Here is a 115,343-nt window from a genome sequence, read left to right as displayed (position 1 = left end):
CGTAGGACCAATATCCAGCCAACGCTGAGCGCCTCCCCCCATTGTTCCCATAAACTCTACAAGAACCAATAGAAACAACGCACCAAGATAAGCGGGATAAGCAATCATCGCCCATATACGTATCGGTGCAACTGCAAGCCCTATGGTGGCTATCAATACGAAGATAAAGCGCGACATATGTTGCCACGGAATACCTGCCATTTGAGGGTCTTTCAGCGTCACGGAAACGAGAACCACAGTTCCAAAGCTAGCTATTGCAATAAACGTAAGCAGCAATGACCAATGAAGGTTTCGGATTTTATCAACTAAGGTCAATCTTTCAGCGATCATTCGCATGACTAAATCGCCTCACTATCAACACGAGTGGTTTCGTCTTGCGCCATTGGGCTGGCAACCTTGTGTGTCGTTTTAGAAGCCGGATCTCGATTGAGAGTAAATTCCATTATATCGCGTGCAATAGGATATGCTGCACTCGACCCCCCACCATGATCCACCACCACAACACATACATATTTAGGATTGTCTGCCGGCGCATAACTTACGAAAAGACCGTGATCCCTCAATCTCCATGGGAGATCTTTATTGTCGATTACGCCGGTCGCTCTCTCAGCAGTTGTAATTCGGCGCACTTGCGCTGTTCCAGTTTTACCCGCTAGACGTCGCCCATTACCCACGTCACCTGCTCGCATGGCGGTTCCACCAGCTTCCGAAGTTACAGCATACATGCCTGCACGAAGTTGTTTTGCGATTTCTGGATCCAAAGGTTCGTACTCTGGGGCTCCAGTGTCTGGCGATGGTGCTCCGCCAATGAACAATTTAGGAGATGGGGCAACTTTTTCAGCTGCAATTCGTGCAGTCATAACAGCAAGTTGAAGAGGAGATGTTGTTAGATATCCCTGTCCAATACCATAATTCAGCGTTTCACCCTCAAACCAAGGTTCCTGCTTCACCGCTTGCTTCCACGCTGGATCAGGGACAACCCCTTTATTTCCACCAGTCATGCCAAGCTCATAGACATGCCCCAATCCCATTTTCCGGGCCATGTCTGCAATTTTTTGTACGCCTACTCTTCGCGCAATATCATAAAAATAAACATCGCAGGATTTCTGAATAGCGGACTTCATATTGACGACGCCATGACCACCATGCTTCCAACAGTGGAAATCTCGGCCACCAAAACGCGTTTTCCCGCGACACATAACTCGATCTTGTGGTCCAGCGACGCCAGCCTCTAAAGCAGCAGCAGCAACCAACATTTTAAACGTTGACCCTGGCGGATAAACACCGTCATACGCCTTGTGATAAAGAGGTTTCTTCTCGTTATTGAGAAGATCGTTGTATTTAGTATGCGATATGCCCGACACAAAGTCATTGGGGTTGAAAGCGGGTGTCGATGCCATGGTCAAAAGTTCACCACTTTCGATATCCATCACAACAGCGCTGCCGCTCTCTTCTCCCAAACGAGCAATTGCAAATTTCTGAATTTCTGCATCAAAACTCAAAACAACATCGCCACCGTCTTTAGGTGCCACGTCGTCACTAGGCAAGCGATCCACTATTCTCCCAGATGCATTCACCGCAATACGTTCAAATCCCGGTTGCCCGCGAAGATATGGCTCTGCAAACTGCTCAATTCCCTGACGCCCCAAACGCATATCGGGATGACGGTAGATACGCTGCATGCGGCTCTGCACTTGTCTACGAGCGACAATATTGTCGGGTCCAATTTGCAATCGCGCGATTTCTTGAGCAATCAGATTATCTAGTTCTTCACGGTTTGGACGCGCAACATAGCCAATTGTGTGTGCAAATGCTGCTCCCATTGGGTAGGAACGCAATTCACCAACTTCGGCGTAAACACCACGAAACTCAGGTGCATGGACATTGATTCTTGAGAAATCCTGCCAGCTCAAGTCATCTGCCACGGGAATAGGTACAAACTTCGCTTGTTGGCGAGCTTGCATTAAAATTCGACGATGTTTTGTTCTCGATATCGGAATATAGCGCGCTAAATTCTTTAGCGTACCTTCCAGATTATCCGTTTCTTCTGGCACGACGAGAACATAGAAATTTCGTTTATTTGACGCCAGTCTCTGACCAAATCGATCGTAAATTACGCCACGCCTTGCCGGTGCAGGGTCAAGACGAATGCGGTTTTCAGTGGCCAGCTCAGCGTATTCTTCACCTTCAAAGAGCTGCAATTGCACCAATCGCCCCGCCAGCCCCGTCCACAGGACAGCTCCAGCGCCTGCCATGACAATTGACCGTCTGGTAAACTCGCCATCTCTATTTCGCTGCGAATTGCTCATACAATCACCTTGTCATCATAAGGTGCAAACAATGGACTAACGAAATAATAAAGGCCCAATGTCCAGACCAAGTTCGCAAATAACGAAGTATCAATCACGTTAGCACCACCAGCAATATCGCCAGCTATGGAAAGCCCAAGCACACCAACAACACATCCGATCAGAAGCGAAACAAATTCTACTGGAATTGATGATGCCATCGCTTGGAAACCATTACGAGCCATCAACCCCGCCCCATAAACACAAAGCCCAGAGAAAGCCCAAGCACCTATCGGTGCTTCACCTACAAAATCTTGAACAAATCCAACAAAAACAATTAGAACCGCCGCCCAGATAGACAAGCCCAAACGGATGGAAGATAAAGCAAGCAAGAATACTGCAATGGGCCAAACCCCCGTTAAAGGAAACGGCAAAAGCTGCAGCGCAGGCGTTGCCCCCAACGAGCAGATTATTACTGCCAATACAGCCCCGAAAAATAATCTGACTCTTACAGTTGGGGTCAAGGAGTTCCCCCTGCTCCGCTAGATTGCAATGCAATGTCTTCAGAATTTTGAGAAACCAGATTGTCAACAGAATTGGGAGTCAGAGCTTTTCCATCGCTCGCCATCAATTCTTCTGGTGTCACAAAATTTGGAGGAGGCAATAAACGGACAAAGTCTAAACCTTCAGTTTGCATCGCGAGATCTAATCGCCAACCATCTTTATCTCGATGTGCGAACCCTACTCGCAGCCCACGTTCGAACAAACCATCATCCCCAGATGTGACCCACTCTTCACCTTCCACAATGAGATCGGGAGTTTCAGCGTGCAGAATACGCGCACCCACTTTTTTATCCCCAACCAAAAGAGCGCGATCCAACGATGTACGCCCCATGACGGGTATACGACTGTTATAATCAGTCAAAAGAAGAATACGCGATGTGCGATGTCCGGTGCGAACAACACGTCCCACTAAACCATGCTCATTCACAACAGCGAAACCATCAAACACACCATGTACTGCACCAGCATTAGCGATGCGCGCATGTGTAAACGGTCCATTTGTCTCTGCAATAATTCGAGCAGTTACACCACCGATCTGAGGTTCGCCCATCAAATCCAGCATGTCTTCATACTCAATCATGCGCTGAGACATTGTACGTGAGGCTTCGCGCCAACGTTCTAACACTTGAACTTGATTTTCGAGTTCGCGAATTCGTTCTTTGGACGCCTTATTGGCAAACAGCCATGTATACCCAGCAAAGTGCTTATTCGCGGAAGCTGACAGCTTAGATGTAATCCCATCCATACGTGCTCTTGCGGGTTCCAACCCGCGCCGAACATCAGATGATGACTGGATCATCAACAATCCAAGAAGTGCGATCCCAATTCCTACGAGACCAGCGCGCGCTGCAAAGCGTGGTGCACCGACTTGATGTCGCGCATGCCTAGCCATGACACTGCCTCCATTCTGGGTTTGAGATATTCCCAAACTGAGAATAAACTCTTGCTACTTCACTTATACCCCGATTTGCGCCTTTCGTTTAGACGTCAGGTGCAAGAATATCTTTCATGTTCTCAAAGTCCTCAAGTACGATACCTGATCCCTTAACAACACATTTTAGTGGATCATCAGCCACCGTTACAGGCAATTGTGTACGTTCTTTCAACACAACATCAAGATTACGAAGCAGCGCTCCACCACCAGTAAGAACAATACCTTTGTCCACGATATCCGCAGCAAGCTCCGGTGGCATAGCTTCTAACGCCTGTTTCACAGCATCAACGATCTCGCTCACAGGGTCTTGAAGCGCTTTTGCAACCATGGCTTCAGAAACAGATGCTTCTTTTGGAACACCATTCATCAAGTCACGACCACGCACATCAATAGACATGCCGGTACCATTGTCTGGAATTTTAGCGGTTCCGATTTCTTTTTTAATCCGCTCGGCCGAAGCTTCACCAATCAAAAGGTTTTCTTCGCGACGCAAGAAGTTCACGATCGCTTCGTCCATTTTGTCACCCCCCATACGGACAGAGCGAGAATACACAATCCCGCGCAGTGACATAACGGCAACCTCAGTTGTTCCACCACCGATATCAACAACCATCGATCCAGATGGCTCATCAATCGGCAAACTTGCACCTATCGCGGCTGCCATTGGCTCATCAATAAGATGCACTTGGCGCGCACCAGCCATTAGTGCAGATTGATGAATTGCGCGACGTTCAACAGGTGTTGCACCAGTCGGCACACAAATAACGATTAGCGGAGAAATCAGAGACCGCTTCTTCATCACTTTTTGGATGAAGCTTTTGATCATCTCCTCAGCAACTTCAAAATCTGCAATCACACCATCACGCATTGGACGGATTGCTTCCATCCCAAATGGTGTTTTACCAAGCATCTGTTTCGCTTCGGATCCGACAGCGTGCACAATTTTACGTCCATTCTGCGTGACATAAGCCACAACAGATGGTTCATCGAGCTGAACGCCTTGTCCTTTAACATAGACCAAGGTGTTCGCTGTTCCCAAATCAATGGCCATGTCAGTCGACATCATGCCAAGAAGCTTACCAAACATATATCTGCCACTTTCGATACAAACAGAACTAATCGTTCCGTCACTACAGTTAATTTAGCCCCTTATACCTGTTTGCCGTTTCAGAACAATTAAAGCAAGTGATTGAATCATCCTTATCTCAATTATATAGGTACAGATAGTTCCACCATTGTTAGCGCTTTGTTTTATATAGACATTCTACAAATAGCGGTATTTTACTGCTTCCCACAAGCAGAACAAGCAAACAAAGAAATATCTTACCTTGAAAAATAATTGGCCTGATTCTTAAGGCATTTCCTGTGAACCGCATCCCAATTTGATCGAAAATAAAGCTTATAAGTCCACAGGAGATGGACCCATTACCATTAGACCGATATGGCTAAACCAACAAAGGTGATATCCATGTCCAATCGTTTTGCAGCATTCCAACACAGCTCTTATGTTCGATACTTCTCCGCTCGCTTTCTGGCTGTTCTCGCCGCACAAATTGTATCAGTCGCCGTGGGTTGGCAAATATATGACATCACCAAAGAACCGATCTGGTTGGGTTGGATTGGCTTAGTCCAATTTCTACCTGCATTGGTGTTAGTTTTTGTCACAGGATTGGCTTCCGATAAATTCGGGCGCAGACTTCTAATGGGATTGTCTTATCTACTGGAAGCTCTTTGCGCCGCTGCAATTCTTGTGATGGCAGTCACCAACACAATATCCCCCATACCGGTACTCATCGTACTAACAATTTTTGGTGTCGGACGCGCATTTGCTTCACCTGCAGTATCCGCTCTTGCTGTGAATGTTGTTCCTAAAGTTGACTTTCCCAATGCAGTTGCATGGAATTCCGCCTCTTGGCAGTCGGCGACCATTGTAGGCCCTGTTTTGGGAGGATTGTTATATGGTGTCTCTGCCATAACAGCATATTCAGTTGCCGCCTTAAGTCTTGCTGCAGCGACACTACTTGTTTGCTCAATACCGAAACCAAATCAACGCAAAATGACAGAACCGACCACAATAGGTGTTGTACTGGGTGGTTTCAAATTCATCTGGAAAGAGAAAGTCATCCTCGGCGCAATCTCGTTGGATTTATTTGCTGTCTTACTGGGCGGGGCTGTCGCCCTTCTACCAGTTTACGCATCTGATATTCTGCACCTTGGACCACTCGGATTGGGCTTTCTTCGTGCAGCTCCTGGGATTGGAGCGATTTTGATGGTAGCAATAATCACTTCTTTCCACATCAAAAACCACGTGGGGTTGATCCTGTTTGCATGTGTTGCATTATTTGGGGCGTCGACTGTCGTGTTTGGCTTTTCCACAAGCGCTTGGGTAGCCATCCCTGCCCTCATCTTTGTCGGCGCGTTTGATATGGTGTCCGTTTATATTCGAGAAACACTCCTGCAACTTTGGACACCTGATCACATGCGGAGCCGTGTAAACGCTGTGAACTCCATCTTCCTTGGTGCCTCCAACGAATTGGGAGAATTTCGCGCAGGCACCATGGCTCACGCTTATGGTGCTGTTTCCGCTGTTGTCATTGGGGGCTTTGCTACAATTGGTGTGGCAGCGTCTTGGGCGGTGCTATTCCCAGGGATCCGCAAAACACAATCTTTGGAAGTTGAAGAAAAAACGACATAAAAAAAGAGCACCAACTCGGCGCTCTTTTCTCTAATGTTTCACATTTTCCAAACTAGGTCTCTTTCACCTTTTTCCGGCGAATCTCTAGTTTATTAAACGCGTGCATATATGCCTTAGCAGCAGCTACCAGTGTATCAGGATCAGAAGACTTTCCAGTTGCAACCAAGCCATCTTCGCTCAATCTCACCGAAACAGTCGCTTGAGCATCAGTCCCTTCGGTAACGGCATGAATTTGGAAAAGCTCCAAAACTGCATCATGCGGCACAATTGCGCGAATAGCGTTGAACACAGCATCAAAAGGACCATTCCCTTCGGCGCTGGCTGACTTCATCTCACCTTCATTAGAAAGCTCAATCTCAGCAATTTGCGGTCCGTTTGTACCTGCAACTACTTTTAGCGCATTTAAAGAAACAGCTTCATCGGCTCCAGACAACTGATCATCAACCAGAGCAATGATGTCTTCATCGAAAACATCTTTTTTCTTATCGGCAAGGTCTTTGAAACGAGCAAAAGCATCATTCAACGCTTCTTGGTCTAAATCATACCCAAGACTTTCAAGCTTGTCGCGAAATGCATTGCGGCCAGACAATTTACCCAAAACCAATGATGTTGCGGATACGCCAACATCTTCTGGATTCATAATCTCATATGTCTGGTTGTTCTTCAGCATGCCATCTTGGTGAATACCGCTCTCATGCGCAAATGCATTCTTACCAACAATTGCTTTGTTATACTGAACTGGAAAACCAGTAATTTGAGACACGCGTTTGGATGCACGCGATAATTTAGTCGAATCAATTTCAGTTTGATATTGAAACGCATCTTTACGCACACGCATCGCCATAACGATCTCTTCTAACGCTGCATTACCTGCACGCTCTCCAAGGCCGTTAATTGTACACTCCACCTGACGCGCACCACCAGCGACACCCGCCAAAGAGTTAGCAACCGCCAAACCTAAATCATTGTGACAATGAGTAGACCAAATTGCTTTATCGGAATTGCTGACATTATTGATCAGACGTTCGAACAAATCTCGGTATTCTTCTGGGTGAGAATACCCAACTGTATCTGGTATGTTGATTGTTGTGGCACCTGAAGCAATTGCAAGGTCGCAACACCGGCAAAGGAAATCAAATTCAGTCCGTGTCGCGTCCTCTGCAGACCATTCTACATCATCAACGAGGCCTCGAGCTTGCGTAACTGAACGGCCTACCGCCTCCAACACAGCATTCTCTCCCATCTTAAGTTTGTGCTTCATATGCACTGGACTTGTGGAGATAAAAGTGTGGATACGTGGACGTTCTGCTTTGTTAACGGCTTCTCCAGCACGTTCAATATCGCGAGAGACAGCACGAGATAGCCCAGCAACTATTATAGAAGACGATCTTCGTGCAACCTCGCTCACGCACTCAAAGTCGCCGGGAGATGCAGCTGGAAATCCAGCTTCAATCACATCAACTCCCATGCTTTCCAGCAATTCGGCTAATTCAAGCTTCTCATTCAAAGTCATAGACGCACCCGGAGACTGCTCCCCGTCGCGTAAAGTTGTATCAAAAATTCGAACTTGATTATTGTTCTCTGTCATATCATTCATCGCTCAGATTATGTATTGGCGCGGATTAACGTAATTTCTATCTGCACCCCTGAACGCGCGCCGGCTATTACCGACTAAAGGTCAAACGCGCCCAGGGGCTTGTCAGTGACAGCCCTTCGAGACGCAGTATGGATAGAAGAGAATAATTCATGAGCGTGATATATCTTTGTGCACAATGTGAAGTCAATAAATTCTAAGCTATTTGACGCAATAAATTTTACACTTTGAATTATACCGCGCTCATACAATGACACAATTCGTGCAACAAAACGACACCATCAAAGAAAACCATCCTTTAATTAGCTTCCTCGGAGATATCATCTTGCTCGGTCACTCGTTTGCGCGCAAAAAGCATCAAAGGGGCCCAAATAAGCAAAGACGCCAGGACAGCTCCAACTGCCATCCATGGATTACCTTTAAGAGTTGCCATAACAGCACCTCCACCAAACGCAACAAGTGCTGTTTTGGGAATAACACCAATTCCGGCTCCCGCGAGAAAACGCCAGAAGACGGCATGACTAACCCCAAATGCCATGTTCACGATAATGAATGGAGCGGTCGGCACATTGCGAACAATCATAGATGCAAGAAAATCATTCTTGCCCACAAATCGAGACAATCGATTGACTGTTTCACCACCATATTTTCGAACGGTTTCTACACCCATAAATCTTCCAACCCAGAAAGTTAGAGACATTGAGAACATGGCTGCGATCCAAGCGTAAATGAAACCACGCACCGGTCCAAAAGCCACAACGGCAATAGCAATCAACCCAAATTGCGGCGCACCGATAAACGCCATAGAGCAAAATAATAAAATGAGAGCTGGTAAACCAAGCGGATGATCTCTCAGAGATACAAGAAGCACCTCAACCTTCGATAAGATACCCTCTCCGCTTTCACCATTCATCAACACCATTTTACCAAAAACGAGTATTGCAGCCACACAAACAAATAGTGCAGCCGACACACAAACAGCGCGCCAAGCAGATTTATCCATACGGTTCAGAAAAGATAATATGGGTCCCATTCGCGCCCTTTGCCGCTAGCACGCGTTCACGTCAAGCCTGTTTCTATACCATTAAGCCGTATTGTCGGCAGAATAGTAATTTAGATACAATTTTATTGAGGTTTCAGCCTTTAAACAAGCTCTAAAGTGTTCAGTTAAGACTTACACTCACCTATGTGCTTTGCTTCTGCACTAATGGCAAATGGGGCTGTCATCCCAAACATTGAAGCAGCTCCGTTTGCCGACAATGAAATAGTTTTTTCACTCGCTTTTATCTTACCGTTGGCAATACCTTTGATATCTCCAGCGCAATTCAATTTGAATGAATAACCTTGATCAATTTTTGCAATCTCAGCCATTGAACACTGAGCAGACAGGTCTTCTGCAATATCGCTCAATGAAAGTGTCGCCTCGTCAGGGGCCACACATTGTACCTCAGTGCTTTTAACGGGAGCAGGACCAATCATAGTCTCGTGAGTCCACTCCCAAGCTCCTGGCTCAATGGACAAAGAATGCTCTTCTTCTTTATTGGGAGTTGCCAATGCAGCAGACATAGCAAGTGTAAGAAATCCTGCAATAATCCCAAATATTGTGATTGATTTTACCATTTTCCTACAACTCCTTTGACTCAGCATCCCTTATCGTCAGAGAATGAGGCAAGATAGCGGCTGATTTAGAGCGTTTGTGCTGTATTTGTATTACGTTTCAGCAATGGTTTTCAGCATGATTGAAGCCAGAATACATCCAACAACATACCCACCAATATGCGCTTCCCAAGCTATTAAACTTCCAAACAAAGCGGGACCAACAATTGCCAGCACAATATTTCCGAAAACGAAAACACTACTAAGAAGAGCAAATTGTTTGGTCGCGATTGTTCCGCCGGCCATCAATAGAAACACCACGCCAGTCAATCCCGAAACAGCTCCGGATGCTCCAATTGCAAATCCTGCTTCAGAGGAAAGAATTTGTGTCATAGCAAGAAATAATACCGCCCCTCCAAATTGCGATAAAACATAAATTGTTAATGTCCGCCACACCCCAAACACCTTCAAAACACCTGTTCCAAAAGCCAAGGCAAAAACAGCGTTCAGTCCAACGTGCGCCCAATCAGCGTGCATCAATCCGTGCGTAATGAAAGGTATTCCAGCATCAACCACTGATGCATATCCTAATTCCGAACCAATTTCAGAGAAAAACCTTTTAGGAAACAAAGCATAATCGATTATAGTTTCTATTTTTTCTTCGTCACTTTGTAACGTGAATAGAAAATGCAGCCCTAATAGCAACAGACTCAACATCACCATGCTAAGTGGAGCATTGAAGATCGGTTCCCTCTCTGAAGGTTCAGGAGTTTCTTCATTGCCATCAATTGGAGCATTTGAATTAACCATGTTTTCAACTCGATCCTGCAAAATAATTCTCAATTAAATATGTAGCGATTATTGAACGCAGGCACACCCAAATAATTTTATTTGTGCCTTTAAAACAAATAATTTTGTTCAAAATCCGAAGTGGTGATGGTTAGTTATTATGAAAAATGTCTTCTTTATTGCAGGCGCAATATCTTTATCTTTATTTGGAAATTCTGCTTCTGCCGCTCCTAAATTTGTCGATACTATCGGCAAAGAATTGGAAGAAGGATTGGAAAAGCTAGCAGTTGTTAAAAAAGAAAAATTGCTAAGCCATGTCCTGAATAGCGATACAGTTTTCCACATAAAACGTACAGTCAACACAAAGCATCGCTCCCCCCAAAACACAAACTCCAGTTTCTCTGAAAAAATCCAACCGTTTGACAATGGCATAGTTATCTCAACATCAATTTACATGGGAGATAATGCAATTGGTGGCGCGAGAAACATTACCGCACCAGTCAGCATAAACGGATCACCGGTTCACCAATCGCAATTTGATACGCAAGATCTTCAGGGAAAATTAGGAGATTCAGCGATGTACACTGGGTTTGGTCTAGATACCTCAAACAACACGCGTCACACATGGGGCTTCAAGTTGATGGCAGGAGCCATGATCTCACAAAACCCCAACCTGACTCTAGTCACTAGTGATGAGCTACATTCAGATTCACTTGTCCATTTGGAGCACTTCAGCAACCAATCCAAAGGGTTAGATGAAGAATTAGCAGAATTTAGAATTACCCCTGTTGTTAATGCAGGACTATCTTTCAAGTTCTAAAATTAATTACATCCATAACTTGCCCAAATATTACAAAAATGTAAGCCTACTGATGAAGACTATCGATTGGGGCCCGCGTTCATTCGCAAATCGATAGTTGTTTTAAAGGGGTATAGTATGGGCAAATTGAACACCAAAGCTGCATGTATTGTGGCTATCGCATCTGTTTCTAGTCTCACCGCGTGCACAACAACCACACCCAGTTTCATTCCGCACTCAGTACCTTCATTGTACGGACCAACAGCATCTGACATGCCAACTCATGCCGGTGCCAATGAAGAACGATGTGCAGCAATTCAAAATGAAATCACTCATCTAAATGAAAAACTGCAACTCCCAAACATCGATGAAGACAAAGGCATTTTAAAGCCAGCAAAGTTTAATCGAGGTGAAATAAGACGAGCCTACCTCATGGGGTTAGCACGAGGCATCCCTTGCCCACGCTCCTCGCTTGAAGCAACCATGTCTATTGATGGCGACAATCAACCAAACGGCTAATCAGACTTTTATTATCTGGTTCATTTCCCATTGAAGCCATGAGCGATGCGCCTCCAAACGCTCTACAAACCGCACATCGGCTTCTGGCTGATTTAATACTTCGTCGCGCCAACGTTGAAGTATTAAATCTTGCGTTTGCATCCAATTTATCAAGTTTTCCTGCGTTTCAAACGGAAGACATTTAATTGAATTGTTCTGCGCAGCTCTCATTTTTCTATCTCCACATTATTGATAATGACTTTCAATATCAACTTCAATCAAACATCAGCATTCGTCAAGGCTATTTGCGATTCATTCTCAAATATATTTTCGGCCAAAAGAAAGCCCCCACTCTGTACGAATGAGGGCTTTGTCCAATTCAATCTAGCAGAAAACTAGTTTTTAGACTTATCAACCAATTGGTTAGACTTGTTCCACTGCATCATGCCGCGAAGTTTCTCACCAACTTCTTCGATCAAGTGATCATTTGAACGTGCACGCATTGATTTAAAGCTTGGTGCACCTGCTTGGTTTTCAAGAACCCAATCACGAGCAAATTTACCGTTTTGAATGTCTTCAAGAACAGCTTTCATTGCTTTCTTAGATTCAGAATCAACAACACGTGGACCAGATACATACTCACCATACTCAGCCGTGTTTGAGATTGAGTAATTCATGTTGGCAATACCGCCTTCATAGATTAGGTCAACGATAAGCTTTGTTTCGTGCAAACACTCAAAGTAAGCCATCTCAGGTGCGTAACCAGCTTCAACAAGTGTTTCAAAACCTGCACGGATAAGCTCAACGATACCGCCACACAGAACTGCCTGTTCACCGAATAGATCTGTTTCTGTTTCTTCTTTAAATGTTGTCTCAATCACACCCGCACGTGTGTTACCAATAGCTTTAGAGTAAGACAGCGCCACTTCTTGAGCTGTTCCAGTTGCATCTTGGTGGATAGCAATAAGACCTGGAAGACCAAAACCTTGTGAGTATTGACCACGCAATGTGTGACCAGGACCTTTTGGCGCTGACAAAGAAACATCAACATCTTTTGGTGGAACGATCAAGTTGTAGTGAATGTTGAAACCGTGGCCAAACATGATGTGCTGGCCTTTACGAACGTGCGGCTCGATTTCATTTGCCCAAAGAACAGCTTGCTTCTCATCCGGAACAAGGATCATAACAACATCAGCCCATTGAGTGGCTTCTGATGGTGTCATCACTTTCAAACCTTCAGCTTCTGCTTTCGGCTTTGATTGAGAGTTTTCCTGAAGACCAACAACGAGGTCTTTTACACCGCTTTCACGCATGTTCAAAACGTGTGCGTGTCCTTGTGAACCATAACCGATTACAGCCACTTTCTTGGACTGGATCAATGCTAGGTCAGCGTCATTTTCATAATATACTTTCATCGGAAAGGCTCCTTAGGGGTCAAATTTGAATTCAGTTTGTTTTGTTTGTATTTGCCATGCGCAAGACAAGGCCACGAGTTAGAAAAACGACATTTCCAATCACATAGCGATTGAACAGTCGTTTGGGTTCTTGAATCAGTCGGTACAACCATTCCATCCCTAATTTTCGCCACACTAATGGCGCGCGATTAACGCGTTCAGCTAGGAAATCAATGATGGCTCCACCATTCACGATTGTGCAGGAATGCTCAGCTCCGTCACGCAGTGCCATTGAAACTAATTCTTGTTTGGGCATGCCCATAGCCAAAATAATCAGATCAGGTTGAACGGCGCTTATGTCATCCGCATAGGCTTTGGTTTCCTGAAAGCCATCAAGCTTTGAAACAATATCGCCACCTCGCGCGACAATCTCATCGCACCCTTTAGACAACCATGGTTCTTGCGTTCCATACACAGAAATTTTCTTGCCTTTAAAGCGCTCAATTATGCGAGGAATTAAATCCGTTCCGTTGAGATTGGCACCCGGCTCTCGTCCAAGCCAATTCATTAGAATTTTCATTCCCGATCCATCACGCAACAAGGTATTGGAATTGGTAAGCGCCCTAAAGAGCCCCTCATCCTTCACCATCAAATTAACTGCATGCGCATTCACAAAAGAAACGATTTGAGCACTCTTCGCGTTCGGCAACTCATTCAACCATGCTTCCACATCCGCTTCCGTTTCCGGAACCGTTAAGTGGTCAAGCATGGCAGGTATCTGAATTGCCGATGACATTCTTAATTACGCTCCAGCTTGCGGACCGCGCTGCAATGACAGCACACCAGTACGAGACACTTCAACGAGACCAAGGGGTTCCATCAAATCAACGAACTGGTCAATCTTGCTAGATGTTCCTGTGACTTCAAACACGAAGCTTTCATTTGTTGTATCGATAACATTGCAACGGAAGATCTCACTTATGCGCAATGCTTCAACGCGTTTTTCACCTGTGCCTGCAACTTTTACCAAAGCAAGCTCACGCTCAATACCTGATTTTGAATTTGTAATATCGATCACACGCGCAACCGGAACAAGACGCAATAATTGCGCTTCAATCTGCTCCAATGTGTGATTTGTTCCCCGGCTTACGATCGTAATACGAGAAGTGTGTGATCCGCGGTCCACCTCCGCTACAGTGAGACTTTCGATGTTATAACCACGCGCCGAAAACAGGCCAACAACACGCCCGAGTACACCCGGCTCGTTATCTACCATTACCGCAAGCGTGCGCTTTTCAATTACATCTTCATCATGGTGCAAATCATAAGCAGACGCGGGCTCCATAGCATCTTGCATAGCTTCAATTTCTGCATCAGTCATTTTTATATTCCCTTCAGCCATAAGCTACACCAACTGCTTACCGTCTTCGTCGATTTCATCACCGGTAATCTCTGACAATATCATCTCATTGTGCGCAGCACCCGATGGAATCATCGGAAGACAATTTTCAGCCTTCTCAACCAAACAATCAAAAATAACCGGCCCATCATGGTTGATCATCTCCAACAGGGCGTCGTCAAGTTTTGCTGGGTCACTACATTGAATTCCATGCCCGCCCATTGCTTCAGCGAGTTTCACAAAATCAGGAAGTGTATCTGAATATGAACTTGAATAACGCTCACCGTGTAGCAATTGCTGCCATTGGCGAACCATACCCATCCATTCATTGTTCAAAATGAATATTTTCACAGGCAAATTATGCTGAAGTGCAGTTGAAAATTCCTGCATACACATCTGGATCGATGCCTCACCTGCTATATCAACTACAAGTGCGCCGGGATGAGCTTTTTGAACACCAACCGCCGCCGGCAATCCATATCCCATTGTTCCCAATCCACCTGAAGTCATCCAGTGATTAGGTTCTGCAAATTTAAAGTGCTGAGCCGCCCACATCTGATGTTGACCAACTTCCGTGGTCACATACACATCGTCACGATCTTTCGTTAGCTCATACAAACGCTCAATCGCATATTGAGGTTTAACCACTTTATCTGACTTCGGATAGGCAAAAGACTTACGCGCACGCCATTCTTCGATCTGCGCCCACCACTCAGTAAGTGAAGGTGTTTTCTTCTTGTTGGCCTTCCACCCTTTCAAAAGAGCTTTCAATGCTTTTTCACAATCTCCAACAACAGGCACATCAACGCGCACAACTTTATTGATAGAGGATGGATCGATATCAATGTGAATCTTCTTGGAATTTGGTGCAAAAGCGTCCAATCGCCCTGTGACGCGGTCATCAAAACGCGCGCCCACACAGATCATCACATCACAATCATGCATCGCATTATTTGCTTCATATGAACCGTGCATTCCAAGCATGCCTAGGAATTTTTCATCTTCCCCGGGATAAGCACCTAGTCCCATCAAAGTTGATGTAACCGGAAAGCCAGTTGCCGCAACTAATTCACGCAAAACCTTTGAAGCTTCTGGACCAGAATTGATCACACCGCCACCAGTATAGAAAATCGGTTTGGAGGCAGATTTCATCAATTCAAGAGCTTGTTCAATGCGTCTTTCTTTTGGTTCCGTGCGCGGCTGGTATGTACGGTGCTCAACAGATTCCGGCCCACAATAATCACCAGAGGCAAATTGAACATCTTTTGGAATATCAATAACAACCGGACCAGGTCGTCCACTTGTTGCAACATAAAATGCTTCATGCATAACGCGCGCTAAATCGTTCACATCTTTCACAAGGTAATTGTGCTTAGCACACGCACGCGTCACACCAACTGTGTCACACTCTTGAAATGCATCCGTTCCGATTAGGTGCGTGGGAACTTGTCCCGTCAAAACCACCATCGGGATTGAGTCAAGCATCGCATCTGCAATGGGCGTCACCATGTTTGTTGCACCTGGACCAGAAGTCACCAAAGCAACACCACACTTACCAGTGGAGCGAGCATACCCTTCAGCAGCATGCCCTGCGCCTTGTTCGTGCCGCACCAAAACGTGCTCTACCGAATTTTGGTTATAAATAGCGTCGTAAATAGGAAGTACGGCACCACCGGGATATCCAAATACCGTATCAACACCTTGATCGGTTAAAGCGCGCAATACGATTTCAGCACCCGTCAAAGTTTGCTGTTCGTCTTGCTTTTGTTTTTTATTCTTTGGAGCCATGGGGTCTTCTCCGGGAATGATGATTTGTAGTAAATATTTTGATCAGTTAGGGCAACGCGAAACCACGAAAAAGGGCTCCGTGTTGGAGCCCTGTTTTCATAAACCCGACATCCCCTTTCGCGCTATGCGAGGGATGCCGGGCTGATAACCAGAATTACGATTGATGCGTTGCGCATGATCTTTCCCAAAAAACTGTTGGAAAGGCTTTAACCGTTGAAATCTCTTTCGTCAATCTCATGATGAATAGAACATATCACCTTTTTTCGAACATCCAGACATTTTGATGGAATTCTTGCCCATAATGGAAACTGATGCGCAATCCACGTAAATTGGCGTTTAGCATAGCGCCGCGTATCCCTTTTGCCTCGCTCGATGGACTCCTCGAGTGAAACTTTTCCGTTAAAGTATTCACAAAAGCCCGGCATGCCGTGCGCGCGCATAATAGGCAGATCACTGGGTAAGCCACGTTCATACAATACGCGCGCTTCATCTGGCGCACCTGTTTCAAGCATTTTATCGTATCTGGAATTGATACGCGCATAAAGCTCAGCGCGGTCCGGCGTCAACGCAAACCCAACCCATTCTCCTTTTTTGAAATAAGGCGGCTCCGGTGTTTGAAACGAGGTGATCGGCTTACCCGTGTGATAAAACACCTCCAGAGCACGCGTCAGTCTTTGAATGTCTAAAGGCTTAATTCTCGCTGCCGCTTCTGGATCGACCAAAGATAGAGTTTCATGAGCTGCCTCTCGATCCGCTTCAATTTGAGCCAATGTATCACGTTTAATGTCTTCAGGAACATCTGGCACTTTTGAAAGACCATGCACTAAAGCAGAGAGATATAGGCCCGTCCCTCCAGCCAATATTGGAACTTTCCCTCTAGATTGAATTTCTTCAATCCTCTCGATCGCATCTTTAAGCCATAATCCAGTTGAATACCGCTCTGCTCCATCTACATGTCCAAACATGTGATGCGGTGCCTGTGCGACTTCAGCCTCAGATGGTCGAGCAGATAAAATTGATAGATCAGTATACACCTGCATTGCATCTGAATTGATGATCTCACCACCCAATTCTTTGGCCAATGCTATAGATAAATCTGTTTTTCCGCTTGCAGTTGGCCCGTGGATCAGTATTGCTGGCGGCATTCGCACGATGAGCTACCCCTCTTTAAAAGCTTGTCGCACCAAATCCAGTCTGAAGGGTACGGGTTCAATGAAACTTGTTATCGCCGCAAAAAAAACTGACAGCCAGTCTTCTCTAATCGATCAAATTCTTATCGAAGCCAATAGCAATTCGAATGATATTGCCGATCTTGGTGGTGAAACATGGGATTGTAAAGAAACCAGCGTATCAGCAGACGCAGCAACAGTCCTACAAGAAAAGCTCGCAAACCAAATCGGTGATCACCCTGTCGAATTCGCATTTGTTCCAGATGCGAACCGCAAAAAGAAGCTGTTAATCTCAGATATGGATTCAACAATCATTGGTCAGGAATGTATCGATGAATTAGCCGACTTTGCAGGCAAAAAGGACGAAGTTTCTGAAATCACTGAACGCGCGATGCGCGGCGAACTTGATTTTGACGGTGCATTAAAGACACGTGTCGAAATGCTCAAAGGCCTCTCAACATCCGTGCTGGAAGACTGCTTTAACGCCCGTATCACATTGAATGAAGGTGCACGCACAGTTGTTAAAACAATGGAAGCAAATGGTGCACGCTGTGTACTTGTATCTGGTGGCTTCACATTCTTTACATCCCGCGTACAAGAATTAGCGGGCTTCCATCACAACCGCGCCAACACACTAATCATTGAAAATGAAGAGATGACTGGTGAAGTTGGACTACCGATTCTCGGAAGAGAAGCAAAACTTGTAGCTTTGAATGAAGAAGCCGAGATCGCAGGAGCAACAGCGGCTGATGCTCTCGCCATGGGCGATGGAGCTAATGACCTAGCAATGATCGAAGCTGCGGGCATGGGCCTAGCATATTGTGCGAAGCCAGTTGTGTCAGCGCAAGCGGATGTCTCCATCAAAGGTCCAAGCCTAATCCCTGCGCTATTCTTTCAAGGCTATTCTGAAGCTGAATTTGTTACTGATTAGCTTTTATCTCGCTGTCATCAGTATTTGATTCTTCCAAATATTTCTTGCGGTTTGGCCAATACTCCTTGAGGTCTTTTTTGACCTCACCCGCAAGGAAATAAAGACCGATGAGATTTGGAATCGCCAACACAAAATTCAAACTGTCTGCCAATTCTATCATCTTATCCAGAGGAATAACGGCAGCAGCGGCAAGCTGGATACAATAGAAAACCTTGTATCCCATGATTATTTTTTTGCGTTCCCCCACCAGATAGGTGAAGCCTTTCAAACCATAATAAAACCAACTAATTATCGATGTGTAGGCGAACAGGATCACCGACACTGTTAGAATAATTGGAAACCATGGCAGTACTGTCGAAAATGCGTTTGAGGTAATGACCACCCCTTCACCATCCCCCAGATATGCACCTGTTACGACAACAATAATTGCCGTCATAAAACACACGATACAACTATCTATCAGTGGCTCTAAAAGGGAGACAAAGCCTTCTGTTAGCGGTTGATCTGTCTTCACAGCAGAGTGCGCAATCGCTGACGTACCAAGCCCTGCCTCATTGGAATAAACAGCGCGCTTCACACCCGCAACCAACGCACCGATAATGCCACCACCAACACTTGTTGGGTTGAAAGCTTCACTGAAAATCAACCCAATTGCACGAGGAACCTCTGCTGCATTCACGCCTAAAACAATAAGACCACCAATCAGATACAAACCACACATGGTCGGTACGATTTTTTCCGCAACAGCCCCAATTGACTTAATGCCTCCAATGATCGCTGCACCAACCAATGCAGACAGCACAATCCCATACAAAAGAGGCTGATCTAATCCAGTCGCATGCGCGAATTGGGCATGGCTTTGGTTGACCTGATACATGTTGAGTGATGCAAAAGGAAATGCCACGGCCACCATCACGGCCAATACACGCCCTGTACGCGGCATGCCTTTATTCTTCAAACCTTTAGACAGGTAATACATGGGACCACCTGATACAGTCCCATCTTCGTGCACATCACGATATTTAACCGCCAAAGTACATTCAACAAACTTTGTCGACATCCCAAAAAAGCCAGCTAACACCATCCAAAGCGCTGCCCCCGGACCACCAATTGAAATGGCGATCGCAGCACCAGCAATATTTCCAAGTCCTACTGTACCCGACAATGCCGTTGTTAGAGCTTGAACAGCAGAAATTTCGCCGCCAACCCCTGCTTTAGGTTTTCGCTTGAGCAGCTCAATCGCGTGCTTAACACCGCGAAAGTTGATACTGCCTAGATACAGCGTGAAAAACAAAGCCGCACAAATGAGCCAGACCACAATCAAGGGCAGCTTGGTTCCATTGACCATAATTGAATAAAAAATAATGGAATCGAGAAAGCCCGACACAGGGGCAACCACAGCATTAACGCCGTTTCCAATAGCTTCTGAAATAGACATCATGCCCCCTCGGCCTAGCAAGAGCGCATTTTTACGCTATCACTTCTATATTCTGAGGCGACATATTGCGTACAATGTTGAAGATTCACAAGAGGCGAATACGCTAATAATATTTAGCCATTCTGACGTGCATTGATAGATCTAAACGACATATCTCCATCGCGATAGAATTGCACCAATACTGGCTCTCCTCGTGTCGCAACTATCTCTGCTTCGGCAAGTGCTTCATCAGGTGTTTTTACCGTCAGGAAATTCACTTCCACTATAACATCACCCTTTTGAAGCTTGCCTATAGCATCAGAACCAGGTTCAACACGCTCAACCATCACACCTTCCACAGATGCTGGTATTCGAAAACGACGACGATGTTCATCGGTGATCATTGAAAATTCAACACCTAGAAGATTTGAAAACTCAGGCCCGCCGGAGAAGTCTAATTCTTCTTCCTCTCCAACATCCGCTTCCATTAGATCAAGCGACACCATGATCTCTGTATCTTTCTTCTTTCGAAGAACATTCATAGCAACATCTTCGCCAATTGGTGCACTTGCAACGACACTAGAAAGGTCACGTGTTTCTTTGATATCTTGGCCGTTGAAAGAATAAATCAGGTCACCAATTTTCAAGCCAGATCGAGAAGCAGGACTATCATCTGTCACGTGTGTAACTATCGCACCTTCAGCTTTATTCCGGCCATAACTCTTGGCTATTTCCTGCGTTACACCCTGCACCCGCACACCCAGCCATCCACGCTCAACAAGGCCTTTGTCTTTTAGTTGTTGAATGATTTGTTTTGTAAGGTTTGAAGGTACTGAAAAGCCGACCCCGACAGAACCGCCGCCGCTTGGTGAATAAATGGCCGTATTCACGCCTATCACCTCGCCTTTTAGGTTGAATAGCGGTCCACCTGAATTTCCTTTATTGATTGCTGCATCTGTTTGGATGAAGTCATCATATTGACCAGCATTAATGTTGCGATCTCGAGCCGAAACGATACCCGCTGTTACTGTTCCGCCAAGGCCAAACGGGTTACCAATCGCAACGACCCAATCACCTACCAACGCGGTATCAGAATTTCCCAAATCAACAGATGTAAGCTCAACCTCCGGCTTCACCTTAAGCAAGGCCAAATCAGTAGCTGCATCACGGCCCACAAGTTCAGCTTCTAAAATTGTGCCATCTGATAGCACAACATCAATTTCATCTGCAGCTTCAATCACGTGATTATTAGTGACTACGAAACCTTCAACGTCGATTATAAATCCGGACCCCAATGAAGAAACGCGCTTTAGGCCATCATCATCTCGATTGAAGAACTCATTAAACTCTTCAAGCGGTGATCCTTCACCAAACCCTCCAACGCCTCCACCAGTGCTCATAGTCTGGCGCGTTGAAATGTTTACTACGGATGGCATCAATCTCGCTGCCAGTTTGGAAAAACTATCCGGCGCGTTATTGGGAGCTTCAGAAGCAGTTTCAGAGGCGGTTTGAGCCAATGCTACATTCATGTTTCCAAGACAAAATCCTGCACTAGAAATCAGTGCCACACCCAAATTCTTCAGCGTGTGTTTTTGTCTCATATCTTCATATCCTCAAAACAAACTTGAATCGGCTTACGACCAAGCGTCGATAAACTCAATTGTTTTAGGGCAATTTAATCTTGATAAGTGAACGAATACACTACACTCAACAATAAAAAGCCGCCCCAATCATCAAAAATTGGGACGGCAAAATAAAGGCAAAGCTGTATTTAAGTGCTAGTTTGCACCTTCTTTGTTTCCAAAGTAGCCAAAGAAGTCGCTATCTGGAGAAAGCACCATCGGTGTTCCGGCTTTTACACCCACTTTATATGCGTCCATTGAACGATAGAATGAGAAGAATTCAGGATCTAGATTGTACGCACCCGCATAAATCGCGTTACGCTGTGCATCTCCATCACCTTTAATTTTCTCTGCTTCCTGTTGAGCTTCAGCTTCAATAACCGTCACATCGCGGTCAGCTTCCGCACGAATGCGAAGACCTTGCTCTTCACCTTCAGCGCGGATCTCTGCAGCCTCTTGCTGACGCTCTGTTTGCATACGCGCAAAAACACGCTCAGAGTTGGCGCGAGGCAGGTCAGCACGTGTAATACGCACATCCACAATCTCGATACCATACTGCTCAGCACCTCGGTTTAGAATGTCACGAATTGACGTCATCAACTCAGCACGCTGCCCAGAAATAATGTCTGGCGTTTCCACTTCACCGAGAACCTCACGCAACGCAGCGGTCATGATACCGCGCAATTGAGTTTCAGCACCTCGTTCATTGTTGGCTGAACGAAAGAACTGTAGTGGATCAACAATTTTCCAGCGCGCAAAAGCGTCAACAATCAAACGCTCTTGGTCAGCTGCAAGAATTTCCTGAGAAGGAAGATCAAAGCCTAAGTTCTTCTTGTCAAACAAAGCGACATTTTGAATGAACGGCAATTTAAAATGCAAACCAGCATCTGAATTTTCAGCGTTTAGATTGTCATATTGAATCACTTCACCTTCAACGACTTCGCTAGCGCGAGTAGGTGCGTTGATCACATTCTGATATTGGCCAAGTTGCAATAGAATTGCCTGTTGATCTACGCGCACAATATAAAAAGAATTGAAACCAATAATTGCGGCAAGACCGACAAGAATTAGTGCAAATGGTCCTAATGTTTTAGCCATTTTTATTTCTCCCCACGACGAAGTTGATCAAGTGGCAAATAAGGCAAGGCCCCAGCGTCATTGTCCAAAATAATTGTTTCTGAACGGCCTAAAACTTCTTCCATAGTTTCAAGATACATACGTTCGCGCGTTACACGAGGAGCCTTACGGTACTCTTCGTACACAAGACGGAAACGCTCCGCCTCACCCGTCGCGACTGCAATAACTTGTGAGCGATACGCCTCTGCTTCTTGCAAGATACGTTGCGCTTGACCACGTGCACGTGGAACAACATCATTTGCGTATGCAATTGCGCGGTTAATTGTTGTTTCTTTATCTTGCGCTGCGTTCACAACATCACGGAAAGCGTCGATCACTTCAGCTGGTGGATCAGACTTAGCAAGCTGAACTTCGGTAACCTGAATCCCAGCACCATAACTATCCAACGTATCTTGGATTAATTGACGGGCTGTCGCCTGCACATCGTCACGGCCTGTTGTAATAATCGGTTGCAATTCACGCTTACCAACAACCTCACGCATTGAACTTTCAGATACACGCTCAAGCATAAGCGCAGGCGCTTTTACGTTGAACAAATAATCTTGCGGGTTCGATACTTTCCAGAAAACAACAAAGTCGATGTCCACGATGTTTTCATCACCAGTCAACATTTGCCCTTTAGCACCTTGACCAATCTCAGTGCTCTGGATCTTGTTTACTGGAACAATTTCATGTGTTTCGATTGGATCAGGGAAACGGATTTGGAAACCCGGTCCACGAGTTGAGTGATACTCACCAAAACGAAGCACAACAGCTTGTTCTTGTTCGTTGACCTGAAACACACCAGTTGCCAACCAGCCAATAAGACCAATAACAGCAAATAGCGCTAATCCGATACCACTAAAGGCACCGCCGCCATTTTTTCCACCTCGACCATTACGGCCTCCGCCGCCCTTGCGACGATTTGCAAATTTCTCTTGCATTTTTTTCAAGCTATCTTCCAGATCTGGTCCTTGTTGGCCATTATCACCCGGACGCCCCCAAGGGCTCTTATCGTCACCGCCAGATCCTTTAGGTGCATCACCCCATGGACCTTTGCCGCCCTTATTATCGTTCCAAGGCATTTACGCCGCTCCTTTCGGAATTATAAGTCTTCACTATATCATCTATCTCATATCGTTTAACTTTGGAAAGCTTCAACCGTGACTAACACGAATTCTGACCTCAAACAGGCAGTTCTTGACGTTCTAGACGAAATTATTCACCCAAATACGTCAAAAGGGCTGATAAAGTCCCAAAGAATTCAAGGTCTTTCTATTCAAGAAGGGGGCCAAGTGGGCTTTATTCTTGAAGTAGACAATGGTCCTTCACCCGAAGCTGATTCTCTCCAAAAGCATGTTGAGGAAGCATTATCGAAAATAGATGGCGTTTCTAAAGTCACTATCGTTTTGACTTCTCACTCCGAAACACCACAACCTCCAAAAGCCTCAGGTGCAACTCATCGCATGCACAAGGGCGACAACACTGCCTCTAAAGATGCGCGTGGCCCAAGCAAGCCCTCTTCGTCAACTGCGCAGCGCACCGCCATACCAGGTGTAAACGCCATGATCGCTGTTGCGAGCGCCAAAGGTGGTGTTGGAAAATCTTCAGTAACCGTCAATTTAGCCATCGCCTGCGCTCAACTGGGACTCAAAGTTGGAATTCTCGATACCGATGTCTATGGGCCTTCTATCCCTACAATGCTGGGAACTTCAGAAGTCCAACCCGAACAAAACAAAGAAGGCAAACTCTTCCCTATTGAAGCGCACGGCCTGAAAACAATGTCTATTGGATATCTCGTCGATTCTGATGCACCAATGATATGGCGAGGCCCTGTAGTTGTTTCAGCAATCAACCAAATGATGAGCGATGTAGAATGGGGACATATAGACGTTCTATTTGTGGACACACCTCCAGGCACCGGCGACATTCAGCTTTCGCTCACCCAACGCGCCCCACTATCTGGTGCAGTTATAGTGTCTACGCCTCAAGAAATTGCGCTTGCCGATGTACGCAGAGGCGTGGCTATGTTCAAGAAAACGCACACACCGGTCTTTGGCATAATTGAAAACATGGCTTGGTTTGAAGATCCAGTCAGCAAAAACCGGACACACATTTTTGGTGAAGGTGGAGCTCGAAAAACAGCTGAGGCACTAGAAATTCCTTTCTTAGGAGAACTGCCTATCGTACCTCAAATTAGAGAAGACGCCGACTCAGGCACACCTGCAGCAATTACTGCTGGACCAGTTCAAGACAGTTTTCGCGCCATTGCAGAAAAGATAATCGCCTCGTTAGAGGCACCTCAAGGCAAGGCTCCACCCAAGATTGTTTTCGAATAAAGCGAGAAATCTGTTAAAATATGGGAATACTTCGCTGAAACCTCAGGTTTCTAACAGTTTCTTCTCGGCCACCTATTTATTTTAACCTTTTTTTAGGGTTTGGTTTAGGTTCGGCCCCACAATTGCAGCGGGCTTTGACTAGCAGAAAGCTAATATCACGTTTTCTTTTCGTCTGGACGGAGCCCAGCCCATGTCTTTTACATTTCCAATACGCGGCGTGTTTTGGCCGCAGGATGAGTTTGGGCGAATTCTAAACATTGCAGTGAAGCGCGAACACCTTTCACCTCTTTGGTCAAACCTGAGTGAAAGCGCTGTCGACTATGCATTGGAACGTTTTGAAAATGATCTGCACAGCGTCTACTTAACTGGGCCGGCCGCAAGAAACCGTCCAGGTGGTGGTTCTATCATCATAGTGCTCCAAAAAAATGCAAGTGCATCAAAATACTCAAGCTGGTGCGTTTCAGCCGCCGAGGCATTGCGTCGTGATCACAAATGCAAATTCGGTATGAATGTACACGTGCTGAAATGGGATGAAATCTTCTGCCCGCTTGGTAGATATTCTCCCGCTAAATTCCGCCTTAGCGTGAACTCTATCTGCGTAGGCGGCCGCGCTGTCACACGCCTGATAACGCAGCAGCGCATTGATGAGGCCGTTGCTAATCCCATGCTGGTGAATTTCGAAAAACAATTGCGTTCGGCAAAGCAAAAAACACTAGCATCTGATAGCCGCAGAGCTATTCGAACAATTTCTGCCAATGTTGGACATGCAGTCGTCTCCGCAGGCTATGCAACTGTTATGGCAGCAGAACAAACTTATACTGAAGACTTGGATATTCGCAGAGATATTTTCGCACTATATCATCCTGAACGTGCGGAAGATATTCAACGCGCCTACGACATGTCCGCTCTACCTTCTTATGATCCAGTGCAGGTGAGAAGTTTTATCAATGACACTTGCGAATGGGTCCTACCTTTGGTCGATAACTGGCTAAATGCCCATAATCCTGAACGGTTGGAATTACTATCAGTCTAATCTGATATTACTCATCAAATGCACAAAATTGCGTATGGACACGGCAAACATTTGTTTGTCCGCGTTTTTCATTACATTCCGCTACTGCATTCACACGAGCCGCAACCGGATCTTGAGAAGACGCCATCCCCCAATATCTGCGATCAAACCCAGAATTGGCATTTCGAACATCTTCTTTTGCCATTGCATATGCAAAACAGCCATTAAAAGGCTTATACAATTGGCATGATATAGAAGTTGCCTCACAATCACTCATCGCAATCGAAACCGCATCTCTTGCGGTATCGGCACCTCTTGAAATCCCAATGCTTCCGTCATCGCTGCGTGCAAAACTCCCCCACAATTGCTCAAATCTTGGCAATGGTGTGATATCACAATGAGGATATAACGCATCCCTACCAGCGACATCATCATGAGATAGGCCTCGCTTCCACAGGCCCGGCGAATGCACATTTCGGCGCACCATCACAGCGCTACCTGCTACATTGCGTGATACCTTCAGGCTATCTACAGCCGCCAGACAATTCACATTAACGGCGTTGTAAGGGACATCATCATTATCGATATTTTTAGAAGGATATTCTTCTGGATGCCCCAACCCTAAAGCATGACCGATCTCGTGAAAAATCAAGGTTGGAAAATGTACACATCCGGGTTTTGTTTTCGCAAAGTTTTCATCCACATAAAAACAACGCTCTCTATTTACCCGAATATCCGCGCTTTCTATCCGATCTTTTGCCCAATCCGACCGCATACCATTGGACAGCGTCACATACCCCACTGGGCGGTCATAAAATATTGTATAGCCATTCATTTGAGCATTGCGGAAGTTGGGAAACTGCAATGCCGTCGCAGCGTAAAAATCTATTTCAGCACCTTGGTCTGTTTCTCCAATCACAGCCAAAGGAAAGCTGGGTGTAATTTGGTCAGATACGTCAGTAAATTTTAGAATGGGATGACCAGACGACCATCTTTCTAACGCTGCCGCAATAACTGATCTTGCATCAGCACATGTCGCACCATCAACAAAATGAATCTCGCAAATGCTTTTGTCTACTGAATATTCTAGTCCGCCCCCAAGCCCTCTTTGACCTGTCGCCAATAGAGACCCATCTGTCATAGACCAACGGGAAGCACGCTTTAAATCTTCAATAGCATTCCCTGTCGATGTTCGCGGCCCCTCAACAACGAAAGCTGATGCCGCAGATACAATGCTGCAAACAAAGACCAAGAACACTATAAAGATACGGATCATTTTTATCCTGCAAAACACCAATTGACCACTACGCTAATGCAGCCACAATGAAAGACAGGTGAACGCCTTTTTGTTAGCTGCGTTTCCTTACCAGCTTCTTCATCACAAATGCATGGTCATTATCACTATCAGCAGAATGAGGTGTTTCTTCGACACACTCCCATTCTTCATCGGAAACTACGGGAAAGAAAGTGTCTCCTTCCGGTGCGGCGTCGACGTCTGTAACGTACAATACATCTACCTGCTCAAAGGCCGCCTGATAGATTGCACCGCCACCAATAATCATGACTTCATCCACATTGGTTTGTTCAGCGACAACAAGCCCCGCTGAAATAGCGACACCTAGGCTAGGATATACACGCGCTTTAGGCGCATCAAATTCATGTTGGCGCGTTACCACTAAATTGGCCCGCCCTTTCAGGGGCTTAAACGGCAAACTTTCCCAAGTCTTCCGCCCCATAATAACAGGTTTGCCATAAGTGACAGACTTGAAGAATTGTAAATCCCCCTTCAATCGCCACGGCAAATCACCATCTACGCCAATGACGCCATTGCTTGCCCTTGCAACTATCATTGCTAGTTTTGGACGTGATGCTGCTTCGCTATTATGTGTAGATGACAAAATAATCTCTTTCTTCAATTGTCAGAATTTCCCGACTTAACAGCATTCTAAAAATGCTCGATAAGGGAGATGTAGCTATATTTGAGAATGAGTGCAAAGGGCAAAAAAATGAAATCAACAGCAACTGAAGATTTCAGCTTTCTCCAAGCCCTGATGGAAGCAATAGCGTACCGGTCGATAGATCATTTACCCATGATTTTAGCAGGATATTTGGTGACGGGATCTCTGTTATGGTTTTTAGGCGGAAGATTTTGGGCAATGATCTATGTTGCTCTTATTCCTTTTGTAAACTGGAGCTTTGGCTGGGCCCCTAATATTACACTCCCCTTTGCACCGGAATTTGGATTCAATCCGGTTACCATCGTCACCGGATTGGTGCTAGTTGTAAGAGACTTCACACAACAAGAAATGAAGCACAGAGTCCTCATAGCTATGTTGATCGGTGTTGGCTGGTCTTTTTATTATGCTAGTCCAGAAATCGCGCTGGCATCTGCAGCAGCCTTTGCTATCGCCGAGCTAGTAGACTGGGCGCTATTTACCTTCACCAAATACCGACTTTCGACACGTATCATGCTTTCAAGTGCGATCGCTGCACCGATAGATACAACAGTATTTCTGATTGGAGCCAAATTCCTGACATTCCCCAACTGGCTAATGTCTATCGTAGGAAAACTGTTCGGTGCCGCTGTTGTTTCGGCCATTGTCAGATCAAGAGAGCCAACTCAAAATCCAACGCAATAAAAAAAGGCGGTTCTTTTGCAAGAACCGCCTTTCATTTTAAGGATCAACCTCAGATGGAGTTATTCTCCGTCTGTAGCTTCTTCAACTTTTTCTTTAGCAGCGTCTACAAGGTCGCCAGCTTTGTCAGCTGCAGCGTCTTTAACATCGCCTGCCATTTCAGCGGCTTTATCAGCAGCTTCACCTGTTGCCGCAGCAACATCACCAGCTACATCTTTAGCACCGTCAACTACGTTACCAGCAGCTTCTTTAGTCGCTTCTACAGCGTCACCAGTTGCAGCAGCGGCTTTATCAGCCATGTCGCCAGCAGCTTCAGTAGCACCTTCAACAGCATCACCAGCAGCAGCAGCTACATCGCCAGCAACTTCTTTAGTTGCGTCTACAGCGTCACCAGCTACGTCTGCAGCAGCAGATGCTGCCTCACCAGCTTTATCAGCTGCAGCAGAAGCAGCTTCTTCAGCTTTTTGACATGCTGACAATCCAAGCACAGAAGCCGCAGCAACAAGTAATAGTTTTGATTTCATGTTCATTGGTATAGACCCCCTTCGGTCAAACAAACGTTCTAGGACCCCCCAATACTCATTGAGTCCTTCGCACGAAAAATACTTTCCGCCCTGTTTTTGCAAAAAAATCAACCCTTAAACACATATTAACTTTTCTAGTTAAGGGGCATTTTTTCTAATCTATATGGTTTCTAATTTATAGAAACCGCATACAAAACCATCGCCATAAGTTCAGCAACCTACTGTTTTCAAAGAAATATTACAAAAAACTAGTGGTGATTGCGATCTCAACAAATCCAACACTTTTCACACAAACTACCGCAAAGTAAGGCTAACTGACATTTAGAGTGAAATCTTCGTAATCTCAATTTTCAAAACCTGTTTCTCAAAAAGTTACGCTGAAAAAGGAAAAGAAATAGAGGGATGATGCTCATACCCAACAACCTCGAAATCATTTGGAGTTACCCATGTTTCTATGTCTTCGAGAGATTTTATATCTGGGTTGATTTTTAATGTCGGCATAGGAAATGGATCACGCTCTAACTGCGTTTTTATGCCTTCGATTTGATCTTCATAAATATGGATATTCACCATTTTATGAAATGCCTTTGCAGGCTGCTTCCCTGAAATTATAGCCCCCAAATAAGCAAGCACAGCCACTTGAGGCATGTTAAAAACAAGCCCCAAAGGCAAATCAACTGATCGCTGATAACTCGTCAGATAGATTTTATCTCCCAACAAAGAAAAGTTGTGCGTGTGCATACAGGGCCGCAAACAACCTAAGTGAAATTCTCCCGGATTATAAAAAGTGACTATTTCGCCGCGATCATCAATTCCATTAGACAGGTTTGTGAAAACCTTCTTAAGCTGATCTACATGCCCACCATCCGGCTTTGCCCAGGAGCGCCCCTGCACACCATATACACGCCCCATATCGTCTGTGCCTTTACGCACCGGGTTAGCAAGCCATGCCTGCGTTTCATTGGCATTGCTGTCCCATGTTTTGGTTCCAAGTTCTCGAAAGTCAGCCGCATTGTCATATCCACGCAAATAGCCGAGCAATTCTGCAATCGCGGATTTATAAAAAGCTTTTCGTGTTGTGACTAAAGGAAATTCACCTTTGGAAAGATCATATTCAAAATCTGCATTGATGAGCGTCAGGCATTTTTTTCCTGTACGTTTATTATAGACCCACTCGCCTTCGTTTAAGACTTTTCGACACAAATCTAGATATTGGTGCATGTCAGCTTCTTTCGGGTCCGGTCATCGCATGAACTATAATTAGAATCATTTTTGAGGATTTGCAGCTTATTCTTCGTCAAACAAACTACAACATTTCCTCTGAATTATTGTGCCTCAGTTTCCTTTTCAACACATTGTTCAAAATTGACTAAAACCACTATCAAACTTGACGCTGGGTTATTTTGATTACACTCGTGTAAGAAAACCAAATACGATATTGGATACAAATTGAATGGCACCACGTATTAATTCAGTCATGAGCCCGAACACGCCAAGCATGGGAAATGGTGCAACCCGTTGGCTTGGCAGTGTTGTCCTAAAATCACTAGGGTGGAAAATCACTGGGAAATTACCGGACAAAAAGAAAATTCTGGTGATCGGCGTTCCTCACACTTCCAATCTTGATTTCATTGTCGCAATGGCTGCAATGCAATCGGTTGGGTTACGCATGTCCTACATGATGAAAAAAGAAGCCTTTGTTTTTCCACTCGCCGGGTTCTTCAAATGGCTTGGGGGCGTCCCTATTGATCGCAGCAAATCACAAAACGTGACGGATCAAATGGTCGAATGGTACAATTCAAACGACAATGTTTGGCTTGGTATTGCCCCTGAAGGCACACGTTCTCAAGTTGATAGTTACAAACCTGGATACTTACGAATTGCCTATGCCGCCAAGGTTCCCGTTTTCATTGCCGGTATAAATGGTGGCACAAAAGAAATTCTTCTAACAAAATGCTGGGAACTCACAGGTGACCTAGAAAAGGACAATGAAGAAATCCGAGCATTCTGCCAGAAGACATTTACGGGTATTCGTCCCGAACGCCAATAAAACTTAGCCCAGCGCTTGTTCCAACAATTGAGTGGCTGAAATCCAAGCGCGTTTTTCAGTAACAGCATTATATTGGGTCCCCCCCTCCGGTGCATTCGCATCCGGATTCATGAATGAATGCATCGTTGAGCCATAAGCATATAGCTGCCAATCACATTCGGCGCGCGTCAACTCATCTCCAAGCTCAATAATCGTCTCAGGTTTCGCCATGGGGTCATCGTATCCGTGCAAAGCAAGCACTTTTGCTTCGATCTTATTGTCGGGAAGCCTATTTGGCATAAACAACCCATGGAAACTAATTGCCGCTTTTACATCTAGCCCCGTACGCGCTAGATCCAAGGCGCATAATCCACCAAAGCAAAATCCGATTATCGCTATCTTCGCTGCATCAACTTCATCAAAACTCTTTGCAGCTTCAACGGTCGCTATTAAACGCTGTTTGAGCTTAGCGCGGTCTTCAACAAATGGGTTCATCAATGCAGCATTTTCATCTGCATCTGCCCCCACTTTACCGTCGCCATACACATCAATAGCAAAGCCAACATAACCAAGCTTTGCCAGCTCAACAGCTTTGTCCTCACTAAATGAGGTACGCCCTCTCCAATCCGGAGCTACAAGAACACATGGCTTGGGACCAGCTGCATCATCCCAAGCGAGGAAACCAACACAAGTTTGATCCCCATCTGTATATTCGACTGTCTTAGTTTGAATGCTCATGTTCTGTCCCGTTCTTGATTAATTAATTCAGTCAGTTTGACCTTTTGACGACCATTCTTATCAAAATTTTCAGGATCAAACCAAGCTGCAAATGCTCTTTTAGTCGCCGGCCATTCTCTATCAATCAAAGAAAACCAAGCTGTATCGCGATTGGCACCATATCTCACCATATGATTACGAAACACACCTTCAAACTGCATCCCAAATCGCTCTGCAGCCCTACACGAAGGCAAATTCAGGGAATCACACTTCCACTCAAACCGACGATATCCCAATTGATCAAACACATAACTCGCCATAAGGAAAAATGCTTCTGTTGATTTGGGACTTCTCGCCATATGAGCTGACCAGTGAACCCAACCTATTTCGACACTGCCATTAGCTTCATCAATGCGAAGGAATGCTTGCATACCAACAGCTTTTTCAGTCGACTTATCAACAACAGCATAAAACTCATCTTGCTGATTGCTTTCACAGGTTTGTATCCAATTTGAAAACCCATCAAAGGTGTGCCCGTTTTCAACTCGTAAAAACTTAGCTCTTTCTATTTCTGAAGATGTTGCGCACGTTTCGAACAAATCACGTGCATGTTTTGTCAGACTAAGTCTCTCTAGTCTAACATATTGCCCATCCAATTCAGCGATTTCTGGTCGTTCTCGAGGAGACCAATCTACAAGCTGCATTTCTTGATTCTCGACTAATGAAGATAACTTCCATCAGGAATTCGCAGTTTGAACTTTTTTGCAATAAAAAAAGCGTGACAACGCCAAATATACTGGAAGGCAAGAAACCAGCATTTAGCGACTGTCACGCCGATGTTACGATACTTAACTCTACATCATGCGCTAATGCGCATGAGTTAAATCTACTTTCCCGCTGGAAGTCGTCAATTCAGCATCCGACAAACTTCCCCCTTCAGCGTGGAGATAATCGTCAACGGCTTGATTAGCTTCATTTTCATCCAGTCCAGAGCGCTCAACCAGTCGACGTGCTAAAGCATGTGTTTCTGTTTCTTCACATTGAACCTTGGAATATCTATTCATGCGTGATCCTCCATAAAGGCAATACGATTAACACTTGTTCCTTCCATACTTACGATCAATTAAGTGCCAAAGAATAACAGCAATACCTTCAACTATAATTGACCTAAAACAAGCTTGAAAACGCCTTACCGAAAGTGACCATACTATAGAATCACAAATTTTAAAAACCAACATGGTTAATAACGCATATCAAACTAGAAGTTTCTGATTCATTATTAAGAATACAATTTTATAATTCTCAATCGTATGCATTCTATTCTTTTAAATATCATGCGCTTCGTCTTTTTTGTAGAAAACAACTCGCATGACAAAAAATTCAGAAAATATTCTGCGATTATTCTCATCTTTCCCCATTTTTCTAAGACTTAGTGCTTTTCCTATTAATCATTCCCACCTATATTAGACATGTCCCTTGCGGACTATAACGATAAACCCTTGTGTAATAAGCGGCTCGGACCCGGGGGCGGTACCCGGCGGCTCCACCAGTAACTCCCGCATCGTTTGGCGGATGGATTTGGGGCCGAAATAGGATCGACGGACGTGTAAAGACTATGACTTCGTTCGACTGGGCACCGTTAGAAGCCCAACTAGCAAATAGTTGCAAACGACAATTTTGCTGAAGGTGAGCTACTCGCAGCGTAAGCTGTGCGGGCAAACCGCTTAAACTCCTTGGGACCTATAGCACCTAAGGCGGGGTTCGGAAGCACCTGGCAACAGAAGCTTCCACTACTCTATTTGCACTTCTCCTTCTTAAGTAAAACATCCTCACACTTTTTAGATTGCTGAGGGCAAATTTCCTTTGGAAGTTCTTAAATACGCAAGCAATAATTAATGTGACCACACGCCGCGCTAGCCTCAGCTCAAAAACCATATATTAATTATGGATAAATTGCGGAATTCACGCAAACCCTTTGTGAATAATCGGAGCTGAAAATGGGCAACCTTCATGTCGACCACTTGGCAATATATGCTTTAATTGGATTTGGAACATTACTACTGGTTTGTATTGGACTAACTGCTTGGGTTGTTTCCAAAGTCATGGGAGCTAAACCAGATCCAAATTCTTCAACTGAATAATTCTAACTCTGTCTCAGCTTTGTTCACAAGCAGGAACTGGTTTACATGTTGGTATGATAGAGCTCCACTATGTGGAGATGTAGGCGGCCACTGCTTGGATTCAGCGGCCCACCATCACTTCGTACAATATCGGCAGACTATATTTCTAAAAAGCACGATTTAGGAAGCAACTGATTTAGTCTTTCCATTAGCACGAAAGCCCTTTTTATACCGCAATGCAGTTTTCTCAATGAATGTCCACGACACCCACGCAGCAGGTAATGTCAAAATCGTCGAAAACAACAATAATCTTGGCCAAGATAGATCAGGAAAATTCGCAATCAAAATCTGCATAATGGGATAGTGATAAATATAAACCCCATAAGAAATATCCGATTTCAAAGGCAGCTTACTCAAGGTTGGCCATTTAGCGAGCCCAAGCCACATAACAAATGTGGCCATAAATACAGTATCCGCGACATCTTGGCCGACATCAAATACGCCAGCTATCATGAATACACCAAGACCTAATACTAGCCAGCCAAACTGACCTCGAACCAAATTTCGAATGTGCCAGAGCCCTATCCCAATTCCAAAAGCAAACCCCAACCGGACACAACTGGCTAAGACATGGCTCCCAAAAATGGATTTTTCATGGGCGTCAAATATGACAGATACCCCTCCCAGAAACACAAGACAGATCAAAAAGCGAAACCGATGAGAGATAATGCCGAGCCAGAATGCAAACGGTGCCAATACATAGCACAACATCTCGTATCTCAGCGTCCATAAAGGAGAATTGAATTCATTTGGAAAAGGGTTATCGGGATAGAAACCAATTGGCCCACCTGAGGTATCTCCAAATTTGATTATTTCGATCCCATAAGAAATCGTGGCCCAGCCTCTCCAATATGCTTCCTGCGCAACAATAGGTCCAATCAAGAATACAGCAATTACAGCCAAGAAAATAAGAGCAGGATAAACGCGCAATAATCGCGCCAAGAAGTACTGCGCTCCAACACCCTTGGTCGCTAGACTACGCGCAATCAAAAGTCCCGATAATATAAAAAAGCCATCAACAGCCATATATCCCAAGCTGACACCAAATGGACGAAATGGTTCTGAACTAGCCATACCTGAAACAACTAGACCAGCATGATCAATCATCACCATGGAAGCCAATAGCAATCGAACGAAATTGAAATGATTGTCTCGGTTAGCCAGCCTATCCGCTAGGCATTCTTGACCTGACCCCAAAAATAACTTTCCCAATGTCACTTGTTCACACCTCAGCCACTCTACTTGAGGGTTGAACGTGCGAATTGAGTCAAATCCGTCGGAAAAATTAGATTTTATTTGAAGTTAGCGTCACGCCAGCATTTTCCATCGACTTATTGTTGATATCTAACTAAACATATGATGTATTAACGATAAGCAATAAAAACAGCCCTAGACGTGGCGAATGGGAGAAATGCAATGACACCTTTAGGAATGCCTGCTCAAATTAGCGGTGTGCTATTAGCAATCTTAGTTGCGTCCTGTCAGACATCGACAGAGCCACCCAAGCCTGAAGAAAAATTGGCCTCCCCTTCAATTAGCAACTCTCAAACACAATCAATTCCACCTCACTTCCCACTATCCGACCCTCAAAATAGTGGTGATTGGTCATACAACACTGAGGTGAGTGATGAATTTAACGCTGCCGAAATAGATGAAGACAGATGGTTCATAGTCGGGAAATTCAAAAATGGTGAACCTCAATACGTTCACCCGGATAATCCCGATGCATGGGTATGGAAAGGCCGAGCACCTTCACAATTCTCTGGACGCAATTATCGCCTTGAAGATGGGAAACTGAAGTTGGAAACACGCTGGGAACCTAATTTTCCATTTAGCAAAGAAATTAGAAAACCTCATTTTGGACCAGCAATTCCGTACGAAAATATCACGACTGCCTGCTTCCGTTCACGCAAATCATTCCAGTATGGCTATATCGAAGTGCGCAGCAAAGCCGCTGATGCGCAAGTAACGAGTGCAGCATGGTCTATGGGACCAAAGTTCGAGTTTGATTTCTTTGAAATGTATGGCGATGGCCGCGGTGAAGGCAAAGAACATCTTGATAGTGAGCTTTGGTGGTCTATTCGGGATTGGGACAAGCTAGGTGGAAAACCAGCTTATACTGAGCGTAAACAAATGGGATTTCGCGGTGCCGATGACTTCCATGTTTATGGCGTGGAATGGGATGAAACAGGTATAAAATACTATATCGATGGCAAGCTATTTTCATCGGTAACTGCTGAAGATGCAACCAAATGGGCCAGAGAAAACAGAGATGTAGCGGAAGATTACGACGGGTATGTCGCAACTGTTCCAATCAATATTTGGCTAGATAATGAAATTTTCCCTTGGCATGGCATCCCACAAAGCAAAGAGGACTTGGAATTGAATAGTCCCGAGAGTGAGAAGGATGACGGAGTCGTCGATTTTGAAATCGACTATGTCCGTGTTTGGCAGAAAACACCGTAACTCATTGCATCAAAAACAATTTTTTACTCTCACAACCAACAAAGGTATCAAAATGACAGATACAACTCGCCGCAATTTGATGCTCGCCGGGGCAGCAACCACAATCGCTCTATCTCTCAGTGGACAAGCATCCGCACTTCCCAAAGCTAAAAATTTAGAAAACCAATCCATCCTTATTACTGGGGCATCAAGTGGTTTTGGATATTTAGGCACGCTGCACTATGCGCGCCTTGGTGCCAAAGTAATTGCTTCTATGAGAAATCTTCCGCGCGCAGAAGCCGATGATTTGCTGCAAATAGCAAATTCAGAAAACTTAGACATTCATGTTGTCGAAATCGACGTCACGAAAGACGAAAGTGCAGCAAAAGGTTTTCAAGAAGCCGTGCAACTCTGTGGTGGTGTGCCGGATGTTTTGATTAACAATGCCGGTATCGCAATCGTCGGCCCACTTGAAGCACAAGACATGGATGCCACAAAACTGGCCTATGATACCAATGTTTTTGGATATCAGCGTCTGCTTCGCCAAGCTTTACCAGAAATGCGTAAAAGGAAATCTGGACACATTATCAATGTATCATCGCAATCTGGTCGCGTGATTTGGCCAGGAATCGGACATTACTGCCCTACCAAATTTGCTATCGAGGCTATGTCAGAGACTTTGGCATATGAAGTGGCTCAGTTTAATGTTGATGTGACTGTTATCCAACCCGGAGGATATCCCACAAAGTTCTGGCCTACTCGGGAAATACTTACAGCTGCTCTTAAAAACAGATCTGATGAAGCCCATCTTGATGGCTATGGTAACATGTCCGCCGACATGGGAAGTGGTAAAATTCCCAATCTGAATGGTGATCCAATGGATGTACCAAACGCGATAGCAAACGCCATTGCCATGCCTGCTAAAAGCCGCCCATTTCGAGTTATGGTAAGCAGTTCAGGACATCCTCAAGCTTCAATAAATGAAGCGAATAGGAATCAGCATCTCAAATTTTTAGGACGCGGTCCTTTTAAAGATGCGGTTCAGTATGTTTATCGTTCAAATGTTTAGAACGCTTATATATTAGGCTTACAACTCTATCATCAATTTCCTGATTCCTTCCTCAAATCGGAAGGGGTCAGGCATAAAACTTACATTTGACCAACTTTTTTATATTCCTATACTATTTACAGCTATCATTTAGGTTGCCTTAAAGCGCTTCGACTATTCATCCCAATATGCTTCTTTCAATTCATCATGCAGCCATCATCTGTTCAGACTATGAAAAATCTAAGCATTTCTATGTGGATCTGCTTGGCCTGAAAGTCATAGATGAAAACTATCGAGAAGCGCGCAATAGCTGGAAGCTGGATTTAGCACTTCCAAATGGTGGACAGATAGAATTATTCTCCTTTCCTGATGCCCCAAAACGTCCAAGCTATCCGGAAGCACAAGGCTTGCGTCATTTAGCATTCAGTGTTGATAAAATTGAACCAATCGTGGAACACCTAAAATCAAATAATATTGAGGTAGAGGATGTTCGCGTTGATGAGTACACAGAAAACAGATTTACATTCTTCGCTGACCCAGACGGCTTGCCATTAGAACTATATGAGAAATAGCTGACCATCTATTTATCGGTTTAGAAAACCTCACTCATTGCCCACAAAATCTCGTTGGACATATCAATTCACCCAGAATAACGTCTGCCTAAAATTTAAGTTTCAATAGGCATTTTGATATGACAGATACATCAAAACGAGGTTTTACAACCAATCAATTACACGCTGGCGCTAATCCCGATCCCGCGACAGGCGCACGTAATACACCAATTTATCAATCCACAGCCTTCGTATTTGATAGCCCAGAGCACGCGGCAAAGCTCTTCTCACTTCAAGAAGTTGGTTACATTTATTCTCGTCTGACAAACCCAACAGTTGGCGCACTTCAAGAACGCATTGCAGCCCTTGAAGGAGGTGCGGGCGCAGTATGTTGCTCATCAGGTCATGCTGCTCAAATCATGGCCCTATTTCCGCTGATGGGGCCTGGCAAAAATGTTGTTGCATCCACACGTCTCTACGGAGGAACGCTGACACAATTCTCCCAAACGATTAAGCGTTTTGGTTGGTCTGCCAAATTTGTGGATTTTGATGATACGCAAGCCATTGCAGATGCCATTGACGACGACACACGTGCAATATTTTGTGAGAGCATTGCCAATCCGGGTGGATACATCACAGATTTAGACGCTGTTGCAAACGTGGCTGACAAAGCAGGCATTCCCCTGATTGTCGATAATACAACGGCTACACCTTATCTGTGTAACCCGATAGAACATGGTGCGACATTGGTTGTACACTCAACAACCAAATACCTAACAGGCAATGGCTCTGTTACCGGTGGTGTCGTTGTCGATTCTGGAAAATTTGACTGGATGGCAACAGACAAATTTCCATCCCTCTCGAAACCAGAACCAGCCTACCATGGTCTTGTGTTCGCTGAGGCGCTCGGTCCTATGGCATTCACATTCCACGGTATAGCAATCGGACTTCGCGATCTTGGCATGACCATGAACCCACAAGGGGCTCACTACACGCTCATGGGTATTGAAACTCTCTCACTGCGCATGCGAGAGCACGTTAAGAATGCTAAGATCGTCGCGAGTTGGTTGGAAAGTAATGAGCATGTAGAAGCAGTCACATATGCTGGCCTTCCATCATCCCCCTATCACAGCCGCGTGGAGAAAATCTGTCCTAAAGGTGCTGGTGGTCTATTTACTGTTCAGCTGAAAGGCGGACACGAAGCATGTGTGAAGCTGATTGAAAATCTGGAACTATTCAGTCACGTCGCCAATCTGGGTGATGCAAAATCACTGATCATCCACCCGGCCTCCACAACACACAGCCAATTGACAGATGAAGAAAAAATAGCGGCTGGCGCAGCACCAAACCTTGTCCGCGTATCTATCGGCATTGAAGATTCAGATGATCTAATCGCCGATCTTGAGCAAGCTTTGAATAGCTAGTTTCTGCTATCAATTGATGGGATGGTAGCAATGCTGTCCCACCATTTTGTAGAAAACGCCACTGGCAAGACACCTTGAATAAGGATTTGTTCTCGACAAATCAAAATACTTGGCATTTGGATTTACGATATTCAAATACCGCTCATTAACGTGCAGGTGATAGGAACAATTTTGATATCGACATTTGGGTTTTGTGTGCGCCGGAAAAATACTTTTTTCAGCCAATGCATAAAATTCTGCCCACAAGAAAACGGCATTGGGAAATTCTTCAAAAAATTCCTCTTGAATGCGTTTTTGATGATATTTTCCTTCAATGCACTCGTCTAATTCATATTGAATTTTGTCTCCGAACTTTATCATCCAATGTTCGCATAAATTTCTAAATTCAGTTGAACTCATTTCCGGCAATATCGGCCAATGAAGTCCATAAATATTAGTGTTTTTTTCTAAAAACAGCGTTGAAGCGGCAGGCAATATATAATTTACACAACTAGAGCTGCACGATCCATGTATTATCGTCAGGACGTCATTCCGACTAAGGTGGCGCGCTATTTTCATGGCCGCTTCTACTTCTCCTCCTGGAGAATTGATAACGATAATTTTAGACGAAAGTAGATCCGGCCATTGATTGAAAGAGGCTTTTAATGGAATCGATCCGGTAAAACAGAAAACGTCACCGATTCTTTGAATCCCTCTCCCTTCACATATCTCAATTTTTTCTCGAAAAGTACTCTCCGAAAATTGATCTTGAGCACTTGCGCTGCCTATCCATACAAAGACTACGGACAGTAATTGTAAAACTGATTTCAGCATAATATTTGGTCCCCAACCCAGCATCATATCAGAACAAAATCTGCAATTCATTCAAAACCATTGAAGCCTGATCGCTGATCTAGAACAAGCTTTGAATAGCTAGCTCCAATAAATGGCGGCGATAAACGTTATAATATCGTCGCCTTTAAACTTACACGCTAAGCTCGCAACTCAAATTCTACATGCACTTCAAATTGGGGATTTATTGCTATGCATCTTGCTGAATTAAATATTGCGCGGGCTTTATATGAAATGGATGATCCACGAATGGCGGGTTTCACAGACAACGTTGACTTAATTAACGGTGTCGCTGAACGTAGCAAAGGTTTTGTGTGGCGACTTAAAGATAAATCTGGATCAGCCACAAATATCCCGTGGAGTGATGACCCGCAAATGTTGGTCAACATGTCAGTGTGGGAATCACCCGAAGACCTAGAACACTATGTCTGGAATACTGTTCACAAAAAAATCTACGATAAAAAAGAGGATTGGTTCCCACAAATGGAAATGGCGCATTTCGTCATGTGGTGGGTTCCCAAAGGCCATCAACCAACTTTAGAAGAAGCACGACAAAAGCTAGAACACCTTAATGAATTTGGTTCCACTGAAGAAGCATTTGGATGGGATAAGCTAACAAATTTAAAGACTTGGATGAAAAAAGTTTGTTAGTTGACGCCTGTCTTCTTTGATCTAGCACTGTCCCTAGAAGCTCCCCTCTGCTCGTGTTACTATACGCGCAGAGGGTGAATTTATTTCACCAGATATAAGAGCGAACTCATAAAAGACAGTTCGCCCGCAAAAAGAACGGGATTGACGTAGCCGTAATCCTGCTTATTTCCTGCTATCTGGTCCTGCTGGAGAATGTTAATGTCAAAAAATGGAATGGGGTCTGGAACCTCAGAAGACCTGATCGGCTATAAAGCTCTTTCCGAAGCCGCATTAAAAGGTGTGATGCGCGAAGCTTTGAAGTTTGCTGCAAAGAGCGAAGCTCTACCCGGCGGTCATCATTTCTATGTTACATTCCGTACAGCAGCTCCTGGCATCAGTATGGCAGATGCTATTAAAGACCGTTTCCCAGAAGAAATGACAATTGTGATTCAACACCAATATTGGGATTTGGAAGTTCACAATGATTCATTTGAAATCGTATTAAAGTTCGGCGGCGTTCCACAACACCTTGTTATTCCCTATTCTGCGATCACTCGTTTCTTCGATCCTTCCGTGAATTACGGTCTTGTCTTTGAAATGGGTACAACAGCCCTCATTGAAGGTGGCGACCAAATTGAATTTGGAGATGACACTCCTGCCATTGCTGAAGCGGCCGCTGAAGAAGATACAAGCAAAAGCAAAGAGGAAGCAGAAAGCACAGTGGTGTCACTTGACGCATTCCGCCGCAAATAGGCGAATGCTATAATTAAAAACAATGACGGCTTGATACTCCAGATCAGGCCGTTTTTTTGTTTCAGCTATCGAAGATCCATCATGTCTATTCAATCTCTATTTATTACACAATTATTGCGCGACAGTTTCACTCAAGAAAGTGGCTGGGCTGAACTAAATACAGATCTTGAACAAGCCTGCCTACAAGTTGCCGAAGATGATGAAGCTGGCCAAAAGTGGTGCGACGAGAATGGCTATGATGGATACACATCTTACGCTTCACTCAATGATTTAGCGGATCGCGCGAATGCATTTTCAGATTTAAAAGAAATGCTGGATGCCAAAGCCAATGACTTTTCAACTGCATCCTACATGGATATTGGCTGCGCAAAATGGGAAATGGATAGTTATTGGATCAACATCCTAAACCCTCTAGCGGCCCATTCTGGGCACATCCACCCTCATTCAGTCATTTCTGGTACATATTATGTCAAAACTCCTGAGGGAGCTGGCGCGCTTAAACTGGAGGACCCGCGCCTAGCTATGATGATGAATGCTCCCGGCCCGAACAAGGACGCCCCGCGCTCAGCACAACGATTTGTATACGAAAAACCAGAACCCGGCACTGTCATGATGTGGGAAAGCTGGCTACGCCATGAGGTTACCGCCAATATGGGTGAAGATTTACGCATCTCCATTTCATTCAATTATTCGTTGATCTGAATTGTTACGATTGTATTTAGAATTCCACACTATCATTATTCTAGCTTGGCAATTCAGGAAACGCTCCTATATTTAATTTATGGTCGATGCAAAACACCCAATCGAGCCCTTGAATGCGGCACAATCTGAAAAAGATAATACAGCCAAAAATATACGATGGTTGGCTGGTAAAGCTTTATCAGGATTCTTGTTCAGCATATTCTTTGTGAGCGCTCTTTTAATTTTCAATATCGCAAATTTACGCGACTTAATCTTTGCATCAGACGACAAATGGATTGCCCTTTTTATTCTAACTTTCTTTCTAGGACTAACGTTCGCGTCTATTCAAATGGGTATCGCGATATGGTCACGCTTTAGCAAAGATGACGATGACAATGACAAACCCGGTCGCGGCCCGAAAATGCCTGACATCGAAGCGCTAATCACACGCCTTTTTGCGCCTGCGCCACAGCCGCAGCCCATTAAAGTCAAAGCACGTCGTTTCTATTAATCTCCTGTTCAGCCGGTTTAACTATCTCTGATTGACATTGAGACTGAGGTAGAGAGTTGCCAATTTACGCAAATTCATCGAAAGTCTTGGTTAATCACAAACCGATTCCACTCTAAAGGGGTATAAAATGAGCAAACGTGATGAGCTAATCCAAAAGTACGCAGCTGACCTAAAAGACAAGTGTGGCGTAACTCCGGATATGGATTTCCTAACTAAAGTGACAATCGGTTGTGGACCATCAATCTACAACAAGGACTCTTCAACGGTTTCTGCGACAGACCCTAATGAAATCGCTACTGTGAAAAACAACTTCCTTATCAAGAAGCTTGGCCTAAAAGACGGCCCAGAATTAGACACAGCAATTGATGCAGTAATCGAGCAATACGGTAAATCTGAGCGCAACAAATTCCGCGCAGTCGTTTATTATCTTCTTGCTAAGCACTTCAAAAAAGAAGGCATCTACAACAAATAGTAGGTCCGAAATTCGCGAGAATTTTCAAGCGGGTGCTGATATTTCGTCAGCACCCGTTTTTTATGGATAGGGATACATGGCTCAACATTCTGCAATTATTCGCTGGTCACGGAACAATGATGACTTCAAAGCCAACAAACACTCTCGAGGTCACGAATGGGAGTTTGACGGTGGCTTGAAAGTGCCCGCATCCTCTTCTCCTCATATTGTACCTATTCCCTATTCTGTCGAAGAAAATGTAGATCCGGAAGAAGCATTCATCGCCTCTTTATCGAGTTGCCACATGTTGTTCTATTTACACATGGCACGCGATGCAGGCTTTGTCGTCAATAGCTATGAAGATGAAGCGACGGGCGAATTGACGAAAAATGCCGAAAACAAAATGGCTGTTACTAAAGTGACGTTGAACCCTGTCGTTTCCTACGAAGGACCGACACCGACAAAAGATCAAATAGAACACATGCATCATCAAGCACATGATCATTGCTTTATTGCGAACTCAGTTACAACTGAAATTATCACGAACACGGACCGATCTTAATTGAGATCACATCCGATCACAAAAAGCGTGAATTAACCACGCGCATCTGTGATCGTACTTGATTTGAAAAATTGATCTTCTAACCGCATATTCAATTCATCCCCACGGACCTTCAAGGTCGAAACGAATTGAGATTTAAAAATGCGTTCATTACTTCTTTCTACAGCACTGGTTTTCTCTTCAGTCGCCATTATCAACACAGTCGCCCCTGCAGCTGCTTATGCTGAACCTGCTGCCGCAGAGCACACTTTCATCAAGAAAAAGAAATCGATTAAAGGTAGCTACACAATCGTGGAACGCGATGGCGCGACTTACATCAAATTCAGCGAAGACTTTAAAGCTAAAAAAGGTCCGGACCTAAAAGTCTTCCTTTCACCAAAAACAATAGCTGATGTGAATGGAAAAACAGCCGTAAACGGTTCGATCAATATTGGTGAACTAACTAGCTTTAAAGGCGGTCAAGAATACATGGTACCAGCAGACATCAATCTAGCTGATTACAAAAGCGTGCTGGTGCATTGTGAAGAATATGCCGTTCTTTGGGGCGGTGCGGATCTCTAATTTCTAATCTCCTCCCAGAGTTAGTAGAGTGGCTTATCCTGAAGCGGTGCATATCCCCCAGACCCCACTGCTTCGGGAAAGGTCAACCATAGGTCTGCGATGTCTGGCCAATTTTCAAAAGCATGTCTTCACGAAACTGCCTTTTCTCTTCCTTTTCCAAATCCCCGACACTGTCATAGCTGTATAATCTAACCTTCTCACTCCAAGAATAAGACGAGATAGATGAGAGCGCCTGAGAGACTGTTTCTTCATGCGCAATAAAGATCGCACGCTCCCACATATTAGTGTGATCTAACCTCTCCAATTCCCATTCAGTACCTGCAGTGACATTAGATAAATCGACCACGATAACATCAGATGAGTTCATGATCATTTTGATGACTTCCTGCCACCAATCATCATGCGTGCGCACCATAAAAGCTTCTTTACTGGAAGAACAAGACACGATGAAATTGAGGGGTATACGATCTCTCATTCGTTTAGCTAAATGTCTAAAATTACGTGCTGAACCAACCCAAACCGGCCCCCATTTTGCACGATTAAATTGGCGCATGACTATACGCACAAGCATCCAAACAGGCACAACAGGAATAAGAGCCCAATGCTTTGGAACAAGATCCCAAAACCAAGACCAAGCTGATTTTTTGAAAAACTTGTCAGACAAAGTTGTAGTATGACCAAAAGGTGCAATGTGGCTTGTAATCACATGACGCAGGGACTTTGAAACTTTCTTATCATTGAATTTTCTCAACAGCAGTATTCTCGCGGGCTGCCCACGAAACACAGCAAACAAAAACCACAATAAAACCGACACCATCAAAAGCGCGATAAATACATATCCCACTTCTTCATACAATTTCATTTTCTTTCCGGTTGGCGTCACCTCTGCTTTAACCAGCAGCCAGTCTCTCAATGCGTTCTGACTTTGGAAGGCATCTATCCGCATTGAGCCTGTAGCGTATGCTTTTTCAAATTCTTCATCAGTCAATTCACGATCTGAATTTAGAAAGTCTTCTGATGAAATAATGCCTGCATCTTTTGCTTCGATCAAAGCATTGGTCTCGAGTTCAGAAGAATACCCTATCGCCGCAAATGCACAGGCAAACCACAAAAAGGATAGCCAACCGGCCCATACGCGAATTGTTCTGGAGGCACCAAAAAACTTCTTTCTGAGTTTTTCTAGATTTTTAAATCTAACAAAGCCAGGAACGACAATATCCGCATCCGATAGTTTCCCGCCCATCAGTTGCAAACGGTCGGCCGCAGCCTTACGGCCTTCTTCTGAGTGATCACTATTTCTTGTGGCTGCAGCTAACTCAACAATTGAAAAGCTCTGAAGCTTCTCACGTTCTTTATTCGAAAACGGTGTTTCAGCCTTCAAGAACCCATGCGTTTTCCATGCTTTCAGACGCTGTTTATAAACTGGCTTTGGCATAGCCCATCTCTATGTAGAACATGAATATTTCACCATCACTTTACACAACAATGAAAAAATGAAACTCTACCTAGGGATGAAAGTGGGCTGAAAGAAGTTTCATATGTCAAAGTTTATTTCGATCATTATTGCTAGTGTTGTAGTGTTAGCTGGAAATGCGAGTGCTCAAGAAGAAGAGCCCTCCTTCCTAAAATGACCATTGTAGGAGTGTACCCTCCACCTAAAGAGAAAACATCTGACACCACCCCAGTTCCTCCACATTCAGGCAAAATAATTGTTAGGAAAAAAGACGGAACCCAAGTACACTTAATATCCGATCCCGATGCGCAACCAATGTCTCCCCCAGATACATCGTCTTTAATAAAAATTATGCAGAAAGTGGGAAAACCTTCTAATTGCATGACTTTTCTTTTTGTCAATGAAGGAGGAGAACCATTCAATATTCGTGCAAAATGTGATGTTCCAAAATATGAAACTGCAGCAATTCAAGCCATGTCGACCGTAAAATACATCCCGATCACTTACAATGGAAAACCTGCGATGCGAAAAGACGTTTCGTACCCATTCGAACTTTTATTCGAATAATTCTCTGATAAGTCATTTTTTTCTGATTTGTATCTCAAGTTAGGGCTACCAAAAAGCGCGCGCTAGTTGATCCTTAACTCTCATTGCCTTAATCCATATCGCAAATAACAGCCCCGCACTCCCCGTGCGCAAATAAGAAATTATGAGGACACATCAATGAGCGAGATCAAAACACGTACCGAAACTGACACTATGGGCCCGGTTGAGGTTCCAGCAGATGGCTATTGGGGTGCTCAAGCTCAACGTTCATTGGGCAACTTTAAAATTGGTTGGGAAAAACAACCTCTTCCTATCGTGCGTGCACTTGGTGTTGTGAAACGCGGATGTTGTGAAGCCAATATGGCGCTTGGCAAAATGGATCCAGAGCTTGGCAAGGTGATTGTGCAAGCTGCAACTGAAGTGATTGAAGGCAAACTAGACGACCACTTCCCACTTGTTGTGTGGCAAACAGGGTCTGGTACGCAATCCAACATGAACTCGAACGAGGTTATAGCAAACCGCGCGATCGAAATTCTGGGCGGTGAGATAGGTTCAAAATCACCGGTCCACCCAAACGACCACTGTAACATGTCGCAAAGCTCAAACGATGTGTTCCCTACAGCCATGCACATTGCATGTGCCGTTGAAGTATCCGAAACACTTCTGCCAGCCCTTCGCAAACTACACGAAGCACTCGATAAAAAAGCAAAAGCTTGGACTGATATTATCAAAATCGGGCGTACGCACACACAAGATGCAACACCGGTGACACTTGGTCAGGAATTTTCTGGCTACGCTAAAATGATCGAGCTAGGCATTGCCCGCATTGAGCAATCTCTACCCGGCCTTCTAGAGCTAGCCCAAGGTGGTACTGCAGTTGGAACAGGTTTGGCTTCTCCAGAAGGGTTTGCTGAATTAGTGGCAGAGAAAATCGCCGCGATCACAAGCCTTCCATTCGTGACTGCGCCAAACAAATTTGAAGCATTGTCCGCACACGACGCGATGGTGTTTGCTCATGGCGCAATCACAACAGCGGCCATGTCTTGCTTTAAGATCGCAAACGACATTCGTTTCCTAGGGTCTGGACCACGCTCAGGTCTTGGTGAATTGGCTCTACCTGAAAACGAACCAGGCTCATCCATTATGCCGGGTAAAGTTAACCCAACGCAGTGTGAAGCGATGACACAGGTTTGCGCACACATTCACGGTAACAACGCCGCACTTTCATTCGCTGGTTCACAAGGCCATTTCGAGTTGAACGTGTTCAACCCGATGATGAGCTACAACTTCCTTCAATCTGTGAAATTGCTGGCGGACGCCTCTGTTTCCTTCACTGATAATTGTGTGGTCGGCATTGAGCCACGTCTGGACAACATCCAGCGCGGTCTTGAAAACTCATTGATGCTTGTGACACCTCTAAAAGAGAAATACGGCTACGATCTAGCAGCTAAAGTTGCGAAAAACGCTCACAAGAACAACACAACATTGAAAGTTGAAGCTCTTGCGCTTGGTATTTCTGAAGAAGACTTCGATGCCATCGTTGTTCCAGCGAAAATGATTGGCCCGACGCCTAAGGGGTAAGATCAATTCCGATTGAAAAAGCTAAAGCCGCTCGAGCGATCGAGCGGCTTTTCTATTCTCAAACGGCCAAAGGATGACTGTTCAGAAACTAAAGACGTGCATCCATTATGGCTACGTGTGCTATTGTCCAATTATCGCAGTTCTTTTCAAGGACGAAATGGAAATGTGTACGACGTAAAACTTGGCCTTCATTTATAGATTTTCCGCGCGAGCCATCTGTGTAGAGATGAAGAATTACAGCATCTTCTCCCAAATAGCGTCTAGAGATAGACTTCATATTGCGCGATTCACTTTCCGAAGCAGAAGCTCGAAACGCGGGGAACAAACGCTTTTCCAGAAATTGCTCTAGAGCATCTGATGACTGAAACATCCGAGCATACGCATTAATCCACTCTACATTATCAGAATGTAGTCCTGCCACGGTTGCTGCATCCTCAGCTTCCCATGCCTTTCTAAACGTCTCCAACAAAGTATCAATCGCTATGGCGTCAGCTTCCTTGGAAGGCGCACCATAAATTTTATATTCGGGAATTTCCCATCTTTCTTGCGCCAAAGCGCTGGAAGCAAAACCTGAAATAGCGACAAACATAATAATCGCACTAATCTTGAACATGATAATTTCCTCATTTAGGTTTCGAGGTGCTAACACCATCGGTTATTGATGAAATTACCTATATTCGAGACATTCTCGGAAAGAAGCCGGAGTATCGCAGAGTGTCGGAAAAAGTCGCGAACAGTCCAGAAGATGACAGCTCAGAACGAATGGTCTCAACTCTCCAAGGCCTCAGTCTAAAAACCTGCTATATAGGAGGAGTGTTGATCTTTGCTTTGCTATTCTCTGCGGCCGGCGCATATGACACGGATAAAGTTGAATTTCTTCATCGCTTTGCAATTTGGACAACTCTAGGTGCACTTCTCATCTTGCAAACTGTCGTATCATTCCGCGTTCTTAAGGCTATTCCCAGACCCCTAAGAATGGCGATAATTTCCGTTATGATGACCGTAGTTGTGGCATTGGAAGTGGAATTTCTGAAATATGTCGGCTTTATCCCACATGAGCCTGACCCTATCGTTTCATTGATATTCTTTCTGTTGCCAATTATCTTGCCGCTAACCTTTGTCATCTTATTGATAGAGTTGTTCCACTCTACAAAACCTAAAGCTGCGGACCGACAAATTTTGGACGAGGCTTCATTTAACTGGTCGAGCAACAATGTTGCTTGGGTACATGCCAGTGATCACTATTTAGAAATTGGGTTGAGTTCTGGCGAAACACGCTTCGTGCGGGGACGCATTATGGATGCGGCCAAACATTTGTCTTCTATAGGTCTCCAAGTCCATCGCTCATGGTGGGTAGCTCGTTCCGAAGTAGAGAAAATTGAAACGCAAGGCCGCGATCGAGTGATATGGACAAAACAAGACAAAAAAATCCCGATTGGACGATCGAGAATAAAGTTATTGAAGTCAGAAAAATGGTTATAGTCTCTGGATAAAACGCTCAGCTTTACTTGGATTTTGCACACTCATTTTCATAAATTTTGAATATCTATTTATAACGATTTTAAGGCCGTCACGTCACCATAAAATCTACAAAAGCTCTTGTTCTGCTGGGAACAAATTGCGCCGAGGGATAAACAATCCAAATCGCTGTTTCGAAGTCTTCTCCAGCAACTTCCCAATCGGGCAAAACTTCAACAAGGTTTCCTTTTTCCAACTCCGTCTCGAGAGTCCAATCAGCAAGTAGTGCAATCCCCATTGCATTCAATGCGCATTGCTTCAGCATCATTGCATTGCTGGTCAGGAACTTCGGCATGATGGACATTTCCTGCATCTCATTTCCCTGCCGAAAACGCCATTTTCTGGCAAAACTTGAATATGAAAAACTCATCAAATCCATGGCCTTCAAATCTGATATCGATTTCGGAATTCCTGCTCTTTCGAGGTACTCAGGCGCAGCTACAAGGTGATAACGCACATTTCTTAACTTCCGCGCTATCAGTGAGCTATCCTCAAGCTTTCCATGTCGGATAGCGACATCAATCCCCTCTTCAATCAAATCAACACGCCGATCAGACAATTGAAGATCGATAACAAGATCCGAGTGAACTGCCGTGAATGCGCTTACAATTTTTGGTAAAACTGCTTGTCCAAAGGATACGGACGCAGCGATACGTAGCGTACCTGTAATTAGGTTTGCATCTTCAACAAGCTCCGCAATTGTAAGGTCCATCGCTTCTTGAACCGGTAGTATATTTTTATGAAATTTGTCTCCCGCCTGCGTCAGCGCGATTTTACGAGTCGTACGATGAAACAGTTGTACACCGATTTCATGCTCTAAGGCATTGATTGCTCTCGAAACCGAAGAAGTAGCAATATTGAATTGCTTGGCGGCATTAGCAAAACTTCCCAGTTCCACTACAGACAAGAATAGTTTGATATTTTCTGTATTCATAATTGCATATTATGCAATAGTAAGTTTCAAAAATCTATGTTTATTGCGTAAATCGCATTTATTATATTTGACTCCATAAGGAGTTTTCAAATGCACTATTTAACTGGAAAAACCGCAATCATCACAGGCGCGAGCAAAGGCATCGGCTTAGCAACAGCAAGAGAACTCGCCAAAAATGGGGTGAGAGTTGTTCTCTCAGCGCGCTCTACCGAAAAATTGGAAGAAGAAACAGATCGATTAAAGAATGAAGGCCTCATCGCAGCATCAATTACGGCTGATGTTTCGAACTATTCAGAAGTAGAACACCTTGTCAGATCCACCTTGGAAATCCATGGCCAGATAGACATTCTCGTCAACAATGCCGGCACAATTGACCCAATTTCAAGGCTGGAAAGCTCTAATCCTGATGATTGGGCAAAGGCGATGGATATCAATGTGAACGGTGTTTACTTCGGCATGAGAGCAGTCATACCCATCATGCTAAAACAGGGTCATGGCACAATTATCAATATGAGTTCAGGGGCCGCCAATTCTGCATTGGAAGGCTGGAGCCATTATTGTTCGTCCAAGGCAGCAGTAAAAAAACTTACCGAATGCGCAAATGTTGAACTTGGCCCTAAAGGCATAAATGTCATTGGGCTCAGCCCAGGAACAGTTGCCACCGATATGATGGCGAAGATTAAGCAGTCTGGCATCAATCCGGTTAGCAAACTTGACTGGGACGGACACATATCTCCTGAATGGCCAGCAAAGGCAGTTTCATATCTAAGCGGAATAGAAGGTAAAAAACACGCGGGAACTGATTTTTCGATCAAAACCGAAGAAGGTCGTCAAGCTGTCGGCCTGACAAATTAAAACACTGCTTGAGGATTGCGGAAACTTCTTGTTTTTGATTGAAGAATACATCAACCCAAACACAAGAATTTTCCATGCACTCAATTCCAGAACTCAAAGCTGATTGTTCCAAATGTGCGGCGCTATGCTGTGTGGCGTTTTCATTTGATAAGTCGGATGAATTTGCAATCGACAAAGAAACTGGAAAAGCTTGTCCTAACTTGGAAACGGAAGGCAAGAATTGCGGGAAATGTAAAATCCACGACACGCTACGCGCAGATGGTTTTGGCGGCTGCGCGAGCTATGACTGCAATGGTGCTGGCCAGCGCCTAATACACGAAGTCTTTGATGGAAAATCATGGATAGATGACCCCACTCTTTTGCCGGAAATGATGGATGCTTTTCGCGGTATGCTGATCGTGCATGAGCTTCTCCTTCTCCTTAAAACAGCCAACCGCTTGCCGCTTACAGCTTTGGAAACTGAAAAATACAATAAATACATAGCCAAGCTATGCCCAGAAAACGGGTGGACACAGCGCAGCCTACTAAAACTGGAAACGTCAGATTTTAGAGTTGAGGTCGGTGAATTCCTCGTCAGTCTACGCCATCACGCCGTCGCGCTTCAGGAATTGATGAAAAAGAGCACGTCCTGACAGTATTCACCCTTGTCATGACACGAATTTTCTTGTGTCCCGTCACGAAACTGCCAATGTCATGGCATGAAATGAGTTGCGAGAAGAATTCTGGTCGGCTGTGATTTTAAGGCCAGAATAATCCAATCAATGCACGAGCTTTGTGATGTCGAACAAAAAAACTGAGAAAGTTGAAATCAGAGTTTCACCAGACTTAAAACTACGTCTGTCCAAACACTGTGAAGACAAACAGCAATCGGTTAGTGACGTCTTACGCAACTCGATAGAAAAGGAATTGTCTCTGGCACCCGCAAAACAAAAAGGTGTTCAAATGAAATTCTCATCAAAAACAGTATCTCGCACAGCAATTGCCTGCATCCTATCTGTTGCAGCAATTGGCTCAATTCCGCTTATGGCGTCACAAACGGCTATAGCATCACCAGATTTTAAACGCTTCTTCGAAGATTTAGACAAGAATAAAGATGGCGTCCTCACCAAAGAAGAATTCCAAGGCGACAATGTCGTTTTTGTTTCTGAAGTCAAAGTAGATGTAGAGCACAAATCAGACGAAAACGCTGAACCAGATTGCCACAACGTAGTCGTCAAAAAAAGCAAGCAAGAACTACCTGCATTTCAAATGCATGACAAAAACAAAGACGGAAAAGTTACTTTCGAAGAGTTCGAAAAAAGCTTTGATCTCGAAATCGAAACAGCCTTAGACCAAGTGGGCTTAGAACTTGATCAAAAGGATATCAAGGTCCAGAAGTTTATTGCCAAGGAAAACAAAGCCACTGTCCTGCCTGAGCTTGCGGAATTGGGAGATTGTCACGCCGAGATTGAAGCTATTCTCGCCACAACATTGAACGAAGAACACTTTGACGATGACGCAATTGTTCGAAAAAAAATAATCAAACGAGAGAAGCTTACGAAAGAAGATTTTCATAAACTTGATAAAAACAATGACGGCTCTTTATCGCAAGACGAATACCTCGACAGGTAATCTCAGCTTAAACTATGGGTCAGCCAAGCTGGCCCATAGATAAAAGGTCGCGTAGGCTCGCCACGGTCTCCAGCGTTCCGCAACTTTCTCTAATTCTTTCGGTTTCAACCGTGTACCCGAAAGCTTTTCATACGCATTGAGAAGCGCCGCATCAGCGGCTGGAAAAGCGTCTGACTCCTGCATCACACGAATAGCGATATATTGCGCAGTCCAATCACCAATCCCCTTAAGCGCAGTGAGTGCCTTGATTGTTTCTTGCAGACTAGATCGAATAGAAAACAGGTTTGGATCATCCACCACGGCTTGCGCCATGGAAACCAGCGAACTTGACCGTGCTCTTGGCATTTTCAGATGAGATAGATCTGCTTTGCTTAAAACGCTGGCCGAAGGAAAAACATGCGTTAATTCTGGATAGGCTGGGTTGGAAGGAAGCTTTTTACCAAATTCTTGCACCAACCCCGAACCAAGTTTACGTGCTGCCTCAATGGTTATTTGTTGGCCGAGAATCGCGCGTATAGCCAGTTCAAAACCATCCAGCGAACCGGGAGCTCTTAAACCCGGTTTCTTTTCAAATAGGGGCGATAACAATGGGTCTTCGGACAGATGCGCTTTGACTCTTTCTGGATCAATGGACAAATCCAATAAGCGCCTAAGTTTCGCAATTATCAAAGGAAGGTCTGACAAAACAGGATAATTTATTCGCGCCTCAATTATACCACCCTTCTTGCCCTTGAAATGAGAAATTACGACAAACCCGACATTATCCCCGATTGAAATCGTTCGAGCATATTTGCCATCTTTGACAATCTCCATCCCGTCAATCGCTCGCGCTTGAAAGTAGTCAAGCAATGTCTGCCAATCCAAGGGCGGCTTATAGTTAAGTTGAACAACAACCTCTCCAGCAGCTGCATCTTGTTTTGCATCCGCCTTTTCGTTTCTCCGCATTTCGCTAGGCGAACGTTGGTAAAGTGCAGAGAAAGTTTCATTAAACCTTCTTATACTGCCAAACCCCGCAGCCATAGCAACTTGCGCTAAAGATAAATGTGTATCTCTGATGAGCTTCTTAGCGAGCAAAACTCGCCGTGTTTGGGCAACAGAGATAGGAGAAGCTCCCAAATGTTGTTTAAACAATCGACGTAAATGTCGGTCACCCACACCCAATCTCTCCGCAAGACCTTCAACGCTACCTTCATCCAGCGCCCCGAGCTCAATCATGCTCAACGCTCTGGAAACAGTATTAGAGGTACCATTCCATGCGCCTAGATCTGGAGCTGTTTCAGGTCGACACCTCAAGCATGGGCGATATCCTGCGTCTTGAGCCGCCGCCGCACTCGGAAAAAATTCCATATTTTTAGGCATGGGCATTCGTGCGGGGCAAATCGGACGACAGTATATACCTGTCGTTTTGACGCCCGTGAAAATTCGGCCATCAAATCGAGAATCGCGTGTAGAAACGGCGCGGCAACATGCTTCGTGATCTAGTTCCATTTCTTCAAATTGCATGATTTCATCAAACTAAGCTAGCGGTTTTCGGCTGTTTATGAACTTCAACAAAGTCCGAAAACCGCGAGTGTCATTTTCAAGATTCAAGATAGAGTGGCGAGAACATGCAAGGAATTCAAAAATGCTAATGCTCTATAAAGAAATCATAGATGGTCCGTTTGGAGACCTTATCATCATCACTGATGACAATGAAAAACTGAGGGCTGTGGAATGGCAAGACTTTGAAGAGCGACGTTCAAAGTTATTTGTACATCATTATGGATCAAACGGATTTGAACTCTGCCAAAGAGAAGCAAAACTTTCTTCCCGCCCCGCTCAGGCTCTAAAAGCCTATTTTGCTGGAGATATTCAAGCAATCGATACAATCGAAACTGAAACAGGTGGCACTGCTTTTCAAAAAGAAGTCTGGGCAGCATTACGTACGATTCCACACGGAAAAACCCTTACCTATGGTGATCTTGCCAAACAGATTGGAAACCCTAAAGCTGTGCGTGCTGTTGGCTTAGCTAATGGTGCCAATCCCATCGGTATAGTCGTTCCGTGTCACCGCGTTATCGGTTCAAACGGGAAGTTAACCGGATATGCAGGTGGGGTAGATAAAAAACGCTGGCTTCTTGAACACGAGGGTGCAATTGCTCCATCACTCATACCCGAACATTAAAAGATATATCTTTTGATTGATGGATGCATGTTTTTTGAGTTAGAATGTCGGCAACAGAGATATTTTTATTGAGCAAGCTAGCCCAATCTACTTGTTCAACATGGAGAATTAAATGCCGTATTCTGCGCCATTAGCAGCAATTGAAAACGCCCTGAAATATATTGCAGATATTGATGCTGCTGGAGAAACTGGTGCTTTTGAAAACTATGACAGTGAGCTCATTGCACCCGTTTTAGAAGAAGCAAATAAAATCGCATCTGGCGTTCTTTCTCCGCTAAATCCCATTGGACACCAAAAAGGTTCAACACTGAAAGACGGTGAAGTTACGTCCGCACCCGGATTTGCAGACGCATACAAGACTTTCTCAGAAGGCGGCTGGATCGGGCTGCCTTTCCCTGAAGAATTTGGCGGGCAAGCTCTTCCTAAATCACTCGCAATCGCCGTTATGGAAATGATGCAAAGTGCAAATCCATCATTCAGCCTAAACCCGATGCTGACATTTGGTGCGATTGAGGCACTTCTCATCAAAGGGACAGACGAACAAAAATCTACTTATCTTGAAAAACTTATTTCAGGTGAATGGACAGGTGCGATGAACTTGACTGAACCAAGTGCTGGTTCAGATGTCGGTGCGCTGAAATCTAAAGCTATCCCGAACGGCGACGGATCTTTTGCTATCACTGGGCAAAAAATCTTTATCACTTGGGGTGAGCATGATGTCGCCGATAACATTATTCAGCTTGTGCTCGCACGTACACCAGATGCCCCCGCTGGCTCTCGGGGTGTTTCACTGTTTCTTGTGCCCAAGTTCTTCGTCAATGAAGACGGCTCCTTAGGCGATCGAAATTCATATCAGTGTATAGGCCTAGAAGAGAAAATCGGTATCCACGCTTCACCCACCTGTGTCATGGAATATGATGGCGCAAAAGGTTGGCTGATTGGTGATGAAAACAAAGGCCTTGCGGCAATGTTCATCATGATGAATGCAGCTCGCCTTCAAGTTGGCCTGCAAGGTGTCGCGGCTTGTGAAGCAGCTATGCAATCAGCCGATGCGTATGCACGTGATCGTAAACAAGGAAAAGCGCAGGGTGTAAACGGAGATGCAGCAATCATCCACCACCCTGACATCCAGCGCACACTCGTGACCATGGCGGCAAACGCTCAAGCTGCACGCGCCCTTGTATATGCTTGCGCAGGAGCATCTGACCTTGCCGAACATTCTCAGGATGACGTTGCAAAAGCAAAATTCAAGCAACGCGAAGATTTGCTAGTACCGCTAGCCAAGGCTTGGTCAACCGATCGTGGATGTGAAATGGCACATCAATCTGTGCAGGTCTTTGGTGGAATGGGTTTTATGAATGAAGCTGAATCTGCCCAAATCATGTTGGATGCCCGCATTTACCCGATTTATGAAGGAACTAATGGAATTCAGGCACTAGACCTCGTTGGACGTAAACTGTCTGCCGATAAAGGTGAAGGTATGATAGCCATGATAGCGGAAATCCGGGAAACAGTTTCCAATGCTTCATCAACAGGGAATGGTCATCTCGCCATTATTGCAAACCGTTTATACACCGCCGTTGGCGCACTGGAGGAAGCGACAGATTGGATGCTTACAAACATGGCCGCCAACGATAAATCAACAGCTTTGGCTGGTGCAACAGCATATCTGCGTTTAGCAGGCGATGTTATAGGCGGAAGCTTGTTGACTAAAGCTGCTATATCATCGCTTGAAGCAGATGATAGCTTCAAAGATAATGCGGTCACTTTAGCACGTGTGTTTGCAGAAGACACGCTCACACAAGCTGAAGGTCGTATGGAAGCAGTCTCTGCTCCAGCAAATCTTGTGGAAGACGCCATGTCGACACTGTTTGAAGCTGTGGAAGCTTAATTTTTTCACTGAACAATTAGCGGGTTTCATTCTAGAGTATGCTCAAACCGATTCCTTTTGGAAAGAGAGACTAAAATGAGTGAAGCCCCTATTGGTTCTAAAGCAAATCCTTCCCAATTTGATTGTTATGAAGACCTTGCTAAAGACGAACCATATTTTGTAATCCGTGCACACGATTCCTTATCTGACGCATTGGTTGAACTGCATGCTTATATTGGCGCTGGCCAGTCTGGTGCAGCTCACAACAAACTAGCCGACATCATGGAGATGACTGCGCAAACAGCACCTCGTCCGTCAGGCAGCCCGAAATATCGCGAAACCTTCGCTATTTCAGCAGCAATGGAACGCTGGCGTTTAAAGAACGCTTAGTATCTTCAATGAGCAATGAACCCGCTAAAAAGAAATTCCCTGCCGGACAGATATTGTTTCGTGCCGGAGATGACTGTAGCGGGTTCGTCACTGTCCATTCCGGCACAATCAGAGTCACACTAACAACAGCTAGCGGCAAAGAGATCGTGCTTTACCGCGTACATGCTGGTGAAATTTGCTTGCAAACATTTAATTGCATCACACAAGACGCCCCCTATGCTGCAGAAGGTATCGCAGAAACAGATATTGAAATATCAATTCTGCCCGCTGCCCATTTTGACAATCTTATTCAAACAAATAGTGATTTTAGAAACCAGATCTACGCCTCTATTGCAGGTCGCTTTTCGGACTTTGAACATATCGTTCAAGCACTAGCCTTTTCTGGCCTGGACATCCGAGTTGCAGATGGAATTCTTCGATTGGCAAATTCAGAAGATGAATTGCGCATCACGCAAGAACAATTGGCTCATGAAGTTGGATCTGCACGTGAAGCTATCTCCAGACAATTAGGACAGTTTTCTAAGGATAATCTGATCAAAGTCTCTAGAGGTAAAATCCAAATTTTGAATAGAACAATGCTTCAAAAAATTGCTTCCTTTGAGAGCTAAGTGTGACTTGGTCACAGAACAAATCAAAACAAAGTGTTTGAATAAACGTATCCCAAAATTCAATAAGGATATGAAAATGTTCAAACTAAATGAAAGCCTAATTGATCGCGCACTGAGAGTCATTCTTGGTGCTGCTGTTCTTTCGTTCGCCTTTGTCGGACCTCAAACGCCATTGGGTTACTTAGGATTGATCCTAATCGTAACGGGTATCATAGGCTGGTGCCCAATATACATGGCGCTGGGATTGAGCACGTCTCACAAGAAGAATAACGAATAAAAACGGATTTAACTTTGAAAACACAGCGCGCAATTCAATTCTGATTTGCGCGCTTTTTATAAGACCTTATCCAGAGATTTTGGATCAAAAGACTAAAAAGCAAAGCAATACCAATAGTCCACCACAGGACCACTTCCCAGTCACTCCAAGCATACCCAAAGAATAAGGCATTCTCATTTTCTGAAAGAAAATAATGTCCAACCAAATATGTCGCCCAACTACAGAAAGAAACTGCCAATATTGCTCGTCCAGTCAATGGCCATATTTCATGTGAATTAAAATAGGCCTGATAGTTGGGATCTTTTGCAACACTGTAATTTATCGGCTTCTGAAGTTGTTCCCGCACTTCATCCGTGACATGCGGCGCATTCAAGACTGCGCCATTCCAGCCAAACTCAGGGACAAATTCTTTATCTTCTTTATCGCTTGGCAAATCGTATTCCCCCATTCACTATGTCGATAGTCCAACACAAAACACTTTAGGTTGCAAATGGTAGAACCAATCAATCTCAATAAATTCCGAAAAGCAAAGGCAAAGGCTGAGAAGAAACAGCAGGCTACGGAAAATCGAGTTCTTTTCGGCGCTACCAAAGCGGAAAAGAATTTGCGGAAAGCTGAAGAAGACAAATCCAGAAAAGATATTGATGGGAAAAAGTTAGAAGACTAACTTTCTTCAAACTGTGCAATCAACCGCTTCGCAAAAGCTATTCGATCTAAACGAATTTCAGCAATAAATTCAGACGGGACACCAGTATTTTCATCCCACTTTTCTGACCATTCAATAATCTCTAGCATAGCTGGAATAAGCTCCAGACACTTCTTGGTCGGACGATATATATATCGCGCGCCATGTTCAGGGTCCGCCAATTTACGCAGCATTCCTTCACTCTCGAGGCTATGTAGTCTAGCTGCTAGAATATTGGTGGATATCCCCTCTTCGGCGTTCAAGAAATCTGCGTAATGCTTGCAATACTTGAACAATATGTCTCTCAGAATGAGCATACTCCATTCATCGCCAAATATCGCAGCAGCATATCGTATGGGGCATCCATGCCAATCTGAGGTCGTTTTCTTAGCCATAGACCATACATAATCGCGTTCGCTTTCACTTGCAAATAACAAGTACTAATGCTAGCGATATGCTCCACTTGCTTTTTGCAAGTAATATATGGGGAGAGATTAAATGCTTAAACATGTTGTATCAGTGTTGTGTTTTTTCGTGGTTACAATGGCTGTTCAGGCCGGATCACACTTTGCCATTAATATTGATCACTATTCCAAAATAGAATTCATGCGCACAGAACCAATTATGCCCATGGGGATGGCCGCCATTATCATTCAAGCTTTGCTTATGACATTCTGTTTGGACAAATGGTTATCAAACCAGACCACAATTTCACAATCAAATTCATTGAAATCTGGCCTCGTCGTTTCTCTTGCGTTTGGCTCGTTCCTTGCCTCCTACATCACACTCGCCAGCCCCGCAAAATACAATGTACTCAACATCCCAGCATGGATGATAATTGAAGGCAGTGCCAGCTTCATCCAATTTACCGTGTTTGGTCTGTTGCTGGGATACATTCATTGGGTTTTGAGATCGAAAATTCAAATCGAGACTAAATAAAATGGCTATTGATGAAGAGCTAAATCGGCATTTTCGGGATGCGATTGAGGGGCTGGTAGGCATCAGCGAAAAAAACATGATGGGCGGAACTTGTTTCTTGCTAAACGGCAATATGCTCGGCGGTGCTGACATCACTAAAACTGGCGAACGCCGCTATATGTTTAGGGTTGGAAAAGACAACGAATCAGAAGCACTGAAACGTCCCGGAGCCGAAGTGATGGAAATGAGTAATGGCCGCCGTATGAGTGGGATCATATTTGTTGGCGCAGAATGTGTTGATAAAAATGAATTGGACGACTGGATCAAACTCGCGATCAGCTTCGTGGGTAATCTACCTCCCAAATAGACCGCTTTTAACCAGCTGGTCCTCCTGCCAATTCTTCCTCTTTAGATTGGATATCCGCATCTTCTGTAGGCGTTTCATATTCTTCAACAATCTCGCCTGCTTCTTTTAGCTGCTGCGTTAGGTAAACTTGGCTATTTTGAAGATCATTTAATCTACGAAACGCAGATTGAGATACCTTCAAAAAGTCTTCACTTGCCGCTGGCCCGGCCAGCTCTTCGGCCCGCTGATAGAGCTCGCTCGCTTCTGCAATTTCACCAAACATTTCAGCACACGCACCCAAATTGTAATTTAATGCAGGCTCATCAGGAAAATTCGACACCATCGCCTCAAATTGGCGACACGACGCCATATTGTTTCCATTGCGGGCCGCTTTGATGGCGCTTTCAAATCCTGTCACTAGCTCATTGTATGGCAAAGTAGGTGTATCCATCAGGCGAGCTTTCGCTGTACGTTCAAATGGAGCAATTACGCGGCGCAATTTTGATGCCTGCCGTGCCACAAGGCGTCGCTCCATACGGTGAGCCCGATCCTGAAATTCCCAATGACTGTATCCCCATCCAAAACCTGAATGTGATGCATGACGGGAGTAATGACGTTTCTTACCTTTTTTGTGTTTAGTGTCGTAATAATATGTTTCACGGCACACGCGGTCACTATCGGAATCGCTGAGTCTTTCGTCCGCAACAACATATCCGTCAACAACATTAGCTAATAGTGCATGGACCTGCACTTCTGCGCGGATATCAAAACATTCAACCTCATAGGTGACACGCCTCTCACAATCGAATGGGCCATCCCATTCCACACACTTAGTTCTTGTTTCATAATATGGAGGCGAAGCAGAACTATATGAATCTACATCACCAAACCAAACGCCAGTGACGTTTAGGCTTTCGCCGACTCGAACAGCATGACCAACCGACCCAGCGTGGTTATTCCGTCCAGAACTATAGGCTGAAGCAACTGTAAACCATGGATAGCCCTCAAATACCGCATGCCTCAGCATACCATCCAAGCTTGCTGTAAAAGCATGGCCATGAAAGCCATCAAATTCCATAACGGCAACTTCGCGCAGTTTCGCAGCTTCTGTATTAAAAGCTGGCTCAGAAACTGTGTATTCCAAACCAGGGGACGCGCAATTACTCAAGACACAAAACCCGAGAAAAATTCCGGCTATTTTAGTCAAAAGTTTCTGCATTACCAACACCTTACAAATTAGTTCATATGCGCATATTGCACATTCCCCGAGGGAACAGCCTAAGCATGGAATCAAATTGGGTCGAGATTATGCCGACAAATAAACGCGGTAAATAATACTTATAACTCACCCCTCTATTGAAAGAGATGCTGGTGCTTACGAGCTACTGGAGAGATACGCAAAGGAACTTTTAATATGACAGATACTTCTTCCTTATTTCGACCAATAAAAATCAAGAATTTAGAACTTCCAAACCGGGTAGTAATGGCACCTATGACACGTGCATTCAGCCCAAAGGGAGTGCCAGGCAAAAATGTTGCAGACTATTATGCCAGACGCGCTGCTGCAGATGTCGGGTTGATCGTTACTGAAGGGACTTTGATCCGCCGAAAATCAGCTGGGGAAAATGAAAACTATCCACTTTTCTGGGGCGAGGAACCACTGGCCGGTTGGAAAACTGTTGTTGAAGATGTTCATGCTGCAGGTGGTAAAATAGCCCCGCAAATTTGGCACCAAGGTGCTGCGCGCGCCGAAGGAAGTGGCCACTTCCCCGACGAAAACACAGACAGTCCATCTGGCATCACGTTCGATGGCAAACAATTAAATTATACTCCCACCGAGGAAGACATTGCCGACATGGTGTCTGCTTATGCAGATGCCGCAGCTGATGCCAAGAAACTGGGTTTTGACAGTGTCGAAATTCATGGTGCTCATGGTTATCTGATCGATGATTTCTTCTGGGACAAAACAAATAAACGTACAGACAAATACGGCGGAGACCTTGTTGGCCGCACACGCTTTGCTCAAGAAGTCATCCAACAAGTTCGCAAAGCTGTAGGCGATGACACAGCGATTATTTTCCGCTGGTCGCAATTCAAGCCATATGCCTACAAAGATAAACTTGCTCACAATCCCACTGAGTTAGAACCATTCCTAGGTGCATTGGTGGATGCAGGTGTTGATATCCTTCATGCAAGTCAGCGTCGTTTCTGGGAACCTGAGTTTGCCGACATAGATGGAGAAAAAGGATTAAACCTAGCCGGTTGGTGTAAAAAATTGACAGGTAAACCAGTTATTACTGTTGGTTCTGTGTGTTTAGATAATGATTTCTTATCCACATTCGGTGGTCAGGAGGCTACTGGTGAAAGCAATATTGAAAACCTTATAGAACGTCTGGAACGTGACGAATTTGATCTCGTTGCTGTTGGTCGTGCACTTCTAACAGACCCTGACTGGGCGACAAAGGTGAAAGAAGGACGCTTAGAAGAGTTCAAACCTTTCGACAAAGACTCTCTGAAAACACTATTCTAAACTGCCTGTGCACCACGCGTTTGAACTCATCCCAATTGTGTGGTGCACAAATTCTGGCCAATCATAGGTTTTCCATCATCACCTACCCTTGACGTAACGCAATTAGAATGCCTCAAAGTCTAGGTATGAAACGCGCTGGCTCCACACCCAAAAAATCAACGTCCAAACAAACACCTTCTTCCAAGAAGTTGTGGCCCATTGCATTGGAAATGTGGGTAGTGGCAGCAGTCATCGGACTTGTGGTAGGCGGAGCCGTCATAGCACTAAGAAATGTTATCATGGGCGCGGAATGGCTATTCTATCGCGCTGAACATGAAAACTTGTCCACTGCCGCCTCTAGCCTCTCCCATTATCACCTCATAATGGCCCCAGTCGTTGGTGGCTGCATAGTTGGTCTCCTACTGTGGGTTGGAAGCAATATAGGCATGGGTAAAAATCCGCGCGCTTTTGGTGTTGCAGATGTCATTAAAGCCAGACGCTTTCCTCGACGTATTGAGAAAACAGGTCTCAACTTCAAAGAAGGCCTTTTATCCGTCGCCATATCGGCCATTTCTTTAGGTTCTGGTGCATCCACAGGACGTGAAGGGCCTGCTGTGCATTTGGGCGCAATGCTAGCGCGCGCTGGAACAATGTGGCTCAATCTGGATATGCGTAATGTACGCACATTGATTGGGTGTGGAGCTGCGGCCGCCGTATCTGCATCATTTCATGCACCTTTGGCAGGAGTTTTGTTTGCACGTGAAATCATTTTGCAACGGTATCGTCTTGTAGACATTGGGCCCGTTTCCGTTGCTTCTGTTGTTGCTGCTCTCCTCGCACGAGACCACTTCGGAAATGATCCGATTTTCGTAGCAACAATTATTGAAAATCCAGACACGGTTTTGTTTTTGGGAACACCAGTCATGGGATTGCTTGCCGCTGGGCTGGCAATGATCATGATTTGGCTATGGTCAAAAGCGCCTGACACAGGCGAACAATTTGCTCAAATCGTAAAGCTCCCTATTTGGGCTCTACCTCCACTGGGCGGATTGGCAATGGGTTTTCTGGCGCTCGCTTTTCCACAAGTTCTCGGTGTTGGATATGAAAGCACTGCTGCAGCATTAGCCGGAAGCTATGGCGCAGCTTTCATGCTTGTCCTTGTTTTTGCTAAACTGGCCGCCACCGCTATCTGTCTTGGTGCCCGCTTTGGAAGCGGAGTGTTCTCCCCTTCCATATACATGGGGGCAATGTTAGGCGGAGCCTTTGGAGCGCTGTACGGATGGATCACAGGCGACACCGAAACAGGTATGGCATTTTACACCATTGTTGGCATGGGGGCGGTTTCGGGCGCAGTACTGGGAGCACCTGTTTCAACGACACTAATCGTGTTTGAGCTAACATCATCTTACGAAACAGCAGCGGCATGCTTAATATCTGTTTCGCTTGCAACTGTTCTTATCCAATCCCGCGGCGGTGGTATATTCGAACGCCAAGTCAAACTTCGTATGCGCCAGAGTTATTAGAAACGATCGTTTCTCACTTCTCCCCTTCCCTCATTCTTGTCACTTGTTTACTATAGAACAAAATGCGAATCGTCTGACCCTTTGTGATGCGAACCCGACGATTGATTGCACCAGAAATTTCCCAGCCTTGAAGAGCTAAAGATGAGCCATTCAGACGATTTTGATAATTTGCCGATTTCCCAGCGTGCTATGGCGCGTCCGCCGAGCGCGCCGATGCTGGATGCAAACTATCTTGAAGGCTTAAATACGGAACAACGTGATGCTGTGGAAACAACCGATGGCGCGCTTTTGGTGCTCGCCGGTGCAGGTACGGGTAAAACGCGCGTACTGACCACGCGACTTGCGCACATACTAAACCAACGCAAAGCATGGGCGAGCCAGACGCTCACCGTAACCTTCACCAACAAGGCCGCACGCGAGATGCGTGAACGTGCCGAAAAACTAATCGGTGATGAAGCACAATCGCTGAGTTGGCTTGGTACATTCCACTCTGTCTCGTCTAAAATCCTGCGCCGCCACGCTGAACTGGTTGGCCTCGAAAGCAATTTCACAGTCATAGACACGGATGATCAACTGCGCCTTCTAAAGCAAATCATCGAAGCAGAAAATATCGATACAAAACGCTGGACGCCGCGGTTTATGGCGGGGCTGATCGATAGCTGGAAAAACCGCGCCGTGACGCCAGATCGCGTGCCGGCAGGCGAAGCGCATGAATTTGCCAATGGACGCGGAATTGAAATCTATAAGACTTATCAAAATCGTCTTAAAGTATTAAATGCATGTGATTTTGGTGACCTCCTCATGCATTGCATCGCCATTTTTCAAAATAATCCTAGCGTACTCGCGGACTATCACAGCCGCTTTAAGTATATTCTGGTTGATGAGTATCAGGATACAAACGTTGCACAGTATTTATGGCTCAGATTACTTGCCCAAGGTACGGGCAATATCTGTTGTGTAGGAGATGACGACCAATCCATTTACGGCTGGCGCGGTGCGGAAGTCGACAACATATTGCGCTTTGAAAAAGACTTTCCGGGCGCAAAAGTTATCCGCTTGGAGCGCAATTACCGCTCAACTGCAAAAATCCTCGCCTGTGCATCCCATCTCATCACTTCAAACCAAGACCGTCTTGGCAAGACACTACACACTGAAGATGAAGACGGCGAACCCGTTAAAGTGCGCGGCATATGGGATGGTGAAGCCGAAGCCCGCTTAATTGGGGAAGACATTGAAAGCTGGCGATCATCAGGCCGCACTTATTCTGAATGTGCCGTGATGGTGCGTGCCTCATGGCAGATGCGTTTGTTTGAAGAGCGCTTCATTATGCTTGGTATTCCCTACAAAGTGATTGGCGGACCGCGCTTTTTCGAACGTGCAGAAATTCGCGATGCGATGGCCTATCTGCGTCTGATCCGGTCTGAAAATGATGATCTGGCATTTGAACGTGTCGTGAACCAGCCAAAGCGCGGCGTGGGAGCTGCATCAATTCAGAAGGTGCAAATTGTTGCCCGTGAAATGGAACGTCCCCTCACCGTAACCGCCGAAATTATGATGCGTGGCAATGAGATACGCGGCAAAGCGCAAAGTGGAATTCGCACTTTCTTGAATGATTTAGAACGCTGGCGCGCCCAAGCCCGTGACATTGAGCACCCGCGCCTGATGGAAATTATCCTTGATGAATGTGGCTATACCGACATGCTCAAGGCCGATAAAACACCGCAAGCGCAAACCCGCCTTGAAAACTTAAAAGAACTTGTCCGCGCCATGGGCGAGTTTGACAGTTTGAATGCATTTCTAGAACACGTTGAATTGGTGATGGATGCAAGCCAAGGCAATGAATCAGATGATCAGGTGCAAATCCTGACGCTACACGGTGCGAAAGGTTTGGAATGGCCGCTAGTCTTCTTGCCGGGTTGGGAAGAAGAAGTGTTTCCGTCCAAGCGCGCGCTTGAAGAAGGCGGCTTAAAATCACTAGAGGAAGAGCGCCGCCTTGCCTATGTGGGCATTACGCGCGCAAGGGAGCGTTGCTACATCTCCTTTGTTGCCAACCGTCAGATCTTTGGACGCTGGCAGTCTGTTATGCCTTCGCGTTTTATCGACGAGCTGCCACCGCAACATGTCGATGCTGTCTCTGAAACAGGCTATTCCACTGCTCCTGATGGTATGAGCAATTCTGGCTTTAACAATGTTAGTCGATTTGATGAAGAGGCCAGCTTTGGCGGGTCCACCTATGACAGCCCCGGCTGGAAACGCGCCCAAGCCCGCCGCACATCAGACGGCTGGCCACAGAAAAAACGTCCACCCGACATTGAGGGCACGCCGCGTAAAGAGAAGATGTCAGACAAGGAATCCGGTGCTGGTCTGGAACTAGGCCAACGCGTCTTCCACATCAAATTCGGCTATGGAAAAATTACCCAAATCGACGGCACCAAACTCACAGTCGACTTCGAAAAAGCCGGTGTGAAGAAAGTGGTCGAAAAGTTTGTTGAAGCTGCTTAGGGATTATTAGTTGCAGAATGTCCAAAACTGGCTACACGCCCTTCCTCAGCGTAGGCAACATACATATCATCGTTAACTCCAAAAACATCCACGGGCTCAAAATTTAGATATTTTCCACCAAACCCGATATCAATGTACTGCGCCTCTTTGAATGATGTGGCTTCCTCAAATTCAAAAGGCGATATCCTTTCTACATTGTTTTCAAAGTATACAACATAAGGACTATCTGGACTTACAACGAAAATATCGGAAGATTTCTCATTTGAAGGTACTAAACTATCTTGGTGCTTAAATGCGTATATATCGGAAGGTACACCATTCGGCAGCCTCATAGATTTAAAAGCATCAAAATCAGGATTTATTAATAGAACAAAATGGTCGCCAGAATGAATGCCATTTGTAAGCCCCACAGCTACAAATTCACGAGCATTGTTTTTAGCATCATATATACTTCCCTGCACCAAAGGAATTGCGTAAAGTTTCTCGTCAGATAATTCACTCAAATCAATTTGTTGGTATGGCTCAGCGCTCTCCACTATAGATGTATTAGATGCGGTGATAAGCTCCAAAGATTGGTTATCTTCATTGAATAATACAAATTGCTTGTCTATCTGATGCGGTATCGATGTATCGTCCACAATTACCCAATTGGATAAATTACCAGAGCAATACGTTCCATCATTCTTAAATACCGTTGCAGTCTCAGAATAAACTCCCCAATTTTCAAAATGATCTACATCGGGAATGCCAGCAGCAGTTAAATTACGGTTCCCAAGGTTTTCGAATTCCAAGATTCCACCATCTTCGAGTGCAACAAGAATATTCGGTAAAACTCTTGCCGAATGTGTATTCCTAACTGGATCAAATCCCCCCGCATAATCAGTATGAAAAAGTGCACAGGCTTTAGAAGGCAATGACAAAACCTGCGGTACATCCAAATTGGGATATACGCGAACTTCAATTGTATTGCTACTCTCAATATATTGGTAAAAATCCCTCCATATTGTGGAATTTGCACGAAAATTCACTGGTGGTTGAAATGGCTGTTCTAAATTTGCGTCATGATCATACGATAAAGAGTAATCATAATTCCCGGTACCATTATGTTCAAAATAAAACTCTGTATATTTTGCAGGCTTCATCTCTGAAGCTTCGCTATAAACACTGGTTAGAAAATAACGATTTTCATATGACCAAAAAGGAGGAACAATTTTACCCTGCGTCTGATATCCTCCAGTTTGACTGGACCATTCACTGGCTAACGGACCCAACACAATGTTCCGGCCAATGACATCAATGGTTTGCTTCGCGCTGGCTTCACCATCGGAAACAGTCAACTCAAACGTATAGTTCTCATCAGCTGCTAATTCAGGGACTTGAACGTTAAACTGCACCCCAGTCTGGGCGCCAATAGCTAAATCCGGTCCAGAAGATTGTACCCAGGAATATGAAAGTGTATCTCTATCCGCGTCAGAGGAACCTTCCGCTGACAGTGAAATCATCTGAAGTTCATCAACGGTGGTCAGAGGTGCTGAAATTACAGCTACAGGTGCCCTGTTCGCAACCGAAGTAGGAGTTGCAGATGTGGTTGGACCACTGCCGCCGCCGCCGCTACATGCTGATAAAATGAGTACTATTGAACAAGTACCCACCAAAATTCCAAGCTTCATTTTCAGAAATCCCCAACCGCATCACTACTATTCAACTTTATCTAGCAAAATTTATTCCATGCACCAAATCAAGGACACACATTACACGCGCAAATTCTACAGCAATAACGACGTTAATAAATTCACCTAGTTCACACGGTAGACTCATGGATAAGTGTGGGCCCCGACTTTCGCCGAGATGCTTCACGCAACACCTGTAGGTGAATATCTAAAGTTATGCTATCTTATAGAGATAAACATATAACCTCCCCGAAGCATCTTTCTTGTGCGCAGATATACTGCCCGCAAAGACATGATGCACGCGCTCTATCTGACAGCTAGACACGGGAAACCATTCATATGTCCATACCAACCCACATCGAGATCGATGGCCACATTTATAAAGGTTGTTTTGAGGTTCAAGGTCCCAATATCACCGTACGCTATCTTTCAAGAACACTCACCGACACTTATGGCAGAACACCACCCGGCCTCGCTGCAAAAGGTTTACTAAAGCAACTCGTCAAAATGGTCCGAGACCTTGATCACGCGGCCTAAGTCCCCCCTGACACCGCGCCCCAGACTAAATTGAGAATATCCAAGCTTTGCATAAAGCCCGTTCTACATTCCAGGTTTGTGGTCTTTGGGTGGTTTGTAGGATAAGGCATAATATTTTTGCATACTCCACCACAAAACCGTTTGGAGTGCCCACACAACTAAAACGAATGCGACAGCATCTATATATTCATATTCTGCAAAAATAGCCTTCGGTAAAAAGCCGATAAACAGAGATACAGAGGCTCCGCACAAAAAGACAAGCTCTTGAAGCATATGAAATGACTTCAGATTAGCATCTCGCCAGCACAAGAAAAAACCAGCAACTGTCTTCAATCCCAGAAACACACCAAAAAATATAAAGAAATTCTGGGATATATCGGAGAAGGCAATAATCGCGAACAACCATGCAGCCAGAATGGCGATCTCAGCAACGCCCAATGGCAGGTCAATAAATTTGCGCCACGACGCTTTGGCATCGGGATGCAATCCACCATCAACATTTGCATCGTTATAATAGAGGTACAGGTCTTCGAAAATTGTCGCCGCTAGCAAAAGATAAACAAAGAAATGTGCGTCCAGCAAAGCAGCATTGACCTTGGAAAGACCAATACCGATCACACTGGCATACATTAAATCCATCATACGTTTCCGAGAATTCAACGTAAGTTTCCTTTTACAGCGGCACTATAAGAATACCCAAACAGGCTAAACACTAGAACGCAATGATGAAAAATATATTCTACTTATTTGCTTTAGTCGCTTTCATTTTTACTTCAGCAACTTCTAGCAATTCCACGGCTCGCTTTTGGTTTTCATTCAACGATCCAAAATACAGAGGAACAGCTTTCTCTATCTTTTCAAATATGTCTTTGTTTTCTTTTATGTAAGCCAGATACGCTCCCACTTTCGATACCCTCACCCTGTCAAAATTGTCTTTGCTAACATCTGTGTCGATATCAATGCCGAGTACAACTTTCACCATCGGAATTTGTACTTCAGCCCATTCCAGAAAATGTCCGCGCGGCGCTCGAATAACATGAATATGATCCTCTTCTTTCAGGGCTATTCCATATCCAAAATCACCTGTCTCTCCCGCTTCGAAGCACCCTTCAATTGAAAGAGAAGCTAGATAAAACCCATTTTCCACATGCTGAAAGATCGCATACATCGCTTCTCGGCCAGACGTAAGCAAGTAGCAGTGATCTACCTTTTTAGCGTCGATCCTGCCTGTTTTCATGGAACCAGCAATCCACTGTTGAGAAAGCACAAAATCACGTTCTTCAGCTGTCATGTATTTAAAAACTGACATCTTATCAGCAGCTTCAGTCTTTCTCATGAATTCAGAAGAAAGAACCGCCAGAACCTCACCTTCCGGGTAATCTGTATAAGCATCTTCGCTTGAAATTAGCTGCACATTGTTTTCATGAAATCCGGTGTCACATGCTGTTAGACCAACCAGCATGAAAGCCAGAAACAATGATTTCAAAACACCAAAATTTTTGTGCATGGAGAGCCCCACCCAGATCTAAAATTTGAAGTTATGAGCTAATTTTTGTTCTGCCAACAGTAAATAAAGCTAGGCCAAAATATCCAGAAGGCGTTTCTCCATATCGTCGGCCACGCGCACTACAGCGGTGTTAGCTTTTACCGCTATTTCAGCTTGTTTTTGCTCCACAACAGCACCAACTAAATCTCCGCCTGAATTGGCAGATTTGATCGTCTGCTGCGCGGCGCGATCAAACATTATTGTGGCATGATGAATGCCGCTAACTGCTGAAGATATTATAGACATGGTTAGAGCCTAACGCATGCTGATTAACGCCGCGTTTAACGTATTGTTTACTTTTACGGTAAACGCAAATTAAGCAAGCTCATGTAACCACATTCACAAATTGCCCAACCTTATCAGGAATGGGACCGCGCGCTTGCAAATTCGCTTTAAAAACCTGCTTAGCATTTATTTGCTCTGGTGATGGACCGGACTTTCCTGCTTCTTCCGGCATTTGTGTTTTAGCTATATGGCTCGCACGGTCAGGCATGCCCCTCGCCTGCACAACCGCGTTTAATGACAATGTTACCCCACTCATATGCCACCAATAGCAAACACCAATTAAGACGCATTCTAAATAAAGCTAAACTTTTATGGTAAATGCCCATTAAGCATATCTACTGGGCCTGCATCCCTTACAAAGCAAACTTTGACTCATCGCCAATTTTGCTTATCAAGGCAGCACAAAAGAATTTCTCTAAAAGGCACCCCAAAGAATGTATAAAGTGAGCGCTATTTGCGACCGCGCGACGGCCGAAAGATTGTCTGACATTTTAGCAGACATGGACCCATCCCCAGCTGGCGCAGTTTCAACTGAAGAAGCGACGCGCGTATCATGGCGTCTGGATGCGTTTTGCCATGATGAGGAAAGTGCTCAACAATGCATTTCAATCATTGAAACTGAAGCTGAAGGAATTTCAGCCTCTCATGAAAAATTAGCGGACAAAGATTGGGTAGCTGAAAGCTTAAAAGGTCTTCCTGCCGTAGAAGCCGGTCCATATTATGTGGCTGGCGCACATGAACTCACCAACCTTGAAGGTGGCCGTATTCCAATCTGGATTGAAGCTGGACCTGCCTTTGGAACAGGACATCATGGCACCACGAAGGGATGTCTTGAGGCACTGGCCAAAGTTGCAAGCAAACGCAAGCTAGGTAAAGTGCTAGACATCGGAACAGGTTCCGCCGTGTTGGCAATCGCTGCAGTAAAATCAGGAGCCAACATGTGTGTGGCATCTGATATTGACCCAGAATCTATTCGCATTGCAAAAATCAATGCCGAAAACAACAAAATGGGACGCAATCTGCATCTGTTAGTCGCAACTGGTGCCAACAATACTTTCATCCGCAATCAGGGTAAGTATGACACAGTAATGGCCAATATTCTGGCTCGACCTCTAGTGTCTTTATCTTCTGATATAAACAAGCTTACCAAAGATGGTGGATACATCATTTTATCAGGCTTGCTCAATCACCAAGAACCACAAGTTAAAGCCGCCTTCGCAGGACGAAATCTCTCATTGGTTGAACGTCGTCGATTGGGCGCTTGGACAACGCTGGTTTTCAGAAAACCATCCAAGAATGTTGATATCCAACGCCAAGGACGGGATCCTTGGATGGAAGACAACTTATTTGATCCAGCATTATTTTTCGGTATAGCCTAGAAAAACTGCAATTATAATCTAGATTACTATAATAATCTGCAACAATAAGTTTTGCATCATCAAATAACTGGGAACAAAGTAATGCGTCAAACTTTTGAAGTGACAGGCGGTCCATCATTGGGTCAACAGAATCTTCCCCTTTTGCGGGCTCAAATGAAAGCGCAAAATCTGGATGCATATTACATTCCTCACGAAGATGCCTATCAAAACGAATACCTGCCCGCTGCGTTCGATCGCCTAACATGGGCAACCGGTTTCACCGGGTCTGCTGGTGCTGCAATAGTATTGGAAAATACTGCCGTGGTATTCGTGGATGGCCGCTACACTCTGCAAGCTGCGCAACAGCTAGACGCTGACCTGTTTCAACAGGAAAGTCTGGATAAACTTGGCCCGTTCAAGTGGCTCTCGCAGCAAGAATTGAATGGCAAGCGGATAGGTGTTGATTTACATCTTGTAGGTCAGAACGCTTTTGAAGAGTTAGCTGATTGTGCAAAACTAGCTGGTGCTGAAATCGTACCCGTTACAAAAAACCCTATCGATGAGGCGTGGACCAACCAACCGCCAGAGCCCAAACAACCCGTTGTCCCCCACGATATCAGATATGCCGGTGAGGCCTTTAAAGACAAACTTAAAAGAGTTGGCGCATCTATCGCCAGTGCAGGTGCTGATGCCGCGATCATCACTTCTCCGGCTTCAATTGCTTGGGTTTTCAATATTCGTGGAGGCGATGTGCAATGCTCGCCCTTACCGCTTGGCCGCGCCATTTTACACGCAGACGGCTCCGCAGATTTGTTTCTTCATCAAGAAAAAGTTAGTGAAGAACTGAAACCACATCTAGATGGTATCAATATTCTACCTATGGACCAACTGGCTGAAAATATTGCCAAATTGCAAAATAAATCTGTTTCGCTCGACCCAAACCTTGCTTCCGCTTGGTTTTTTAAAACGGTTACCGAAGCTGGTGCCAAAATTGTAATCCAAGCTGATCCTTGCGCGCTGCCTCGCGCCTGCAAAAACGAAGTTGAAATCGCAGGATCTCAACAAGCTCACCTGCGTGATGGAGCTGCCATGACGCGTTTCCTTCGTTGGCTAGACTCAGAAGAAGTTCAGTCCGGTACTGTCAACGAAATTCAAGCGGCCCAAAAATTGGAATTTTATCGCGAAGAGCTTCAGGGCCTAAAAGATTTATCATTTGAAACGATCTCAGGGGCAGGATCAAACGGCGCGCACTGTCACTATCGTGTAAATGAAGCTACCGTAAAGGTTCTTGAAAAGAACTCACTGTATTTGGTTGATTCCGGCGGACAATATCTTGATGGGACTACCGATATTACGCGCACAGTTGCAATCGGTGAACCAACACAAGAAATGAAAGAACGCTACACCATCGTTCTAAAAGGCCACATTGCTCTAGCTCGACTGAGATTTCCCAAAGGAACAACTGGATCAGCAATTGATGCAATAGCGCGCCAACCAATGTGGGCATTAGGTCTGGATTATGAGCACGGCACAGGCCATGGTGTTGGAAGCTATTTAGGTGTTCATGAAGGTCCTCAACGGATTTCCAAACTGCCCAATTTTGTGGGCTTGGAACCAGGAATGATTGTTTCCAATGAACCTGGTTATTATAAAGAAGGTGGCTATGGTATTCGGATTGAAAACCTTCAATTTGTAACTCAACCACGTGATATTACGGGGGGTGATATTCCTATGATGGAATTTGAAGCACTCACTCTCGCTCCACTATGTACGCGCTTGATAGAGAGTGGAATGCTTACCCCAGATGAATGGATTTGGGTCGACCGCTACCACCAAAGGGTTCTCAAAGAATTGTCCCCTCTTCTGGCAGGTGACGACCTTGAATGGCTCAAGGATGCCTGTAAAGAACTATAGAATAAAGGGAGCCTGCTGGCTCCCTTTTTTACTATTTAATCATATCCAACCAAGCTTGCTCTGTAAGCACCGATACTCCTAGGTCCTGCGCTTTCTTTAGCTTACTTCCCGCGCCGGGACCTGCCACCACATAATCCGTTTTTTTAGAAACAGAGCTTGCCACTTTAGCTCCCATAGATTGCGCTTTAGACTTTGCTTCATCCCGAGTCATCAATTCCAAACTGCCCGTAAACACAACAATCTTTCCTGCTACGACTGATTCAGTTTGAATTTCTTCTGCTGGTTCAATCTCAATTTCATTCAATAGCTCCGCCAACATATCTGTATTGTGTGGCTCCATGAAGAAATCGATCAATGCTTCTGCGGAAACATCTCCCATTCCATCGATATTGGACACCGCTTTAAAAGCAGACTTTGGCCGTGTCTCAGCTGCCTTTATGACTTGGGAGCGGAAGCTTTCCCAATCGCCATACCTACGCGCCAAAGCCTTGCACGCAGCCGAATTTACACCCTTCATTTGTAATGCAGGTATCTGACCAGATAAGGTCGGTTCCAAACTTTCCGGCGGCTTCTCGGGCAACCCATTCACCTCAATATGAGATAAGATGTTCTCCAACGTTGTTTCACCCACACGATCTATTCCTGCGAGCTTGAGGTAGGCTGCTCCCGGTCTTGCATCAATCGCATTATTCATTGCGGTTTGAAAATTTTCAAAAGATCCAAAATTTTGCGCCAACAGCCCAGAATTTGTCTGCCCTACATGCCTAATTCCCAGACCAATAAGCATCCGTTCGAATGGGATCTTACGTTTTTGATCTATTGCAGAGAGTAAATTTTCAGAACTGAGTTTTCCAAACCCTTCCCACTCTGACAAAGGTGGCAATTCAGCATCAGCAATTCGTTTTTCAAGTTGATAAATATGCTGAGGCGCACTTATGACACCTTTTTCGAAGAACAATTCAATCTGTTTGGCTCCTAACCCATCAATATCGAGGGCTTTACGCGATACGAAATGCTTTAAGCGCTCAATCGCTTGAGCAGGACAAATCAATCCACCTGTACATCTTCGGCGCGCATCTTCTTCTCCCTTATCATCAACTTCTCGAACAGCTTTGGACCCGCAAACGGGACACTGAGTAGGAAATTCATACGGACTAGAATCGCTCGGTCGATCCTCCAATAACACGCGAACAACCTGCGGGATGACATCTCCTGCGCGCTGGATAACAACTTTATCACCTAAGCGAATGTCTTTGCGCTCAATCTCATCTTCATTGTGCAGTGTCGCGTTTGAAACAACCACACCACCAACAGTTATAGGCTCTAGTTTAGCAACTGGCGTCAATGATCCAGTACGTCCTACCTGAATTTCAATTTCTTTCAGCCGGGTCGTTGCTTGTTCAGCTGGAAACTTGTGCGCAATTGCCCACCGAGGGAAACGCGAAACAAAACCGAGGCGTGATTGCCAATCCAATCGATCAACCTTGTAGACTACTCCATCTATATCATAGCCAAGATCAGCGCGATCATTTGAAATCTGATTATAGGTTTTGATTAATCCATCAACGTTTTGAGCTTTCGTCATCAAAGGGTTGATTGAAAAACCCCATTTTTCGAATGCTTGAACGGCTTCTAATTGCCCCGTTGCAAATGGTGAAGACGCCTCTCCCCATGCATATGCAAAAAAACGAAGAGGGCGAGATTTTGTGACTTCAACATCCAATTGCCGCAATGATCCCGCCGCTGCATTTCGAGGATTAGCAAATGTCTTTCGTCCCGCCTCTTCTTCACGCAGATTCAAGGTGGCAAAGTCAGCATGCGACATGTAGACTTCGCCACGAATTTCAATGCGCTCGGGCCAACCACTTCCCTTTAACTCTAGAGGAACATCTTCCAGCGTTTTTAAATTGGCAGTGACGTCCTCACCTATTTTCCCGTCACCACGTGTAGCTCCGCTTATCAATTTTCCATTTTCATACAACAAACTAGCTGACAAACCATCGATCTTGGGTTCGGCTGTTAAAGCTACCGTTTCATCCTCTTTCAATCCCAGATATCTTTGTATCCGTCCTATAAACTCAGAGACATCTTCTTCCGAAAATGCATTGTCCAGCGACAACATAGGTTGAAGGTGAGTAACTTTATCAAAACGGCCCGAAGGTTTAGCGCCTACCTTCTGACTAGGGCTTTCCTCCGTCCGTAATTCCGGAAATTTCGCTTCGAGTGCCAATAATTCCTGACGCAAACTATCATAATCTGCATCGGTTAGTTTGGGCGCATCATGCTCATAATATTCAGCATCAGCCTCCCGAATAAGAAGAACTAATTCCTCCCAACGCTGCTGTGCTTGTTCAGGAGAAAATTGGGATAACGAAGAATCAGAAGAAGAATTGCTCATGGCAAAACTATACTCTTCTCATCAAGCACGCGCTAGCAATCTTGTGGCCGCCGCGCGAGCTTCTTGTGTAATTTGAGCACCTGCTAGCATACGAGCAATCTCTTCCTGACGTTGTCCTATTTCCAATACATCAATTGCAGTTTCGATTGCTCCCTTTTTCGCTTCCCCTTTTGATATTCGCCATTGCTCATCAGCCATTGCTGCAACTTGAGGACTATGCGTAATGGCTAATACTTGTCGTCCATCAGATAATTGATGCAAACGTTCTCCAATCGCCGCCGCAACGGCACCCCCTACCCCAACATCAGCTTCATCAAAAATAAGCGTACCAGCCTGACCATCAGTTGCGAGGCAAACTTTAAGAGCCAACGCAAAACGAGCGACCTCACCGCCTGATGCTATCTTATGTAAAGGACCAAATTCTGCTCCTGGATTTGTACGCACTTCAAAAGAAATGCGATCGCATCCATTTGGCCCCGCGTCTTTAGGATCAAGAGCTTCTTGAACGACCCTAAAATCAGCCTTCTCAAGCTTTAATGGCTTCAGCTCTTTTCGTAATGCCTTAGCCAACTTCACACCAGCTTTTGTACGTTTTTCTCGTAGCTTATCGCTTGCATGAACAAAGGCTTTTTCAGAATCAATTTCGGCAGTTTTCGCCTTTAAAAGCGCTTGATCTGAATGCGTGATCTCATCCAATTGCATACGCATACGGTCCCGAACTGCCGCTAATTGATCCACATCTACATCATATTTTCGCGCTGCTGCTCGCAATGCAAACAACCTCGCCTCAGAGTTTTCTAAATCACTTGCTGAAAATTCAGATGCTGACCTTAATCGCGAAACACTTTCATAAGCCTCGCTTGCTTCAATAAGTGCCCTTTCCAGAGCATCAGCAGCCTCTGATAATTGCAATTTTAATGGAGCATCATCAGCACTTTCCATAATAACTGGCATGGAAGACGCACGCCCAAGAGCGCGTGATGCAGAAGATAGAGCTTGCTCGGGACCAGACTTATCCAATTGCTTCAGAGCATCTTCAACGGCTTGTGCAACTTTTTCAGCCGACTGCAATTCCTGTCGTTCCTGAGCAAGAGATTCAGCCTCCCCGTCTTGCGGGTCAAGCTTATCAAGTTCCTCAACAGCAAATTCCAAATATTCACGATCAGCTTGCGCACGAAGCAAACGCGCCTCAACAGCTTTTCTCGCTTCAATTGCAGCTCGCCAATTTTCCCACGTCTCTGCGCAAGCCAAAAGCTCATTTTCAGTTTCAGCATATGCGTCGAGAAGTCGCCTATGTTGAGAAACGGCCAATAAACTATGTCCAGCATGTTGCCCATGCACCTCAACTAACATGTCTGAAATAGATTGAAGCAATCTTGCGCTCACTGGAGCATCATTAAGATAACCTTTTGCTGCACCGGAGCTACGTAAAATACGACGAATAACAATGGATTCATCGCTATCCAATTCAATATCATTTTCTTGAAGAACTTGCCGAACAGGATGATCAGCAGGAGGATCAAAGGTTGCTGTGACCGTCGCAGATGCACAGCCTGAGCGAATTGCCCCCTTTGCTGTTTTCGCTCCCAAAGCGAAACCCAAAGCCGCAAGTAAAATGGACTTACCTGCACCGGTTTCACCAGTTAAAGCGGTGAAGCCCGTATCCAAATCAAGATCAAGGGCACGGACTAAAACGAAATCGCGTATGGAAAGTGCTATCAACATAAAAGCAGATTAGCACAACAAGAACAAAAAGAGAACAGAAATGTTCTGCTTTTGTGTTAATTTAGCAGAACCGCAAGAACGCTCTACTTAGGCCCATGTTTTTGCATGAGTTTATAGCTATCTTCATACCATTCGCTCGCTGGATAATTATGTCCGAGGACCGCAGCTGCAGCTTGTGCCTGCCCCTTAAGTCCGATGGATAAGTATGATTCAACAAGTCTGTGCAGTGCTTCTGGCGTGTGTGTTGTCGTCTCATATTCATCGATAACACGCTTGAATCGATTGATGGCAGCAAGAAATTCAGACGACTTTTGATAATAGCGCCCAATCTCCATCTCTTTACCTGCGAGTTGGTCGCGTACCATGTCAATTTTCAGTTCCGCATCACGTGCATATTCAGAAGTTGGATATCTCCGAACAACATCCTGCAATGCTGCCAACGCCAATTCTGTACGCCCCTGATCACGTCCAACATCTGTGATTTGATCAAAATGCGTCAAACCGATCAGGTAATATGCATATGCTGCACTATCAGAACTTGGATACAACGCTGTGTATTGTTGAGCGCTTGAAACGACTTCATTGTACTGCTTGGAGCGATACTGAACATATGCAGTCATCAACATAGCGCGCTCAGCCCATTCAGAATATGGGTGTTGGCGTTGAACCTCCTGAAATTCCAATGTGGCACGGGCCCATTGTTTTCGGTCCAAGCTTTTTGCAGCATCATTATACAACTGCTCAACTGGCTTTTCGATATACGCAAGATCTTGTTTGCGGTTGGATGAAGAACATCCAGCCATAATCAATGCAGCTGTCATTGATACAAGCAAGCTAGTGTTGCGTAATTTCGCCATTGGTAAACTCCATACAATCTAACACTCTGTCTACCCTAGCCATGCGCGCACGCCAAGCTCTAGACAGAAGAGAGTCTGCAAGTTTTTCACATGCCAGCTATTTATGGCAAAATTATTGAGGAAAACAATAGAGTGCTCAACCAGATAAACAATTAAGCCGCTTAGCTTAAAGCGCGGGTGCAATAGCCTCTGAATCGACCTTTTGAAGCCCAGCAACAAATGCTGGCGTAGGTTCTTCATTCAAAATAGGCAATTCATCATCTACCCATTCCCAAGCAGATGTATCTTCAAGCAAAGCTCTCACAAGCTTATTATTTATGCCATGCCCAGGACGATCACCTTCAAAAACACCAGCAATCGCACCACCAGCAAGGAACACATCGCCAATTGCATCGAGGATTTTGTGACGAACAAATTCATCGGCCACATGCAGACCTTCAGGGTTTAAAACTTCATCCCCTTCTAGTGCGACGGTATTTTCCATGCTGGCACCACGCGCCAAACCCATTGATTTCAGTTTCTCAAAGTCACTTGTAAAACCAAATGTACGCGCAAAGGCTAGATCACGCACAAATGCGCCAGGAGTAAGTTTAAATGTATAGCTTTGCTCACCAATTGCCGCGCTATCAAACTCGATACGAACACGCAATTCAAACGGTGCATTTGATGTCTCTGAAGGAATTAGGCGCGCAAATTTATCGCCCTCAACTACTTCAACCGGTTTTAAAATACGAATGCGGCGACGCGGCTCAGCCAACTCTTTGACACCAACATGTTTCATCAACTCACAATAAAGACTTGAAGACCCATCCATAATAGGCATTTCAGGGCCATCAATCTCAACGATCAGATTATCTATGCAAAGGCCAGCGCAAGCCGCTAGAAGGTGTTCGACAGTGGACACTGACACACCAGCTTTATTTGCCAAAGTCGTTCCAAGCTGAACAGTTGTCACATTCGTGCCAACAGCTTTAATTGCATTATCTTTATCGGTGATATCGGAGCGTACAAACACAATCCCAGTATTTGCAGGGGCTGGCTTTAAAACCAAACGTGCCCGCTCTCCAGTATGAACCCCAACTCCTGCACAAACGGCCGGTCCTGCAAGAGTCTTTTGATACGCCATACTATAATCCTCTGGAATGTACTCTACAAACATAGATCTCTCTACGCTTTTCCGAGGCCCTCAATATTGTACTTGAACCTCAGAAACTCAATTAAAGGATTGTTTCGGGATGTTGCAAATGAAATAAAATCAATAAAAAACGTCCTTGAATCAATGCTCAAGAACGTTAATTATTGTTTCAATTTTAAGAAATTAACTATAATTTAATATTTCTAGTTGTTGGCCGAACGTCTCAAAAACGCTGGAATCTCCAACTCATCTTCTTCATATTCATCGGCATCCATATTTTCCGATGAACCAGATTCTTCTTTATCATCTGAGCTTGACGACTTACCCCATCCAAATAGAGACGTGCGCCCACTTTTCTGAGCAGTGTCAGAATTTTCTTCAGATTTATCATCAACATCAGAAGAACTAACTTCTTCAGAAGAGCCCTCTTCGGCTTCATTATAACTTGGACGACGGTTAATAATTGGAGGTGCCACCTGAGGCTCTTCAGCAACTTCTGGAGCTATTTCTTCAGAAGCCGATACTTGCTCAGCATTCTCCTCGACTGTAATTGGTTCTTCAACGTCTAAAGCAGCTGATATCGCGTCTGCAGCTGTTGGCTCAGATTCAACCTGTACCGGTTGAGCAAATGGTCTTTGCGGTTCAGCAGCTTTGGCATTCTCGTCATATGATATACCGGTCGCCACAACTGACACTCGGATCTTACCTTCAAGAGAGTGATCGAACGTCGAACCAAGAATAATTTGAGCGTCTGGATCAACTTCCTTACGAATTTCATTGGCCGCTTCATCTACTTCATAAAGCGTCATATCGTAGCCACCAGTGATGTTGATCAACACCCCTTTGGCGCCCTTCATAGACACGTCATCTAACAATGGATTTGCAATAGCAGCTTGAGCAGCTTTCAGAGCACGTTGCTCTCCTTCAGCTTCACCTGTTCCCATCATGGCAGCTTCCATGCCTGACATAACAGTACGAACATCAGCAAAATCGAGATTGATCAGACCAGGCATCACCATAAGGTCTGTGACACCGCGCACACCTTCATACAGCACTTCATCCGCCATAGTAAAAGCGTCTGCAAAAGTCGTGTTTGCATTCGCAATGCGGAAAAGGTTCTGATTTGGAATAATGATCAACGTGTCCACGTAATTGCGGAGCTCTTGAACACCTTCCTCAGCAATTGTCATGCGGCGCTTGCCTTCAAAGTCAAATGGCTTTGTCACGACACCAACTGTCAAAACACCCATCTCTTTAGCAACGCGCGCAATGACTGGAGCAGCACCAGTTCCAGTACCGCCTCCCATTCCGGCAGCAATAAACGCCATGTGAGCGCCTTCCAATTGCTGCTTAATATCTTCAATAGATTCTTCTGCAGACTCAGCTCCAACTGATGGCTGCGCACCTGCGCCTAACCCTTCAGTTGTTTTCATACCCAGCTGAACTTTATGATCTGCCTGTGACTGGATTAACGCCTGACTATCTGTATTGGCCACAATAAATTCCACGCCCTGAAGCTTGGATTCTATCATGTTGTTTACAGCGTTGCCTCCGGCACCGCCAACTCCAAAAACAAGTATACGTGGTTTCAACTCTACCGGCATGGTGCCGCACCTCGTGAAGAAAAAGCCAGAACGGGGCGTACTATATACGCACTCACCCGCACATAGGGATCTTAACAAACAAACTAGGCAAATAAGCCTAAGTGCAAGTTAACCGTATATGGTAAATCTGCAATATTTTTTGCTTATAACTAGTGAGACAATTCGTATTATCTATGAAAATACGGATTTACTATGACGATTTCTATTTAAATTCGTTATTTTAGAAGTTTTCACGCAACCAATTCGTCGCGCGTTCAATAATGGATGAACCATTTGAAATACCGCGCGATTTGCTGAGCATAGGCGCGACTGCTCCAGCACCACCTGTCATTTCCCACTTAAGCAAGCCTGAAACTGCAGAAAACGTCGGCACTTGGTATGTCTCTCCCAAACCAGTCACGCGTGCTGGGCGCGCCAACCGAACAGGAGCACGAAACACTTCTTCAGCAACATCGCGAATACCTGGCATTTGACTCGCACCACCAGTTAGAACGATCCGTCTCGGCAAAGGCCTATATTGTGCAGATGCTTTAGAAAGACGCTTTTCTAATAACTCCAACACTTCCTCAAATCGAGGACGCAACATATTTGTCAATTCAGCTTTTGACGTGGTTCCTGCTTCCAAACGACCATCTTCACCCAGACGCGGAGCATCCACGACATCAAAAGCCTGAACCTGAGTAAGCGCTACTGCGCCATGTAGCGTCTTCAGCCTTTCAGCAGCAGCAAACGTTGTTCCCAAGCCTTGCGCTAAATCAGAAGACGCCCGCGAACCACCAACTGGGATACTATCCAGATAAATCAAATTACCTTCATAAAAACATGCTGCACTTGTGACACCGCCGCCCATATCGATAACGGTAGCCCCCTGCTCAATCTCATCTTCAACCAAAACCGACAAACCGGCTGCATAGGGAGATGCAACAATTGAAACAGGATTCAAGTGCGCACGTGATACACATTGAGCAATGTTTTTAAGCGGTGCCGCGGGCCCAGATACCACCAACATTGTTACTGTCAGACGCGTGGCAATCATACCGCGCGGGTCTTTCACGCCCCCAGCACCATCCAACGCAAACCCTAAAGGTGTTGCATGAAGTATTTGCCTGTCAGGTGCATCAAATGTTGCAAGTGCAGAATTTATCGCATCGCGCACATGCATTTGAGTAATTTCTCGATTCCCGACATTCACGCCGCCATCAAGATAATTACTTTTAAGGTTTGGGCCAGAAATTCCCAGAACAACATCAGAGATACGAGCATCTGCTGCACGTTCGGCCTGCTCTACTGCAACACGAATTGCGCGCTCCAGAGAATCCATATCCGAAATTGCACCATTCTTCACACCACGTGATAGCTGGTGCCCCGCCCCAACAACATGAACACTTTTAGAGCCTTCAGACGTTTTTGAAATCAAACACGCAACTTTGGATGAGCCGATATCCAACGCCGCCAAAAATGGCGGTTTGCCAGCGAGCTTTTCTCGCATCTTCATACGGCTTGCCAAAGATGACATTGTTATTAAGCCCCCCCGGACTGTGTTTCTAATTCAGTACTTTGATCATACTCAGCACGTGCTTCACCAAGCCCAACCGCAAAACGCTCGGGATCTCTTGCATCTATGCGCTTAACTTCTGAATTTTCAGCTAACACACCCGTTGCTTCATCCAGATCATACACAGCCAATAGTGCAGCATCGACTTGCGCATCTTCAGGAAGTGCAATTTCAAGCCCGGTATCAAGACGCAAATCCCAGCGGCGACCACCCACTCTCATCGCGACTTCTAATTGGTCAGCAATTTGAGGATGAAGTTTCAATTGCTCTAATAGTTCAGGAGCAGCATATCCACCAGCAGGGCCAACAACACGTGGCAATTCAACATATTCGGCCGGATCTTCACCATCCATAGGTTTCCCAACCTGATCGACAACTTTCCAAACGCCCTCTGACTGCCATAGCGCTAATGGTCGACGGTTTTCTGCAAGTATCCAAATATCACTTGGCCATTGACGCAGAACGCGAACTTCAGAAACGTTTTCGACATTCGCTTCAATCCGTTCTTTAATTTCAAACGGATCAGCACGGAACATGTTCGAGTGCTCATCAATTCCAACAACATTCAACACGTCAGCTTTGGTTCGAGGGTCTAGTCCTTCGATTGAAATTTTTGAAACAGTAAAGCCTGCAGATTTTGCTGTCGCATCAAGTCCATTTTGAATACGCTCGTCTATGGATGCAAGTGAGCCCCCCATCCAAGCAGCCACAGCAACCATAACAGCACCAGCTGTAACTGTTCCAAAAGCATAAGTAGATAGCTGTTCCGTCAGTATAGTTGCCGGCACAACTTCTTGAGGCTTTGTTTGCCTCTTCCCCTTTTGTGACTTGCTTCTCACCTGTGACATGAAGCGTCCTCTATCATCCAACGAACCAGCTTTTCATAACTAATTCCCTTGTACGCTGCCTGTTCAGGAACAAGTGAAGTTGGGGTCATGCCCGGCTGGGTATTTGTTTCCAGTATTACCAAATTGTTTTTGTCTTCATCATAACGAAAATCAGAACGCGAAACTCCACGACAACCTAATGCGTTGTGAGCCACAAGCGCTGCATCCAATGCTGCTTGAGTCACCCCCTCAGATAGTTGTGCAGGAACAACATGTTTTGAACCTCCAGCTTCATATTTGGCTGAGTAATCGTAATAATCTCTTAAAGTCGTAATTTCTGTTACTGCTAATGCTTCATCGCCCATGACAGATACTGTTAATTCGCAGCCAGGAATGAATTGTTCAACAAGAACCGAATCTCCAAACCCCCATTTTGGATCAAGCAATTCAGCAGGTGGCCTGTTCGCCCCTTCCGGAACGATCAACACTCCAAATGAGGACCCTTCAGCAATAGGCTTCACCACATAAGGCGGATCCATAACATGCTCTGCAGCGACATCTTCTTTGGCGTACACCCCGCCCTGTGCAACAGTTAGCCCGACACGTTCATATACACCACGCGATTTTGCTTTATCCATTGCTAGCGCAGATGCCAAAACTCCTGAATGTGAATATGGAATCTCTAAAATTTCCAATAATCCTTGCACGCATCCATCTTCACCAAATGGACCATGCAGAGCATTCAACACGGCGTCGGGCTTTGCATCGATTAATTGTTGAGACACATTGCGGGTGACATCGATCTCGACAACGTCAAACCCCTCTTCACGTGCAGCTTGAGCCATACCTCGCCCTGAAGAAAGAGAAACTTCTCTTTCAGACGACCATCCACCCATGATAACTGCTACGCGGTTCATTATTGTCTCCTAAGAAAGCCAATTTTGGGCCTTTAAGGTTAAACAAACCTACGCGGAAATACATAAAATTTGATGTAATTTTCAAATACGTCGCCAACAATACAAATAAATGTTTTATTTCAACAACTTATTAAAGCTATAATCAGTCAATTATTTGACTTATTTTCCAGCTAGGCTCCCAATTCACGATGCAATCCCGAGGCGAATGGAAGGATTTGTTAAACAAACAATCAAATTGGACTTATTAGTTTCAGTAATATTTTTGTTCGCGTTTTATATTTAATGCACATCAAAATGCTGATGTATTATGTGTTTTGAGCAAAATCATCTGGTTGACACAGTTCGCTACACATGTAACACAGTCATCACCACAATAATACAGCACGTAATCGTGTAACCAAGTAGAGGGTCCACTACTGATGTCAAAACTTCTATGTTCTGCGAGTTTAGCAGCATTATGCTTTGTCAGTTCACCAGCATTTGCAGATGATTCAGCTACAACGCCAACATCAGCCTCGATTTATAAACTGGAAGATTTTTCTCAGTTTTCTCCTCGAACAGCAATGGATCTTGTTCGAAATATTCCGGGGTTTTCAATCGTTGAACCAGATGAAAAACGCGGCCTTGGACAAGGCGGTGGGAATGTTCTGATAAACGGGAAACGTCCCTCGACTAAGTCACAAAATTTACGCCAAATCCTAGGTCAAATTTCTTCAAGCAATGTAACTCAAATCACAGTTCAAGATGCTTCAAAATTCGACATCCCTGGATTATCCGGCGAAGTTGCAAATATAGAAACAGATGTAAAAGGGTTCTCTGGAAACTGGCGTTGGAACCCCGTCGTGCGAGAGCATCGCTCGGCGTGGTTGGCAAACGGTGACATTTCTTTTTCAGGTCAAAAAGGGCTTTTCGATTATGCCGTCACACTTAAAAACCGAGTAAGAAGAAACCAAGCGCGCGGACCAGAAATAGTATGGGACGGAAATGGTGTCCAAACGCAATTGCGCAATGAATACATCCATTTTACACGAGACAATCCATCTATTTCAACTCGCATTGGATATGAAGGCCCATCTGGAGATATCGCAAATCTCAACTTCAATTTCGATGACATTGAATGGAGTTTCACGGAATGGTCAGACCGCGAAATCTTCACAGGACCAGATGAATTTCGTCACTTTGAAGAAGGTTCCGATATCTGGGAGACTGAAATTAATGGGGATTATGAATTCAACCTTGGTCCCGGCAGATTAAAATTTATCGGTTTATACAGTAAGGATTTCAGAGCTTATTTCAACGAGGTGGATTTTCTACTAAATGATGTTGAATTTGAACGCGGTTTTAGATTCCAACAAGACGCATATTCTAGTGAAGCCATTCTTCGTGGTGAATATTCTTGGAAAACCGACGGAGACAAAGACTGGCAAATTGCTGCTGAAGCGGCATTCAATTCTTTAGAAGAAGAAGGAATTTTATTCCAACAAGCGGCGGGCACACTTCGCTATGATCGCCTACCCAGCACAGCTTCTCTTGGAATCGTAGAAGAAGACAGAGCCGAAATTACGCTAACGCATGGTCGCCCGCTGTCTTCAAAATTATCAATTCAAGCTTCCTTAGGTGCGGAGTTTTCCAAAATTCAGTCTAAAGAGTTTGAAGTTGATGTTCTGGATGCCTCAAAACAAGATGAATTCTTTCGTCCCAAAGGGTTTGTAAATTTAAGCTATGCCCATTCAAACGATTTAACATTCTCGACAAAGATCGAACGAGAAGTCGGACAACTTGATTTTGGAGATTTCTTAGGACAACCCGATCTTGCAGATGGGTTGCATTCAGATTCCAATTTAAGCCTTGTTCCGGAACAAACTTGGTTACTCGAATTTGATCTAACAAAGCAACATGGCGCATGGGGGTCTTCTTCTCTAAAATTAGCAGCAAAACAAATCGAAGACTTACAGGACAGAACTATAACAATTACTGGCGGAGAAGCTCCAGGCAATCTCGAAGAAACTGCAACCGCTTTTGAAGCAATCTGGTCAGGCACTTTCAATTTTGACCCCATCGGAGTTAAAGGTCTAAAGTTGGATTACACACTGGAAGCCTTCGATTCCAACTTAACCGACCCACTAACAGGCGAAGAGCGCCGTTTTAGTGACGAAACAATGACTTATATCGAACTCAATATGAGATATGATATTCCTGAAACAAATTGGGCATTGTCGGCTTACATGGAAACCGAACGAGTAAGCTTGAATCCAAGTTCTAGGCAGGTCATCCGCGTCTATCGCGACGATCCTTTCTTTGGTTTCACAATTGAACATAAAGATATTTTTGGAATGAAAGCACGATTGGGTGCTCGAAATATCGGAAACCAGGACGAAAGCATCTACAAACAAATATTTGTCGACCGTCGTGATGGCCCCGTAGATTTTACAGAATTCAGGCGTCGCAAGTATGACCCATTCTTTGTATTCAGCTTAAGCGGCACCTTCTAAAGCCAAATTGACAGGTCCCAAATAAAGACTTAGAAGAGCGACAGGTTGAGGCAGCCTGCCGCTCGTATGGGATATCCCGCTGGTGAAATGCCCGATCTTAATTGAGATCCAATCTTCAGAACCAATCCTTTATTCAAGGCGGTCTGTTGGCAATACGAGCACCAACTAGAATTTGACCGCGTTTTTAAAGGAACTATCTGATGAAGATACCTTCTAAGCGGCTACCCACAACCATAAACGGTGCCAAAGAGTATGCGAAAAAACTTCGCATTTCTTTCATGGAATCTGACACTCCCCTCTCTCATGCTCAAGCATTAGAACGAACAGCAAATGAACTTGGCTATAGGGATTGGAATACAGCAAGAACCCGGCTCAGTAATCGTCCTAAATTCGAACCTCAAATTGGCGATCTAATTGAAGGTGTTTATTTGAAACAAAAATTCAAAGGTCTCATAAAATCAGTACGAATGCTCGCAGATGGACAATATTTCGATGTTAGCATTCAATTCGAAAAGGCCGTCGATGTAGTGAGCTTTGAATCGTTTTCCGCATATAGACAACGCGTCAGTGCTAAACTCGATAATGAAGGCACCAGCCTAAGTGCGACAAGCGATGGAGAACCTCACATGATTATCCATCACACACACTCAAAAGTGATCTAGTGAAATCGGCCGTCCACCTATTAAACTGGGCGGCCTATCCGCTTGATTTCCCACCGTAATTCAACACCTGATTTTTCTTTTACTTTCGAACGGACTTGCTCACCTAGATTTTCGATATCAGAGGCAGTAGCTTCACCAGTATTTATCATAAAATTACAGTGTTTTTCAGAGACCTGCGCGCCACCTAACTTAGCCCCCCGCATGCCTGCTTCATCAATTAACTTCCATGATTTTCGTTGGTCCGGCGTACCAGGTGGGTCTGGGTTAGCAAAAGTTGATCCGCCTGTTTTCTCACGAATTGGCTGAGCCTCTTCACGGCGTTTTTTCAATGCTTCAATTCGTTCCTTTACAAGTGCAGGTTCAATAATTTCTCCGCGAAATAAAGCCTCAACAAAAATCAAATCATCTGGCACTTCTGAATGACGGTAGGAATATCCAAAATCTCTATTTTTGAGGGTTACCCATTGCCCTTTGCGAGTAAGTGCTACGGCTTCAACCAAGACATCAGCCGTTTCTTGCTCATAACACCCAGCATTCATTCGCAACGCCCCGCCGATTGTACCGGGAACGCCAGAGAAAAACTCAAGCCCGCTCAGTCCAAACATCGCAGCTTTTTGCGAGACTTTACTATCCAAAGCAGCAGCCCCCGCGACAAGCTCATTTCCTTGAACACGGATTTTCCCAAATGCAGGCGTCAATCTGACAACAACACCCTCCACACCGCCATCGCGCACAATCACATTGGATGCCGCACCAAGAACAGTTACAGGTATTTCAGAGGGTAATTTTTTCAGAAAATCTGCCAAATCTTCTGGGTCAGCAGGCAAATAAAGCACGTCTGCTTTACCACCTACACGAAACCATGTGAAAGGCTTTAAATCTGCATCGGCAATCAATTTACCGCGCACTTCCGGCATTTTAGAAATTAATTCAGTCATGATTGAGCATTAACTTGCTTTGTTTTTATTGGCTAGGTGTCTTCAATAATCTTCACACAATCCTCTCAAACACCTTGAAATCATTCAAAGCATGTGCGAATTTCAAGGCATAAGTTTGGAGTTTTTATGTCCCGTTGAGAAAGGGAAGTCTGTATGCTTCCCATCGTAGATTTAAACCTTAAGATCTTAGCCGATACCGGCTCAAGACGGTTTAGTTTGCATTCATTTCTATTCAACAAACAATCGATCATCTGGAATTTCCAGATGCGAATGCATGGAAGCTCACGCGCATGACTCGCGACTATTCAAACTTTTTACCAAATTCGAATAAGAAAATCTCTTCTCAACGCCCCCTCACAATTCTTGAAAAACTCGGCTGGCAACCCTTCTTCGCTCAACAAGTCGATATTGAAGAAATCGAAAAAACACCGCCTGTACGCATCACTGAAATCCACCGAAATAGTCTACATGTATTAGGTGAAAGTATAGATACACTTATCCCTGTTGGACCGGATGCAACTGTAGGAGATTGGCTGCTCTACAATTCAGATGCACCAAATACCAGCCGCGTTTTGGAACGTAAGAGTATCTTCAAACGCCGTGCGGCAGGGACTGCTTGGGATGAGCAACTTATAGCCGCTAACATTGATACGGCCTTCATTGTCACTTCTTGCAATCAAGACTTCAATATAGCGCGGCTTGAACGTTACATCGCACTCGCTTTGGAAGCCGATGTTACACCAGTTGTGATCCTTACAAAGTCTGATCTCTCAGATGAAGTAGACACCTATATAGAACAGGCGCAATCCATTTCACGTAATGTAAGTGTTATTGCCTTAGATGCACGACGAGAAGAACCTCAAGAAAAGCTCGCTCAATGGTGCACACCTAAACAAACAGTCGTATTTCTGGGATCCTCAGGTGTTGGTAAGTCTACCCTCACAAAAGCTTTGACCCGCAATTCTGACATCGCGACACAAAGCATTCGTGAAGAAGATGCAAAAGGAAGACACACAACAACATCGCGTCAGCTCCACATTGCTCCTGATGGTTTTACGATCATGGACACGCCTGGTATGCGAGAAATCCAGCTTACAGATGTTGCTTCAGGGGTGAATGACCTTTTCTCAGATCTGTTAGAGCTGTCATTCCAATGCAAATTCAGAGATTGCAAGCATGAAACGGAGCCCGGCTGCGCAATTAATGCTGCATTAGAGAACAAGACGATTGACGCTGACCGTGTCGCGCGTTGGAAGAAACTGATTGCAGAAGAAGAATTCAATTCTTCCACTTTGGCTCAAAGAAAATCCAAAGACAAAGCACTCGGTAAATTGATCAAACAAGTCAAAAAAAGTGGACGCAAGTAAATCAGTTCTCTCATTTTTGTGAAGAAGCGTGCCAAAAGCGTTTAGTGACAAAGACTTAGCTATTTGGCACGTTTATTATCACAAAATTATTAAAGGAAATGGGCGATGAACTTGGCAATTAAAACAGCTGGATACGTACTTGCGGCTTTTATGGCATTTATGGGCATCCAAAAATTTATCGGTGATGTTCCGATCTTTCAAATCATAGAAGCTAATCTTCAGACTGATTTTGGCCTTGCTCTCCCCTTTGTGGACCCCGTTGTAAAATATGCAACCGGCGTAGCTGAACTTGTAGCTGCTCTCTTGATCGTGGTTGGTTTTCGTTTTTTAGGAAGCGCATTGTCTGTGGGAGTCATCGGAGGCGCAATTTTAGCGCACCTCACTGTTTTAGGTGTTCACACACCTATGACATCTGCACCAGACGCTGAAACCAGCCCAATGCTCTTTATTATGGCGGTTGTGTTCTTTCTCCTATCTGCAGCAGTGACATATGCAAACCTGCCTAATGGTTTCTTATCCAAGAAGACAACACCATTGGCTGAATAAGATACAAACCCCAGAATACTTTTCATATTCCAAGACTTATCAAAAAAGCCGCAACAGAACTTAATCTGTTGCGGCTTTTTTTCATTGAACAAAATCTCTTTTATAGTTCGCTCACCTGCTTATCGTTCACTAGGGTGCGTCCATGCAAAACCAGAAAAGGCCGCGTCCACAGGTGTATGAGCAACATGGTTCGTGTAGTTGGACAACGTCTTGTGAGCTAAACCTAATATCACATCAAGAATTGTCGTATTGTCATACCCATGCGCAAATAATGCTTGTGTTTGCTCTTCACTTACAACACCGCGCTGATCAAGCATTTGGCGAACAAACACACTTAAAGCTTCCAATTTGGCATCCGGAATTGGTTGTCCGTCGCGTATTGCATTGATTGTTTCATCTGCGACACCTTGAGATTTCGCGATACCTGTGTGAGCCGGAACACAGTAATGACAGTTGTTTTCAACATTGATCGTTTGCCAAACTACGTTGCGTTCATCAGCATTCAAAGAATTTGAACTAAAGGCCTCAGCCAAAAATTTATAAGACTTCAACAACTCAGGACTTTGCGCCATTGTTGCGTATAAGTTGGGAACAAAACCAACTGTTTTTGTTGCATCTTCCAATATCTCTTTTGAAGCTGCCGGTGCCGATTCAGTCGTATGTAATGTAAATTCAGTCATGGTAAAAATCTCTCTATGAAAAAGCATCACTGCTTATGGAGAGAAGATAGGTATCGTCACCACATTATTTAACTTGCACAGGTTTCACAAACGCGTGAGTTAACAATAAGCTTGTGCTAACATTATGCATCATACCCGCTAAGTTGATCTGAAAGATTTCTTATGAGACTAATTTCAATCAGTCTAATTGTTCCAGCTTTCTTTCTTGTCGCCTGCGTAAGTTCAAAAACAAGCAATTCCGTGCCCAAATCGCCTGCTCTACCTCCCCCGCCATTTAACGGGCCAAATTCTCCAGAAGCGCCAAAGCCTGATGACTTCACGCAAAATGATATTTTAGTCGGAGGGTATGCGCCAGCTGATATTGAAGATGAAGCTTCTATAAAAGCAAAAGAAATGGTGATTGACGCGATCTATAAACGTTTCCCAACCCGTGCGCTCGTAGACAAAGTGGATATGGAAATTCAGGTTGTAGCGGGATTGAACTATAGGTTTCAAATTGAAATGACTGGAAATCAAGCAAACAGAGATGTTTTCACAGGTGTCGTGTATCGCGATCTTGATGACAATTACAAACTTACGAGTCTGGACAGATTAAAGCGCTAAGCAGCGACAGATACCAATGTCCCAGGAATTGGCATGGCAGCTTTGACCTCTTTTTCAAAATCGATCAAATCTTCATCCAATTCTTCAAATTCCTTTTTGGCTTCTTTGAATTCTTCAGTTTTTTCAGGAGGTTCAGGAAGTGTGAACACACCTTTTTTACCAGCATGTTCAAATTCAAGTTTCAACTGTTTAGCAAACTCTCTGGCTTTATTGATAAAATCCATATTGCCGATATAGGCCATGTATTGCGGAGAATCTTTCGCCTTGACCCATTTCACATCGCTATTTTCTGACTGGCTCCCATAGGCATTTTGAGCGGCATTACGCCTAGATGCAGAATCGTCTTTTCCATAAACATCATTTACAGATTTACCGCCCTGTAAGTCCTTCAGACGATCTGCCCGTTTTTCTGTTTGCGTTTCATGCTTTGTCAGAAAATGAGATTTTGGTTCAACTGCTTCTGTGTCTTGCTCAGCGTTTTCTGCATACGCGCTGGCACTTTCGGCCGCCTCTACGTCTTCAACTTGCTTTTCTGCATCGCCAGCGGTGCTGCCAGCATCATCACTTGTTTTATCAGATGTGGGTGGCGTTCCTGCAGCCAATGCAGAAATGTTAGGCCCTTTTTTGCCAATCTCTCCCAATGCTTTTGCAGCGTCGGAGAATAGCTTCACAGCTTCCTTTAGTTGCTTTGCAATCCGCCCAAGCTGGCGCGCCATTTCTTTAGGATCGTTCGCCCAAACTTCTTTGATCATCTTAAATTCTTTAATGAGGCGCTCAATCTTTTCATGCGCTTCATTCTTCTTACGATAATGCTGGGCTTTTTCCGGATCTACCCCATGAAAGGGATCTGTTTCTTCAGTTTTATTAGAGTGAATCTGCTCTCTTATGATCGCATTAAATTCTTCTGGCGTCTTTTTAGGAAGCTCGGTTCGTTGTGCTTGTAGTGACTGTTCGCCAACAGATGCGCGCTTTTGAGCCTGCCCAATTTGGGGCGGCTGAAACAAAGCAACGCTCGACTGACCAATCAACAAACTCATAACAAACACTCTTTTTCGAGCATTCATTAAAGCACATTAGACTTAAAACCAGATGGATTTAGAAGCCAAAACTCATCAGCGCTGTAAGGACTTGATTAAGTTTTCTCTATTGCTTTTCCAACGTTCAGCGCTCTGCCCCCACACATCAACAAGATTTTCATCAAATGGCTTGGGTAAAAATACATCCTCTTCCAGCAGAGCAGAACCGAGGCGTTTTGCAAGTTTAAATGATGGCGTGTTTTCTTTATCAATAGTGTGAACAATTTTGGTCCACCCCAAAGCATCAACGGCATAATCCATACTCGCTATGGCAGCTTCAATCGCATAGCCCTTACCTTGAGCGGAACTCTTCAATCCCCAACCAACTTCAGTACCCAACCATGCTTCAGGATACCAAGGACCAATGCGCCCGAGCCATTCATTGCTCGATTTTTCAATAACCGAAAACATACCTACACCATGAGCTGTCCAGCTGCCAATCATGGTCATCAAAGCACGCCACGACATAGCGCGGTCCATCACGCCGCCAATGAAACGGGCATCTTCTTCATTGGACATAAAGTCAGCCCAAGCATCTAAATCATCCGCAATCGGAGGCCGGAGAATAAGCCTGTCTGTTTCAATAATGTTGGACATATCCCCTCCGCTAATAAACTATTTCGTCAAATCTTCTGCCAATGAATTTGCATATGACGTGATGTCACCAGCTCCCAAACACACAACCATATCACCCGGTTTTGCAAACGCTTTTATTGCCTCTGGAAGCGCAGTCAAACTTTCCAATACTCCTACATCCTTGTGGCCATGTTGACGAATGGATTTTACTAAAGTCTCGTGATTGATACCTTCAATGGGCTCCTCACCAGCTTCAAACACTGGCGCAATCAACACAGTATCGGCCATGTCAAAACATGTAGAAAATTCAGTGAAGAGATCGCTCAAACGAGAGTATCTATGCGGCTGCGCGACAGCAATAACATTGTTCTGGCCCTGCATAGAACGAGCAGCTTTTAGCACAGCTTCTATTTCAACTGGGTGGTGCCCATAATCATCGATAATTCGAACAGGTTCTTCACCCTCGACAGGAGCCCACTCGCCTGCCGGTGTAAAACGGCGTTTCACGCCACCAAATCCAGATAGACCAGCCAAAATTTGCTCGTCACTTGCACCAAGCTCAAGCGCAACAGTTACAGCCGCCAAAGCGTTCTGTACATTATGGTCTCCGGCCATTGGCAATGTTGCGCCCTTAATCATCCGCGGTGTGGCAGAACCGGGGCGACGCAATGCAATGTCAAAATGCGCCCCATTAAGATCAGTTGTTAAGTTCACAGCCCGCACATCTGCCTGACGATTAAACCCATATGTAATACGGCGACGGTCGATAATACGAGACGCCAAAGCCTGCACTTCTGGGTGATCCGTACAAAGAACCGCAAATCCGTAAAACGGGATATTTTCAACAAAAGTATCAAACGCGGCACGCAAATTTTCCATCGTGCCATAGTGTTCCATGTGCTCGGGATCGATATTTGTGACGATCGCAGCTGTCGGCGAAAGCTTGGTAAAAGTTCCATCACTTTCATCTGCTTCCAATACCATCCAATCACCGGCACCTGCTTTAGCGTTGGAGCCATAAGCATTGACTATACCGCCATTGATGACGGTTGGATCGATATCAGCTGCATCAAGGAGAGACGAGACCATTGTGGTTGTTGTAGTCTTCCCATGCGTACCAGCCACACACACAGTCCATTTCATACGCACAAGTTCAGCCAGCATATTGGCGCGGCGCACCACAGGAATACCAGCTGCACGGGCAGCATCCACCTCTGGGTTACCAGATTTGATCGCTGACGAAATTATGACAGCACCAGCATTCGCAACGTTATCTGCTTCATGCCCGATAAAGACCTTTGCGCCCTTCTTTCGAAGGCGTTCAATATTAGGTCCTTCCTTCATATCAGAACCTTGGACTTCATATCCCATCGTCAGCATAATTTCAGCAATACCGGACATCCCAATTCCACCAATACCAACAAGGTGTGCGGGGCCAAGGTCAAATGGTGATGGGTTCTTCTTCATAAGGATTGCTCTAGTCTAAGGTCTACTTTTGTACCGAATTCAAGATTCGTTTTTAACTTAAAACCACTAAAGGTTTGCGGCTTTTATGGCAATGTCGGCAAGTTCTTTCGTTGCCGTCAATGGGCCGAGTGCCTTCGCGGCAGCAGCTCTCAACTGCAACTCTTCTTCAGCCCTCAACGCTTCTTCTAGAACGCGTGCTAAAGTGTCTGCTGTAAAGTCTTTCTCTAATATCACATCCGCACCACCGCCAGCTTCCAAGCTTTCAGCATTCGCGCGCTGATGATCATCCATAGCGATTCCCAGCGGAACCAAGATAGCTGGACGCCCAGCTACGCTTAGTTCTGTCACTGTTCCGGCCCCGGAACGCGCAATAACTAAATGGGTCGCTGCTAACCGTTGATCCATATCAGAAAAGAAAGGTTTTAATTCGCACGTGACGCCAGCTTGATCGTATATGGCTTGTACATCTTCTATCTGATCCTCACGCACTTGCTGCACCATATGAAGCTTAAAACGCAGCTCTTCCGGTAGTAACCCAATAGCAGCCGGAACAATCTCACCAAACATTTTGGCCCCTTGGCTACCACCTGTCACAAGCAAATTTATTTTAGTATCTTGCCCTACTTCTGGATATGGAACATCTCGTACCGTCAATATAGGTGCACGCACTGGATTGCCCACTTCAATACGATGCCCCTCGGCATTAGCAGGAATTTTGTCCAATCTTCCAAACCCTGACGCGACTGTCACAGCAGTATTAGCGAACACACGATTCACACGCCCTAAAACCGCATTCTGCTCGTGAATTATAATCGGCACTCTAAGCGCCTTGGCAGCCGATAGAGACGGGAAACTTGGATATCCGCCAAACCCTGCAACCAAAGCCGGCTTTACCTTTTTCATATGTTTCTTGGCTGCACTAATCCCTGCCCGAATTTTAAAGGCTGCAGCCAATAATTTGTCAGGTCGCTTTGAACCGATGGTTGCCGCCTTAACTTGCTCGATCCACTCGGCAGGAAAATTCTCAACGTAGCGCATGCCCCGATCATCAGTCACCAAACCAACTCGCCACCCTCGCTTCACCATTTCCTCGGCGAAAGCCTGCGCAGGGAACATGTGGCCGCCGGTTCCACCAGCCGCGACTATCACCAATGGAGCAGAATCATTTGAAGATATTTTGGTCATTATGGAATAAACCGTCTCATTGAAATTTCGGGCCGTCGGCGGGTTAAAGCCAAAGCAAAGCCAAGAGTTAACGCTGATCCCATCAAAGAGCTACCTCCCGAGGAAATAAACGGAAGTGTCATCCCCTTATTCGGAATCAGAGCGATATTCACGCTGATATTAATGGCAGCTTGAAGGCCAAATAATGTAAATAGACCAACAGCTGCTGCACGGGGGTATGGATCTGGATGCCGTGACGCTGTGAAAATGCCTCTCACAGTAATTACGGCAAATAATATAATAAGCGCCAGACACACCAAAAGACCAAACTCTTCCCCTATGACGGAATAGATAAAATCTGTATGCGCATCCGGCAGATTATGCTTTATCTGCCCCTCTCCCATACCGGCCCCAAGCAGGCCACCACGCTCCAATGCCTCACGTGCTGTATCAACTTGATATGTGTCGTAATCAGATGGGTTGAGGAATGAATTCACACGATATCTTACGTGAGGAAACAGAGCAAAAAGTCCACCTCCCAGAGCTACAAATCCTGCTCCTAAACCCAGTACCCACCAAATTGAAATACCTGACACAAAGAAGGCTGCTAAGAACCCAGCAGTTAGCAATGCAGATTGTCCGACATCTGGTTGCAACAGCAAAAGCCCCATCGTCGCAACGTACAATGCAAAGGCAACTATAGTCCAAGGAGCATTGGGGAAATTTTCTCTTTGAGCTAATATCCAGCCGATCAACAAAACCAGCGCGGGCTTGACCACCTCGGAGGGCTGAAATGTGGACCCCGCAATCCTGATCCAGCGTTGGGCCCCTTTTGCTTCGTGTCCGAACATCAAAATATAGGCCATCAGCAAGAAACCACCAATAAATATGACGCCCGCCACACGCCTCGCCCAAGAAGGTGTCAGTATCGACGCTCCCACCAGTAATACAGCTGATACTGTCATGAAAAAGGCTTGACGATAAACGAAATGATAAGGATCTGAAAAACCAATTCTCTCAGCTGCCGCAGGCCCAGCAGCTAGAGACACAAGAAGGCCTACTCCCATCAAAAGGAAGAGGCTCGTCAACATCATCTTATCAACAGTTCGCCACCATTCAGCGATGAGAGATCTATCGGAACGTGCAAAGCTGGTCATTAATTGCCATCTCCCCGTTCTTCCTCATATCAAGCGATTTTAGTCTTTTTTTTGGCGTCCATTTGAATTGCATGCACTTCATTTTTAAAAGCATGCCCACGTGCTTCAAAGTCTTTAAATTGATCAAAACTCGCACAAGCAGGCGAGAATAGAATAACTGGATTTTTAATACCCGATTCAAGTGCATCACGATAAGCGGCAGTCACTGCCACATCCAATGTCTGACAATTTTGCGTCTTTGCTTTGCCCTTCATCACTTCGCTGAATTCCTTCATGGAATCCCCGATTAGATAGGCTTTTGATATGTTCTCAAAATGCGGCTCCAGCGCATCAATGCCATCATCCTTTGCACGCCCACCTGCTATCCAAAAAGCGTTTGGATATGCTCTCAATGCTTGCTCTGCAGCTTGTGCATTTGTGGCTTTGGAGTCGTTTACGAAAGCAACCTCACCAACCATTCCAACACTTTCAAGGCGATGCTCGAGTCCAGGGAAAGTGTTTAGGCCGTCCACAATTTCTGAGGCATCCAATCCTAGCGCCTGACATGCAGCATATGCCGCTGCGGCGTTCTGGTGATTGTGCTGTCCAGGTAAAGCTCTCGCTGATGATAAATCAACTGAAGCCTCTGCATGGCCAGACAAACTGTCAGTCAACACACCATCAAGAACAGAAACCCCACGCCCCAAAGCCATATCAGCAGATACCGGGCAAACACGGCGTGTATTTTCGGCGGCCAGACGCGTACATAAAATTTGTGTACGCATATCATCCACCCCAATGACGGCGGTGTCAGCTTGCGTCTGATTGCGGAAAATGCGGCTCTTTGCGGCTACATATCCCTGCATGCCACCATGACGATCCAAATGATCTGGTGAAACATTCAAGAACACAGCAACATCACAGCGCAAGCTATCAATAAGATCCAACTGATAAGATGAAAGCTCCAGCACATATATGGAGTTTGCATTCATCGCTTTAAGGTCAAGAACGCCCACACCAATATTACCGCCCACACGCACATCGCGGCCTGCTTTATTCAAGATATGGCCGATGAGTGAAGTCGTTGTTGATTTTCCGTTTGTGCCGGTAATTCCAATTATTTTGGGACGAGCGTGCGTTGGTAGTTCCGCAACAGCACGTGCGAACAATTCCATGTCTCCCACCACAGGCACACCCACCATTTGAGCCATTTTCACAACACGGTGTGGCTCAGGATATTTAAAAGGAACACCTGGTGATAAAACCAAAGCAGAGAACTTCTGCCAGTCCATCTTATTAATATCTGATACAGTCAGGCCTTCAGCTTCAGCTTTCTCACGCGTAACTTCGTTATCATCCCAAGCATGAACACGGGCACCACCCGCAGTCAGTGCTTTGGCTGCTGAGATTCCAGTCCGGCCTAAGCCGAATAGAGCTACATCTTTGCCTTTGTATACGGAAACAGGGATCATGCTTGCATTACCTCAGTTTCAACGTGGCCAGACCAATCAGCGCAAATACCGCTGATAGGATCCAGAAACGCACCACAACACGGGTTTCTGGCCAGCCATCTTTTTGGAAATGGTGGTGCAAAGGAGCCATTTTAAAAATGCGCTTGCCTTCACCTGTTAATTTGCGAGTTAACTTGAAATACCCGACCTGCATCATCACTGACATCACTTCCAAGACAAACAGGAAGCCGATGATTACCAAAGCAAATTCATGTTTCACCGCAACGGCTACAACACCAAGCAATCCACCAAGACCCAATGATCCTGTGTCCCCCATAAATACTTTTGCAGGGAATGTGTTGTACCATAAAAAGCCCATACCCGCGCCGATCAACGCAGAGAGCAATACTGCCAATTCACCTGTTCCTGGTGTGAACTGAATACCCAAATATTCGGCAAACACGAAGTTACCTGTTAGATAGGCAATTAAAGCATAAGCCATGGCAGAAAAGATCGTTGGAACAATCGCAAGACCATCCAAACCATCTGTGAAATTCACCGCATTGGCAAAACCTACGATAACAATCATTCCAAACGCTATGAACAATCCACCCAATGGGAAGAAATAATCATTTACAAAGGGAATAGCGACTCCACCTGCCGCGCTTTGCGGATTTGGATCTGCCGTTGTAGTTGGTGCTAGTGACGCAATCGCTTGTGAAATTTCATTTAAACTTCCCCACTCAGCATAGCCAAGTGGTGTGTGCGCTCCGTGCAATCCCATAATGAAGGCACATGCTATAGCAGCAACTGAGAATTCAATCCCCAAGCGAAGCATACTTGAAACACCATCTGTCGATTGTTTGGCTACTTTTGCATAATCATCAAGGAAACCGATAAAGGCGAATGTCAGTGTCACAAACAGAACAACCCAAACATACGGGTTTGTGAGATCACACCACAGCAGCGTTCCAACCAACATGGATAACCAGATTATAAATCCGCCCATAGTTGGAGTGCCCTGTTTGGACATTTGCGCTTCTAATGAAAGATCACGGATAGGTTGGCCTTTTCCCTGCCGAGAGCGCAACCAGTTGATCATCACGTCACCAAACAGAATGCCGACGAGTAATGCTGTTAGCAACGCTCCACCAGATCTGAATGACAGATATGTGAAAAGGTTGAGAAAACCATAGTCTTCGGCAAGTGGTGCTAAGAATAGATAAAGCATTATGCACCTCTCCCTTCAGAATTAGACATTTGATTAACTCTTCCTTCTTCGCTCAGAGAAACTTCTCTCAAAGCATTTGCAATAGTTGCTATTCCGGACGCATTCGAGCCTTTAATCAAGACGACATCACCACTTATTAACGATTTATTAACCAATAAAAGTAGTTCTTTTGAGGTTGACGTCCAACAAACCCCCGGTTCGTTTTGACTTTCGTGAAAATTATTACGGAGCGGTAACAATCCATCGCCAGCTAAGAATAGCTCAGACACACCAGCGTCCAAAATTGGCTGCTTCAACTCAGCGTGTAATTTATCCGCATCCGGACCTAATTCTTTCATCTCTCCAAGGATCGCAATCTTACGACCATCGCGTTGCCCGAGTGCCGCTAATCCAGCACGCATACTTTCGGGATTTGCATTATAAGCATCATCAAGAAGTGTGATTTCGCCAAAAGGCATTTTGAGAGTTTCGGCCGCACCGCGCCCCGCTGGAGGACGATATCCTTTGAGGCCATCAGCTGCCTCTTGAGCAGTCATGCCTGACAGGCGGCCCACCAGAATTGCAAGAACAGCATTTAATCCCCAATGCTCTCCTATAGCATCAAGTTCAAAACTGACTTCTTCACCTAAAATATCCGCCGTCCCGCGAGATTTATTTCCATCAGCTTCAAAAGATAACAGGCGAGCATCAGCTTCACTTCCCGCACTTCCAAATGATAAAAGAGAAGCTGTGGGCTGAGCATCAAAAGCTCGCGCTTTCATATAATCAAAAAAAGCATCTTCACGCGGCAAAATCGCTACACCATTTGGCTCCAAGCCGCAGAAAATATCTGATTTTTCATCTGCAACCGCCTCGATAGTGCCCATGCCTTCAAGGTGAGCACCAGCAATCTTTGTTACCAAGGCTATTTGGGGTCGAACCATACGTGATCGAGGTGCAATTTCACCCGGAGTGTTCATACCAATTTCGAAGATAGCACGCTTAGTATCACGCGGCATGCGAGCCAAAGTTAAAGGTACACCAAAGTGATTATTGAAAGATTTCACATTCCAATGCGCTTTTCCTTTGGAACGGAAAATCTGTGCAATCATTTCTTTAACGCTGGTCTTCCCAACTGATCCAGTGATCGCAGCATGGATAGCATTAGAGCGCTCTCTGGCGGCTAATCCCAAATTTACAAGAGCTTCAAGCGTATCATCAGTCTTTACACACGGCACACCCATATCATCTTTAGAAACAAGCGCACCAGCCGCTCCCTTCTCCAGAGACATGCCAACATACTCATGTCCGTCGCGCTGATCTTTTAGAGCAACAAATAAATCGCCTTTAGCCACTTCCCGGCTATCGATGGAAATGCCGCTGACCGCCCAATCGCCGGATAAGACACCACCTGCAGCGTCTGCTATTTCTTGTGCTGTCCAGAGAGTATCAACCATTATTGACCACCCTCCAATTCAGCAAGTGCAGAAAGCGCGGCTTCATGATCGGAGAATGGGAAAACTTCACCCTTGATGATCTGCCCAGTTTCATGCCCTTTACCAGCGATCATCAGTACATCGCCTTTTTGCAGGCGAGAAATACCCTCTTTAATTGCTTCGGCTCGACCTTCAATTTCAGTGGCGTTTGGCGCACCCTTCATGATAGCCGCGCGAATTGAAGCGGGATCTTCCGAGCGCGGGTTATCATCTGTAACAATCACTTCATCAGCAAACTTTGAGGCGATTTCACCCATAATTGGACGTTTGCCTGCATCACGGTCACCACCACAGCCAAACACACAGATCACACGGCCAGCAGCATGTGGGCGTGCCGCACGCAGCAATACATCCAGACCGTCAGGCGTGTGTGCAAAGTCAACAAATACACCAGCGCCATTTTGTGTTTCCGCAACAAGCTCAAGACGCCCTTTAACACCCTTCAGTTTTTCCATAGCGCTAAAAACAGATGTAGGTTCAGCGCCCAATGACATAGCCAATCCAGCAGCTGTTAACGCATTCAATGCCTGAAACTCACCTATGAGAGGCAGGTTGACGATAGTTTCCTTATCACCGTCATCAGTTTCCCACTGCAATTGTAGCTTTTGCCCTGTATTACGCGGTGTGATCTCATCAATCCAAAGATGATCGCCACGCCACCCAACAGTGAATGGCTTTAAATTAGCAGCTTCTGCCACTGCCAAAGCCTTATCTTTCATATCACTATCTGCATTGATAACTGCCGGTGCGCCTTCCGGCACAAGCTCTGTAAACAGCTTCATCTTGGCAGTAAAATAATCATCTAAATCTTTGTGATAATCCAAATGATCCTGAGACAGGTTGAGGAAAGCACCTGCCGCAAGCTTAACACCGTGCATACGATATTGCGCAAGGCCGTGTGAAGAAGCCTCCATAGCGCAATGCGTTACCCCTTCTTTTGCCAAAATAGCCAAGGTCGATTGCACGGCGACAGGATCAGGCGTTGTATGCCCTAGCTCAACTGCACCGGATGGACCAACTGCGCCTAAAGTCCCAACAGACGCTGATACAAGCCCGATATCTTCCCAAATCTGACGTAGAAAATCGACAGTTGAAGATTTTCCGTTTGTACCTGTCACAGCAACCATAGTTTCTGGCTGGACGCCATAAAAAGCGGCTGCAGCATTTGCCAACACAAGACGTGGTTCTGCAACCTTAACAGCGGGAATGTCCCACTCACCTTCACGTTCATCAGTAAGGATAGCCACTGCACCTTTATCAATAGCTGATTGAATAAAGTCGCGGCCATCCGAAACTGTGCCTTTTATAGCGGCAAACACAAACCCTGGGGCTACTTTTCGGCTATCACTGGTTAGACCTGTAAATTCCCAATCAGGTGCATTTTCAAAGACTTGGCTTAATTTCATAGCGCCCTCTCATCTGATACGGTGCGTACACCTGATGCTTTTTGTGATGTTGAACGACGTTTTTCTAAAACAGGATCGACACCCAGCATTGGCGCAATACGCGCAATTAAACGCCCCGTAAGAGGTGCAGCATTCATCGCAGCTGTTTTACCTTCACCTTCTCTCGCCTCGGGTTCATCCAAAACAATCAAAACGACATATTCAGGGCGAGATGCAGGAAAGAAGGACACAAAAGAACAGATATTGCGATCATAATCATAACCATCAGGTCCCGGCTTCTCTGCGGTTCCAGTTTTGCCCGCTATTTCATACCCATAGACATCCGCTCTGGTTCCCGTGCCTTCTACGACTGTTGTGCGCATCATTTCCGCGATAACACGAGCGGTAGGTGCGGAAATCACTCGGGTTAGATCAATTTCATCTTCTGGCTCTGGCTCGATGAAACGTGGACGTACCATTTCACCGTCATTTGCAATTGCCGTGAATGCAGCTGCTAGCGCCAATGGCGAAACAGCTAAACCATGCCCATATGAAATTGTGGCACCAGACAATTCATTCCACTCTGGTGGTAAAATTGGTGCGGCAGCGCCAGGAAATACGATTTGCGGACGAGACAACAATCCAAGACTGTCCAAAAACTCTTTTTGTTGACGCAAATCCAATAATTGAGAGATTTTCACCGTTCCAACATTTGAAGAATGCGCCAAAATATCAGTGACAGTTGCAACAGAACTAATTGGATGACGATCCTTAATCGTGATCGAACCAAATTGAAGATTTCTAGCCACATTAAACTTTTCAGTGGGACGCAATACACCCGCATCCAAAGCCGCAGCAACTGTCAAAGGTTTGAACACTGAACCAAGCTCAAACACACCATTAATCGCACGGTTCAATCTCTGATCATCAACAGCATCACCCGCACGATTAGGGTCAAAAGTCGGCCAAGAAGCAACAGCACGGACAGCTCCGGTTTTTACATCCAGCACAATCCCCGAACCACCTTTAATATTAAAGGCTTCAGCGGCAAAGTTTAGCTCATCCTCCAGCGCAAATTGAACGCCTGTATCAATTGTCAGTTTTAGTGGCGCAGCACCCGCAGCCAAGCGTTCTTGATGGGCCAACTCCAATCCAGAAATGCCTTTTGAATCGACATTTGTGTATCCAATTAAGTGCCCCGCAAGAGAACCGCCAGTATAAATGCGTTGAACTTCTTTTTCAAAACGCAAACCCTCAAGCCCTAAATCGTATACAGCTTGGCGCTGACGAGGTGACACTTTACGGCGGATCCATACAAACTTTCGATCCGGATCCTGAAGGCGTGCCACTAATCGCTCGACATTTAGATCAGGAAAAACTGTAGCGAGCCCATCAGCAACTTCACGCGCATCCCAAATTTCCTGAGGCGCAGCTGCCAAACTATCAATGGTCAGTGAAGTCGCTAGCAATTCATCATTGCGGTCCACAATATCCGCACGTTTGGCGGCAATTTGAACCGTTTTAGAAGCGACACTCGTCTCATGTGTACCGCCCAAAGCAATTGTTGTGGCTCTCCATGTCACAACCGCAAACATAAGCGCAACCACACCAGCAACACTTACCGCCCGGATGCTCGCCCATCGGTCACCAGCACCATCAAAATGCAAGGAATGGATCAGAGAATTACTCAACTTCATTGAGCAGCCTCCTTGGCAACTTCATCCACCGGCTTAGTATCAAACGCAACTTCGCCAGACATTTGTTCTGGACGCACGGGCCCCATACCTAATTTTTCACTTGCCAATTGTCCGATACGCTCAGGACGCGAAAGATGCGCTTCCTCAGCCTTTAAAACGCGCAAATCCTCTTTTTCAGCAGCTATCTCTTTTTCAAGCTGAGCAATCTTCGCCTCAGATTCCTGCGCACCTTCTTTTGCGCGGTACACAGATACCGACAACAAAGCGATCACAAAAAGGGATATGACGATCAGGCGTTTCATTTCGCGAGTAACGCCTCCAAAACATCCAATGTTGGAATGCGGGAGTTCAATCCAGAGTGCTCACCCCATGCAGGAGCATCTGTGCGGATAGCCCAACGTAATTTTGAAGAACGAGACCTTGGATTAGCAGACACTTCATCGTCGGTTGGATCAATTGCTTTTCGAGCAACCAATTCAAAAGTAGGAGCATTTTTCGCTTTAACTTCAGGTGCATGTCGTGATCCACCACCCATAGCACCACCGCGCTCACGTAGAAAAGTTTTCACGATGCGATCTTCCAGTGAGTGAAAAGTCACAACAACTAGACGACCACCAGATTTGATGACCTCTTCGCTCGCCACCAGTGCACGTACCAACTCGCCCAATTCGTCATTTACATAAAGACGCAGCGCCTGAAAGACACGCGTAGCCGGATGAGTTTTCTTCCCTCGACGCCCACCAACACTGGCTTCAATCAAATTTGCCAAATCTAGTGTTTGCGTAAATTTTTCTTCGTCGCGACGCTTTACGATCTGCTTCGCAATTCGACGAGAGGCTGGCTCTTCGCCATAAAAATGAAAGATGGCCGCCAAATCTTTTTCAGACATCAAGTTCACAGCATCCGCAGCAGACGGCCCTCGCTGTTCCATCCGCATATCCAATGGACCGTCACGCATGAAAGAGAAACCACGTTCCGCCTGATCAATCTGATATGAAGACACGCCAAGATCGAGCATCACGCCGTCTACATATTCATATCCGGCAGCGCGCGCAGCTAAATCCAACTCTCCAAAACGCCCTGGAGCCGGCTTTAAACGCGGATCCTTTCCGGCGTGATCCCAAGCACGTTGCATGGCATCTGGATCACGGTCCACACCCAATACAACACAATCAGCCACAGCAAGCACAGCGCGTGAATATCCGCCGCCACCATAAGTGCCATCTATATAAACGCTTCCATCAGTTGGAGCCAAAGCTTCAACAACAGGTTCTAGCAAGACGGGGATATGAGTTCCTTCTTGGGTCACGCCACATCCTCATCATCAAAATCAAAGTCGAGATCTAAAGACTCGATCATCTCGCCACTATCAGCAGCCAATTCAATAAATTCAGCCCGTTTTGCTTCTAGTGCTTCTTTGGACCAAATCTCAAAACGCTCACCTAGACCAACAAAGGCGACTTCGCCCGTAATGCCAGCTGAATCCAAAAATTTTTGTGGCAAAACAATTCGACCGCCAGCGCCATCAAACTGCAATTCCTTACATTCACCCAAAATACCATATTCCAGCGCTTGGCGACGCGGATCCATCGGCTTCATTTTCCGGATAGATTTGTAAAGATTGTTCACCAGCTTTTTACTCCCGCCTTCTAGACAATTCTTGTTCTTACCAAAAGAAGGCCAAACACAGATGACATCATCACCACCTAGAGCTTTGCGAAAAGAAGCAGGTACAGAAACCCTGTTCTTCGCATCGATCTTGCTTTCATAGGTGGATAAAAACATGCCCCGTGGTCAGCCCTAATTAATTGATAGATTGCTCAAGAACGCGAGCGATACACATCACCTTGAGAGCAACAGCCCAGCCTCAAAAGCGATAATTAGGGATACCATGGGAATTGATGGGACGTCGACCCTTTAAACTCTTTATTAACTATTGTTAGTGGTGAACATTTAGAGAATATAGTGTGAACTTAACATTTTCCCTGTGAATAGCTCGAAAACACAGCCCCTTTTTGTAGAGCTTTTACCAATTCATCTAAGAACTATTTTTTCAGGTGATTAACACGACCTTTAAGCTAAAAAATCGTCAGTTTTTCATAATAATTAGAACATATAGACTATTTACTAAATCAAACCACAATATATTGAACTCCTAAAACAGCTGATGCTAGCTGTCCCCACAACAAAACCCACCTTCGAAACCCAGCGTCCCATAAATTCCCAACCCAGAAACAATGTTCTTCCCTCAAATTCCCAAAAATTTTTATGAAATTGCAGCTTGACTAGGAAATATACTCCTCCGCCAACATGACCTCTCAAATTTTGAGGTAGTTTTCGACTAGATGACCTATAAGCCGGGTTCTGTCCCCCGATCCAAATTGCTCCGGATACGGATCAGCGATCATTCATCTTGGATTGCCTTTGCAGACAACCTCACGCGACCAACCCGAGCAGCGTGCAGAAACACACGTGGAGTAAAACTCCATCTGCTCCTATTCGGTCTTGCTCCAAGCGGGGTTTACCTTGCCAGCTTTGTCGCCAAAGCCGCGGTGCGCTCTTACCGCACCCTTTCACCCTTACCCTTGGCGTAAGCTTTGGGCGGTTTGCTTTCTGTGGCACTTTCCCTCAGACTATATAATCTGGGCGGACGTTATCCGCCGCTTTGCTTCTGTGGAGCCCGGACTTTCCTCTAGTGTAAACACCAGCGACCGCTCAGCCACCTAGCCGAAGCACAGCTATATCAAACAAGTTGAAGCTAAGCGAGTGCTTTTCCATTTTCTTTGTAAGCAGCTGCCACTTGCGCTATTCGGCAAAGCGTTTCCAAACACGCATCGCCCGTCACATTGTCCTGCATCCATCTTTGCTGAAAAGCCTTCACAACTGCATACACTTCGCTCCGACTAGGCTCTGCGGTTATCTCATATCCAATTTCAGCCAATTGCTGAACAGATCCAACCGCGAGTGCATTTTCCCTCAACGGCCAAAGGCCTACTCCCTCCTCACAAAGTCGACTCCACGGAAATTTCTCTCCTGGGTCATCTTTGCGGCCTGGAGCAATATCGGAATGCCCAACAATACTTGATTGAAATATATCATGACGAGACAGAACATCCTTGCAGAGCGTTATCACTGCATCGATCTGGACCTCTGGAAAATCTGGCATCCCATAATCATGACCACCATTAACAATCTCAATACCTATCGAACGAGAATTGATATCTTCAAGCCCCTGCCAGCTTGCTACACCCGCATGCCAAGCGCGCTTGTTTTCATCAACTAGTTGATAGATCTGCCCATCTTCTTCGACCATATAATGCGCAGCTACTTTTGCGTCTGGATCACACATGCGCTCTAAAGCAGCACGTCCTGTTTCCATGCCCGTATAATGCAAAACAAGCATCGACAATTCCTGCCGACGCTCATCAAAATTTACACTTGGTGTCTGTAAAATATCCAAACTCACGGTCGAGCTCTGCATAGATTATTTAGGAATCTGGCTCAATCACCCAGCCATCAGCAGTTTTGTGAGCTTCAAGTGTTTCACCTGACTTAGCCGATTTAGTCTCACGTTTAGGTTTCGCGCCAAACACGGATTCAGCACCGGTTTTGAAACCTGAATTTTGGCTCTGATATTGAGACCCACGCATCACACGCGCACCAACATTTAAAAACAAAGCGGCCAAAGCAATCAGCAGTCCTATAAAAGTAGTCGCCAAAAGTGCAGCACCAGCGGCTATCACAACAAAGAAGCCAAATCCGGCACGGGCGATCCATGCACTAAAACGGCGCATGTAAAACGCTATTTTGGAAAAGAAGTCATTGTTTGAGGCTGATAGGGTCATTTAATATATCTCTGGGGTTGGGATGCAATAAAGATGTGTGTTCAAATGCGTTTCGTCAATCGGGACTAATAAGAATTCCTCTTTCTGCACGTATTCTGGCGAACGCTGAAGTAATAGCTGCCGCTTTTTCATGCGCAACCGCCACATAATCATCAGACGCTTTCTTTGTGGCAACAATACGATCAGGATGATGATCCATCATCAATTGTCTATAAGTCTTACGCACTTCATCATAATCTGCATCATGCGCTATACCCAAAACTCTATAGGGATCATCTTTTTCAGTCCCCATATGCGTTGCTTGAATGCGCCTAAAATCATCATCCGAAAAACCGAATGCATCAGATACTGATTTTAAGTATTCCAATTCATCCAAAGTCATAATTTTGTCGGCTAGCGCAATCTGGAACAACCCGTCCAATATGCCTTCTAACAAACATGGGCGATCTCCATAGCGTCGCGCTATCTGACGCGCATAAGCTTCATAACCTCTTACCGTCTGACGGGCGAGATTAAACACGCGGCGAACTGAATCTTGATCCTCAGGTGCTGCACGGAAGACTCGTGAAAACATTTCCACTTCATCTTCGGTAACTTGGCCATCAGCTTTAGCTAGTTTGGCTCCCAATCCCACAATAGCAGCTGTAAAACTTACATCTCCCGGGTCAGGTCCGCATGCTGCATCAGCCCGCATGATCGCACGCCCTGTTCCACCCTGTGCAACAGACTGTCCACTTCCACATCGCGCCAAAGCAACAGCGCCTGAACCGACACTATCAGAATTCGGCGCAAATAGAGTGTGTGCTATGCTCGCTAAACGCTTCCAAATGCTCATAAAAACAGTATGCCTGATATTTTCAGACTATTGAAGGGGTGCTCGCGATTTATTGATAAACAATATTGCCGCACCACCTCTAGTGTTCGGTTTATCTTTTCTTTTTAGAGCTGACTTCTTTTAACAATTCTGCATTTTCAGCTACCACATCTTTAAGGTCAGCCATTTCTTCACGCATGGATTTAATCAAACCTATCAGCTCATCTCTTTCTAATTGAGCTTCGTGCTGACCTTCTTTTAACTCGTCCGCCACTTCCTCAATCTCGTGCACTTCCTCGCGTACATTTTCATTCAGCGATTCAACGATCAGCGCCATGAAGAGATTTAACACCGCAAAACTGGCAAGAATAATGTAGGTCAAAAAGAATATCCAAGCGTAAGGATTTCCTGCATCCATCACTGGCTGAACAACTTCCATTCGCCACCCATCCATCGTCATGACTTGGAATAATGAAAGTGCACTTTTAGGAAGCGATCCAAATAGATTTGGGTTTGTCTGCGCGAAAAGCGTGGTCGCCATTACAGCGGCAACATAGACCATCAATGCCAAAACAGCGAGAATAGCTCCCATGCCCGGAATGGCTTTTAGCAAAGCCTCAACAATCCGGCGCAGCATCGGCAGGACTGAAATCAAGCGCAGCACACGCAATACACGCATTGCCCGCAACACAGACATAGCGCCCGCACCCGGCCACAAGGCTACTGACACAATGGCTAAATCAAATACATTCCAGCCACTTGTAAAGAATCGCCAACGATAGGCGATCAATTTCAATCCGATTTCAATAACAAACACACTGGTGACAAATGCATCAAACACAATCATCACCTGCACCATCGCAGGCGGCCAGACATCATAAGTGCCCATGCCCAACGTGATCGCATTCAAGACGATAAGTGTTGTGATGAAAGGCGCAAACCATTTGTGCTCAACGACTTCAGCGGCCCATTTACGGGCACCCGTCAAATTTGTTTCTGCAACCAGATCTTCGCCATTCATTCTTATTCACTCACTCTACTGGAGTCGTTGTGGCAACACACTCCATACCCGCAACCAAAGGACGCCCTTTTGCAATTGCTTCTTGTACGGAAGGTAGTTGCAATGAGGCTTGGTGACTTTCTTTATCGGTCCAAACTTCTGTGATCCACAGTAAATTTTCATCACTTGCACATTTTGCGATCACATAACTTTTGCAATTGGGCATATTCTGAGTGCCAGCTGACATTATATCCGCTAGCTCGTCACGACTGCCAACTTGGGCTGTTAGCTTATTTATCAGGCCATACATAATTTTCACTACTCACATTTATCTCAAACAAAATTAGGAAGAATGGTCCGATACGATCAACCATTGTCCATCCTGTTTTTCTAATACGATAGTGAAAAGCCCATTTGCGTCACCAGTCGCTGGTCGGGATAGAAACCAACGCCCAAACACGAGCGCATCGGTCTCAGTAAACAGCTTCAACTCTTGAACTTCTAAAGACAATTGCCCCATTTTTTCAGCGCTATCATATTTAGATTTATAACGCTCCAATGTCTCCGCATATCCCCATGTAATGTTGTCACCACCGCCAAATCTCAACTCTTCAGTTGGAAGGTATCCTTCCATGAAACCATCTAAATCAGCGCGGTTCCAAGCCGCTTCCTGAGCAGATAGAAGTTTCCTGATATCAAATTCAGCTTGCTTCTTGAATTGCGTAAATGCTGCCAATCGTTCTTGCTCAACGACAGCCGGATCTGGCGCTGTCGTGCATGCACCCAACATCGCAAACCCCAGCAGACACACACTCAAAATCGACGAAATCCGCGCCATGACATAACCCCTCTTCATTGCTCAAGAGAGGATAAACGGAATTTGCAGAAAATTGCTAGAGCGAAAAAGTTCAATCGATTTGTACTTTAAAATTAAACTTTTCTTGTCTGACCGGTTCACCATTTTTGATTTTAGGAGCAAAAAGTATTTTGGGAACGTGTTTTTCTAAGGATAGTTCAACCTCATCAATATCACATTCGACCTGAACATCTTCTACCCTACCAAATTTAGTAACACTCAGAACAACGTCACAGTTTGAGGTAGGAATCCAATTTGCAAATTTTCTTTTCTTTCGAAAATCAGAAAGCAAATATTGTAGGGTAAGGTCCCGCACTGCATAAGCATTTCTATCATCCACAGACGCACTAGAGTCACGTGCTATCCTGTTAGCCTCTACCCAACTAACCAATTGGTCAAAGAACTGAACGTCCCCTCCTTTTGATGCAATTTGTTTTCGCATAACCGGCATGAATCGGATTGCCTGAGAAAAGTCTGACAAAGCTATAGATGCACGATAACCTCTGTCTGCTAATTCATAGCGCTGCTTACAACCCAACTTCAAGCTCATCAATTCTTCTATTGATTGCAGAACCTTGTCATACTTTTTTTCAACAAAATCTCGCTCAATATCAGCTTCAGCAGCTGCGATTTCCTTATTGGATCGAAAATTCATACATTTAGTTTTAGTCCAGTCTTTAACCACACCATCGTTATTATTTTCGGCCAAAGCACTAGATATTGACGCACCTACAATAATGAACACAGTCGCCAGTCCATAGAGTATTTTCATAGTTTCCCCCAACTCGGTCAAATTCTACAGTTTCTTTTCAATTCAAATGAACAATGAATTTCATGTTTTACAATAGCAACAATAGCGTGACGCAAAGTACAACCCGTTTTAAACTAAGGGTGATCCACCCCAATGAGAAATGTTAAAACTTCATTTTTTGCTTCAACTATAACGCCATCTTGAATTTTAGGCTTAAAACGGGCTACTGCAGCGACTTTATTCGATGTCCATTCATACTTACTATTGCTGCAAGTCGAACGTAGATTATGCGGCTTCCCTTTTACATCTATATCAAAAATTGAATAGCAATATGACCCCGAACCTATGGCTCTAACTGCCTTATCAAATTTGTATATCGCCGGCTTTCTAACAACTTCTAACTTTGATAGATGACCTATTGTTTGGAAACCTTTGGGGTCACCCTGAACTATTTTTTTACGCAAATTTTCAAGGCTTTCACGCTGCTCAGACGATAAATAATCTATTTCTGACCATTTTTTCCAAATGCGTGAAGCCACATCCACATGTCCAGCAGCACCATTCAATTTGGCCAAGTTAACATCGAAGTTAAAGCTTTCCCAACAGGATGCATTTGGCCCCGAAGCGGACGGATAGGCCCTAATGGCCTCATTATAATCTCCCATTGCCGCAATACGTTGCGCTTTCGACGTGGCATAAAAATACTGCCATCGAGTATATTCTCGTCCACATGTTTCTTCTACTGGAAGCTCCGCCAAATTCTCTTTTTTAGGTATAGCCAAAGCTGTGGTCGAAACAGTCAAACCCCAAATAATTAGCAAACTCAATAATGCGCGCATGTGTCCCTCCCATTTTGCAGAAACACAAAATCACAATCATAAGCTGCAATCAAGATAGAATTTCACTCAATTATCACAAAGCATTCGGGTCGTAATTCAGGATTGGACCGAGCCAACGTTCAGCTTTGCGAAGATCCCAGCCTTTACGTTCAGCGTAGCTTCCAACCTGATCTTTCTCGATGCGGCCAACAGCAAAATAAGCGCTATCCGGATGAGAGAAATATAGCCCAGAAACAGAGGCTGGCGGTGTCATCGCGCATGATGTCGTTAGATCAACACCTGTTCGTTCACGCGCCTCAAGAAGGTCAAAGAGAGTTTCTTTTTCAGTGTGATCTGGCTGAGATGGATACCCCGGCGCAGGGCGAATGCCGTCAAACTCCTCTTTGATGAGGGCTTCATTGTCGAATGCCTCGTCAGGCACATACCCCCAAATAGATTTACGCACGCGTTCATGCAGCATTTCAGCAAACGCTTCAGCGAAGCGGTCTGCCAACGCTTTCACCATAATGGAAGAATAGTCATCGCCCGCATCAGCAAACTCTTTGGCTTTTTCCAGCTCGCCATGCCCAGCCGTTACAACGAAACCACCGACCCAATCTTTGCCTTCATCTGTAGGTGCTATGAAATCTGATAATGCTGTCTGTCCGCGATCATTATCTTTAATCATTTGCTGTCGGATTGAGAAGAAACGCGCGGCCTCTTCATCGCGCTCTTCAGAATTCCACACAATGATATCATCACCATCCGCATTGGCAGGCCACAAACCAACCACACCTTTACAAGTAAGCCATTGCTCACCGATCAGCTGCTGCAACATAGCCTGCGCATCAGCCCACAATGTGCGCGCTGCTTCTCCACGTTTTTCATCTTCAAGAATTGCCGGATAAGTGCCTTTCAAATCCCAACTCATGAAGAATGGCGTCCAATCGATATAACGCGCCAATTCTGCCAAATCGACATCATCGATTGTTGTCAGCCCCGGCTGCAGAGGCTTAGGCGGTGTGTAATCAGACCAATCAATCTGCGTGCGCTTTTCGCGCGCTTCTTCTATTGGGTAACGCGGTTTGGCCACACCACCTGAACGACGTTCACGAATGCGTTCAAAATTCGCTTTTGTGTTTTCCCAAAAGGCTGGACGTTCTTCATCAGACAATAATTGTCCAACTACGGGCACAGCACGACTGGCATCCAAAACATGGATAATCGGAGCTAAATTAAACACAGGCTCAATCTTTACAGCTGTGTGCGCAGGGCTGGTCGTTGCGCCACCAATCATCAATGGCAAATCAATCTCGCGGCGCTGCATTTCAGCTGCCACAAACACCATCTCATCCAGCGAAGGCGTGATAAGACCAGAAAGACCAATCACATCAACTTTTTGCTTGATCGCTTCTTCCAAAATGGTTTCGGCAGGCACCATCACACCCAGATCAATGATCTCATAACCGTTACATGCCAACACCACACCCACAATGTTCTTACCGATATCATGAACATCGCCCTTCACAGTCGCCATGAGTACCTTACCGTTGGACTCATCGACCGTGCCAAGCTCTTCTTTTTCTTTTTCCATGAATGGCAAAAGATGAGCGACTGCAGCTTTCATGACGCGGGCAGATTTCACCACTTGCGGCAGGAACATTTTCCCAGCTCCAAACAGGTCACCAACCACATTCATACCGTCCATCAACGGACCTTCGATAACGTGTAACGGGCGTTCGAACCCCTGACGCGCCTCTTCTGTATCTTCTACGATGAACTCAGTGATTCCCTGCACAAGAGCATGCTCGATACGCTTGTTCACTGGTTGCTCACGCCATGACATATCCTTAACTTGGACCTGCCCTTTTTGACCGCGGAATTTTTCTGCTAGTTCCAACAAACGTTCAGTCGCGTCATCACGTCGATTGAGAATTACATCCTCAACAGCCTCACGTAATTCAGCATCAATCTGATCATAAATATCGAGCTGACCCGCATTCACAATTCCCATATCCATCCCTGCTGGAATCGCGTGATAAAGGAATACCGAGTGCATAGCGCGGCGCACAGGCTCATTCCCACGAAAGGAGAATGACACGTTAGACAAACCACCTGACACATGACATCCGGGGCATTGCTCGCGGATACGTTTCGTCGCTTCAATGAAATCTACTGCGTAATTATTGTGTTCTTCAATCCCGGTCGCGACAGCAA

At 45.1% G+C, this 115,343-nt stretch carries 117 protein-coding genes and 2 other RNA genes (2 of these 119 running past the window's edge); 46 read left to right on the top strand and 73 right to left on the bottom strand.

What is annotated here, in order from left to right:
• The 5 genes from rodA to F551_RS0112480 all read right to left on the bottom strand — a co-directional run.
• Positions 1 to 336 carry the 5' end (the start) of a rod shape-determining protein RodA gene (gene rodA, locus F551_RS0112500; RefSeq protein ID WP_018997856.1) on the bottom strand. The gene continues 807 nt to the left of window position 1, outside the view, so only the first 336 of its 1,143 coding nucleotides appear in the window; the start codon lies at positions 334 to 336; its stop codon lies off the left edge, out of view.
• A gap of 2 nt (positions 337 to 338) precedes the next feature.
• Positions 339 to 2,309 (bottom strand): penicillin-binding protein 2, encoded by a 1,971-nt coding sequence (gene mrdA, locus F551_RS0112495; protein WP_026296822.1) that lies wholly within the window; start codon positions 2,307 to 2,309, stop codon positions 339 to 341.
• Complete coding sequence (locus tag F551_RS0112490) at positions 2,306 to 2,812, bottom strand: hypothetical protein (protein ID WP_155825998.1); 507 nt, start codon at positions 2,810 to 2,812, stop codon at positions 2,306 to 2,308. The genes mrdA and F551_RS0112490 overlap by 4 nt, the downstream gene beginning before the upstream one ends.
• A complete protein-coding gene (gene mreC, locus F551_RS0112485) occupies positions 2,809 to 3,744 on the bottom strand; it encodes a rod shape-determining protein MreC (RefSeq protein ID WP_018997853.1) in 936 nt (311 codons plus the stop codon). Before mreC ends, F551_RS0112490 begins: the two co-directional genes overlap by 4 nt.
• An 88-nt stretch (positions 3,745 to 3,832) precedes the next feature.
• Positions 3,833 to 4,873 carry a rod shape-determining protein gene (locus F551_RS0112480; protein ID WP_018997852.1) on the bottom strand — a complete coding sequence of 347 codons (1,041 nt, stop codon included), beginning with the start codon at positions 4,871 to 4,873 and terminating at the stop codon, positions 3,833 to 3,835.
• Between the two features lie 354 nt (positions 4,874 to 5,227).
• Between F551_RS0112480 and F551_RS0112475 the strand changes: the two genes are divergently transcribed.
• On the top strand, positions 5,228 to 6,481 hold the full coding sequence (locus tag F551_RS0112475) for an MFS transporter (RefSeq protein ID WP_018997851.1): 1,254 nt from the start codon (positions 5,228 to 5,230) through the stop codon (positions 6,479 to 6,481).
• Positions 6,482 to 6,533: 52 nt separating this feature from the next.
• Here the strand turns inward: F551_RS0112475 and F551_RS0112470 are convergent, their stop codons facing one another.
• From F551_RS0112470 to F551_RS0112455, 4 genes are all read right to left on the bottom strand, one after another.
• A complete protein-coding gene (locus F551_RS0112470) occupies positions 6,534 to 8,069 on the bottom strand; it encodes a 2-isopropylmalate synthase (RefSeq protein WP_033405087.1) in 1,536 nt (511 codons plus the stop codon).
• Between the two features lie 304 nt (positions 8,070 to 8,373).
• Positions 8,374 to 9,108, bottom strand: a complete 735-nt coding sequence (locus F551_RS0112465; protein ID WP_026296820.1) for a TVP38/TMEM64 family protein — start codon at positions 9,106 to 9,108, stop codon at positions 8,374 to 8,376.
• A 134-nt stretch (positions 9,109 to 9,242) separates the two neighbouring features.
• Positions 9,243 to 9,695 carry a DUF3617 domain-containing protein gene (locus F551_RS0112460; protein WP_018997848.1) on the bottom strand — a complete coding sequence of 151 codons (453 nt, stop codon included), beginning with the start codon at positions 9,693 to 9,695 and terminating at the stop codon, positions 9,243 to 9,245.
• Between the two features lie 90 nt (positions 9,696 to 9,785).
• On the bottom strand, positions 9,786 to 10,481 hold the full coding sequence (locus F551_RS0112455) for a rhomboid family intramembrane serine protease (protein WP_018997847.1): 696 nt from the start codon (positions 10,479 to 10,481) through the stop codon (positions 9,786 to 9,788).
• Between the two features lie 139 nt (positions 10,482 to 10,620).
• Between F551_RS0112455 and F551_RS0112450 the strand changes: the two genes are divergently transcribed.
• Together F551_RS0112450 and F551_RS0112445 are read left to right on the top strand one after the other, a co-directional pair.
• Positions 10,621 to 11,280: a hypothetical protein gene (locus F551_RS0112450; protein WP_018997846.1), complete on the top strand. Its 660-nt coding sequence runs from the start codon at positions 10,621 to 10,623 to the stop codon at positions 11,278 to 11,280.
• A gap of 117 nt (positions 11,281 to 11,397) precedes the next feature.
• Complete coding sequence (locus F551_RS0112445) at positions 11,398 to 11,778, top strand: hypothetical protein (RefSeq protein WP_018997845.1); 381 nt, start codon at positions 11,398 to 11,400, stop codon at positions 11,776 to 11,778.
• Here the strand turns inward: F551_RS0112445 and F551_RS0112440 are convergent, their stop codons facing one another.
• From F551_RS0112440 to miaA, 6 genes are all read right to left on the bottom strand, one after another.
• Positions 11,779 to 11,988: a hypothetical protein gene (locus tag F551_RS0112440; protein ID WP_018997844.1), complete on the bottom strand. Its 210-nt coding sequence runs from the start codon at positions 11,986 to 11,988 to the stop codon at positions 11,779 to 11,781.
• A gap of 164 nt (positions 11,989 to 12,152) precedes the next feature.
• Positions 12,153 to 13,172 (bottom strand): ketol-acid reductoisomerase, encoded by a 1,020-nt coding sequence (gene ilvC, locus F551_RS0112435; RefSeq protein ID WP_018997843.1) that lies wholly within the window; start codon positions 13,170 to 13,172, stop codon positions 12,153 to 12,155.
• Between the two features lie 31 nt (positions 13,173 to 13,203).
• On the bottom strand, positions 13,204 to 13,947 hold the full coding sequence (locus tag F551_RS0112430) for a WecB/TagA/CpsF family glycosyltransferase (RefSeq protein ID WP_033405032.1): 744 nt from the start codon (positions 13,945 to 13,947) through the stop codon (positions 13,204 to 13,206).
• A 6-nt stretch (positions 13,948 to 13,953) separates the two neighbouring features.
• Complete coding sequence (gene ilvN / locus F551_RS0112425; protein ID WP_033405086.1) at positions 13,954 to 14,532, bottom strand: acetolactate synthase small subunit; 579 nt, start codon at positions 14,530 to 14,532, stop codon at positions 13,954 to 13,956.
• A gap of 24 nt (positions 14,533 to 14,556) precedes the next feature.
• Complete coding sequence (locus F551_RS0112420; protein WP_018997840.1) at positions 14,557 to 16,338, bottom strand: acetolactate synthase 3 large subunit; 1,782 nt, start codon at positions 16,336 to 16,338, stop codon at positions 14,557 to 14,559.
• Positions 16,339 to 16,544: 206 nt separating this feature from the next.
• A complete protein-coding gene (gene miaA, locus F551_RS0112410) occupies positions 16,545 to 17,483 on the bottom strand; it encodes a tRNA (adenosine(37)-N6)-dimethylallyltransferase MiaA (RefSeq protein WP_018997838.1) in 939 nt (312 codons plus the stop codon).
• 67 nt (positions 17,484 to 17,550) lie between these two features.
• Between miaA and serB the strand changes: the two genes are divergently transcribed.
• Positions 17,551 to 18,438 carry a phosphoserine phosphatase SerB gene (serB, locus tag F551_RS0112405; RefSeq protein WP_018997837.1) on the top strand — a complete coding sequence of 296 codons (888 nt, stop codon included), beginning with the start codon at positions 17,551 to 17,553 and terminating at the stop codon, positions 18,436 to 18,438.
• Here the strand turns inward: serB and F551_RS0112400 are convergent.
• The 4 genes from F551_RS0112400 to hflK all read right to left on the bottom strand — a co-directional run bounded on the left by F551_RS0112400 (position 18,428) and on the right by hflK (position 23,678).
• Positions 18,428 to 19,879, bottom strand: a complete 1,452-nt coding sequence (locus F551_RS0112400) for an alanine/glycine:cation symporter family protein (RefSeq protein ID WP_233355251.1) — start codon at positions 19,877 to 19,879, stop codon at positions 18,428 to 18,430. The genes serB and F551_RS0112400 overlap by 11 nt on opposite strands.
• Positions 19,880 to 19,989: 110 nt before the next feature.
• Complete coding sequence (locus tag F551_RS0112395) at positions 19,990 to 21,456, bottom strand: Do family serine endopeptidase (protein ID WP_018997835.1); 1,467 nt, start codon at positions 21,454 to 21,456, stop codon at positions 19,990 to 19,992.
• A 177-nt stretch (positions 21,457 to 21,633) separates the two neighbouring features.
• Entirely contained in the window at positions 21,634 to 22,575 is a 942-nt protein-coding gene (gene hflC, locus F551_RS0112390; protein ID WP_018997834.1) for a protease modulator HflC, read from the bottom strand.
• A 2-nt stretch (positions 22,576 to 22,577) separates the two neighbouring features.
• Positions 22,578 to 23,678, bottom strand: coding sequence for an FtsH protease activity modulator HflK (gene hflK, locus F551_RS0112385; protein ID WP_018997833.1), 1,101 nt, complete (start codon positions 23,676 to 23,678; stop codon positions 22,578 to 22,580).
• 78 nt (positions 23,679 to 23,756) lie between these two features.
• On the opposite strand from hflK, the gene F551_RS0112380 reads away from it, so the two are divergent.
• Complete coding sequence (locus tag F551_RS0112380) at positions 23,757 to 24,932, top strand: Mrp/NBP35 family ATP-binding protein (RefSeq protein WP_018997832.1); 1,176 nt, start codon at positions 23,757 to 23,759, stop codon at positions 24,930 to 24,932.
• Positions 24,933 to 25,122: 190 nt separating this feature from the next.
• Positions 25,123 to 25,965, top strand: a complete 843-nt coding sequence (locus F551_RS0112375; RefSeq protein WP_018997831.1) for a hypothetical protein — start codon at positions 25,123 to 25,125, stop codon at positions 25,963 to 25,965.
• Between the two features lie 7 nt (positions 25,966 to 25,972).
• On the opposite strand, the gene F551_RS0112370 is transcribed toward F551_RS0112375, so the two are convergent.
• Positions 25,973 to 27,220 (bottom strand): DUF4189 domain-containing protein, encoded by a 1,248-nt coding sequence (locus tag F551_RS0112370; protein WP_018997830.1) that lies wholly within the window; start codon positions 27,218 to 27,220, stop codon positions 25,973 to 25,975.
• Between the two features lie 73 nt (positions 27,221 to 27,293).
• Entirely contained in the window at positions 27,294 to 27,842 is a 549-nt protein-coding gene (locus F551_RS0112365; protein WP_018997829.1) for a dihydrofolate reductase, read from the bottom strand.
• 108 nt (positions 27,843 to 27,950) lie between these two features.
• Between F551_RS0112365 and F551_RS0112360 the strand changes: the two genes are divergently transcribed.
• Positions 27,951 to 28,583: a VUT family protein gene (locus tag F551_RS0112360; protein ID WP_155825995.1), complete on the top strand. Its 633-nt coding sequence runs from the start codon at positions 27,951 to 27,953 to the stop codon at positions 28,581 to 28,583.
• A 59-nt stretch (positions 28,584 to 28,642) separates the two neighbouring features.
• Here the strand turns inward: F551_RS0112360 and F551_RS0112355 are convergent, their stop codons facing one another.
• Positions 28,643 to 29,110: a hypothetical protein gene (locus tag F551_RS0112355; protein ID WP_018997827.1), complete on the bottom strand. Its 468-nt coding sequence runs from the start codon at positions 29,108 to 29,110 to the stop codon at positions 28,643 to 28,645.
• Between the two features lie 366 nt (positions 29,111 to 29,476).
• Complete coding sequence (locus F551_RS0112350; protein WP_018997826.1) at positions 29,477 to 30,325, bottom strand: thymidylate synthase; 849 nt, start codon at positions 30,323 to 30,325, stop codon at positions 29,477 to 29,479.
• A gap of 232 nt (positions 30,326 to 30,557) precedes the next feature.
• On the opposite strand from F551_RS0112350, the gene F551_RS0112345 reads away from it, so the two are divergent.
• On the top strand, positions 30,558 to 31,154 hold the full coding sequence (locus F551_RS0112345; protein WP_018997825.1) for a 1-acyl-sn-glycerol-3-phosphate acyltransferase: 597 nt from the start codon (positions 30,558 to 30,560) through the stop codon (positions 31,152 to 31,154).
• Between the two features lie 3 nt (positions 31,155 to 31,157).
• Here the strand turns inward: F551_RS0112345 and F551_RS0112340 are convergent, their stop codons facing one another.
• From F551_RS0112340 to F551_RS0112330, 3 genes are all read right to left on the bottom strand, one after another.
• Positions 31,158 to 31,871 carry a dienelactone hydrolase family protein gene (locus tag F551_RS0112340; RefSeq protein WP_018997824.1) on the bottom strand — a complete coding sequence of 238 codons (714 nt, stop codon included), beginning with the start codon at positions 31,869 to 31,871 and terminating at the stop codon, positions 31,158 to 31,160.
• Positions 31,868 to 32,554: a GNAT family N-acetyltransferase gene (locus F551_RS0112335; RefSeq protein WP_018997823.1), complete on the bottom strand. Its 687-nt coding sequence runs from the start codon at positions 32,552 to 32,554 to the stop codon at positions 31,868 to 31,870. Before F551_RS0112335 ends, F551_RS0112340 begins: the two co-directional genes overlap by 4 nt.
• 162 nt (positions 32,555 to 32,716) lie before the next feature.
• Complete coding sequence (locus F551_RS0112330; protein ID WP_018997822.1) at positions 32,717 to 32,914, bottom strand: hypothetical protein; 198 nt, start codon at positions 32,912 to 32,914, stop codon at positions 32,717 to 32,719.
• 368 nt (positions 32,915 to 33,282) lie between these two features.
• On the opposite strand from F551_RS0112330, the gene ssrA reads away from it, so the two are divergent.
• Both ssrA and F551_RS17450 read left to right on the top strand, forming a co-directional pair.
• Positions 33,283 to 33,642, top strand: a transfer-messenger RNA (tmRNA) gene (ssrA, locus tag F551_RS17320).
• Between the two features lie 205 nt (positions 33,643 to 33,847).
• Positions 33,848 to 33,991, top strand: coding sequence for a hypothetical protein (locus tag F551_RS17450; RefSeq protein ID WP_018997820.1), 144 nt, complete (start codon positions 33,848 to 33,850; stop codon positions 33,989 to 33,991).
• Between the two features lie 159 nt (positions 33,992 to 34,150).
• On the opposite strand, the gene F551_RS0112315 is transcribed toward F551_RS17450, so the two are convergent.
• The gene (locus F551_RS0112315) at positions 34,151 to 35,227 is read right to left on the bottom strand and encodes an acyltransferase family protein (protein ID WP_155825993.1); all 1,077 of its coding nucleotides are present in this window, start codon (positions 35,225 to 35,227) and stop codon (positions 34,151 to 34,153) included.
• Between the two features lie 219 nt (positions 35,228 to 35,446).
• Between F551_RS0112315 and F551_RS0112310 the strand changes: the two genes are divergently transcribed.
• The 4 genes from F551_RS0112310 (at position 35,447) to F551_RS0112295 (ending at position 39,498) form a co-directional block, all read left to right on the top strand.
• The gene (locus F551_RS0112310; protein ID WP_018997818.1) at positions 35,447 to 36,496 is read left to right on the top strand and encodes a family 16 glycosylhydrolase; all 1,050 of its coding nucleotides are present in this window, start codon (positions 35,447 to 35,449) and stop codon (positions 36,494 to 36,496) included.
• Positions 36,497 to 36,548: 52 nt separating this feature from the next.
• The gene (locus F551_RS0112305; protein ID WP_026296816.1) at positions 36,549 to 37,544 is read left to right on the top strand and encodes an SDR family oxidoreductase; all 996 of its coding nucleotides are present in this window, start codon (positions 36,549 to 36,551) and stop codon (positions 37,542 to 37,544) included.
• A gap of 167 nt (positions 37,545 to 37,711) precedes the next feature.
• Entirely contained in the window at positions 37,712 to 38,095 is a 384-nt protein-coding gene (gene gloA2, locus F551_RS0112300) for an SMU1112c/YaeR family gloxylase I-like metalloprotein (RefSeq protein ID WP_018997816.1), read from the top strand.
• Positions 38,096 to 38,214: 119 nt separating this feature from the next.
• Complete coding sequence (locus tag F551_RS0112295; RefSeq protein WP_018997815.1) at positions 38,215 to 39,498, top strand: O-acetylhomoserine aminocarboxypropyltransferase/cysteine synthase family protein; 1,284 nt, start codon at positions 38,215 to 38,217, stop codon at positions 39,496 to 39,498.
• A gap of 9 nt (positions 39,499 to 39,507) precedes the next feature.
• Here F551_RS0112295 and F551_RS0112290 read toward each other — a convergent pair whose 3' ends face one another.
• A complete protein-coding gene (locus F551_RS0112290; protein ID WP_018997814.1) occupies positions 39,508 to 40,311 on the bottom strand; it encodes a Clp protease/crotonase-like domain-containing protein in 804 nt (267 codons plus the stop codon).
• A 210-nt stretch (positions 40,312 to 40,521) separates the two neighbouring features.
• Here F551_RS0112290 and F551_RS0112285 point away from each other — a divergent pair, with 210 nt between their 5' ends.
• From F551_RS0112285 to F551_RS16710, 7 genes are all read left to right on the top strand, one after another.
• On the top strand, positions 40,522 to 40,980 hold the full coding sequence (locus tag F551_RS0112285; protein WP_018997813.1) for a DUF3291 domain-containing protein: 459 nt from the start codon (positions 40,522 to 40,524) through the stop codon (positions 40,978 to 40,980).
• A 198-nt stretch (positions 40,981 to 41,178) separates the two neighbouring features.
• Positions 41,179 to 41,712, top strand: coding sequence for an SspB family protein (locus F551_RS0112280; RefSeq protein ID WP_018997812.1), 534 nt, complete (start codon positions 41,179 to 41,181; stop codon positions 41,710 to 41,712).
• 81 nt (positions 41,713 to 41,793) lie between these two features.
• Positions 41,794 to 42,414 carry a TIGR02466 family protein gene (locus F551_RS0112275; RefSeq protein WP_018997811.1) on the top strand — a complete coding sequence of 207 codons (621 nt, stop codon included), beginning with the start codon at positions 41,794 to 41,796 and terminating at the stop codon, positions 42,412 to 42,414.
• A gap of 79 nt (positions 42,415 to 42,493) precedes the next feature.
• Positions 42,494 to 42,904 carry a hypothetical protein gene (locus tag F551_RS0112270; RefSeq protein WP_018997810.1) on the top strand — a complete coding sequence of 137 codons (411 nt, stop codon included), beginning with the start codon at positions 42,494 to 42,496 and terminating at the stop codon, positions 42,902 to 42,904.
• A 127-nt stretch (positions 42,905 to 43,031) separates the two neighbouring features.
• Positions 43,032 to 43,376 (top strand): DUF2853 family protein, encoded by a 345-nt coding sequence (locus F551_RS0112265; RefSeq protein WP_018997809.1) that lies wholly within the window; start codon positions 43,032 to 43,034, stop codon positions 43,374 to 43,376.
• A gap of 76 nt (positions 43,377 to 43,452) precedes the next feature.
• Positions 43,453 to 43,917: an OsmC family protein gene (locus F551_RS0112260; RefSeq protein WP_018997808.1), complete on the top strand. Its 465-nt coding sequence runs from the start codon at positions 43,453 to 43,455 to the stop codon at positions 43,915 to 43,917.
• Between the two features lie 141 nt (positions 43,918 to 44,058).
• On the top strand, positions 44,059 to 44,478 hold the full coding sequence (locus F551_RS16710; RefSeq protein ID WP_018997807.1) for a DM13 domain-containing protein: 420 nt from the start codon (positions 44,059 to 44,061) through the stop codon (positions 44,476 to 44,478).
• Between the two features lie 82 nt (positions 44,479 to 44,560).
• Here the strand turns inward: F551_RS16710 and F551_RS0112250 are convergent, their stop codons facing one another.
• Positions 44,561 to 45,913, bottom strand: a complete 1,353-nt coding sequence (locus tag F551_RS0112250; protein WP_018997806.1) for a hypothetical protein — start codon at positions 45,911 to 45,913, stop codon at positions 44,561 to 44,563.
• Between the two features lie 399 nt (positions 45,914 to 46,312).
• Here F551_RS0112250 and F551_RS17400 point away from each other — a divergent pair, with 399 nt between their 5' ends.
• Together F551_RS17400 and fumC are read left to right on the top strand one after the other, a co-directional pair.
• A complete protein-coding gene (locus F551_RS17400) occupies positions 46,313 to 46,498 on the top strand; it encodes a hypothetical protein (protein WP_155825990.1) in 186 nt (61 codons plus the stop codon).
• A gap of 156 nt (positions 46,499 to 46,654) precedes the next feature.
• On the top strand, positions 46,655 to 48,058 hold the full coding sequence (fumC, locus tag F551_RS0112235; RefSeq protein WP_018997803.1) for a class II fumarate hydratase: 1,404 nt from the start codon (positions 46,655 to 46,657) through the stop codon (positions 48,056 to 48,058).
• 88 nt (positions 48,059 to 48,146) lie between these two features.
• On the opposite strand, the gene F551_RS0112230 is transcribed toward fumC, so the two are convergent.
• Entirely contained in the window at positions 48,147 to 48,671 is a 525-nt protein-coding gene (locus F551_RS0112230; protein WP_018997802.1) for a DUF4440 domain-containing protein, read from the bottom strand.
• Between the two features lie 26 nt (positions 48,672 to 48,697).
• On the opposite strand from F551_RS0112230, the gene F551_RS0112225 reads away from it, so the two are divergent.
• A complete protein-coding gene (locus F551_RS0112225; protein WP_081621187.1) occupies positions 48,698 to 49,540 on the top strand; it encodes a LytTR family DNA-binding domain-containing protein in 843 nt (280 codons plus the stop codon).
• Between the two features lie 88 nt (positions 49,541 to 49,628).
• On the opposite strand, the gene F551_RS0112220 is transcribed toward F551_RS0112225, so the two are convergent.
• Positions 49,629 to 50,510: a LysR family transcriptional regulator gene (locus tag F551_RS0112220; protein WP_018997800.1), complete on the bottom strand. Its 882-nt coding sequence runs from the start codon at positions 50,508 to 50,510 to the stop codon at positions 49,629 to 49,631.
• A 90-nt stretch (positions 50,511 to 50,600) separates the two neighbouring features.
• Here F551_RS0112220 and F551_RS0112215 point away from each other — a divergent pair, with 90 nt between their 5' ends.
• From F551_RS0112215 to F551_RS0112205, 3 genes are all read left to right on the top strand, one after another.
• On the top strand, positions 50,601 to 51,365 hold the full coding sequence (locus tag F551_RS0112215; RefSeq protein WP_018997799.1) for an SDR family oxidoreductase: 765 nt from the start codon (positions 50,601 to 50,603) through the stop codon (positions 51,363 to 51,365).
• Between the two features lie 74 nt (positions 51,366 to 51,439).
• A complete protein-coding gene (locus F551_RS0112210) occupies positions 51,440 to 51,997 on the top strand; it encodes a hypothetical protein (protein WP_018997798.1) in 558 nt (185 codons plus the stop codon).
• Between the two features lie 145 nt (positions 51,998 to 52,142).
• Complete coding sequence (locus tag F551_RS0112205; protein ID WP_018997797.1) at positions 52,143 to 52,976, top strand: EF-hand domain-containing protein; 834 nt, start codon at positions 52,143 to 52,145, stop codon at positions 52,974 to 52,976.
• 12 nt (positions 52,977 to 52,988) lie between these two features.
• Here the strand turns inward: F551_RS0112205 and F551_RS0112200 are convergent, their stop codons facing one another.
• Positions 52,989 to 54,479: a DNA-3-methyladenine glycosylase 2 gene (locus tag F551_RS0112200; RefSeq protein ID WP_018997796.1), complete on the bottom strand. Its 1,491-nt coding sequence runs from the start codon at positions 54,477 to 54,479 to the stop codon at positions 52,989 to 52,991.
• A 121-nt stretch (positions 54,480 to 54,600) separates the two neighbouring features.
• On the opposite strand from F551_RS0112200, the gene ogt reads away from it, so the two are divergent.
• The 5 genes from ogt (at position 54,601) to F551_RS0112175 (ending at position 58,285) form a co-directional block, all read left to right on the top strand.
• The gene (gene ogt, locus F551_RS0112195) at positions 54,601 to 55,140 is read left to right on the top strand and encodes a methylated-DNA--[protein]-cysteine S-methyltransferase (RefSeq protein ID WP_026296813.1); all 540 of its coding nucleotides are present in this window, start codon (positions 54,601 to 54,603) and stop codon (positions 55,138 to 55,140) included.
• A 112-nt stretch (positions 55,141 to 55,252) separates the two neighbouring features.
• Positions 55,253 to 57,031, top strand: coding sequence for an acyl-CoA dehydrogenase (locus F551_RS0112190; protein WP_018997794.1), 1,779 nt, complete (start codon positions 55,253 to 55,255; stop codon positions 57,029 to 57,031).
• 75 nt (positions 57,032 to 57,106) lie between these two features.
• Complete coding sequence (locus F551_RS0112185) at positions 57,107 to 57,400, top strand: hypothetical protein (RefSeq protein ID WP_018997793.1); 294 nt, start codon at positions 57,107 to 57,109, stop codon at positions 57,398 to 57,400.
• Positions 57,401 to 57,408: 8 nt separating this feature from the next.
• Complete coding sequence (locus F551_RS0112180; protein WP_018997792.1) at positions 57,409 to 58,008, top strand: Crp/Fnr family transcriptional regulator; 600 nt, start codon at positions 57,409 to 57,411, stop codon at positions 58,006 to 58,008.
• Between the two features lie 76 nt (positions 58,009 to 58,084).
• Positions 58,085 to 58,285: a YgaP family membrane protein gene (locus F551_RS0112175; protein WP_233355250.1), complete on the top strand. Its 201-nt coding sequence runs from the start codon at positions 58,085 to 58,087 to the stop codon at positions 58,283 to 58,285.
• A 34-nt stretch (positions 58,286 to 58,319) separates the two neighbouring features.
• Here F551_RS0112175 and F551_RS0112170 read toward each other — a convergent pair whose 3' ends face one another.
• Positions 58,320 to 58,718, bottom strand: a complete 399-nt coding sequence (locus F551_RS0112170) for a hypothetical protein (protein WP_155825987.1) — start codon at positions 58,716 to 58,718, stop codon at positions 58,320 to 58,322.
• A 57-nt stretch (positions 58,719 to 58,775) separates the two neighbouring features.
• Here F551_RS0112170 and F551_RS16700 point away from each other — a divergent pair, with 57 nt between their 5' ends.
• Positions 58,776 to 58,952, top strand: a complete 177-nt coding sequence (locus F551_RS16700; RefSeq protein ID WP_018997789.1) for a DUF4169 family protein — start codon at positions 58,776 to 58,778, stop codon at positions 58,950 to 58,952.
• On the opposite strand, the gene F551_RS0112160 is transcribed toward F551_RS16700, so the two are convergent.
• Positions 58,949 to 59,365, bottom strand: coding sequence for a winged helix-turn-helix transcriptional regulator (locus tag F551_RS0112160; RefSeq protein ID WP_018997788.1), 417 nt, complete (start codon positions 59,363 to 59,365; stop codon positions 58,949 to 58,951). The two genes, F551_RS16700 and F551_RS0112160, sit on opposite strands and share 4 nt — an antisense overlap.
• Positions 59,366 to 59,468: 103 nt before the next feature.
• Here F551_RS0112160 and F551_RS0112155 point away from each other — a divergent pair, with 103 nt between their 5' ends.
• Together F551_RS0112155 and F551_RS0112150 are read left to right on the top strand one after the other, a co-directional pair.
• Entirely contained in the window at positions 59,469 to 59,909 is a 441-nt protein-coding gene (locus tag F551_RS0112155; RefSeq protein WP_018997787.1) for a hypothetical protein, read from the top strand.
• 1 nt (position 59,910) lies between these two features.
• Complete coding sequence (locus F551_RS0112150; RefSeq protein ID WP_018997786.1) at positions 59,911 to 60,255, top strand: TfoX/Sxy family protein; 345 nt, start codon at positions 59,911 to 59,913, stop codon at positions 60,253 to 60,255.
• Between the two features lie 7 nt (positions 60,256 to 60,262).
• Here F551_RS0112150 and F551_RS0112145 read toward each other — a convergent pair whose 3' ends face one another.
• Positions 60,263 to 61,453 (bottom strand): tetratricopeptide repeat protein, encoded by a 1,191-nt coding sequence (locus F551_RS0112145; protein ID WP_018997785.1) that lies wholly within the window; start codon positions 61,451 to 61,453, stop codon positions 60,263 to 60,265.
• A gap of 195 nt (positions 61,454 to 61,648) precedes the next feature.
• Between F551_RS0112145 and F551_RS0112140 the strand changes: the two genes are divergently transcribed.
• The 3 genes from F551_RS0112140 to F551_RS0112130 all read left to right on the top strand — a co-directional run bounded on the left by F551_RS0112140 (position 61,649) and on the right by F551_RS0112130 (position 66,768).
• Positions 61,649 to 62,764: an NADH:flavin oxidoreductase gene (locus F551_RS0112140; protein WP_018997784.1), complete on the top strand. Its 1,116-nt coding sequence runs from the start codon at positions 61,649 to 61,651 to the stop codon at positions 62,762 to 62,764.
• Positions 62,765 to 62,871: 107 nt separating this feature from the next.
• Positions 62,872 to 64,266: a chloride channel protein gene (locus F551_RS0112135; protein WP_018997783.1), complete on the top strand. Its 1,395-nt coding sequence runs from the start codon at positions 62,872 to 62,874 to the stop codon at positions 64,264 to 64,266.
• 141 nt (positions 64,267 to 64,407) lie between these two features.
• Complete coding sequence (locus tag F551_RS0112130) at positions 64,408 to 66,768, top strand: ATP-dependent helicase (RefSeq protein WP_018997782.1); 2,361 nt, start codon at positions 64,408 to 64,410, stop codon at positions 66,766 to 66,768.
• On the opposite strand, the gene F551_RS0112125 is transcribed toward F551_RS0112130, so the two are convergent.
• Positions 66,765 to 68,438 carry a PKD domain-containing protein gene (locus F551_RS0112125; protein ID WP_018997781.1) on the bottom strand — a complete coding sequence of 558 codons (1,674 nt, stop codon included), beginning with the start codon at positions 68,436 to 68,438 and terminating at the stop codon, positions 66,765 to 66,767. The two genes, F551_RS0112130 and F551_RS0112125, sit on opposite strands and share 4 nt — an antisense overlap.
• A gap of 339 nt (positions 68,439 to 68,777) precedes the next feature.
• Here F551_RS0112125 and F551_RS17395 point away from each other — a divergent pair, with 339 nt between their 5' ends.
• Entirely contained in the window at positions 68,778 to 68,975 is a 198-nt protein-coding gene (locus F551_RS17395) for a hypothetical protein (RefSeq protein ID WP_155825981.1), read from the top strand.
• A 63-nt stretch (positions 68,976 to 69,038) separates the two neighbouring features.
• Here F551_RS17395 and F551_RS0112120 read toward each other — a convergent pair whose 3' ends face one another.
• The 4 genes from F551_RS0112120 to F551_RS17390 form a co-directional block, all read right to left on the bottom strand.
• Positions 69,039 to 69,635: a hypothetical protein gene (locus tag F551_RS0112120; RefSeq protein WP_155825978.1), complete on the bottom strand. Its 597-nt coding sequence runs from the start codon at positions 69,633 to 69,635 to the stop codon at positions 69,039 to 69,041.
• A 79-nt stretch (positions 69,636 to 69,714) separates the two neighbouring features.
• Positions 69,715 to 70,482, bottom strand: a complete 768-nt coding sequence (locus F551_RS0112115; protein ID WP_018997779.1) for a hypothetical protein — start codon at positions 70,480 to 70,482, stop codon at positions 69,715 to 69,717.
• A 69-nt stretch (positions 70,483 to 70,551) separates the two neighbouring features.
• A complete protein-coding gene (locus tag F551_RS0112110) occupies positions 70,552 to 70,767 on the bottom strand; it encodes a hypothetical protein (RefSeq protein WP_018997778.1) in 216 nt (71 codons plus the stop codon).
• Positions 70,768 to 70,846: 79 nt separating this feature from the next.
• Positions 70,847 to 71,014, bottom strand: coding sequence for a hypothetical protein (locus tag F551_RS17390; RefSeq protein WP_018997777.1), 168 nt, complete (start codon positions 71,012 to 71,014; stop codon positions 70,847 to 70,849).
• 226 nt (positions 71,015 to 71,240) lie between these two features.
• On the opposite strand from F551_RS17390, the gene F551_RS0112100 reads away from it, so the two are divergent.
• Both F551_RS0112100 and F551_RS0112095 read left to right on the top strand, forming a co-directional pair.
• Entirely contained in the window at positions 71,241 to 72,185 is a 945-nt protein-coding gene (locus F551_RS0112100) for a 50S ribosomal protein L11 methyltransferase (protein ID WP_018997776.1), read from the top strand.
• Positions 72,186 to 72,266: 81 nt separating this feature from the next.
• Positions 72,267 to 74,078 carry an aminopeptidase P family protein gene (locus F551_RS0112095; protein WP_018997775.1) on the top strand — a complete coding sequence of 604 codons (1,812 nt, stop codon included), beginning with the start codon at positions 72,267 to 72,269 and terminating at the stop codon, positions 74,076 to 74,078.
• A 31-nt stretch (positions 74,079 to 74,109) separates the two neighbouring features.
• On the opposite strand, the gene ligA is transcribed toward F551_RS0112095, so the two are convergent.
• The 8 genes from ligA to F551_RS0112055 all read right to left on the bottom strand — a co-directional run bounded on the left by ligA (position 74,110) and on the right by F551_RS0112055 (position 85,096).
• Positions 74,110 to 76,476, bottom strand: coding sequence for an NAD-dependent DNA ligase LigA (ligA, locus tag F551_RS0112090; RefSeq protein WP_018997774.1), 2,367 nt, complete (start codon positions 76,474 to 76,476; stop codon positions 74,110 to 74,112).
• A gap of 21 nt (positions 76,477 to 76,497) precedes the next feature.
• Positions 76,498 to 78,201 (bottom strand): DNA repair protein RecN, encoded by a 1,704-nt coding sequence (recN, locus tag F551_RS0112085; protein ID WP_018997773.1) that lies wholly within the window; start codon positions 78,199 to 78,201, stop codon positions 76,498 to 76,500.
• 83 nt (positions 78,202 to 78,284) lie between these two features.
• On the bottom strand, positions 78,285 to 79,058 hold the full coding sequence (locus tag F551_RS0112080; protein ID WP_018997772.1) for an outer membrane protein assembly factor BamD: 774 nt from the start codon (positions 79,056 to 79,058) through the stop codon (positions 78,285 to 78,287).
• 166 nt (positions 79,059 to 79,224) lie between these two features.
• Complete coding sequence (gene lpxC / locus F551_RS0112075; protein ID WP_033405075.1) at positions 79,225 to 80,184, bottom strand: UDP-3-O-acyl-N-acetylglucosamine deacetylase; 960 nt, start codon at positions 80,182 to 80,184, stop codon at positions 79,225 to 79,227.
• A 212-nt stretch (positions 80,185 to 80,396) separates the two neighbouring features.
• Complete coding sequence (gene ftsZ / locus F551_RS0112070; protein WP_018997770.1) at positions 80,397 to 81,797, bottom strand: cell division protein FtsZ; 1,401 nt, start codon at positions 81,795 to 81,797, stop codon at positions 80,397 to 80,399.
• Between the two features lie 220 nt (positions 81,798 to 82,017).
• A complete protein-coding gene (ftsA, locus tag F551_RS0112065; RefSeq protein WP_018997769.1) occupies positions 82,018 to 83,313 on the bottom strand; it encodes a cell division protein FtsA in 1,296 nt (431 codons plus the stop codon).
• A 5-nt stretch (positions 83,314 to 83,318) separates the two neighbouring features.
• Entirely contained in the window at positions 83,319 to 84,200 is an 882-nt protein-coding gene (locus tag F551_RS0112060) for a cell division protein FtsQ/DivIB (RefSeq protein ID WP_018997768.1), read from the bottom strand.
• The gene (locus F551_RS0112055) at positions 84,188 to 85,096 is read right to left on the bottom strand and encodes a D-alanine--D-alanine ligase (RefSeq protein ID WP_018997767.1); all 909 of its coding nucleotides are present in this window, start codon (positions 85,094 to 85,096) and stop codon (positions 84,188 to 84,190) included. Before F551_RS0112055 ends, F551_RS0112060 begins: the two co-directional genes overlap by 13 nt.
• Positions 85,097 to 85,515: 419 nt before the next feature.
• On the opposite strand from F551_RS0112055, the gene F551_RS0112050 reads away from it, so the two are divergent.
• Together F551_RS0112050 and F551_RS0112045 are read left to right on the top strand one after the other, a co-directional pair.
• Positions 85,516 to 87,588: a TonB-dependent receptor gene (locus F551_RS0112050; RefSeq protein WP_018997766.1), complete on the top strand. Its 2,073-nt coding sequence runs from the start codon at positions 85,516 to 85,518 to the stop codon at positions 87,586 to 87,588.
• Between the two features lie 200 nt (positions 87,589 to 87,788).
• Entirely contained in the window at positions 87,789 to 88,250 is a 462-nt protein-coding gene (locus F551_RS0112045) for a glyoxalase superfamily protein (RefSeq protein WP_018997765.1), read from the top strand.
• Between the two features lie 20 nt (positions 88,251 to 88,270).
• Here F551_RS0112045 and murB read toward each other — a convergent pair whose 3' ends face one another.
• Positions 88,271 to 89,188: a UDP-N-acetylmuramate dehydrogenase gene (murB, locus tag F551_RS0112040; protein WP_018997764.1), complete on the bottom strand. Its 918-nt coding sequence runs from the start codon at positions 89,186 to 89,188 to the stop codon at positions 88,271 to 88,273.
• A gap of 290 nt (positions 89,189 to 89,478) precedes the next feature.
• Here murB and rsgA point away from each other — a divergent pair, with 290 nt between their 5' ends.
• Both rsgA and F551_RS17190 read left to right on the top strand, forming a co-directional pair.
• Positions 89,479 to 90,555 (top strand): ribosome small subunit-dependent GTPase A, encoded by a 1,077-nt coding sequence (rsgA, locus tag F551_RS0112035; RefSeq protein WP_018997763.1) that lies wholly within the window; start codon positions 89,479 to 89,481, stop codon positions 90,553 to 90,555.
• Between the two features lie 105 nt (positions 90,556 to 90,660).
• Positions 90,661 to 91,101: a hypothetical protein gene (locus tag F551_RS17190; RefSeq protein WP_018997762.1), complete on the top strand. Its 441-nt coding sequence runs from the start codon at positions 90,661 to 90,663 to the stop codon at positions 91,099 to 91,101.
• A gap of 119 nt (positions 91,102 to 91,220) precedes the next feature.
• On the opposite strand, the gene F551_RS0112025 is transcribed toward F551_RS17190, so the two are convergent.
• On the bottom strand, positions 91,221 to 91,781 hold the full coding sequence (locus tag F551_RS0112025; RefSeq protein WP_018997761.1) for a carboxymuconolactone decarboxylase family protein: 561 nt from the start codon (positions 91,779 to 91,781) through the stop codon (positions 91,221 to 91,223).
• 162 nt (positions 91,782 to 91,943) lie between these two features.
• On the opposite strand from F551_RS0112025, the gene F551_RS0112020 reads away from it, so the two are divergent.
• Positions 91,944 to 92,384 (top strand): hypothetical protein, encoded by a 441-nt coding sequence (locus F551_RS0112020; protein WP_018997760.1) that lies wholly within the window; start codon positions 91,944 to 91,946, stop codon positions 92,382 to 92,384.
• On the opposite strand, the gene F551_RS0112015 is transcribed toward F551_RS0112020, so the two are convergent.
• The 23 genes from F551_RS0112015 to metH form a co-directional block, all read right to left on the bottom strand.
• Positions 92,381 to 93,421: a hypothetical protein gene (locus tag F551_RS0112015; RefSeq protein WP_155825975.1), complete on the bottom strand. Its 1,041-nt coding sequence runs from the start codon at positions 93,419 to 93,421 to the stop codon at positions 92,381 to 92,383. The two genes, F551_RS0112020 and F551_RS0112015, sit on opposite strands and share 4 nt — an antisense overlap.
• Positions 93,422 to 93,496: 75 nt before the next feature.
• Positions 93,497 to 94,057, bottom strand: a complete 561-nt coding sequence (locus tag F551_RS0112010; RefSeq protein ID WP_018997758.1) for a GNAT family N-acetyltransferase — start codon at positions 94,055 to 94,057, stop codon at positions 93,497 to 93,499.
• 18 nt (positions 94,058 to 94,075) lie between these two features.
• The gene (murC, locus tag F551_RS0112005) at positions 94,076 to 95,503 is read right to left on the bottom strand and encodes a UDP-N-acetylmuramate--L-alanine ligase (RefSeq protein ID WP_018997757.1); all 1,428 of its coding nucleotides are present in this window, start codon (positions 95,501 to 95,503) and stop codon (positions 94,076 to 94,078) included.
• Between the two features lie 66 nt (positions 95,504 to 95,569).
• Positions 95,570 to 96,688: an undecaprenyldiphospho-muramoylpentapeptide beta-N-acetylglucosaminyltransferase gene (gene murG / locus F551_RS0112000; RefSeq protein WP_018997756.1), complete on the bottom strand. Its 1,119-nt coding sequence runs from the start codon at positions 96,686 to 96,688 to the stop codon at positions 95,570 to 95,572.
• Positions 96,688 to 97,824, bottom strand: a complete 1,137-nt coding sequence (locus tag F551_RS0111995; protein WP_018997755.1) for an FtsW/RodA/SpoVE family cell cycle protein — start codon at positions 97,822 to 97,824, stop codon at positions 96,688 to 96,690. The genes murG and F551_RS0111995 overlap by 1 nt, the downstream gene beginning before the upstream one ends.
• Before the next feature lie 29 nt (positions 97,825 to 97,853).
• Entirely contained in the window at positions 97,854 to 99,275 is a 1,422-nt protein-coding gene (murD, locus tag F551_RS0111990) for a UDP-N-acetylmuramoyl-L-alanine--D-glutamate ligase (RefSeq protein ID WP_018997754.1), read from the bottom strand.
• Positions 99,276 to 99,282: 7 nt separating this feature from the next.
• A complete protein-coding gene (gene mraY, locus F551_RS0111985) occupies positions 99,283 to 100,485 on the bottom strand; it encodes a phospho-N-acetylmuramoyl-pentapeptide-transferase (RefSeq protein ID WP_018997753.1) in 1,203 nt (400 codons plus the stop codon).
• Positions 100,485 to 101,921, bottom strand: a complete 1,437-nt coding sequence (locus tag F551_RS0111980; RefSeq protein ID WP_018997752.1) for a UDP-N-acetylmuramoyl-tripeptide--D-alanyl-D-alanine ligase — start codon at positions 101,919 to 101,921, stop codon at positions 100,485 to 100,487. The genes mraY and F551_RS0111980 overlap by 1 nt, the downstream gene beginning before the upstream one ends.
• Entirely contained in the window at positions 101,921 to 103,366 is a 1,446-nt protein-coding gene (locus tag F551_RS0111975; RefSeq protein ID WP_018997751.1) for a UDP-N-acetylmuramoyl-L-alanyl-D-glutamate--2,6-diaminopimelate ligase, read from the bottom strand. Before F551_RS0111975 ends, F551_RS0111980 begins: the two co-directional genes overlap by 1 nt.
• Positions 103,363 to 105,042, bottom strand: coding sequence for a peptidoglycan D,D-transpeptidase FtsI family protein (locus tag F551_RS0111970; protein ID WP_018997750.1), 1,680 nt, complete (start codon positions 105,040 to 105,042; stop codon positions 103,363 to 103,365). Before F551_RS0111970 ends, F551_RS0111975 begins: the two co-directional genes overlap by 4 nt.
• Complete coding sequence (gene ftsL, locus F551_RS0111965; protein ID WP_018997749.1) at positions 105,039 to 105,344, bottom strand: cell division protein FtsL; 306 nt, start codon at positions 105,342 to 105,344, stop codon at positions 105,039 to 105,041. The genes F551_RS0111970 and ftsL overlap by 4 nt, the downstream gene beginning before the upstream one ends.
• Positions 105,341 to 106,351, bottom strand: a complete 1,011-nt coding sequence (rsmH, locus tag F551_RS0111960) for a 16S rRNA (cytosine(1402)-N(4))-methyltransferase RsmH (protein WP_018997748.1) — start codon at positions 106,349 to 106,351, stop codon at positions 105,341 to 105,343. The genes ftsL and rsmH overlap by 4 nt, the downstream gene beginning before the upstream one ends.
• Positions 106,348 to 106,827 carry a division/cell wall cluster transcriptional repressor MraZ gene (locus F551_RS0111955; protein ID WP_018997747.1) on the bottom strand — a complete coding sequence of 160 codons (480 nt, stop codon included), beginning with the start codon at positions 106,825 to 106,827 and terminating at the stop codon, positions 106,348 to 106,350. The genes rsmH and F551_RS0111955 overlap by 4 nt, the downstream gene beginning before the upstream one ends.
• Positions 106,828 to 107,379: 552 nt before the next feature.
• Positions 107,380 to 107,769, bottom strand: an RNA gene (gene rnpB, locus F551_RS17205) — RNase P RNA component class A.
• A gap of 31 nt (positions 107,770 to 107,800) precedes the next feature.
• Positions 107,801 to 108,508, bottom strand: coding sequence for an N-acetylmuramoyl-L-alanine amidase (locus tag F551_RS0111950; RefSeq protein WP_018997746.1), 708 nt, complete (start codon positions 108,506 to 108,508; stop codon positions 107,801 to 107,803).
• A gap of 22 nt (positions 108,509 to 108,530) precedes the next feature.
• Positions 108,531 to 108,887, bottom strand: coding sequence for a hypothetical protein (locus F551_RS0111945; protein ID WP_018997745.1), 357 nt, complete (start codon positions 108,885 to 108,887; stop codon positions 108,531 to 108,533).
• A gap of 55 nt (positions 108,888 to 108,942) precedes the next feature.
• Positions 108,943 to 109,722 (bottom strand): molecular chaperone DjiA, encoded by a 780-nt coding sequence (locus tag F551_RS0111940; RefSeq protein ID WP_018997744.1) that lies wholly within the window; start codon positions 109,720 to 109,722, stop codon positions 108,943 to 108,945.
• A 91-nt stretch (positions 109,723 to 109,813) separates the two neighbouring features.
• Positions 109,814 to 110,722, bottom strand: a complete 909-nt coding sequence (locus F551_RS0111935) for an ion transporter (RefSeq protein ID WP_018997743.1) — start codon at positions 110,720 to 110,722, stop codon at positions 109,814 to 109,816.
• 10 nt (positions 110,723 to 110,732) lie between these two features.
• Entirely contained in the window at positions 110,733 to 111,011 is a 279-nt protein-coding gene (locus F551_RS0111930) for a putative quinol monooxygenase (RefSeq protein ID WP_018997742.1), read from the bottom strand.
• A 33-nt stretch (positions 111,012 to 111,044) separates the two neighbouring features.
• Entirely contained in the window at positions 111,045 to 111,539 is a 495-nt protein-coding gene (locus tag F551_RS0111925; RefSeq protein WP_033405024.1) for a YybH family protein, read from the bottom strand.
• Positions 111,540 to 111,609: 70 nt separating this feature from the next.
• Complete coding sequence (locus F551_RS0111920; RefSeq protein WP_018997740.1) at positions 111,610 to 112,329, bottom strand: hypothetical protein; 720 nt, start codon at positions 112,327 to 112,329, stop codon at positions 111,610 to 111,612.
• Between the two features lie 113 nt (positions 112,330 to 112,442).
• A complete protein-coding gene (locus tag F551_RS0111915; protein ID WP_018997739.1) occupies positions 112,443 to 113,147 on the bottom strand; it encodes a hypothetical protein in 705 nt (234 codons plus the stop codon).
• A gap of 73 nt (positions 113,148 to 113,220) precedes the next feature.
• Positions 113,221 to 115,343: the 3' portion of a methionine synthase gene (gene metH, locus F551_RS16690; protein WP_018997738.1), read on the bottom strand. The gene runs 532 nt beyond the window's last position; only the last 2,123 of its 2,655 coding nucleotides appear in the window; its start codon lies off the right edge, out of view; the stop codon is at positions 113,221 to 113,223.

The organism is Hirschia maritima DSM 19733 (assembly GCF_000378345.1).
Taxonomy (GTDB): Bacteria; Pseudomonadota; Alphaproteobacteria; order Caulobacterales; family Hyphomonadaceae; genus Hirschia; species Hirschia maritima.
This window is presented reverse-complemented; position numbering and strand designations above follow the sequence as displayed.

Bases quoted from the DNA above. Each gene is read 5' to 3' on its own strand.
- mrdA (WP_026296822.1), bottom strand. From the start codon at position 2,309: ATGAGCAATTCGCAGCGAAATAGAGATGGCGAGTTTACCAGACGGTCA.
- mreC (WP_018997853.1), bottom strand. From the start codon at position 3,744: ATGGCTAGGCATGCGCGACATCAAGTCGGTGCACCACGCTTTGCAGCG.
- F551_RS0112480 (WP_018997852.1), bottom strand. From the start codon at position 4,873: ATGTTTGGTAAGCTTCTTGGCATGATGTCGACTGACATGGCCATTGAT.
- F551_RS0112475 (WP_018997851.1), top strand. From the start codon at position 5,228: ATGGCTAAACCAACAAAGGTGATATCCATGTCCAATCGTTTTGCAGCA.
- F551_RS0112470 (WP_033405087.1), bottom strand. From the start codon at position 8,069: ATGACAGAGAACAATAATCAAGTTCGAATTTTTGATACAACTTTACGC.
- F551_RS0112465 (WP_026296820.1), bottom strand. From the start codon at position 9,108: ATGGGACCCATATTATCTTTTCTGAACCGTATGGATAAATCTGCTTGG.
- F551_RS0112460 (WP_018997848.1), bottom strand. From the start codon at position 9,695: ATGGTAAAATCAATCACAATATTTGGGATTATTGCAGGATTTCTTACA.
- F551_RS0112455 (WP_018997847.1), bottom strand. From the start codon at position 10,481: ATGGTTAATTCAAATGCTCCAATTGATGGCAATGAAGAAACTCCTGAA.
- F551_RS0112450 (WP_018997846.1), top strand. From the start codon at position 10,621: ATGAAAAATGTCTTCTTTATTGCAGGCGCAATATCTTTATCTTTATTT.
- F551_RS0112445 (WP_018997845.1), top strand. From the start codon at position 11,398: ATGGGCAAATTGAACACCAAAGCTGCATGTATTGTGGCTATCGCATCT.
- F551_RS0112440 (WP_018997844.1), bottom strand. From the start codon at position 11,988: ATGAGAGCTGCGCAGAACAATTCAATTAAATGTCTTCCGTTTGAAACG.
- ilvC (WP_018997843.1), bottom strand. From the start codon at position 13,172: ATGAAAGTATATTATGAAAATGACGCTGACCTAGCATTGATCCAGTCC.
- F551_RS0112430 (WP_033405032.1), bottom strand. From the start codon at position 13,947: ATGTCATCGGCAATTCAGATACCTGCCATGCTTGACCACTTAACGGTT.
- ilvN (WP_033405086.1), bottom strand. From the start codon at position 14,532: ATGACTGATGCAGAAATTGAAGCTATGCAAGATGCTATGGAGCCCGCG.
- F551_RS0112420 (WP_018997840.1), bottom strand. From the start codon at position 16,338: ATGGCTCCAAAGAATAAAAAACAAAAGCAAGACGAACAGCAAACTTTG.
- miaA (WP_018997838.1), bottom strand. From the start codon at position 17,483: ATGCCGCCAGCAATACTGATCCACGGGCCAACTGCAAGCGGAAAAACA.
- serB (WP_018997837.1), top strand. From the start codon at position 17,551: ATGAAACTTGTTATCGCCGCAAAAAAAACTGACAGCCAGTCTTCTCTA.
- F551_RS0112400 (WP_233355251.1), bottom strand. From the start codon at position 19,879: ATGATGTCTATTTCAGAAGCTATTGGAAACGGCGTTAATGCTGTGGTT.
- F551_RS0112395 (WP_018997835.1), bottom strand. From the start codon at position 21,456: ATGAGACAAAAACACACGCTGAAGAATTTGGGTGTGGCACTGATTTCT.
- hflC (WP_018997834.1), bottom strand. From the start codon at position 22,575: ATGGCTAAAACATTAGGACCATTTGCACTAATTCTTGTCGGTCTTGCC.
- hflK (WP_018997833.1), bottom strand. From the start codon at position 23,678: ATGCCTTGGAACGATAATAAGGGCGGCAAAGGTCCATGGGGTGATGCA.
- F551_RS0112375 (WP_018997831.1), top strand. From the start codon at position 25,123: ATGTCTTTTACATTTCCAATACGCGGCGTGTTTTGGCCGCAGGATGAG.
- F551_RS0112370 (WP_018997830.1), bottom strand. From the start codon at position 27,220: ATGATCCGTATCTTTATAGTGTTCTTGGTCTTTGTTTGCAGCATTGTA.
- F551_RS0112360 (WP_155825995.1), top strand. From the start codon at position 27,951: ATGAAATCAACAGCAACTGAAGATTTCAGCTTTCTCCAAGCCCTGATG.
- F551_RS0112355 (WP_018997827.1), bottom strand. From the start codon at position 29,110: ATGAACATGAAATCAAAACTATTACTTGTTGCTGCGGCTTCTGTGCTT.
- F551_RS0112350 (WP_018997826.1), bottom strand. From the start codon at position 30,325: ATGCACCAATATCTAGATTTGTGTCGAAAAGTCTTAAACGAAGGCGAG.
- F551_RS0112345 (WP_018997825.1), top strand. From the start codon at position 30,558: ATGGCACCACGTATTAATTCAGTCATGAGCCCGAACACGCCAAGCATG.
- F551_RS0112340 (WP_018997824.1), bottom strand. From the start codon at position 31,871: ATGAGCATTCAAACTAAGACAGTCGAATATACAGATGGGGATCAAACT.
- F551_RS0112335 (WP_018997823.1), bottom strand. From the start codon at position 32,554: ATGCAGCTTGTAGATTGGTCTCCTCGAGAACGACCAGAAATCGCTGAA.
- F551_RS0112330 (WP_018997822.1), bottom strand. From the start codon at position 32,914: ATGAATAGATATTCCAAGGTTCAATGTGAAGAAACAGAAACACATGCT.
- F551_RS17450 (WP_018997820.1), top strand. From the start codon at position 33,848: ATGGGCAACCTTCATGTCGACCACTTGGCAATATATGCTTTAATTGGA.
- F551_RS0112310 (WP_018997818.1), top strand. From the start codon at position 35,447: ATGACACCTTTAGGAATGCCTGCTCAAATTAGCGGTGTGCTATTAGCA.
- F551_RS0112305 (WP_026296816.1), top strand. From the start codon at position 36,549: ATGACAGATACAACTCGCCGCAATTTGATGCTCGCCGGGGCAGCAACC.
- gloA2 (WP_018997816.1), top strand. From the start codon at position 37,712: ATGCTTCTTTCAATTCATCATGCAGCCATCATCTGTTCAGACTATGAA.
- F551_RS0112295 (WP_018997815.1), top strand. From the start codon at position 38,215: ATGACAGATACATCAAAACGAGGTTTTACAACCAATCAATTACACGCT.
- F551_RS0112290 (WP_018997814.1), bottom strand. From the start codon at position 40,311: ATGCTGAAATCAGTTTTACAATTACTGTCCGTAGTCTTTGTATGGATA.
- F551_RS0112285 (WP_018997813.1), top strand. From the start codon at position 40,522: ATGCATCTTGCTGAATTAAATATTGCGCGGGCTTTATATGAAATGGAT.
- F551_RS0112280 (WP_018997812.1), top strand. From the start codon at position 41,179: ATGTCAAAAAATGGAATGGGGTCTGGAACCTCAGAAGACCTGATCGGC.
- F551_RS0112275 (WP_018997811.1), top strand. From the start codon at position 41,794: ATGTCTATTCAATCTCTATTTATTACACAATTATTGCGCGACAGTTTC.
- F551_RS0112270 (WP_018997810.1), top strand. From the start codon at position 42,494: ATGGTCGATGCAAAACACCCAATCGAGCCCTTGAATGCGGCACAATCT.
- F551_RS0112265 (WP_018997809.1), top strand. From the start codon at position 43,032: ATGAGCAAACGTGATGAGCTAATCCAAAAGTACGCAGCTGACCTAAAA.
- F551_RS0112260 (WP_018997808.1), top strand. From the start codon at position 43,453: ATGGCTCAACATTCTGCAATTATTCGCTGGTCACGGAACAATGATGAC.
- F551_RS16710 (WP_018997807.1), top strand. From the start codon at position 44,059: ATGCGTTCATTACTTCTTTCTACAGCACTGGTTTTCTCTTCAGTCGCC.
- F551_RS0112250 (WP_018997806.1), bottom strand. From the start codon at position 45,913: ATGCCAAAGCCAGTTTATAAACAGCGTCTGAAAGCATGGAAAACGCAT.
- F551_RS17400 (WP_155825990.1), top strand. From the start codon at position 46,313: ATGACTTTTCTTTTTGTCAATGAAGGAGGAGAACCATTCAATATTCGT.
- fumC (WP_018997803.1), top strand. From the start codon at position 46,655: ATGAGCGAGATCAAAACACGTACCGAAACTGACACTATGGGCCCGGTT.
- F551_RS0112230 (WP_018997802.1), bottom strand. From the start codon at position 48,671: ATGTTCAAGATTAGTGCGATTATTATGTTTGTCGCTATTTCAGGTTTT.
- F551_RS0112220 (WP_018997800.1), bottom strand. From the start codon at position 50,510: ATGAATACAGAAAATATCAAACTATTCTTGTCTGTAGTGGAACTGGGA.
- F551_RS0112215 (WP_018997799.1), top strand. From the start codon at position 50,601: ATGCACTATTTAACTGGAAAAACCGCAATCATCACAGGCGCGAGCAAA.
- F551_RS0112210 (WP_018997798.1), top strand. From the start codon at position 51,440: ATGCACTCAATTCCAGAACTCAAAGCTGATTGTTCCAAATGTGCGGCG.
- F551_RS0112205 (WP_018997797.1), top strand. From the start codon at position 52,143: ATGTCGAACAAAAAAACTGAGAAAGTTGAAATCAGAGTTTCACCAGAC.
- F551_RS0112200 (WP_018997796.1), bottom strand. From the start codon at position 54,479: ATGCAATTTGAAGAAATGGAACTAGATCACGAAGCATGTTGCCGCGCC.
- ogt (WP_026296813.1), top strand. From the start codon at position 54,601: ATGCTAATGCTCTATAAAGAAATCATAGATGGTCCGTTTGGAGACCTT.
- F551_RS0112190 (WP_018997794.1), top strand. From the start codon at position 55,253: ATGCCGTATTCTGCGCCATTAGCAGCAATTGAAAACGCCCTGAAATAT.
- F551_RS0112185 (WP_018997793.1), top strand. From the start codon at position 57,107: ATGAGTGAAGCCCCTATTGGTTCTAAAGCAAATCCTTCCCAATTTGAT.
- F551_RS0112180 (WP_018997792.1), top strand. From the start codon at position 57,409: ATGAGCAATGAACCCGCTAAAAAGAAATTCCCTGCCGGACAGATATTG.
- F551_RS0112175 (WP_233355250.1), top strand. From the start codon at position 58,085: ATGTTCAAACTAAATGAAAGCCTAATTGATCGCGCACTGAGAGTCATT.
- F551_RS16700 (WP_018997789.1), top strand. From the start codon at position 58,776: ATGGTAGAACCAATCAATCTCAATAAATTCCGAAAAGCAAAGGCAAAG.
- F551_RS0112160 (WP_018997788.1), bottom strand. From the start codon at position 59,365: ATGGCTAAGAAAACGACCTCAGATTGGCATGGATGCCCCATACGATAT.
- F551_RS0112155 (WP_018997787.1), top strand. From the start codon at position 59,469: ATGCTTAAACATGTTGTATCAGTGTTGTGTTTTTTCGTGGTTACAATG.
- F551_RS0112150 (WP_018997786.1), top strand. From the start codon at position 59,911: ATGGCTATTGATGAAGAGCTAAATCGGCATTTTCGGGATGCGATTGAG.
- F551_RS0112145 (WP_018997785.1), bottom strand. From the start codon at position 61,453: ATGCAGAAACTTTTGACTAAAATAGCCGGAATTTTTCTCGGGTTTTGT.
- F551_RS0112140 (WP_018997784.1), top strand. From the start codon at position 61,649: ATGACAGATACTTCTTCCTTATTTCGACCAATAAAAATCAAGAATTTA.
- F551_RS0112135 (WP_018997783.1), top strand. From the start codon at position 62,872: ATGCCTCAAAGTCTAGGTATGAAACGCGCTGGCTCCACACCCAAAAAA.
- F551_RS0112130 (WP_018997782.1), top strand. From the start codon at position 64,408: ATGAGCCATTCAGACGATTTTGATAATTTGCCGATTTCCCAGCGTGCT.
- F551_RS0112125 (WP_018997781.1), bottom strand. From the start codon at position 68,438: ATGAAGCTTGGAATTTTGGTGGGTACTTGTTCAATAGTACTCATTTTA.
- F551_RS17395 (WP_155825981.1), top strand. From the start codon at position 68,778: ATGTCCATACCAACCCACATCGAGATCGATGGCCACATTTATAAAGGT.
- F551_RS0112115 (WP_018997779.1), bottom strand. From the start codon at position 70,482: ATGCACAAAAATTTTGGTGTTTTGAAATCATTGTTTCTGGCTTTCATG.
- F551_RS0112110 (WP_018997778.1), bottom strand. From the start codon at position 70,767: ATGTCTATAATATCTTCAGCAGTTAGCGGCATTCATCATGCCACAATA.
- F551_RS17390 (WP_018997777.1), bottom strand. From the start codon at position 71,014: ATGCCTGACCGTGCGAGCCATATAGCTAAAACACAAATGCCGGAAGAA.
- F551_RS0112100 (WP_018997776.1), top strand. From the start codon at position 71,241: ATGTATAAAGTGAGCGCTATTTGCGACCGCGCGACGGCCGAAAGATTG.
- F551_RS0112095 (WP_018997775.1), top strand. From the start codon at position 72,267: ATGCGTCAAACTTTTGAAGTGACAGGCGGTCCATCATTGGGTCAACAG.
- ligA (WP_018997774.1), bottom strand. From the start codon at position 76,476: ATGAGCAATTCTTCTTCTGATTCTTCGTTATCCCAATTTTCTCCTGAA.
- recN (WP_018997773.1), bottom strand. From the start codon at position 78,201: ATGTTGATAGCACTTTCCATACGCGATTTCGTTTTAGTCCGTGCCCTT.
- F551_RS0112080 (WP_018997772.1), bottom strand. From the start codon at position 79,058: ATGGCGAAATTACGCAACACTAGCTTGCTTGTATCAATGACAGCTGCA.
- lpxC (WP_033405075.1), bottom strand. From the start codon at position 80,184: ATGGCGTATCAAAAGACTCTTGCAGGACCGGCCGTTTGTGCAGGAGTT.
- ftsZ (WP_018997770.1), bottom strand. From the start codon at position 81,797: ATGCCGGTAGAGTTGAAACCACGTATACTTGTTTTTGGAGTTGGCGGT.
- ftsA (WP_018997769.1), bottom strand. From the start codon at position 83,313: ATGTCATCTTTGGCAAGCCGTATGAAGATGCGAGAAAAGCTCGCTGGC.
- F551_RS0112060 (WP_018997768.1), bottom strand. From the start codon at position 84,200: ATGTCACAGGTGAGAAGCAAGTCACAAAAGGGGAAGAGGCAAACAAAG.
- F551_RS0112055 (WP_018997767.1), bottom strand. From the start codon at position 85,096: ATGAACCGCGTAGCAGTTATCATGGGTGGATGGTCGTCTGAAAGAGAA.
- F551_RS0112050 (WP_018997766.1), top strand. From the start codon at position 85,516: ATGTCAAAACTTCTATGTTCTGCGAGTTTAGCAGCATTATGCTTTGTC.
- F551_RS0112045 (WP_018997765.1), top strand. From the start codon at position 87,789: ATGAAGATACCTTCTAAGCGGCTACCCACAACCATAAACGGTGCCAAA.
- murB (WP_018997764.1), bottom strand. From the start codon at position 89,188: ATGACTGAATTAATTTCTAAAATGCCGGAAGTGCGCGGTAAATTGATT.
- rsgA (WP_018997763.1), top strand. From the start codon at position 89,479: ATGACTCGCGACTATTCAAACTTTTTACCAAATTCGAATAAGAAAATC.
- F551_RS17190 (WP_018997762.1), top strand. From the start codon at position 90,661: ATGAACTTGGCAATTAAAACAGCTGGATACGTACTTGCGGCTTTTATG.
- F551_RS0112025 (WP_018997761.1), bottom strand. From the start codon at position 91,781: ATGACTGAATTTACATTACATACGACTGAATCGGCACCGGCAGCTTCA.
- F551_RS0112020 (WP_018997760.1), top strand. From the start codon at position 91,944: ATGAGACTAATTTCAATCAGTCTAATTGTTCCAGCTTTCTTTCTTGTC.
- F551_RS0112015 (WP_155825975.1), bottom strand. From the start codon at position 93,421: ATGAGTTTGTTGATTGGTCAGTCGAGCGTTGCTTTGTTTCAGCCGCCC.
- F551_RS0112010 (WP_018997758.1), bottom strand. From the start codon at position 94,057: ATGTCCAACATTATTGAAACAGACAGGCTTATTCTCCGGCCTCCGATT.
- murC (WP_018997757.1), bottom strand. From the start codon at position 95,503: ATGAAGAAGAACCCATCACCATTTGACCTTGGCCCCGCACACCTTGTT.
- murG (WP_018997756.1), bottom strand. From the start codon at position 96,688: ATGACCAAAATATCTTCAAATGATTCTGCTCCATTGGTGATAGTCGCG.
- F551_RS0111995 (WP_018997755.1), bottom strand. From the start codon at position 97,824: ATGACCAGCTTTGCACGTTCCGATAGATCTCTCATCGCTGAATGGTGG.
- murD (WP_018997754.1), bottom strand. From the start codon at position 99,275: ATGATCCCTGTTTCCGTATACAAAGGCAAAGATGTAGCTCTATTCGGC.
- mraY (WP_018997753.1), bottom strand. From the start codon at position 100,485: ATGCTTTATCTATTCTTAGCACCACTTGCCGAAGACTATGGTTTTCTC.
- F551_RS0111980 (WP_018997752.1), bottom strand. From the start codon at position 101,921: ATGGTTGATACTCTCTGGACAGCACAAGAAATAGCAGACGCTGCAGGT.
- F551_RS0111975 (WP_018997751.1), bottom strand. From the start codon at position 103,366: ATGAAATTAAGCCAAGTCTTTGAAAATGCACCTGATTGGGAATTTACA.
- F551_RS0111970 (WP_018997750.1), bottom strand. From the start codon at position 105,042: ATGAAGTTGAGTAATTCTCTGATCCATTCCTTGCATTTTGATGGTGCT.
- ftsL (WP_018997749.1), bottom strand. From the start codon at position 105,344: ATGAAACGCCTGATCGTCATATCCCTTTTTGTGATCGCTTTGTTGTCG.
- F551_RS0111955 (WP_018997747.1), bottom strand. From the start codon at position 106,827: ATGTTTTTATCCACCTATGAAAGCAAGATCGATGCGAAGAACAGGGTT.
- F551_RS0111945 (WP_018997745.1), bottom strand. From the start codon at position 108,887: ATGACCCTATCAGCCTCAAACAATGACTTCTTTTCCAAAATAGCGTTT.
- F551_RS0111940 (WP_018997744.1), bottom strand. From the start codon at position 109,722: ATGAGCATTTGGAAGCGTTTAGCGAGCATAGCACACACTCTATTTGCG.
- F551_RS0111935 (WP_018997743.1), bottom strand. From the start codon at position 110,722: ATGAATGGCGAAGATCTGGTTGCAGAAACAAATTTGACGGGTGCCCGT.
- F551_RS0111930 (WP_018997742.1), bottom strand. From the start codon at position 111,011: ATGTATGGCCTGATAAATAAGCTAACAGCCCAAGTTGGCAGTCGTGAC.
- F551_RS0111925 (WP_033405024.1), bottom strand. From the start codon at position 111,539: ATGGCGCGGATTTCGTCGATTTTGAGTGTGTGTCTGCTGGGGTTTGCG.
- F551_RS0111920 (WP_018997740.1), bottom strand. From the start codon at position 112,329: ATGAAAATACTCTATGGACTGGCGACTGTGTTCATTATTGTAGGTGCG.
- F551_RS0111915 (WP_018997739.1), bottom strand. From the start codon at position 113,147: ATGCGCGCATTATTGAGTTTGCTAATTATTTGGGGTTTGACTGTTTCG.